Source organism: Staphylococcus sp. HMSC057A08, assembly GCF_001812925.1.
Lineage (GTDB): Bacteria > Bacillota > Bacilli > Staphylococcales > Staphylococcaceae > Staphylococcus > Staphylococcus hominis.
This window is the reverse complement of record NZ_KV810847.1, coordinates 230,687-346,029: the sequence shown is the minus strand read 5'-3', so window position 1 is coordinate 346,029 and position 115,343 is coordinate 230,687. Positions and strand designations below refer to the sequence as shown.

Genomic DNA, 115,343 nt, shown 5'->3' with positions numbered 1-115,343 from the left:
AGTAGGTAACATGGTAGACGCATTTTTTCGATTAATGATTAAAACACCAATCACCGCAATCACAATCCCAATCAATACGTCAACAATTCGTGTATACGCAATATCAATAGATAAATTACCAGAGGCTAAACCATTTAACAGGATGACTTGTGTTGTAATAAAAATGACTGCAAAAGCATAATTTGCTGCGACAAATCCTTCTGTCATCATAGCAGACAGTCCCATTAAAATGACTGCGACAATTAAATGAGGTTGGAAAAAGAGTATGGCTGATAGAAGTAAGGTCCCTACAATTGTTCCAAGACCACGTGCTAATGAACGGTCTAACATCCGAATCGTCGTTAATCCTAATAATACTGTATGGGCGGATAATGGAATCCAATATGAACGTTGGATATTGAAAAATAACGATACAAAAATAGCTGCGCCCATAATAACAGCATACGTTAATGCATTGCGGAAAATAATGGAATCGAGTGTTAAGTTTTGAACGATACGTTTACTATATAATGGCTTACGAATACTCGCTTCAGATTCTATTTGTTCCGGTTGTAATTGTGCAATTTCGTCTATTTTAAGTATGTGTTGCATCAAACTTTCAAATGGTTCATCCACATCGACTTTTTTCGTCCATTTTTCTCGTTTTGAAGATAATTTATAGGCATTTCTTGTAATCATATCCATCATATCAATCAGTTCTTGAGGGATGGGACGAATATTTTTTTCATTTAGTTCAAGTAACTCGGCATAAATTCCTTGGGCTGATGTATGAAGAAGCAATAACTTTTCAAAGCGAGAACTTAACTTTTCACTCATCGCAGTAGTCGATGTAATCAATAGTTTCTCTGAATTTTTAAATTTCGTTACTGTGTCTTGTGAAATATCATTAAATTTTTCAGCATCATTAAAGTGATGCATTAAATTATTAATCGTCTGAAAGTCAGAGGTAATCGCTCGATCTTCAGCTTTTTGTTTTTGGAATACAATAGTTAAAATGACGACTAATGTCGCTAACATTCCTCCAATAAAAATCGCTAAGCCACGAATCGGTGCTTGTTCTGGAGCGTCAGGTAAGTTACTGGATAAGCAAAATGTAACTAAAAAGAATGTGGATGAAGGACCCGCAATTTTTAACACATTAAATACATAGAATGGAATGACAGTAACGATCAATAATAATACGCCGTACAGAACTGGCTGATTGACAGTTAATGTTCCAAGCATCATACAAATGGTAAAGGATAACGTACAAATAATGACTGTTCTTAACATTGATTGTGCTGAACCTTTAAATACATAAGTATGTGCCAAAGTTCCGGTTGCTACGAGTAGACCAAAACTAAAATGTCCTAGTAAATACCCTATCAATGTTGGGATAATCATTAATAATCCTTGGCGTATACCTTTCCATAGATTAATTTTAGGCTTATCAAACCTTATTAATGAAGCAATCACATGTCCCACTACTATCTTTCCTTTCATTTTTCATACCATCTTATTTCATACCATCTTATCATAACATGATAAACGCCTTGCCCAAGTACAAATATCACTTAGACAAGGCATGTTTAGTTATTATTTTGTTTCTGCTACATCAATGACAGGTTCTTCAGCGACATATTTTCCTATATTTTCACTAAATGCTTTGAAATGATCTGAATGGTTATGTGCTTGAACCGCTTCTTGGTCTTTATAATTTTCAACAACAACGAATGTGTTATGTTCTGCTACATCTTCATAATGAGCATAAAATGTATTACCCGGTTCTTGACGTGAACTTTGAACTAATTTGTTCATTAAATCTAAATAGTCATTACGCACATCTTCTTTAATTTTAAGCTTCGCATTAATAATAATCATATAATCACCTTCCAAATATAATTATAACGTTTTACCCTGATATTATAAAAAGAAAACAGTAGTAAGAAGAGAGGTAACATTGATTTTCAATTCAGTCATCGACAGTCAATATATTAAAAATTCCTGAGACAACTGATGATGTCCCAGGCTTTCACTTTTGTGGATAATGTATAAATCTTATTTAATATGTCTACTTTCATCTTTAATTAATGGTTTGTCTGGTGTAACGAAGAACCATAATACAGCTGCAATCACCGCTGGAATAATTAATAATTGGAATGTCATTGTCCAGCCAAGTGATGATACTAATGCACCTGCTAAAAATGGACTGATTAACGCACCAATATTTCCCCATAAATTCATCCAACCCGATACTGTACCAGCAAAGTTACGTCCAATGTCATTTGCTGCTGCCCAACTCATTCCCATTGAAATACCCATACCACCTAAGCCAAGTGATAACCAGAAAATGGTTACATATAAGCTTTCTGTATGAACTGCAAAGAAGATAGAGATAGCAAATACGATAAAGCCAACAATTGCAATTAACCCTCTCGCTACAAAACGACTTTGACCGCTATGCAAAATTTTATCTGAAATCGCACCCGCAGATAAAATTAAAATAAACATAATAAACCATGGTAAAGCACTAATTGTCATATCTTTAAATTGTACATGATATTGCTCAGTTAAATAAGTAGGTAACCAAATTAAGAATAGAGCAATAACAAATTGAACTACGAAATATTGCCCTGCAATGGCATAGAAACTCATGCGTTTAAAAAATTGATTCCAAGGTGCTACGGATTTAGTTGTTTCTACTAAATCACGATGTTGCATGATATACTGTTTTTCTGCATCATTGACCATGCGATGTTGCTCAGGTAAATCTTTTGCAATAATTGCCCAAAGTGCTGCAATCACAATACCAACTGCCCCAAAAATGTAGAATACGGCTTGCCAGTTAAATGCATTAACAATTGCGATAGTAATTACTGGTGCTAATACTGGACCGAAATATGATCCTGCTAACAACGCACTCGATGCTCTCCCTTTTTCATCTTTAGCAAACCAAGTTGAATTGAATACTGCATTAGATGGATACATTGGCGCTTCTCCGATACCAAATAAGAAACGTACTAAATATAATAAACCATGATGTTTAATCATTCCCGTTAAAATGGTAAATGCACTCCACCATAATAATGCGATTGAAATCATCTTACGTGGACCAAACTTCTCTGCTAACATACCTGAAGGCACTTGCATCAATGCATAACCTAGTGAGAAGAATGAAGCTAATAAACCAAATTGTTGCTTTGTCATGTGAAGATCTTCCATCATTTGAGGTGCAATAAATGAGATATTAGATCTATCCATATATGCAATGACCCCAATAATAAAGAATGCGATAGCGAAATACCAACGAACATTACTTTTCTTTTGTCTTTGTACCATAATTATTTTTCCTGCTTCCCTTTAAAGTTGTGTTGATTCTACTTACACGTTGATAATGAAAACTCCCAATCATGTTGTTCCCTTTTTTTAACCGCCTTTCAACCCCCATATCATAAGCTTTTTGCTATATTTTTTATAATATTAACAGGTTTTGCAAGCGTTTACAATTACTTTTTGAATATTTTTTATTTTATTTATACATAGCTATGTAAAATGTGTTTTACTGATTAAAAAGTATATTGCTACAAATCTAATTTGTTTTTGTATTTGAACTCTATTAAAAAAGGTTGTAGAATAAAATTGAAGCAAAAACGCTGATGTTTATTTTAAACACAACTGAATAAACAATCCACTGGAAGTGCCTTTGTTTAAGGCTGAGAGTAAAGAAAGAACTTTATAATTCCTGGAACCTGATCCAGTTTGTACTGGCGTAGGAAAGTGGCGACTAGGATATCGTAAAGTTAAACAAAACGCTATTTCCCTACTGCAGGGAAATAGCGTTTTTTTGTTTAATAAGGAGTGATGTTCATTTTTATAGCGATAACGAAATATAAAGATTTAACCAATGATGATGTACAACATTTTCTTGATATCTCGGATGGAATAGATGGTTTATTGTTTCGTACTCCCATGTCATCAAGTGATTTGTCTTCATTTTTAACATCACTTATAGAAAAAGGATTCCCTAAATCAAAAATCATTATTCATAGTGATGTACATTTACTTGAACAACTTCACCTCTCTCACATTCATTTTCGAGAAATGGATGAAGATGCATTTAGCTATAAATCAACGCATCCAGAGATTGAAGTGAGTATGTCTACACATTCAATTGAATCTGTTAAAGCAGCTTATGAACACGATCTTGATTATGTCTTTTTTGGTCACATTTTTAAGACACCTTCAAAACCTAATCAATTGCCTCGATCAAAAGCAGAGATTCAGCGTGTGTTAGAGATTCCTATTCCCATTTATGCCATTGGAGGTATCACTGAAAAAACGATTCTTCAATTACCTCATGGTTTTAAAGGAATTTGTGCGATTTCTTTTTTTATGAACGCATCTTTACAACAAATTGAACTATTGCGAAAGGAGTGGTTGAAAGATGCATGATGTTTTAATCATAGGTTCGGGCGTGATTGGCATGTCTATTGCACGCCAATTAAGTCAATCTCACCTTGACATTGCACTTATCGATCGTGACGTACCAGGTAAACACGCGTCATATAAAGCAGGTGGAATGTTAGGTGCTCAAAATGAATTTACTGAAGATACTGATTTATTTAGACTTGCTCTTGAATCACGAAGTCTCTTTCCACAATTATGTCAAGATTTAGAAGCTGAGACAGGTATTGACATTCAGTTTCAAAATTCAGGCTTAATTAAAGTGGCTAATCGTCCTGAAGATGTTGAAAGTTTAGAAAAACAGTATCAATTTTTAAGTGGTTTAGATTCTAGTGTCATTGTTCTTTCAGATGAGGAACTGACTCATTTAACGAATGGCACAGTAACATCAAGTGAAATGGCTATTTACATTCCACAAGATGGACAGATTAATGCCAATCACTACACTAAAGCTTTATTTACATCTTTAAAGCAACGTCAAATTAAGCGATATGTCAATACAGAGGTACAATCTGTTCAGCGCCAAAATGGGTACTACGATGTTGAAACGTCACAAGGCACATTACAAGCTAAGAAAGTCATTGTGGCAGCAGGCGCATGGACATCTAAATTATTAACTCAATACTCACTACCTAGAGATGTAGTCGGTGTAAAAGGTGAAGTCTTACTGATTGAAAATGACCACTTGGATTTAAAAGAAACCGTATTTATGACCAATGGCTGTTATATCGTGCCAAAATATCCAAATCGTTTCTTAATTGGTGCCACAAGCGAGTTTGATAATTATTCAGTTGGTAATACAGACGATGGTATCTCTTGGTTACACCACTTTGCAAATGAACGTATACCAGAACTCGCACACGGCAAAGTCATTAAACAGTGGTCTGGTGTACGTCCATATACTGAAGAAGAAATACCGATAATGGACCGTATTGATGAAGATTTATATGTGATTTCTGGTCATTATCGTAATGGTATTTTACTTTCACCTATTATTGGTCGTGATATCGCTAATTGGATACTCACCGGTGTTAAGCCACATCGATATGAATCATTTAGTGCTTCAAGGAGGTTAAATCATGAAGTGTATCATTAATGGGGACGCATTCAATTTTGATTCAGAACAATCTATTACTTCTGTACTTGAATCTCTTGAATTAGACCCTAAACGTGTCATTGTCGAACATAATAAAACTTTAATTAAACAAGAAGACTACGATCAACATACAGTACGTGAAGATGATCAATTAGAATTATTAGAATTTGTTGGAGGCGGATAAAATGTTTAAAATTGGACCCTTAGAAATTAAATCTCGTTTATTATTAGGTACAGGAAAATTTGAAGATGAAGCGACGCAAACAAAAGCGATTGAAGCAGCAGAAGCGAATGTGCTGACTTTTGCCGTAAGACGTATGAATTTATATGATAAAAACTTGCCTAATCCATTAGCAAATATTAATCTTAAAGACTTTATTACTTTTCCAAATACAGCTGGCGCCAAAACGGCTGAAGAAGCGATTCGTATCGCTGAAATTGCAAAACATGCTGGAGTATGTGACATGATTAAAGTCGAAGTGATTGGTGATGATGAAACATTGCTTCCTGATCCATTTGAAACATATGAAGCATGTAAAGTGTTATTAGAAAAAGGTTATATCGTATGTCCTTACATTTCTAATGATGTCGTATTAGCGAAACGTTTAGAAGAATTAGGTGTTCATGCTGTCATGCCACTTGCTTCTCCAATTGGTACTGGACGTGGTATTAATAACCAACTTAATTTAAGTTACATTATTAAACATTCAAATGTTCCCGTTATTGTGGATGCTGGTATTGGTTCACCAAAAGATGCGTGTCATGCGATGGAATTAGGCGCTGATGCTATTCTTTTAAACACTGCAGTTTCAGGTGCAAAAGACCCTGTTAAAATGGCTGAAGCAATGAAACTTGGTATTCATGCAGGTCGTCTCTCATATGAAGCAGGACGTATTCCAGTAAAATATACTGCACAAGCATCAAGCCCTACTGAAGGTTTAGGATTCTTATAATGCAACGCTATAACCGTCAAATGCGTTATCATGCATTTGGAGAGGATGGCCAAATTGCCCTCTCCAATGCAACCATTTTAATACTTGGTGCAGGCGCGTTAGGAAGTCACGTTGCAGAGCTTTTAGCACGTATGGGTGCGCATCATTTAGCCATTGTCGATATGGATATCGTTGAATTATCTAATTTACATCGCCAAGCACTCTATACTGAAGATGATGCTCACCATATGGTCCCTAAAGTTCACGCAGTTAAGCAAAAAATTGAACACATTAATTCAAATGTAAACATTCAAACTTATTACCAAGAAATTGACTCTACAACTATTGAGGACATTTTAAAAGCCGTCAATCCTGATATTGTCATTGATGGTATGGATCATTTCAAAATTCGTTATCTTATTAACGAAGCCTGTCACAAACACCATATTCCGTGGGTGTATGGTGCTGCTGTAGGCAGTAAAGGTACCGTTTACGGCATTGATTTCAAAGGACCTTGTTTGAAATGTTTATTAAAACACATTCCAACCAGTGCAGAGAGTTGTGCTATTAATGGCGTATTACCGCCTGTGATTACACAGGTAGCAAGCTATGAGGTCACAGAAGCGATTCGTTATTTATCTGGTCATGGATTTTCTCATAAGTTAATTACTCTTGATGCATTTCATATTGATTATAAAGCATTGAATATCGATATTTTAAAAGATGATGAATGTGACGTATGTGGTAAAGGTCATTACGAATTATTAGAAACGAAACAACAACAGAATATTGAAAGCTTATGCGGAAAAACCTACCTATTTAGATATCAACCTACTGCTTTTGACTATGCTGAACATTTCCCAGGTGATATTGTGAAGTCAACCTCATTTGCAAAGCTAATTAAAGATGGCAATTATGAAATTACCTTATTCAAAGATGGTAGAATGAATGTCTATGGCGTTGAAGATGATAATGAAGCAGAACAATTGTATCATCAATATTTAAAATCCTTAAAATGAGTTGTACAATCCTTATTATGTTATCACAAGCAATTCATAGTAAATTCCTATATAATGAATTTACTATGAATTTTTTATTCGAGTAATGTTTAATAACGGAGGATTTTTAACTTTATAATGGAACAAATTATTACAAATTTTATAGGTCAATGGGGTTATGCAGCCATTTTCATTCTTATTTTATTAGAAAATGTCTTACCTGTTGTGCCTTCTGAAATTATATTAACATTTGCAGGTTTAATGTCAGTTAAATCAGGTCTTTCAATTTTAGTCTTATTTATTATTTCAACAATTGCTTCATTTATCGGTTTACTTATTTTGTATTATTTATGTCGTTTAATTAAAGAGGAAAGTATTTATCGATTTGTTGATAAGTATGGTAAATGGTTCAAACTTAAAGGAAATGATGTGAAACGTGCGAACGACTGGTTTAAACGTTATGGCGCGTGGGCAGTTCTATTATGTCGTTTCATTCCTGTTTTACGTGTATTAATCACTATTCCAGCAGGTATCAATAAAATGAATGTTGCAACATTTACGATGTTATCTTTATTAGGCACAACGATTTGGAACTTTGCCTTAATTTTACTTGGTCGTCTTCTTAGCGATAGTTTCGATGTATTAATGTCTGGCATCCATACATATTCTTATTTTATGTATGTGATTCTTATCATTATTATTCTTTATGTACTCTATCGTCTATTCTTCAAAAAAAATAACGCTAAATAAGTACATTAATTTTACTTTCAAATTAAATTTACAACAATTCAAGCATCACTATTGAAAAAGTGATGCTTTTTAACGATAATTTATGTAAGCGGTTTTATTACTCTGCTTATTATCTAATAAATTTCCCATACAGGAGTGAAATCAAATGTCTCAATCTACGGAAAGTGAATTAAAGAAAAAGTATTTGGATTTACTATCTCAGCAATTTGATAGTCCTGAAAAACTTGCAACAGAAATTATTAATCTAGAATCCGTTTTAGAATTACCAAAAGGTACTGAACACTTCGTCAGCGATCTTCATGGTGAATATAAATCGTTCCAACACGTATTAAGAAATGGCTCTGGTAATGTCCGTGCTAAAATTAACGATATCTTTTCAGGTAACATATCTCAAAAAGAAATAGATGATTTAGCTGCACTAGTGTATTATCCAGAAGAAAAATTAAAGCTCATTAAGAATGACTTTAATTCAAAACGTGAGTTAAATGAATGGTATATCCTGACAATCGAGCGTTTGATTGATTTAATCACATATTGTTCTTCAAAATATACGCGTTCAAAACTACGTAAAGCTTTACCTTCAGAGTATACATATATCATTGAAGAGTTGCTTTATAAAAATAACGAATTTAATAATAAAAAATCGTATTATGAAACGCTCTTAAATCAAGTTATCGAGCTTGAGCAATCAGATGATTTAATTATTGGATTATCTTATACCATCCAACGTCTTGTCGTCGATCATCTTCATGTTGTGGGTGATATCTACGATCGTGGTCCAGAACCTGACAAAATTATGGATACATTAATTGACTACCATTCTGTTGATATTCAATGGGGGAATCATGATGTACTTTGGATTGGAGCTTATGCAGGTTCTAAAGTGTGTTTAGCCAATTTACTACGTATATGTGCACGCTACGATAACTTAGATATTATTGAAGATGCATATGGTATTAACTTAAGACCTCTCCTCACTTTAGCTGAAGAACATTACGATGGCGATAACCCAGCGTTCAAACCGAAAAAACGTCCGGATAAAAAAGTGGGCTTATCTAAACACGAAGAAGCACAAATCACTAAGATTCACCAAGCCATTGCAATGATTCAATTTAAACTTGAAATGCCAATTATTAAACGTCGCCCAAATTTTGAAATGGAAGACCGTTTAGTTTTAGAAAAAATAAATTATGATACAAACGAAATTACAATTTATGGTAAAACGTATCCTTTAAAAGATACTTGCTTTAGTACGGTGGACCCTAAAGATCCTGCAAAATTATTACCAGAAGAAGAAGATGTTGTTAATAAATTATTACTGTCTTTCCAACAATCTGAAAAATTAAAACGTCATATGGCCTTTCTAATGCAAAAAGGTAAATTATATCTCCCTTATAATGGAAATCTTCTTATTCATGGTTGCATTCCTGTAGATGATAATGGCGAAATGGAATCTTTTGAAATTGAAGGTGTAAAACATAAAGGCCGTGATTTATTAGATGTCTTTGAACGTCACGTGCGCTTAGCGTTTAGCGACAAAGAGAAAACAGATGATTTATCTACGGATCTTGTATGGTATTTATGGACAGGAAAATACAGTTCTTTATTTGGTAAACGTGCCATGACTACATTTGAGCGCTACTTCATTGAAGATAAAGCGTCTCATAAAGAACCGAAAAACCCTTATTATTACTTACGTGAAGATGTTGATATGATTCGCAAAATGCTAAAAGATTTCGGACTTAATCCTGATGAAGGTCGTATTATCAATGGACATACACCAGTAAAAGAAATCGATGGCGAGGATCCTATTAAAGCTAATGGGAAGATGTTAGTCATTGATGGTGGATTCTCAAAAGCTTATCAATCTACGACAGGTATCGCAGGTTACACGTTACTTTACAATTCATTTGGTATGCAGCTTGTAGCACACCAATTCTTTGATTCTAAAGAGAATGTCTTATCTGATGGTGCTGATGAACTATCAGTACGACGTGTCGTTGATGAAGAATTACAACGTAAAAAGATTAGAGATACGAATGTCGGTAAAGACATTATGGAACAAATTCGCATGTTAAAATTATTAATGCACGACAGATATTTAAAATAAACCTATAATCATAATGCCCAGCAACAGTTCAAATGAACTGTCGCCGGGCGTTTTTATTATTTATATACGTTTCTTAAAATACCATATGTTCCATTGTCATATTCATCCATTGATTTTGTACTCCTATGGAATGTCGCTTCTTTATCGTCACTAATGTGATAAATAATCATATCTTTATCTGTAATATCATGATATGAAGAGGCTGGAACTTCGATAATATTTTGATTCGTAATCACATTGTCAAACCATCTTGGACTATGCTTTTCATCGAATAAAATATGATTACGAAGCGGTCCATTTAAATTATTACGTGCTTGATCATCTGTAAAGGATACTGGCATCATATTTACATTATTTAATCCAAATTCTGGAACTAACTCATTAAATGCAAGACTATTAAAAATAAATGATTTGGTCATTAATAAGCATTTGTTATAGCGAATTAAGTCTGCATACATACGATCACTACTTGATAATAAATTTCCTTTAAAAATTTCAAAACCGAGTTCTTCAGCTTTATCAGAAGTGTTACTAAACAAGTTAAACACCATCACTGGAATACCATGCGATTGTAACTGTCTACCTAAGTGATAAGAAAATTCGCTCTCACCTACTAAAATGACACCTGGAGGTTCAGTGCTTGCTAAACCAAGCATTTTACTTATTGGTGTAAAGCTAAAACCATATATTACTACAGTAATAAATACTAAACCAAATGTTACCGGTGTAATATAAGATGCCATTTTTATATTATCATTTAAAAATAATCCACCGAAAAATTGTGCTACAGTTAATACAACAATCCCTCTTGGTGCCATCATGGCTACAAGCGCACGCTCTTTTTTAGTGATTTCAGTACCAATGGTAGATAATAAAACAGCAATGGGACGTACTAACACAATCATAACAAGTGAGAAAATCACAAGCTTCCATGATAATACATTCATCAATACAGAGGGTGTTAATGATGATGTTATTAAAATAAACACCGTTGAAACTAGAATGGAAGACATATTTTCAATAAAATGATCTGACTCTTTATAAATTAAATCATGTCGTTTATAACGTGCCATCATTAATCCAAAAATGGTTACTGCCAGTAAACCAGATTCATCGAGAATTTGGTCACAGATGCTAAACACGAGCAATATAAACACCAACTGAATGGAAGGCATTAAATTTTGTGGTATGACATCGCGTTGGATGAGCCAATTGAAGAAGAATGAAGCACCAAAGCCAATTAATGCTACAATCAACATTTTAAAAATAAATATAAGGAGTAATTGGAAACCAAAACCTTGTCCAACGATTTGATACACATAAAATGCAGCTAATGCTAGTATTGGACCAAGTGGATCAAGTATAATACTTTCCCAACGTAAGACGGTATCTACACTGTTTCTAACTTTTGCTTGTTTTAACAGTGGCTGAATCACTGTTGGTCCAGTAATAAGAAGTAATCCTCCCATAACAATGGCGATAGAAATAGGAAAACCTAAAATTTTATGTAAAGCAATAGCTCCAAGCGCCCATGCAATTGTGGCTCCTATCGTAATAATACGTATAACCGCCTTAGAAATACCTTTTAATTCTCTAAAATCTAAATTACTACTCCCTTCAAATAATATGATTGCTACCGCAAGAGATACAATTGGACTAAATATCTCTGAACCTAGTGTTTGCTCAGGATTTGCTAGTCCTAATATAGGTCCCACTAATAAACCAACAATCGACATGACTACAATTGAAGGCCATTTAATTCGATTTGCTAACCATTGACTGAAGATACCTAATGCAAGAAATAACACAATAACTAGCATTACAGGTAAATCAAATAACATATCTACACCTTCCTTATTTAAATTGAATATATTGCAATATCCTATCAAACTTTACTGAATAATGTATAGTATATTAAATACATTTTTTAAATAACATTTATATAAGAACTATAAACTATTTATACCCCATATAACTTAAAATTTATACAAATTCTTTTAAATGTATTTTTGAGGAATACAATGTTCATTACAAGTAAACTTTAATATTTATTTTTAACAAAATGTCCTTTAAAATAGATTAATATATTCTCATGTGTTTGATTTAGAAAGGATTTTTGAAAATGAAAGTTTTAAAAGAATCGATGATCGTAGCATTTGCCTTTGTAGGTGTTGTCGTTGGTGCTGGTTTTGCTACAGGTCAAGAAATATTCCAATTTTTCACAAGTAACGGTCAATTCAGTGTATTAGGGATTATGATTACAGGATTAATCATCACACTAGGCGGTATGTTCGTCTTAAATACTGGTTACAACATAAAATCACATAATCATTCAGAATCCATTCATTACTATTTGCACCCTATGATTGCTCGATTATTTGATATTGTCCTAACATTATTTTTGTTTTCACTCGCTATTATTATGAGCGCGGGCGGGGCATCTACAATTCAAGAAAGTTTTCATTTACCTTATTGGCTTAGTTCACTTATTCTCGTCGGTCTAATTTTGGTTACATTATTTTTAAAATTTGATCGTTTAATTGCAGTATTAGGTATCGTTACACCTTTCTTAGTTATCGTCGTCACAATTATTGCGATTTATTATCTTGCAACTGGCCATCTTGACTTTGAAAGTGCAAATCAATATGCACAGCATAAATCATCTATTTCACTTGGATGGTGGTTTGATGGTATTAATTATGCCAGTTTACAAATTGCTGCTGCCTTCAGTTTTCTAAGTGTCATGGGGGGACGTTTACATGACCAACGTGCTTCTATTTGGGGCGGATTAATCGGTGGCGTCATTATTACATTTTTACTTTTAATGATTAATTTAGGCTTAATGACAAAATTTAATGATATTAAATCCGTAGCGCTTCCAACCTTATTATTGGCACGACATATCTCACCTATTTTGGGAACTATCATGTCTATTATTATGACTCTAGTTATCTATAATACTATTGTAGGCTTAATGTACGCATTCGCCTCTCGTTTCACAACACCGTTTTCAAAACAATATTTTGTACTTATTATCGTCATGACAATCGTGACGTTCATTTGTACATTTATCGGCTTTATTTCACTCATTGGCAAAGTATTTCCAATTATGGGGTTATTTGGCTTTATTCTACTCATTCCTATTTTATATAAAGGGGTTAGACATTTTAAATATTCAAAAAAAGAAGGTTCAAAGGGAGAACATTAATCTCCTTTTGAATCTTCTTTTTTTTATAGATTAAATTTAATACTTTACGGGAATAATAGGTATGGAGGTGTCGTTAATGACGAATCAACTATTTATTAATAATGAATTTGTAGAAAGTAAGTCAAACGAAACAATGGACGTGATTAACCCTGCTACGGGAGAAACAATCGATACGATTACATTCGCTACTGAAGAAGAGGTAAACGACGCAATTGAAAAATCTAAGCACGCTCAACTTGAATGGGAAAAAGTACCAGCTCCTACACGTGCTGAGCATGTAAAATTATTAATTCCTTTACTTGAACAACATAAAGATGACATTGCTCATTTATACGTTAAAGAACAAGGTAAAACAATGGTACAAGCTAAAGGTGAAATTGATAAATCAATAGAATTCATTGATTATATGGCAAGTTTAAGTATGAGTAACAAAGGTGAAGTATTACAAAATAGTATAGTAAACGAAACCATTCAACTGACAAAAAAACCTATCGGTGTGACGGCTGGTATTGTGCCTTGGAATGCTCCAATTTTAGTGCTCATGCGTAAAGTGATTCCAGCTATTGTAACGGGTTGTTCTGTCGTTATCAAACCAAGTGAAGAAACAACATTATTAACATTAAAAATTGCTGAACTTTTCCGTGATTCAACTATTCCAGCTGGTCTTATTCAAATCGTTCCAGGTACTGGTGAAACAGTTGGAACACAATTGGCAACTCATAAAGATATTCAGCTTGTTTCATTAACGGGTAGTATGGGCGCAGGTAAAGCTGTATTTAAAAATGCGGCTGACAGCATTAAAAAACTTAACTTAGAACTAGGTGGAAATGCTCCTGTTCTTGTCACACAACACGCTGACTTAGATAAAGCTGTTGATTATATTGTTACTGCACGTATTAATAACGCTGGCCAAGTATGTACATGTCCAGAACGTATCTTTGTTCATGAAGATGTACATGATGACTTTATTAATAAAGTGAAAGATAAAATGGATGCGCTTCAAGTTGGAGATCCATACGATGAAAACACTGACTATGGTGCAATCATTAATCAAAAACAATTAGATAGTATTGATGATAAAGTTCAAGAAGCAGTAAAACATGGCGCAGATTTAGTATTAGGTGGCTATAAATTAGATCGTGAAGGATTCTTCTACGCTCCTACAATTTTAGATCATGTAAAAACGACTGATAGTGCTTTTAAAGAAGAAATTTTCGGTCCTGTTCTTGCTATAACTACGTATACAAACTTTGATGACGTTATTGATATGGCAAATGATACGAATGCAGGTCTATCATCTTATATTTTCTCTGAAAATTTAAAAGAAATTATGACAGCTACTGAACGTTTAAAATTTGGAGAAGTGTATGCGAACTGTGAGGCAGAAGAAGCAGTCAATGGTTATCACGCAGGTTGGAGAGAATCTGGCCTTGGTGGTGCAGACGGTATTCATGGTTTTGAAGAATATTACAATACAACTGTAAGTTATATTAGATGGTAAATTAAAAATAAAAAAAAGAGCAAGAAAGAATGGCGTTACATTCTTTTTTGCTCTCCTTTTTATTTGTTTAATGCTTTATCGAGGGCTTGAATATTTTTTTTCATAATGGATTGAAAAGTGAGTGTTTGGTCTTCTGATTGAGATTGAGACAATACTGCTAAATTATTAAAATTTACAGGTTGAGTTTGGGTCTCTTTACGAATCACATCGGTTATTTTTGAAGAAATATTTTGTTCATATAAAATATACGGTTCATGTGTGTCTTTTATTTGATTAATGAGCGCTAAGATGTCTTTTTGACTTGGCTCTTTATTATTCATACCGCTAATCCCTTCTTGTTCGAAATGGTAACGACGCGCTAAATATCCTAATGAATCATGAGAAATAATTACTTTATCTCGTTTAGGACGCCTCGTTATGTTAGATAATGTATGGTCAATTTGTTTTAAATCTTCAACTAATTGTTTATAGTTATGCTCATAATATCTACGATGCGCAGGATCTTTATGAACTAAATCATCTTTAATTTTCTTTGCGAATTGTTGGTCTAGTATTGGATCAAGCCAAACATGAGGATCATATGATGTTGCTTCATGATGATGTCCATGTTCATCGTGATCATCATCTTCATTCACAAGGATTTGTTTATTTAAACTATTTGCAACCGCTAATTTCATATCATTATTATTCATTGATTTTGTAATTTTAGCTGCTACTGGATCAAGATGATCACTTGAATAAACAAATAAATCACTTTTTGCAATATTAATCATATCGCGTTGACTAGGTTCATATGTATGCATATCAGCACCCGGTGGATAAATCGTATCTACATCCACATATTTACCACCAATTTGTTTTGTAAAGCTTTCAAACGCAAAAACCGTGGTATAAATTTTTAATTTATTCTCAGTTGTTACTTTTTTCTGTTTGTGAGTGATATCGCGGTTTGTACTACAAGCAGATAATATGAGACACAAACCCATTAAACCGATAATTGCGATCATCTTCTTCACACAAACCCCTCCAAAACGTAATAATTTCGTTCTCAACTATATCTGTTCTTTTATAAAAAAGCAATAACTTTGTATTTAAATTTTTTATAATTTTTATATTCTAAATTTTATTTATGTAATGTTTTAATTTAGTGGAAATGTGATAAATAATACTAAGACATTATATAAGGAGTGAAGTAATATGGCTGAAGAAATTAAACAAGGTAACAATAAATTTTATGTAGGTGAAGATGAAAATAATCCTAAAGCAGAAATCACTTACAAACAAGTAGATAACAATGAAATTGAAATCGATCACACTGGTGTATCTGATGAATTAGGTGGTCAAGGTTTAGGAACTAAATTAGTTGATGCAGTTGTAGAACATGCTCGTCAAAATAACTTAAAAATTATCGCTTCTTGTCCATTTGCAAAAGATGTATTAGAAAAAAATGATAGTTACCAAGATGTTTATTTAGGATAAGAGTAAAATAAAATCCTCTAGAGAATGATTCTCTAGAGGATTTTTTAATCAAGTGATTTATCTTGTTTCCTATTAATTATTCTAGTATATTTAATATACTTAGTATAAAAAAAGAGAGGCAATGATACATGACTGCATTTCATTCAAAAGAAGCAATGCAAGTGACGAACGTCACTTTAAATGTTAAAGATTTAAACAAAATGAATCACTTTTATTCTGAAGTACTCGGCTTTTCTATTAAAAAGAAAACTGACACACAAACCATTTTTAATGTTGGAGAACATGGTCACACGTTAACGCTTCATCTTTTAAATCATGGACGTCATCCTGAATTTAGAGAAGCTGGCCTTTTTCATATCGCTTATTTATTACCTTCACGACAAGACTTAGCTAACTTCCTATATCATATGAGTCGTTTAAATCAGCCTGTTGGTGGCGGTGACCATTTAGTAAGTGAAGCGCTATATTTCAATGATCCAGAAGGTAATGGTATTGAAGTCTATCAAGATCGCCCTTCTAGTGGTTGGGAATGGGAGAATGGCTTTATTAAAATGGATACCCTTGAAGTTGATGCACAAGATTTAATTTCACATCGTACTGAAAAGGGTTGGCAAGGTTTTCCATCAGATGGAAAACTAGGACATCTCCATTTAAAAACACATAATTTGATGGAGGCTCGTCAATTCTATATTGATCAACTTGGTTTTGAACATATTTCAAACCTCCCTCAAAGTTTATTTATTTCTACACAACACTATCATCATCACATTGCTGTGAATACATGGCAATCTAATCAAGTGAATCCAGACAATAAGAACACTTATGGATTAACACATATTGATATCTATCAACCTCACGCTAAAGAAACGAATTTAACATCACCTGAAGGGTTTAGTGTGACTGTTCATGGAGATGTCAGTGTGGTTCCTGATTAAAAAAAAGGTTGGATGACAATCATCCAATCTTTTTTTAATCTACAATATCTCGATATTTTCTTACAGTATCAAAGTCACTATCTTTTGCTTTTTCATAACCTTGATGACCATAAATATCACTAATAACATGTTTACCTTTTTTTGTATGACTGATATCAATAAATGCTTTACTAATTTTCTTTTTCCATTTGCTACTCATGTCATTACGTACTGAAATGGTATCATTCGGAATTTTCTTTGTGCGATAAATCACTTTAGTTTCTTGATAAATATTGGGATACTCTTTTTTTAAATCTGCCCGAGCATCTTGATATGTAGCAACAGCTTCTACATCATGATTTAATAATGCAATTAACCCCTGATCATGACCTTTCACTTGTTGAATTTGAATATCAGACTTTTTTATTCCTTTTTCCATTAACGATGCTAAAGGATAAATATATCCTGACGTTGATTCCACATCTTGTAACGCTACCCTCTTATCTTTCAAATCTTTTAAATGATTCATATTACTATCTTTACGAACCACAATTTGAGATCGATAGTAATCTACAAGGTGATGTGTTTGATTCCCTTTATTATCTACTAGGTAACCTTTTGACTTTAACAATACATCTGCTGCATGAGCATCATGAGCTAATGTGTAAGAAACAGGAGAAATAAATGCAATATCGATTTTTTTCGATTTCAACCCTTCTATCATTGTATTATAATTTGTTGCTATATGTACTTTTACAGGAACTTCCAGCTCATCAGATAATAATTGTTGCAAAGGTTTTACTTTAGCATTAAGGATTTGAGCATTTTGAGATGGAACAAACTCAACAGTTAATGATTTAGGTGTATAGGCTTCTTTAGGATGCTTTACATTATCAATGTTTGAACAACCGCTTACTATAATTGTAATAACTAAATAAATAACTAAAAATTTTAAACGTTTCATCATTTTCTCTTTTCAAAATATATAATGTATTTAAATTTCATCAAACTTAAAATATAAAGACGTATTTATATTATATTAACCATCAATTTTTAAATTGAAAATACAATTTATATTAAATTTTGATTTCAGTTCGAAGATCTTACTATTTAGATTTTCATCAAAACGTCTGCATATACGTTAAATTGGTATTACCGAGAGACTTATACAACTTCAAAATGAAATCTGTCATACTTTTCTAATTTTCAATCATACTTCATAAAAAAATGCCGACAAAGTATATACCTTTGTCGACATTTTAAAACATGTATTAAGCTATTTAATCATATTTTAATTAGTATAAGCCTTTTGTTTCATTACTTGTATCAATAAAGATGTTTTTAACTTGTTGATAGTTTTTAATTGCATCTTTATAAACTTCACGGCCGATACCAGATTTTTTATAACCACCAAATGGTGCACCAGCTGGGATTTGATTATACGTATTAACCCAAATACGTCCAGTACGAATTGCTTTTGCAACATTTAATGCACGAAGTAAGTTTGTAGTGAAGACACCCCCAGCTAAACCATATTCTGAATCATTAGCAATGTTAATTGCTTCTTCTTCATCTTCGAATTTTTCAACAACAATAACAGGTCCAAAAATCTCTTCTTGAGCTAATTTATGACTATTATCTGAAAGTTCAATGATTGTTGGTTCGAAGAAGTAGCCTTTATCTAAACCATTATCAGTAATACGATGTCCACCCGTTAAAATATTTGCTTTGTCATCTTCTTCTGCTAATTTAATATAACTTTCAATTTTTTCAATTTGTTCTGGGCCAGTTTGTGCACCCATTTTTGTATCTTCAGCGAATGGGTCACCCACTTTAATATTTTCGAACGCTTCTTTTAATTTTGGTAATAATTTATCATATAAAGATGATTGTACTAATAAACGTGAACCGGCACTACATACTTCACCTTGGTTGAATAGAATACCTAATTGAACGCCTTCAATGACTTGATCTAAATTTGCATCATCAAAGATAATATTAGCACTTTTACCGCCAAGTTCTAACGTAGTTGGCACAATACGTTCAGCGCCTGCTTTAGCAACACCATAACCTACGCTTGTTGAACCAGTGAATGATAATTTATTTACACCTTCATGTTTGAAAATCGCATCGCCTGATTCTGAACCTTTACCAGTAATGACGTTGACTACACCTTTAGGTAACACATCTTGAAGAATTTTAGCTAATTCAATTAAGCTTAATGGTGTAGAAGAAGAAGGTTGAATTACCACTGTATTACCCGCTGCTAATGCTGGACCTAATTTCCAAGATGCAAGTAAGATTGGGAAGTTCCATGCTACTACTGCACCTACTACTCCCACAGGTTCATTTACAACTAAACTCATCGTGTTATGATCTATTTGGTTAACCGAACCTTCATCAGTCGTTAATACTCCTGCAAAATATTTAAATTGTTCAGCTACTTGAGGAACATCAATTGTTGATGTTTCACGGTAAGGTTTACCATTTTGAAGTGATTCAACTGTTGCTAAATGTTCCTTATTTTCTTCAATACGACGACTAATTTCTAATAAATAATCTGCACGTTCTGCTTTAGAAATTTTACTCCAACTATCAAATGCCTCATGTGCTGATTGCACTGCTTTATCAACATCTTTTTCATTTGCTTTAGCAACTTTGGCTAACTCTTCACCATTTGCTGGGTTAGTTACCGTAAGTGTTTCTCCACTTTCACTTGGTTGGAATTCACCATTTATAAATAAATCATATTGTTCATCTAAAAAATCTCTAACATTTACTTTTGCCATCCGTTTTCATCCCTCTTTCTTTGTTTATAAATCATAACGTAACTCTATATAAAGTAATGTTAAATTTACTTCATTCATTGATACGTTTTGTATACTTATTATTTACCCTTTTTTTACAAAACTATGCTTAATTTATCCATTTAATTATATCTTCTTGTGGTTGACGTGTTTTAGGTTTTGTAGGATTCTCTTTTCTATAACCAAAAGCTACCATAACTGAAGGTGCAAACTGATTACTATCAATGATCCCTTCATGTTCTAATAACTCAGTTACGCCATCTAAATCGAAACCTTCCATTGGACAGGAATCAATATTCATTAATGCAGCTGCTGTCATCATATTACCTAATGCAATGTAGGTTTGTTTAGACGCCCAATCCAAAATGGTTCTAGCATTATCATTAATATGGAAACGTGTTTGGAATCCCTGTACTTTATCTTCAAACATTGGAATGGTGCTCTCTTCATACTGCTTAATCCCTCTAATAAATGACTGTACATAATCAGACGTCGGTGTTACATTCTTACGGGCTAAAATTAGTACAAAATGACTGGCAGAATTAAGTTGCTTTTGTGCACCAAAACTATAAGGTATTAATTTCTCACGTAGCGTTTCGTTTTGAATCACAAGAAATCTCCAAGGCTCAAGACCTAACGAACTAGGAGATAATCGTCCTGCTTCAAGAATGGTATTGAATTCAGAATCACTTATCTTTTTTGTTGTATCGAATTCCTTAGTAGCAAATCTAAATTTAAACGCATCTATAATGGTATTTTGAATCTGATTGATAGTCATCCACCCCTCTATTTAAAAACTTACTCAAATTATAAAATACAAATTATTTTAGCCAAAATAATTAGCTCAAAAGGATTCACCTATTTCCAAGTTGTAATATTTCATTTTAAATGATATTTTATGTATATAATTTCATATTATACAAAATAAAAGTCCCTTTTTAATTGATTTGTGAACTAATTCACAATATAATAGGGTTGTAAGTTGTGTTAGAGATAACATTCAATGATGTTGTACCCAATCTCTTACTTCAACTTTAGTCTTACGTATTTATTAAATTTTAACTTATTTATACAAAATGAAATGGGGTTATTTTAATGACAAAAATTATGTTTTTCGGAACTCGTGATTACGAAAAAAAAGACGCTTTAAATTGGGGTAAAGAACACAATGTAGAAGTTGTTACTTCTGAAGATATTTTAAGCGAAGACACAGTAGATCAATTAGAAGGTTTCGATGGCGTAACTACAATGCAATTCGGTAAATTAGCAGATTCTGTTTATCCTAAACTTGAAAAATACGGTATTAAACAAATCGCTCAACGTACTGCTGGTTTTGATATGTATGATTTAGATCTTGCAAAAAAACACAATATTGTAATTTCTAACGTACCAAGTTATTCACCTGAAACAATTGCTGAATACTCAGTATCAATCGCTTTACAATTAGTACGTAAATTCCCTGCAATTGAAAAACGCGTTCAAGAACATAATTTCAAATGGGCTGCACCTATCATGTCTACACCTGTTAAAAACATGACTGTTGCAATTATCGGTACAGGCCGTATTGGTGCTGCAACTGGTAAAATTTATGCTGGTTTTGGTGCAAAAGTAGTAGGCTATGATGCATATCCAAACAACTCATTAGATTTCTTAGAATATAAAGATTCAGTTGAAGAAGCAATTGCCGATGCTGATATCATTTCTTTACATGTACCTGCTAACAAAGAAAGCTTCCACTTATTCGATGCTGACATGTTTAGCAAAGTGAAAAAAGGCGCTGTATTAGTCAACGCTGCTCGTGGTGCTGTTATTGATACACCAGCTTTAATTGATGCTGTAAATGATGGTACTTTATATGGTGCTGCCATTGACACATATGAAAATGAAGCTGATTACTTCACATATGACTGGACAGGTAAAGAAATTGAAGATAAAACTTTACTTGAATTAATTGAAAATGAAAACATCTTAGTGACACCTCATATTGCTTTCTTCTCAGATGAAGCAGTTAGAAATTTAGTTGAAGGTGGATTAAATGCTGCATTATCTGTCATTAACACAGGTAAATGTGACACTCAATTAAACTAAGATTTGATATATAAAAATGCCTGGGACAACTTATGATGTCCCAGGCATTTTTATGTGTTGGCAATCGACCACTGAGTGAGTCGACGAATTATTCTGTCTCACTTTTTAATACTTTTTCTTCTATCATTTGAAGTACCCCTTGTTCATCGTTACTTGGCGCCACAAATTTTGCGATATCAAATAATGATTGATCATGGCTATTTGCCATAACATAACTATGCTCTGCAAATTCTAGCATATCTTTATCATTATTAGCATCACCGAATGCCATTAATTCTGATGGTGACATTTCCCATTTTTTTAACAAACGTTTTAACGCTTGGCCTTTTGTCATATTAGGCATAATAATATCGATACTATCATGGCCACTTGAAACCAGTTTAATTTCTTCTTTAAACTTTGTTTCTAAATCTGTATCCAAAGTGGGATGTGTCTCACGATTAATATTTAATGCAATCTTCACATATTCATCATTAGGTAAAGGTTGAAATGTATCTATTTCTTCTAATTGACGATAATAAAAATGAGCATCCTTTTTAAAGGCTTCTGACGTATCTTTTAAAATATATGCACTTTTAAGTCCACATACAATGAATTCGTCGATGTGTTGATCAAGATGAATATAATTCACTACTTTGTCATATATAGTTTGATCAAAACTACAGTAATTATACAATTGATTGCCATGATAAATCACTGCACCATTCTCAGAAATGAAATACATGTCTCGCTCTCCAAAAATAGACTTTAACTTTGCATATTGATTACCACTGGCTGCAATAAATTCAATATGTTTTCGTTTTAATTCTTGATAAATTGTCTCAAATCGCACTTTGTCATATTCTTTATTTGTATCTAAAAATGTCCCATCCATATCTACTGCAATGGCTCTAATCATGAGTGGTTTCCCCCTTACAATACTTTTCATCGTCCATTATATCCACCTTATGATTGGGATTGAAGTCAGTACTTGAAGAGTGAAACTATATTCACATTTAGAAATTACATACAAAGAATAAAATTTTATGCATAAAAACCGCTCATCAATGAGAAGATGAACGGTCAACTAAAGTATTTATTTAATTTGTTTAGCTACGAAAATTTTTCTTTTTTCCCAAACGCCTGTTTGTTGATTATAATTATCACACGTGATTAATGTCAGTTGATTGGTTTCCCCTTCATGTTCATCTAATACTTGAACATCTTCAGGGTTTACATCTCGAATGCTTGTCATTTTATATTCTCGTGTTTCATCTCCAACTTTAAAATAAACTTTGCTGCCTTTTTTTGCTGCTTTTAAATTTGTAAATTGGTAATGTGGACGATCAGTAAACGTATGTCCTGCAATAGAAATATTTTGATCATCAAGTGATTCATCACCTTCTGCAAAACTTACACCTCTATTAAGTTGTTCAAGTGTCGCAGGACCTGGGTAAACAGGTTCTTTGATTTCCGCATCGGGTACACTGATATACCCTGCCATTTTCGATTTATCTTTTGGAATCGTAGGTCTTTCTTTTGATGTATTGCTTTTATCATTTTTATCGTATTGTTCTACTTTATCGTTATTATCTTTTTGATGTAAGTAATTATCAATATATGGTTTCGCAAATAAATATACTGCTACTAATATCAAAATCACGCCAATCATGGTCATGAGTCGATTTGTCCAATTCTTCACTAAGTAGTACTCCTTTAATTTTAAAATTCTTAATTCATAGTATACCATTTATTTTTCTAAATAAAATGTTAGATTATATGACATATATTTGATTTAACTTCATGCAAGTGCTTAAATTAATAATAAATACTATAAGTAGGTGCTTATCATAATTAGAGAAGCAGAACGTAAAGATTTACCTGATATATTTAATATTTATAATGATGCTATATTGAATACAACGGCTGTATATACTTATCATCCACAAAGTCTTAATGAACGAGAAGTATGGTTCGAAACAAAAGTGCTTGCAAACGAACCTATATTTGTATTTGAAATAGATAATAAAGTAGCTGGGTTTGCCACGTATGGTCAATTTAGACATTGGCCAGCCTATTTATATTCTATTGAGCATTCTATATATGTAAATAAAGACTATCGTAGAAGAGGCGTGGCATCACATTTACTCGAACATTTAATTGATGATGCTAAACACCGCCAGTATCGTACTATAGTTGCAGGTATAGATACATTAAATGAAGCAAGTATTAAACTTCATGAAACATTCAATTTTAAACATGCTGGTACGATTGAAAACGTAGGCTATAAATTTGAACGTTGGCTTGATTTAGCTTTCTATCAATATGATTTAAATACGGACAAATAATTCATAAAAAAATCGAGACCCTGTTATTCACATAACTGTCTCGACTTTTTTTGTTTATTCTTCATCTCTAAGTCTATCTATTTTGTTATGTTTTCTATTTTCAAGCATAAAACACACATAGTAAAAAAGAAATACAAACATTATACTCATAGACATTGATTGAAGCAAAAGATTCTCCCAAGTTCCTTCGATCGTCCATACACGTGTTAACGTTGTATTAATGATGAAGGCTAAAAATAAGATATATAATCTAAGCATATCATCATCCCCTTTTGAGTTATTTTATAATCAAAAGTGAAATATTGCAATTATTTTTTGAAATTTTCTGATAATTTTAGGCATAAAAAACCATTCTTGAATATGCTATCATTCAAGAATGGTTTAGGATTTTAAATATTATGAAAAACTATTGACTGGATCTTCTGCATTACCAAAGATTTTTTGTTTAATGGCTTCTCCTGTTGGTGTCCCTGCTAAACCACCTAGTCCAGTTTCTCTAAGTTGTGCTGGTAAGTTTCGCCCTACTTTGTCCATCGCTTCGATGACTTCATCGACTGGAATTCTACTTTTCACACCAGCTAATGCTAAATCAGCTGAAATTAATGCATTTCCTGAACCAATGGCGTTACGCATGACGCATGGGATTTCAACAAGTCCAGCCACTGGGTCACACACAAGGCCTAATAAGTTACTAATAGCTAATGCCATCGCATGACCCGAAGCTTCTGGTTCACCACCAAAGACCGATACTGCAGCAGCCGCTGCCATAGCTGATGCTGAACCTACCTCTGCTTGACAACCTCCCGTTGCTCCAGCAACACTTGCATTATTTGCAACCACACGTCCAAATAATGATGCAACAAATAGGAAATCAACCATTTGATCTTCTGTTAAACCATGTGTTTTTTCTAATTTAAATAATACGCCCGGAATCGTACCGGAGGACCCAGCTGTCGGTGTCGCGCAAATAATACCCATTGCCGCATTCACTTCATTTGTTGCTACAGCGCCTTTGACTGCTTCCATCATTTCATGGCCTGATAAAGCATGATGATTTTCGTTGTAATCACGGATTTTAGCTGCATCATGTCCCGTATAACCTGTGACACTTTCTACCCCATCTCCTGTGGTCCCTTTAACTACAGCATCACGCATGACTTGTAAATTTTCTTTCATTAAATCTCTAACTTCATCACGTGATTGACCTGATAATTCCATTTCTTCTTGAATCATAATATCCGCGAATGACATATTGTTTTCAACAGCATAATCTATAGTTTCTCTAATTGAATCGAACATTTTTAATCCTCCTTTATTTTATATAGGATATGTTTAAGTGATTATATTTTTCTTTAATTTGATTTAATGTTGATTCTTTGATTGCTTTTGTTAACGGTAAAACAACTAAACTATTATCATCATCTGTATCAACCAATTCTTCATCTATACTTACGCCAAGTTCGTTTACATCATTTAAGAAATGATTCACTTCCGACTTATTTTTAGATCCATCCATGACTAAAATAGGTAAGCCATGATTAAAGTTAACATCTATACCTTCAACACTAATTCTTCTCAATTTAATGGTACCGCCACCTATAGAATTACCAATCACTTCAATATGACGTCCATTCGCTTCAGCAATTAAATAAGCACAGTTTGGATGTTCTCCAATACTTTCTCCATCTTCTTCAATAATATCAACATGAATACCTAAATCGTTAGCAATAGTTAATGAATCTTTAATTCGACTATCGAACGTACTATAACCCATTGCACCACCTACAATTGCTAAATCTGTACCATGCCCTTGGTGTGTTTTGGCGAATGATTCATAATAATGAATTGCTAATGTTTCTGGTTTAATGCCTCCTAGTACATTAAAAGTAGCATTCCCTATTTTTACTGCTCCAGCTGTATGAGAACTTGAAGGTCCCATCATGACTGGCCCAATAATATCAAACGCACTTTGATAGTCATAATTTTTTTTAGTAGCCATTCTTAAACACTCTCCTTAGGTTGTTTTTGTTTAGATGGTAATTTAATAGATAAATCCATGAGATTGAATTTTTTAATCAATGTACTGATAACGAACGCCAAAATGATACTTGAAATTGCTACAGCAATGATTGTAATTACTGCTTTCATTGGTGTATTAAAGCCAAACAATACAATTGCACCAGCAATTGGTGTAGCCATACCTTTTACATTTATTACTAGTCCACTAAATGTTACAATACATGCATTTACTACACCAATCAAGGCATTTGTTCCATATAATTGTAATGGATATTTAGCAATTAAATCAATTTGAGTGAGCGGTTCAACAAAAACTGCAAATGCTTTAGATGGACCACCAATGTTTAATCTACTAAACATCACGTAGTTAACAAATGAAGCGCCTGTACAAGTTAATGCACCGATTGCCATTGGTACACCTGTTAAACCTAATAAGCTTGTCAGTACCATTGAACTTAATGGTGTCATACCTGTAACTGGAATTACTAATCCAAGTATCACTGCTAAAGCGTATGGATTACTATCTCCTACAGCAGTAATTGCGCCACCTATTTGTTGCAATACAGCCATTACGCCTGGGCTAATTACCGTTGCTAAGCCAAATGCAACAGCTGGAGCAATTAAAATAACTGTAATTAAGTCTAACCCTTCTGGTACTTTCTTCTCAATAAATTTAATACCAAATGAAATAACATACGCTGCAATAAATGCTGGTAATAATTTAAAATCATGTAATACTAAACCAACGATAACTGCAAATACTGGGGAAATACCTAAATTAACACATGTCAAAATCCCTACTGCAACGCCAGCTAAACTTCCTGCTAAATCTCCAATCACTTGGAAGAAGTGAATATGGAAAACGCCACCTATCGCATAACTTAAGAATGCTTGTGGTAAGAAAGTCGCACAGGCTGCTCCCGACAGTGCTTGTAATCCTTGTTTCCCATATGGTGCAAAGTTTAAGAAAAGTGTCATTACAATTAATACTAATACAAGAGTCCCAACGCCTAAAATAATATTCATTTCCCAATAACCTCTTTCTCTCTAATTTCCTAGCCAATGTCATAGTACACCTGTCGGAAAACGTTTTCAACACCTAATATAGTAAATCCAAAATTTATTTGTGAAATAATTCACATTTTAAGTATTTTAACGAATTTAATTTTCTTGTAAAAAAATTAGACGCAAAATATTAATTTTATTCATAAAAAAACAGTAGAAATGAGAAATATACTCACTTCTACTGAAAAAGATGTTTATAAATACACTCAGTTATAATTCATCTTTTAGTAATATGAATGTTCACCACTTGATTGAATTTTATCAATTATTTATTGTTTTCTTACTCACTCTATTTCTTAACGGGGTGGATCTCTTATACACACAAACATACTTAACTATATCGTTTTACTATTCTAAAACGTTAGAATAAGTTGTTATATTTTGTGTATCGATGAGTGTATACATGATATAAAATAAATCATGAAAATGATTGGAAAAAAGTTGAAAGGATAGAAATGGCATTTCTAAACATGCATACTTATTATAAATTGTACGAATGTATACATAATATTCTAGTAATAATCGTTTAAATAATAAATTTAGGAAAAGATTCATAGAGGGTTTTAAATCATTAGAATTTAAATAAAGGGTCTCAATCATATTTACGTGTGATAGTTGATCAATGAAATGAGTATCGTTCATAACTATCACTCCTTTCCATACTTAACAGATAGTGTTATTTGGAATGAGGAATTTATATATATTATTTAATATCTATATTAGATTTTTGTCAATAAATTTTTTATAAAATATAATATATTAATTATAACAAAGCATATTAATGGGAATTTACTATTAAAAAAGTAGAGACACAAAAACAATGTCTGTCCCTACTTTGTCATCTGATTCTTCGAGTTTCTTTCTAAATAATCATGTGCGAAACGCTTTAAGTCTTTAATAACGCTTCTGTAAGTTGATGTGTATGTTGATAGATTTGTTTATAAATATTGTAATAAGATTCATATTGTTGGTGTCGTTGCAAATTTGGTTCATATATATATTCAACGTCTATAAATTGTGCTACACAGTCATCAAAAGAATCAAACCATTGTAATCCGTACGCCGCAATCATTGCTGCCCCCATACTTGGTCCTTCTTCATGCTTCAATTTACGTATAGATGCATTAAAAATATCAGCTTGCATTTGAAGCCAAAATTCACTTTTTGCCCCTCCACCAATTGAAGTAATATGTGTAATTTCTTTTCCCGCTTCTCGCATCAATTGAATTGAATCATATAAAGAAAAGGTAATACCTTCTAGTACCGCCCGTGCAAAGTCTGATTTAGAATGGTTACCGCTAATACCAATGAAACTCCCTCGAATAAATGCATCGCCATGTGGTGTACGCTCACCAGCTAGGTAAGGCGCAAATAATAAACGATTTGCACCTATTGACGAGGTACTCGCTTGTTTAATAATTTCATCAAACGTATCGTTATCAAAAAATGTTCTCTTTAACCAATTAAGACTATATCCTGCAGCCAACGTTACTCCCATTGCATAATATGTATTTGGAACACTATGATCAAAAAAATGTATATTATTTTTATAGTGCGTTTGATTACTTTTTTCTACGTTTACGATTACACCAGAAGTACCAATACTACATAATGTATCATTATCATTGATTATACCTGCACCAATAGCACCACAGGCATTGTCTCCACCTCCAGCAAATACTTTTACTGGAGATGTAAAACCAAGTTCACTCGCTAAGGGGTCTTGAATCATTCCAACTTCGTCTGTGGATTTCACAAGTGATGGATAAACATCTCCTATATCAAATGTATCTCCAACTTCTTTTGACCAATCATGCGTTTCTGGACTAAGAAGAAGCGTACTTGCAGCGTCAGAATATTCCATGTGAATCTGACCCGTTAAGCAATAACGTACATAATCTTTAGGAAGAACGAACACATCTACTTTCTTCCATAGTTCAGGCTCATGTGTACTTACCCACATCATCTTAGGAAGTGTAAAACCCTCAAGAATCGGATTTCCATTTAATCGCTCTCCATAAACCGATCGAATTTGCTTACATTGTTCTGAATTACGTGTATCATTCCAAAGGATAGCATGTCGTACAGGGTGACCTTCTTTATCTAAGGCTACTAGTCCATGCATTTGACCTGAGAATGAGATGCCCTTCACTTTATACGATTTCATTTCATCAGAATGATTTAACCGATATATGCCTGTTTTAACTGCATTAAACCATTCCTTTGGATCTTGTTCGCTATATCCAGGTTGGGATTGTATTAAATTTAAAGGCACACTTGTTGAAGTAATCACATGGCCTGTTTGATTTACCGCAATAATTTTAACTGCGCTAGTTCCAAGATCAATACCTAATACTGCTTCTTTCATACGACTCACCCTTTATATCACTATTCATATAATTATATTAATGACAATTTATTATTTTTATATTTTCTATTGTAAATAAATTAAATTTTGCTATCTATGTATTTATGATAGCGTTTTAAATAATTATTTCAATACTTATTTTGAGTAAATAAAAAAAGGACAAAAACCGATTGATTTTTGTCCTTTTTTATTATCTGTTTCCTACATCTTGTCCAACTTCCACTGTTCTATCTTTTTTGTTATAAACAGCACCTTGAACACTACCAAAGTTAGGATCGTTACGTTTTTCTTCTACACCGAAACCTAGACTTTTGAAAATATTGACATCGTTATCATCCATAGCATTTTCATAGAAGATTGTTCCACCATCATTATAAAAACGTGGCTTATTAATAGATTCTTGCAACGTACCATTTCCTCTTAAATAATCTACAATGACTTCATTAAGAATCGTTGGAATTTTATTTCCTCCTGGCGAACCAATACCCATATAGAAGTCGGGTCCAACAATAATAGTAGGCGACGTATAAGAACGTGGTGCTTTATGTTTCTCACCATAGTTTGGACTGTTTGGATCTGTTGAAAAGTTTGTTAGTGAGTTGTTCATGTAAAAACCTTCTTTAACATATTTACCTGTTCCAAAGAAGCTTGATAATGTATTTGTAGTACTTGATAACTTACCGTTCTTATCAATCACTACAAAGTGCGTTGTACTTGTGTTATCAATACGTTGTGTATTGAAGTCACTACCTTGTTCGTCAAAATTGATACCGTTAATCTTATCTAATAAATAATCTTGAGACAAGTAGGTATTGCTACTAGATTCTTTACCATTAACAATATCTCTATTTCGATACATAATATCACGAGATTTGACAATCCCTGTAATATAATCTGTACGATCATTTGCAGAATTTACGCTTTCATCAATCTTCAAACCTTGTTCCATTAAAATCCCACCTAATGGGTTAGATGCAGCATAAACAGTATTGTTTAAATATTTTGTACTAATAGGTTTCTTTTCTTCTGTTTTTACTTGTTTAAAATCCTCTTCAGTGAGTTGATTTTTTAATTGTTTAGATAAACTTTTTCCAATATGATTATAAAAATAATCCGGCCCTTTATCTCGAATTTTCTTTAAAGTATTTGCTAAAGCAGGTTGTTTTACAATTGCACCTTCACGAACTGTACGCTTACCTTTAAAGAAGGGAGAGTTTCGATCAATGTCAGAACCAAATAATTTCAAGCTACGTTCTAACTCTGAATCTACTTCAAATCCATCTTCAGCTAATGGAATGACATAGTTTAAGATTTTTTTCTCATCCATTTTACCTTCTTTTTCATGCATATCATGTAAACCGCGTACAAAACCAGGTGTCCCTATTTTATCTCCCTTTTTGTAATTAAATGAAGATGTTGTTTTATATTCATACATGCGAGGTTCTTCACCATTTTTACCATCGTAGGTAAGTGTAGCACCGCCGCCACCTAATCCAGATGAATGAGGTTCTGTTACTGCAAGCGCGTAAGCGACACCTTCCGCTGCGTCAACCGCATTACCACCATCTTCAATAATTTTATTACCTACACGTGTTGCGATCGCATTGTTTGAAGCGACACCATACGTTTTTTGATCACCAGATGTTGCTGATTTACGGTTAGCAATCTTATTTTCATATAAATCATCTTTATCAGGTTTATCTTCTTTATTAAAAAAATAAAATGTAAATGAGAGTAAAATTGTAATCACTAAAATGACTGATAGTGTCACTTTATTATAGATATTCATACTACTTGGCCCCTTTAGATAAATATTGCTCCGTGGCTTTATTTAATTCATTTTTTTCGTAATTATCGAGACCTTCATTTGCTCTAGCAAATGTAACCATTAATAAAATAGCAATAATAATGAGTGTTGTAACAATAGGTAACCAATGTTGTTTAATATTCAAAAGAATACCCCCCATTCTTTTCTTTCAGATGAATTGTTTTATCTTTAATATTATTGTAATAACGTTGTGACTCCACACTATTCATATGATCTTTTGTTAATTTTCCATCTGCAGAGCGAACAGGTGTAATTTGAAATTGATGATGCTGACCATCCCAATCATGTTGAACAACTATACTTTTTTGATTTTTTGATAGAAAATCAGCAGAGGTTAAATTTCCTAAACTATAAAAAATACTAGCATGTTTATATTTCTCAATACTTTGTATAACTGTATTATGGCCAATGATTACATCTGCACCTGCATCAACTAATGCATGAGCATAAGCTTTTTGGCGATCTGTTACATTACGTTCGTTAGGAATCCCCCAATCTACGTTCACAACTACAAGATCATTGTTTTCCTTTAAGTTTTTAATTAATGGTACAAAAATTTTGGGATCTAAGCTAATAGATGTCGTATTTTTTAAAGGATCTTCATAATACGATTCAATATCTGTGAACGAAACATTAGCGACTTTTTTATTTTTAACTTTTTGTTGCACTGTTTTACTATTAATTGGATTCGAACCATTTCCAGTTAAAAAATTATAATCTGTTTGTGCTTCAACTTTTTTGGATAAATCTTGCGCTTGTACATTATCTATAGTGCTATTAATTAAATTGATACTTTTAATATTTTGTTTTTTTAAAAACATAATGTTTTCTATGTTTTTGTTTAAATTTTCTTTAGGATTTTTAGAAAATTGGTTCACATATAAAGAAGCTGTGGAAAAATCACTTTGTTGTAATGGCTGTCTTAAACTTTTAAAAACATCATTTAAATTGACCTTTCTGATGTCATTATTCAAAGTGATATTTCCTAAATATGTATTTCTAATACTATTACCTGAATGTGGCATCGTCTCTACAGGTTCAACTTTAACAGCTCGAATAGCAAAAATTAGAAGTACTACTGTGATAACTAAGACAATAAACGTATACAAAAAGTTTCTTCGTTTATGTCGTTTTGATTGCTTAAGTAACCATTCGCTCGCTGATAATCGTTTTTTCTTTTTCATTATTATGCGCTCCTCGCTCGCGATTAATTAATAAAGCTATATAAGAACAAGATGACATAAGTAATACATGTTAATAACATTGTTGTAGCTAATGTAATTACAACACCTTGTTTTTGAATGGTATTGGCAATAATACCAGGAATAACAACTCCGATACCTGAAACTTCTACAACTTCAAATGGAGTGAGTGGATAAATTAAATCAAAAATAAATTTTAGAACCATACCAGTTAAAATCATCGCTGCAAATTTACGTCTACCATAAAGAATGACCCATCTACTAATACCAAACGTAACAATAAAATAAGTGAGACAACTAATGACCAATACAGATAGTAACATAATGGGTTGATCAAAAATAAGTGCTAAATAACCAGGTACAACAAGACCTGCGGGATTAATCCCAAATTTTTCTGCAAAAATTAAACTTAATACAATACCAACAAATAGGGAAAAGTATAACTCCGAACCTATCATTTTATTCTATCCCTTCTATAAATTCTGCTATTTTTCCACCTGGACCATGAATATTTCCAACACAGAATATAAGTGCTTGATGTGATTCATTAAGAATCGCTTTTTCTATATCTGAAAAATCATGATTTTCAAGGTTTATGTATGTTTTTTCAGGTAGACGTTGCATTAAATCTGTAACCATTTGCGTGCTTTTTCCTGTACAAATTAAGGTATCAAATTCGACGTCCTCAATAAAATTCTCAACGAACTGTCGCGTTCGATCTACCCTGTCAGAACGACAGTTAAGAATCACTACTTTTTTTGTATAAGGATAATCGTATGATTCCACTTTATTTAATATCGCTTTCGTAGACTGAGGCTCATTAGCAGCAAACGCATTAACAAATACATTTTTTGTGTTATTTGCATTAAAATATTTAATTTCAACCGCTCCAGGATCGGGAGGCGCATTTAACATTCCGCGCAGTGCAACGTCTTTTTCAACTCCTACAGCTTGCGCTACACCTAAAGCGATGGCTACATTATCAGGAAATACTAAATATTTAAATTTCCTTAAGTATGATTCAGGTATATCATTTTTATCTACAACAATAAGTTCAGTTTTACGTTTTTTAGCTTCTTTAGCAAAAAAGTCTGTAAACTCATCCTTCATGACTACTAATTTTCCATTTCGGGGAATCGTTGCAGTAAATGCTTGAGCAATATCTTGAAGTGTCGGCCCTAATACGTCCATATGGTCTTCCATAACATTGACAATGACACCAATATTCGCTTTTACTAAATCTTCTTGAAAGACAATTTGATAATCTGGATTAACTGCCATACATTCATTAACAAGCGCATTGCCTTTTTGCTTAACTACTTTTTGCACAATGTCTCTTTGTTCTCCTATGTTGGCGCCTTGCGGTTTTCTAAGGACAGGATATTCTTTCTCTGTAAACCAATACAACATTCTGGCATCAGTACCTGTTGTTTTACCAATGACATGATATTGATCTTCTCGCAAAATACTATAAATCATTCTTGTAATAGTTGATTTACCACGAATACCATTAATATTTATTCGTAGAGGAATCTTATTTAAACGGTGTGTATGTCGCTTTTTCTCTCTAATTCCTAGAAATAATATCAAAGCGATACAAATGATAATGAGAATCAAACTGAAGTCCCTCTCTTTAAACATATTTTGTCTTTCATTTAATATTATCTTAATTAATGCGTTAAACACTTTAATAAGGGTATGCTATCATCTTAATATTTAGTCAGTTTTAAAAATGTAAATATTCAGTTAAGAATAGTATAAAATTATAAAAAAGTTAATAAAACATAAATATTTTCTCGGATAAATTATTGATTATTTTAAATTACTATAAACAAATTTAATTATCGTACATTTATTAATAGTAAATTGATAATTATTTACTTCTTATTTACATTTACTTAAAACTCTCATGTTAGTTTATAAGTAAACATTGCTATGACTCTAGGAGGACATAAATGGATAAATCTATGGCTAAACCTGTTAAAATTGCAGTTGGCATTTATCTTGCTTTAGTTTTACTGGCTTGTTCTAGTTATCTCATCTTTATTTTGATTGGCAGTCTACAAGGAAATGACATGAGTCATTCTGTCCTAGATACTGACCCTCGTTATATCAACAATCGTTCTCAATCTTCTAACGAGACAATCAACAAAAATGAATCACCACATTCGACTTCAAACTTTACTGAAATTAAAAAAGAAGATGCTCTACCTTCACATAAAAATACTATTAATATTCAATATAAAGAAACAGATACTAACTCTAGAGAATAATACAAGTTAGTATCTGTTTTTATATTTATATAAAAATTGTAATATCGTTTATAGAGGTACATCATATGGACACTACTCATAAACGAACAAGAGAAATACTGTTTACTATGATAGGTGCCATAGTTATTATGGGACTAAGTGGTACAGTATCTGATTTACTATTCAATCAACGTCATATACATGCGGATGGGTATGTTACTTACTGCTAGAGCTAGACTATTAATAAGTGACATTTTTTATTGAATTTCGATAAAATTTCCCAACCTAAACATTCGATTTTCATTGTATTTCAAATGCTTAGAATGATACTCATTTTACTCATTATTTTATTATTACTTTTAAAAAACAGCCTAGGCAGATGTGATATCAAAGATATTTTATTCTTTATTTTAATGCTCTTAAAAATAACACTAACGTTCAAACTAGTATTTAATCTTTTCCCATTATATTTTTTAGTTGTGTAAAGAACTTTTGACGTTCTGGTAATGGGAAAATAGGATAAATATGGAATAAGTTATAACCTGGTGTAAAATCATGTTCAATTCCTTTATCATTTAACATTTTAGAGAGCTTTAATGCATCTGGATATAGCGTTTCTTTTGTTCCTATAAAAATAGATATACGACCAAGACCTTCTAAATCTCCGTTAATTGGTGATATTTTATAGTCTTCTATTGGCGTATCACCAGACCATAATTGAATGAAATATTTACTTCCTTCAATTCCTAACATAGGATCTATTTTTTCATATTTCTTAGCTTCAGGATTGCTAAATGTTGCATCAAGAACTGGAGACAGCATCACAATATGTCCTGGTTGTGGTAATGGTGTTTCTTTTTTAAGATATTGTGCAAATGATAAAGCAATTTGACCACCTGCTGAATCTCCCATTATCGTCATATGTTGTGGATTTTCTACTTCTAATATTTCTTTTTGATAAATATTTTTTAGTAATTCAAATGTTGTTCGATAATCTCTATGAGGTACTTTAGGATAGACAGACATAATCACTCGTGCATCCAATTCTCCTGCAAGTTGATCAATAAAATCAAAATGATTATCTAATGGATCTTGGAACCAAGCACCACCATGAATGTAAAGCACAACATCTTGATGAGGCTCTCTTTTATCATTAACAATATATGTGACAGACCCATTAATACTTCTAGTATGCGCACGATGTTTAAATTCATAATCTGTCCCATCATATTTACCAGCTGTTAAAGATTTGACTTCCTCTAATGCTTTTTTAGCCTCATTCACATTTTCAAATGTTTTTTTCATTCCAGACATACGAATATATTTTTCAGTAATAAAGCTTTGATAACTGCGTTTTTCTTTTACTTTAATGTAAGCTAAAGTTCCAAGAATTGCAGATGTCACTACGGTTAACAATCGTTTTTTCATTTTTTAACCTCCTATACTCTATATTATTATATACCTCATAGTCATTATATTTTAGTAAATCGCTTATTCAACTTTTAAAGATTTAAAAAAATAATGATACGTGCTATTCTAAATACAATTATCAGAATTTTTATTTTATTTTAGAAAGTAGGTTATGCTGAATGAAAAGAAATAAAATTGTGCTTATTGGTAGTGGATTCGTAGGTTCTGCGTTTGCACATGCAGTTGTAGATAAAGGACTAGTCGATGAGCTAGCTATTATTGATATTGATGAAGATAAAGCAAAAGCAGATGTATGGGATTTAAACCATGCTACACCTTTTGGAGATAAGTTTGTAGATGTACATCTTGGTTCGTATAGTGATTGTAGTGATGCTGATATCGTCGTCATTTGTGCAAGTGCAAAATTAGATAAAGGCGACACACGTTTAAAATTATTAGAAGATAATGTAAATATCTTTGTGCCTATGATTCAAAAAGTCATTGCTCATGGTTTCGATGGTTATTTTGTACTTCCATCTAATCCAGTCGATATTATGAGTTATGTCATAAAACGTGTGTCTCAATTTCCTAAGAATAAAATTATTGGATCAGGCACTTCATTAGATACAGCCCGCTTCGAATTTTTCTTAAGTCGCACGTTTGATGTGGCACCACAAAATGTCTATGCGCCTGTTATTGGCGAACATGGTGATTCTCAAGTAGCTGTTTGGTCTCATGCTCAAATTGCCGGCGAACCTGTTCTTGATTTATTGAATAAAGGAGTAGACCAAACCGCGTTCAAACAATCTATCGCTTCTCAAACTACTCAAGTGGGATATGATATTTACGTTCGAAAAGGTACTACAAACTTCGGCATATCATTAAGTTTAGTACGTATTGTAGAAGCTATTTTATTTAATAAAAATGTGATTATGAATGTGTCAAGTTATCTTGAAGGTGAATATGGATTAAATGACCTTTATATTGGAACGCCAACAGTGATTAACGGTAATGGTGCTGATCGTGTCATTGAACTGAAATTAGAAGAAGATGAACTTACTCGTTTCAAACAATCAAGTCATATTATTTTAGAGCATCAACAACGTGCTGATGCTATCATTGAATCAATCTTAAATAAATAGTAAAAAAAGCCTAAACACAACAATTCATTTATCGTGTTTAGGCTTTCTTAACTTAATTTAAACTCTCATGCATTAAACTTAACTGGTGCTCAAAATCTTGCATATCGATAAAACGCGCTTGTCGATGCATTTCTTTTCCGTCCAAAAATATTAAATCCACTGGAACAGTAAATATAGATAGTTCTCCCGCAATAGCTTCTACATTAGATTGATTGATAACAGCAAAATGTACTTTAGAATAATCATTGACGATATCTTCAATTTGTGGCAATACCGCATGACATACTGAACAATGATTCCGCATAACATGAATCACTACTAATCGATGCGTTTGAATAAATTGATGAAATTGTTCTATACTTTCAATATTTTTAGTCATATTTTCACCTACTTATTTAATTTAACGGTCTAGTTCTCTTATATATATTTATTTTACGATGTTACACTTATTTTTTCATCTAAATCCTCTTGTTAAATACGTTTAACAAGAGTTCAATGATTTTCTCTTCAAAATAGAATACATCTTATTAAATTAATGTTATAATGTTTGTGAAATAATTCACAATTTATATTGGAGGAATCAACATGAAAGCTTACATCTATGAAAAACCTGGCGTAGCTAAGCTCGTCGATAAAGAAAAACCAGTTGTTACGGAAAGTACTGACGCTATTATTAGAATGGTCAAAACAACAATTTGTGGTACTGATTTACATATTATTAAAGGGGACACACCTGAAGTTCCTCAATATACCACATTAGGTCACGAAGGTATTGGTATTGTTGAATCTGTTGGTTCTAATGTCAATAACTTCAAAGTCGGCGATAAAGTCATTGTGTCTTGTATCTCATCTTGTGGCAAATGTTATTACTGTAAAAAAGGTATCTATGCTCATTGTGAAAATGGCGGTGGATGGATATTAGGACATCTTGTTGATGGTACGCAAGCAGAATATGTGAAAGTACCTTTTGCAGATAATTCTTTATATCATGCTCCTACTTCTTTATCTGATGAAGCACTCGTGATGCTTTCAGATATTTTACCGACTGGTTATGAAATTGGCGTATTAAAAGGAAAAGTAAAACCTGGAAGCACTGTTGCTATTGTAGGTGCTGGACCAGTTGGATTAGCTTCTTTATTAACTGCTCAATTCTACTCACCTTCAAAAATAATTATGATTGATTTAGACGATCATCGTTTAGCTACAGCCAAAAAATTTGGCGCGACTCATACAATTAATTCTAGTCATGTGAATGAAGCAATTCAACAAATCAAAGATATCAATCATCGTGGCGTCGATGTTGCTATTGAAGCAGTTGGTATTCCAGCAACATTTGATTTATGTCAAAAGTTGATTGGCGTCGATGGAACAATCGCTAATGTTGGTGTTCACGGCTTACCCGTTCAATTTGATATCGAAAAATTATGGATTAAAAATATCAACATTACAACGGGTTTAGTTTCTGCTAATACCACTGAAGAATTGTTGGAAGCTCTCAAATCTAAAATCATTCAACCAGAACAACTCGTGACACATTATAGTAAATTAAGTGACATTGAAAATGCTTATGACTTATTTAGAAATGCTACAGATCATAAAGCTATCAAATTATTAATTGAGAATGATATAACTGAATAATGTTGTATATTAAATAAAAAGTAAGGGGGACAGAATTCTTTCTGAATTCGTCGCCCCGCCATGGCAAAGAGGATTAGAATTGAAAAACTTGAGACCACACCTTTTCAATTCAGTCATCGACTGTCAACACATTAAAAACGCCTGAGACACATATGATGTCCCAGGCTTGTTTTATTACTTAATTGTCATAATGCGTTTACCAGCATCTACTGAATCAACATCATCGAATGTTAATGTTTTATCACCTTGATTTGTAATAATCACTGGTGTAACGACACTTGGCGCATGTTCTTTTAAGTATGCTAAATTAATTTTCATTAATGGTTGACCTTGTGTGACAGGTTCATTGACATCGACTAAACTTTCGAAGCCTTCACCATTCAATTTCACTGTATCGATACCAATATGAATTAATACTTCAATTCCTGTATCAGATTCTAAACCGATGGCATGTTTCGTTGGGAAAATCGTTTTAACTGTACCATCAAATGGTGCTACAATTTCGCCTTTTTCAGGAACAAATCCAATACCGTCACCCATCATTTTTTCTGAGAATACTTTATCTGGCACTTCAGATAATGGAATTATATGACCTGTACCTGGCGCATAGATATCCGTTTCTTTTACCTCTTCCAACTGTACTGGCTCATCTGATGTATCTTCAGTCACAGTGGTTTCACTAGGTTTTGTGATATCTCCATTCATAATGCGTGCCATATCATGTTTAATTTGATCTGATTTAGGACCAAAAATCGCTTGCATATTATTTCCTACTTCAAGCACCCCTGAAGCACCAAGGACTTTTAGTCCTTCAACGTCTACTTTAGATTTATCATTGACTTCAACACGTAAACGCGTAATACAAGCATCTAAATGCTTGATATTTTCTTTACCGCCCATTGCATCTAACACATCAAAAGGTAATTTACTTGCAGATGTATTAGCTACAGAGGCTTGTTTATCTTCACGACCTGGCGTTTTAAAGTTGAATTTAACAATCAAGAATCTAAATACAACATAATAAATAACAGCGTAAACTAATCCTACTGGAATCACTAACCACCATGGTGTTTTATTTGGAAGAATACCTAATAAAACAAAATCTATGAATCCTCCAGAGAATGTATATCCTAGATGTAAATGTAGTAGATAAAGTGTTAAAAATGATAATCCATCAAGTACTGCATGAATAAAGAATAATAATGGTGCTACGAATAAGAATGAAAATTCTAGTGGTTCAGTAATACCAGTTAAGAATGATGTTAAAGCTGCTGATAACATCAAGCCTCCAACTACCTTTTTATTCTCAGGTTTAGCTGTTTGATAAATTGCTAATGCTGCTGCTGGTAATCCAAACATCATAACAGGAAATTCACCTTGCATGAATTTACCTGAAGTTAAATGAACACCTTCACGTATTTGCTCAATAAAAATACGTTGATCTCCTCGAATAATTTCTCCAGCTGCATTTTTCCAAGAACCAAATTCAAACCAGAATGGCGCATGGAAAATATGATGTAAACCAAATGGAATAAGTAATCGTTTAATAAATCCAAATAAGAATACTGCCAATCCAGTATTAGAATCTAATAAACCTGTACTAAATGCATTTAATCCATTTTGAATGGATGGCCAAATCCAAGCCATTGGGAAAGCTAAAATAAACGATGTCGTTGCCATCATAATCGGCACAAAACGTTTACCCGCAAAGAACCCTAAATACGATGGTAAGGAAATATTATAAAACTTGTTATAACACCAAGCTGCTAAAGCACCTATAATAATCCCACCAAACACTCCAGTTTGAAGTGTAGGTATGCCTAAAACATTTGCGAATCCTTTAGATGGATCTTCCAATTGTGCTGGTGTAACATTTAAGAATGCTCCCATGGTTTTATTCATAATAATAAATCCAACAAAAGCTGCAATGGCTGCTACACCATCTCCACCTGCTAGTCCTATTGCTACACCGAGTGCAAAAATGATAGGTAAGTTATCAAAAATAATACCACCAGCACCTGTCATCATGTTAGCAATATTTTGAATTACTCCATTTTTAATAAATGGAAGATAATGCTGTAATGCTTCACCTTGAAAAGCTGTTCCAATTGCTAGTAATAATCCAGCTGCAGGCAAAATTGCCACAGGTAACATCAATGCTTTACCAATACGTTGCAATTGTCCAAATAGCTTTTTAAACATTTTGATTCAATCCTTTCAATATATCTTTTTTACGCATTAAAAAAGCATGACCAAATAAGCCCATCATTTATGACAAAAATAATGATAGCTTATCTGCTCATGCCTAATCAAATAGTAACACGCAGTTCTTTTTTAACAATTTAATTATACCTATAATATAAAGCGTTTTCAATATCTTTTTTACTAATATTTTACATTTTTTATAATTTAAATATTCATAAAAAAACACTGACAAAAGCATTACTTTCGTCAGTGTGTCGAATCTATTTCTTATAAGAAACGTTTAGCAGCTACAGAGATTGGTGGTACTTTATCAAAGTCAAATTCTTTATCTTCTGTGATAGATCTGTAAGCCCATTTACCATAACCATATGCTTCTTCGTTAACGATTTGACCTGGTAATGGCGCAGCGTTTGGATCAACATGTACATCAACAACAGTTGGTACATTTTCATTTAATGCTGCTTCAACAATTTCATCAATACGGTTAGGGTCTTTTAATACATAACCTTTACCACCAGCAGCTTCAGCGAATTTAGCATGATCCATATCAGAGAAGTCAATGGCATATTCTAATTCACCAGCAGCTTGTTGTTCATATTTGATGAATGATAATTGTTTGTTATTTAATACGAAGACTGTCATTGGTAAATCGTATTGAACAGCAGTTGCGAAGTCTTGCATTACCATTTGGAATGCACCGTCACCAGTAATTGCAATTGCTTGACGACCTGGGTAAGCAATATTAGAAGCAAGGGCACCTGGAAGACCGCAACCCATTGTACCTAACCATGCTGAGATAATAAATTTATTATTAACATTTAAGTCTAAGTAACGTGTACCCCAAACAGTTGAAGTACCAACATCGATTGAGTATACAGCGTCATCTTTACTGTAATCATTGATAGCTTTCATTAAACGTTCTGGACGAATTGGAGCACTTGTATTATTCATGTCTTTTTCCATCCATTTATCCCATACAGCTTTACGTTTTAACGTTTTGTCTAAGAATGAACGATGAGGTACTGGTTTGATTGCTTCAGTTAATTGATGGAATGCTAATTTAACGTCACCAACAATACCAACATTAATATCGAAACGTTCACCAATTACGTTTGGATTTGTGTCGATTTGAATCGCTTTAATATTTTTCTTAGGTAAGTAATTTGCATAAGGGAAGTTAGTACCAGCCATGATTAATAAATCAGCATCTTGAATAGTTTGGTAAGACGTTTTTGTACCAATTTTACCTAAGTTACCTACACTGTATGGATGTGAATCAGGTAAAACAGTTTTAGCTGGTAATGTATGAATTACAGGGATTTTAGCTGCTTCAATGAAGTCTTGTAATTCAGTTGAAGCATTTTTTGCACCTACCCCAACAAGCATAACTGGTTTTTTACTTTTGTTAATTAATTTAGCAGCTTTTTTAATGCTACGATAAGATGGTGTTGGTAACACTGGTCTAGACGTATCTACTGGACGATTTGTAGTGTCTTTAATTTTTTGAGTTAATAGATCATTTGGACAAATAATAACGGCTACACCATTTTTTTCATATGCAGTACGAATCGCTTCATTTGTAATTTCAAATAAGTCATCACCTTTTTGAACTTGGTGATGGAATACTGCTACGTCGTCAACCATTTTAGAAATGTTAGTTTCTTGGAAGAATTTTGTACCTAATAATGTACTATTCGTTTGACCTGTAATAATAAGTTGAGGTACACGGTCCATTTTAGCGTCATACATACCATTTAATAAGTGAACAATCCCAGGTCCACCAATACTTAAAGCTACACCGATTTTACCTGTTAACTTTGTATATGCTGCAGCTGATAAGCTTGCAACTTCTTCATGACGTACATGATAAAATTTGAAAGTATCTCTAACTGTTCTTAAATTATCTACTACTGCGTCAACTGAGTCACCTGGAATACCCCATAAGTGATCAATATCCCAAGCTTGTAATGCTTTAACTAATGCTTCATTTGCTTTAATCTTCGCCATTTGATTAAATAGCCCCTTTCCTAAATATACATTTTATTTCTGTATTCCCTTTAGTAAAACAACTTAATCATAATTGGAATAAGAATTGAACTAATAACTGCTGTTAAAATCATTCCAATTGAGCTAAATGCGCCAGATTCGATGTCGTGTTCTAACGCTTTTGCAGTTCCAAAAGCATGTGATGCATTTCCGTATGTTAAACCTCTCGCGATTGATGTTTTAAATTGACCAACCTTAAGTAGCATTGAACCCATCATACTACCTATCAATCCAGTAGTAATGATAAACAGTACTGTAATCGTATCTGTACCTCCAAGTTCTTGAGAAACTTCAATTCCTACAGCAGCTGTGATTGATCTAGGTAGTATAGTTACGATTGTTTCTTCTGAGTAACCTAATAACTTTAACGAACTAAACACTAACACAAAATTCAATATCACGCCAGCCATGACGCTTGAAAAAATGACCCCAATATTTTCTACAATCTTATCTTTATTTTTATAAAGTGGATAAGCAAGACATACAACAGTGGCATTTAATAGATGGTTAATCCATTGACCGCCAATCATGTAATCGTGATAGTTTTGACGTGTTAAAAGTAAAATAATAATTATTCCAAGTGAACCGATTAATGCTGGATTCAATAATGGGTTATTATATTTACGTTGTAATATTTGAGCAAGTTTATACATTACAACAGTTAATAATATCATTAAAACGCCTTTTAATATATCCATTTTTAATGATTTCCTTTCTTAGTATGAGGTTTTTTCTTAGACATTGTTTCAGCAATAAATCCAGAAACAAGTGCCACACAGCTTGTACCAATAATAATCAAGAGGAAGAAAATAATATAACTTGTAGTGATATTAGAAACAATATCCATAATTCCTACAACTGAAGGAATAAAGAAGAAGACCATTGTAGTTAATAAGAAGTCGGCTCCTTTAGAAACCCATTCAACACGAATAATTTTAAAATGTAATAAAATATAAAATAATATCATACCGATAATACTTCCTGCTAATGGTATATGTAGCCATTTTTGTAGCAGTGAACCTATAATACTAATCGCTACCACCAATACGATTTGAAGAATAATCTCTATAATATTTAATGCTTTTTTCAAAACGACTGACCTCCATAAATTTGTCGAATTTGTTACAGCGATTTTTTAGTCTATATTCAAAATTGTAATCTATATTGATAGATTATAAAAATATTGATTTTATATATAACTTATAGTTATTTTCTATGGAACCGTTTTAAAAATAAAAAAATAGTGAGAGAACCTACGTTAAGGTTTTTCACTATTTGTAAAAATGAACCGTTTACTTGTTTTCCAATCTCTCAGTCATAAATTTTATCCATTTAGAAGTTGCATAACTTAAAAGTTTATCTTTTTTCCAAATTGCTCCAAGTTCCCAGCTCATACCTGAGTCTTCAATTTTTATACTTTTAATCTCATCTTTTAACATCTTGGCAATATGTTCTGGTAAAATACTAACGCCTAATCGTGCTATTACTAAATATTCGATGAAATTCCATTGTGATACATTGGACACTGTATTTGGGATAAAACCAGCATTTTTTGCAGCAGCTATAATTTTATCATTAAGATAAAAGTCCTCATTGAATAATATAAAATCTTCATTTTTCAAATCAGCCATAGTCACAGATGAACACTTAGCTAACTGATGTTCTTCACTCACTATAAGTCTTAAATCTTCACTATATAAAGACACGTAATCAAATGTGTTCTCATCTATAGGAATGGTCGTAATGCCAATGTCTATTTGATCGTTAATCAAACGATTTTCAATCGATTTACCGCCACTTTCATTAAGACTATAGGTAACGTTTGGATATAATTTATGAAACTCCGCCAAAATATTAATAAACTGTTGCATATCCATCACTGCTGACATCCCAATATTAATATGACCTGTTTCTAAACCAAGCAAGCCATTAATTTCATTTGGAATATTATCATATAATGCTAAAATTTCTTCACATTTTTTATAAAACACTTTTCCTGCATCTGTAAGAACTAAATAACGTTTTTGTCGATCGAATAAAGGCATGTCTAATTCTTTTTCAATATCTTTTATTGCTTTACTTATAGTTGGTTGAGCAATATATAAAGATTTAGAAGCATTTGTCATACCACCTTGATTCACAACTTCCATAAAATATTTCATATGCTTGATATCCAATTGCTCACCTTCTTAAAAAATTCTTTTTTTTATTATACATTATTTTTGTAAGAAAAATGTAAATTCATTCAATTTGAATTCATTCGATAACTTACTTAAATATGTATACTTTATGGAAAAATAATATTTATAAATAAATTATTTTTCATATAAACAAAACTATATTTTCAAATTACAAAAAATGTTATAATCAAAATCGGCTCAAGCGAATATGAGGTGATGAATTGAGCTTTTACGAATTTATGCAAAATTTTATAGGCGATGACACACCATTAGGTGAATTGGTAAATTGGATTAATCAAGATAACACTTTTCCTAAAGACGTGAAGAGCCAAAACGAAATATTGCTATATTTTCGAACAAATCCGTGTCTTGAAAACATACCGGTGACTAGTGTTAAAAGAGCATTAGCTGTTTTTAACCAATTCACAGATGTATGATTTCAACAAAATGTAGTTATACATTACATGGAAGTATCATCTCACTAAGGCGCCATCGTGGCGTCTTTTTTTATACAAAAATTTAGCTACAGTATATTACGTATATTTCAGAAGTATTACAGTTATTTGTATAATTCATTTCTTATATTGTATTACAACTTTTTAAATAATATTATTATTTTAGATTTTAAATTATTTGATTTTTAAGGAGAACTTAATGAAAATTAAAACATTCATTTTACGTCTAATATTAGCTACGACAATTATTTTTACTGGAACTTATACATATCAAAATGTTGAACATACACATACTTCTGAAGCAGCTGGTTATAACTATTATAATAAATATCAATGTACTTGGTGGGCATATCAACGCCGTGTTCAATTAGGTAAACCTGTTTCAAATCAATGGGGTAATGCCAAAAACTGGTACTATAGAGCTCAGCGTGCTGGTTATAGAACAGGACATAAGCCTAAACGCTATGCTATTATGCAATCAACTGCAGGATATTACGGTCATGTTGCCATCGTTGAACGTGTTTACAGTAGTGGAAAAATTCTTGTTTCAGAATATAATTATAACCGTCCACTAGCCTACAGTACGCGTTATATTAGTGCATCTGCTGCGCGTAATTACAATTACATTTATTAATTGACATAACATAATAAGCCATGAAAGTTTAGTGATGGAATCTCTTCCATTTCTAAATTCTCATGGCTTATTTTTAAGATTGACGTATTGATTTTAAAATACGTTTAGCCGCTTCGGTATTTGCTTTAGGTTCTTGTTTAAGTTGCTCAGCAACTTTTGAAATTTCTTCACCTTTAGCGCCTACAACAATCGCTAATGATTTATATTGCAAACTCATATGTCCTTTTTGAATACCTTCTGAAACAAGGGCTCTACAAGCTGAAAAGTTCTGTGCTAAACCTACTGCAGCCACTACATGTCCTAATTCTCTAGCAGACTCAACGTTGAGTAAGTCTAGAGAAGCTTTCGCGATTGGTAATACTTTCGTTCCTCCGCCAACGATGGCTAAAGTCATCGGTACTTCAATTGTGCCCACAAGACGTCCACGGGCTTTATCATATTTCCACGTGGCCATGCCTCTATACTGACCATCACGTGCTGCATAAGCATGCGCACTTGCTTCAGCACCTCGTGTATCGTTACCTGTAGCTAGAACAACGGCATGAATTCCATTCATGACTCCTTTGTTATGTGTTGCTGCCCGATGAATATCGACTTGTGCAAGCACTGACGCACGCTCCATTCTCTTAGCTACTTCTTCACCAGAATAATCGCCGCGATTTAAATCATTGATATCAATCTCACCTTCTACCCTTACAACAGAAGACGTTGCATGATTAGATAAGATACTCATTAATATCTCTTGATCTGTTAACTCATTTTTTAGATAGGCTGTCACTGCTTCTAAAATGGTATTAAGCATATTTGCGCCCATCGCATCTTTAGTATCAACAAATACTTTAAGAGATAATAACTGTTCATTAGGAAACGCATCTATGTCAATACCACGATAGCCACCCCCACGACGGATGATAGAAGGATAGGCTTCATCTGCAATACGTTTAATTTGGTTTTCTTGTTTTTGAATGCGTTGTGTTAAGTCTTCTGTATCTTTAACATCATCAAATACGATTTGTCCAATCATCAATCGTTCACTTTTTATCGTTTTAAATCCTCCAGTTTGGTTAACAAGTTTCGCTCCATAACTCGCAGCAGCAACAACTGACGGCTCTTCAACCATCATAGGTACCACATATTCTTTTTCATCTACGATAATTTTAGGTAATAATCCAACTGGTAACGTACCCTGGCCAATGACATTTTCGATGAGACTGTTTGCCACTTCCTCATCAATAACTGGATTGCTTAATAATGTTTGATAATTCGTTTTATCTAACCATCCGTAGTCTACTAATTGTTTTAATTTATCTTCTCTTGATAAATGACGAAAGTTTTTATCTAAACTTTTCATATTAATGTACTCCCTTTTCAATCATTAAAGCAATGCCTAGTCCTCCACCAATGCAAGCTGTTGCGATACCTGTATGTTGATGTTCTTGTTCTAAAGCATTCACAAGTGTTGTAACGAGACGTGCACCACTTGCACCAATAGGATGTCCTAATGCAATGGCACCACCATAAATATTTAAAATGCTATCAGGAATTTTTAAATGATCCTTAACAGGTATACTTTGAGCTGCAAATGCTTCAGTCATTTCTATAATATCAATATCATTAATGTTTTGATGTGTTTTTTCTAATAATTTTTCTACTGCATAAAAAGGTGCATAACCCATGTATTGTGGATCGCAACCTACTTCAGCGTAATCTCCTACTATGCCAAGAATTTCAAATCCATGTTCTTTTGCAAATGTTGCTTCCATTAAAATAAGGGCAGATGATCCATCATTAATACTCGAAGCATTACCACCAGTGACTGTTCCATTCTCTTTAAATATTGTTTTCAAAGTAGATAATTTTTCAACACTACTATTTGATCTTATACCTTCATCAGAAGTCATCTCATTACCTTCAGCGTCTGTCATTTTTATAATTTCGTTATCAAATTTACCTTCTTCAACGGCTTTTGCAGCTTTAGCATGAGAATGGTTAGCAAACTCGTCTTGCATTTCACGTGTTACATGATATTTTTCAGCTATATTTTCTGCTGTGACACCCATCGGAACATAATGGAAAGCATCCGTTAATCCATCATGCATAAAACTTTCTACAGGGTCTTCTCCGTCTTTTAAAATAAGTTTAGGTGCATTAGTCATACTTTCAACACCACCAACAGCAACGACTTTAGCTTCTCCTAATTGAATAAGTTGCTTCCCTAAAATAATTGCTTTAAGTCCTGAACCACATACTTCATTAATCGTCATCGCTGGAGTTGTATCAGGAATACCTGATTTAATAGCAATTTGTCGTGCAGAGTTTTGTCCTATACCACTTTGTAAGACATTTCCGAAAATAACTTGTTCAATAAGAGATGGATCGATATCAATTGATTCAATAGCTCCTTTTAAAGCTGTTGTACCTAGTTCAACAGCTGAATAATTTCTCAATTTCCCTTTATATTTGCCAATTGGCGTTCTTTTAGCACTTACAATAGCGATTTGTTTCATTCTTTATCTCCTTGCCTGTAATATAGATATAATTGTATTTTAGTAATTTATTTTGGTAAAATACAGAGTATTGTATTGTTAAAATTAGACTATTCGAAAGGATGACATGCCTGTGAATATAGGTATCGATAAAATCAATTTTTATGTCCCTAAATACTATGTAGACATGGCGAAGCTTGCAGAGGCTCGTCAAGTTGATCCAAACAAATTTTTAATTGGGATTGGACAAACACAAATGGCAGTAAGTCCAGTATCTCAAGATATCGTATCAATGGGAGCCAATGCTGCTAAAGATATTATAACAGAAGATGATAAAAAACATATTGGAATGGTTATCGTTGCTACTGAATCTGCTATCGACAACGCTAAAGCCGCAGCAGTTCAAATTCACCATTTATTAAATATCCAACCTTTTGCACGTTGTTTTGAAATGAAAGAAGCTTGCTATGCAGCTACACCTGCAATTCAACTTGCTAAAGATTATCTTGCAAACCGTCCTAACGAAAAAGTATTGGTCATTGCAAGTGATACAGCACGTTATGGTATCGAGTCAGGCGGTGAACCTACACAAGGTGCTGGTGCAGTGGCAATGTTAATTTCACATCAGCCTCGCATTTTACAATTAAACAATGATGCTGTTGCTTATACAGCAGATGTGTATGATTTCTGGAGACCGACTGGTTATAAATATCCACTTGTTGCAGGTGCATTATCAAAAGATGCATATATTGAATCATTCCAAGAAAGTTGGAAAGAGTATGCACGTCGTGAAGATAAATCATTATCCGATTTTGAATCATTATGTTTCCATGTGCCTTTTACTAAAATGGGCAAAAAAGCATTAGATTCTATCATTAATGATACTGATGAAACGACTCAATCTCGATTAACGTCTGGTTATGAAGATGCTGTATACTATAATCGTTATGTAGGTAATATATATACTGGATCACTTTATTTAAGTTTAATTTCATTACTTGAAAACAGAACTTTAACTCCTGGTCAAACAATTGGATTATTTAGTTATGGTTCTGGGTCAGTGGGAGAATTCTTTAGCGCCACAGTAGTGGAAGGCTTTGAACAACACTTAGATAAAAAAGCACATCAAGCTTTATTAAATGAGCGTCAAGAAGTATCTGTAAAAGAATACGAATCGTTCTTCAGACGTTTTGATGATTTATCTTTTAATCATGAGATTGAAAACGTAGAAAACGATAAAAATATCTTTTATTTAGAAAACATTGAAGATGATATTAGATATTATCATTCTCCTGAATAATGTATGTCAATCCGATATTAAAAAAGGTGGGACGATGTACTCAAAATGAATTCGTCATCCCATCTCCCCAAAACATTATAAACGCCTAAGACAACTCATTATGTCTTAGGCGCCTTTTATTTATGGTTTAGTTGTGTATAATGGTCGATATAATTGACTCATATTCACATTTTCAATTTCTAACAATTTAATTTTATTATCAATTGTTCCACCATATCCTGTTAAACTACCATCTTTTCCTACAACGCGATGACAAGGAATGATGATAGAAATTGGATTTTTTCCTACAGCTCCACCTACAGCTTGTGCAGACATTTTTGGTTTGTTTAATACTTGACCAATATGTTTTGCAATGGTTCCGTAAGTAGTAAGCTCTCCATATGGGATCGTATTAAGATAAGCCCATACTTCTTGTTGAAAAGATGTACCATGAGGTTGTAAAGGAAAATCAATCTCTGGATTATTTCCTAAGAAATAGTCATCAAGCCATCGCTTTACTTTTTTTAAAATATATAGTTCATGATCTGTAGGAAAACGTAAATGCGTGTATTGATATAAATATTCTAATTGCGTCACTACTTCTCCGTCTGTAACGATTTCTAAATTACCTACTGGAGAGTGATAAAGCATTGAATAGAACATAATAGCTTCCTCCTTACTCTATTGTATTGTAATAAAAAATAAGAAGCGAGACTGAATTCATTTGAATTCCTCTTCTCGCTTCCATTAATCAATTCTGACACATTGATTTATAACTGTTTAATACTAAGTTTATTTTAAGAATACAATCGTTCTTAATTGAAGTTATATAATTCATAGCCTTTATCTTTAGCATATTCTAATGCTAAAATTTCTAATATATTGATAAATGCTGGCTCATCTTTAACATTTACATATTGGAATTTTAATCCATAATCTTCAGCAGTGATTGATTTAATATCGTCTTCGTTCAAGCCTTTTTGTTGAGCTAAGCCTTTTTTAAATTTTGTTGTGCCTACACCAGATTTTAAGTTATATTGTCCCATTTTGTTAAATAAGTCTTTCGTAATAGGTTGATAACCTGTTGAATATCCTCCAGTTTGACCTACAAATATTGGTGTTTTTTTATCAAAAATAACATATACACCAAATTTATCTTGAACTTTTTCACGATCTGGTTTACTAAATGATAAAGCATTATTTTTGTCATACTTAAATAATTTTTTAAGTTGTTTTTTATTATCTTCTTTAATTTGATTTAATCTTTTACTACCTTTCATATTTTACCATCCTCCAGTATAGAGTATTTTTATATTTTATAGAATTATCATTGAATCATTCTATAAAGAATACTATTTTTCTATAATTTTTTAATTTTTATTTATAATTCTAATTAATTTCTTTAAAATTTGTATACCCTATTCATCCTAGTTAAAACTTTTCTATATTATAAATTATTTAACGCTAAACATAAAAAATCATTTTTTTTATTAAATTGTAATTTATTAGTTATTCTCTATTTATTTATAGATATTTCTATTCTATAATCATATATTATGTATCTCTATATAAATATTTTATAGTTTACATGTTAGGGGAGAAAGACATGAATGATAAAGATTTAAGAGTGATAAAGACTAAGAAAGCGTTAACGAGTAGTTTATATGCTTTACTAGAAATAGAACCCTTCTCTTCTATTACAGTTCATAAAATTTGTGAAAATGCTGGTATTCATCGTACTACATTTTATAAACACTTTTATGATAAATATGAACTACTCGTCTATTTACTTGAAGTCATTGGGAAAAATTACTTTGCAATTGATATTAAGGAACGTATTAATCGTCCGTTTCAAGTTTTGTCTAATTCATTAAATCGTGAAACATTGTCTAGAATCGAACACATGCAAGAAGAGGATAATGAATACAACAAAGTTAGAAATCAGTTTCTTATAGATATTATCAAAAATGATGTTTATGAAAATATGGATCGGATAGCACTTGAAGAAACCATTCCTAAAAGCTTAGTTTTCTATGTTTTTGGTTCAATTATAGGTGGTTTTTTAGAGTGGCAAAAAAATGAGGAGACAACACTTACGCCTAAAGAAATGGATGACGTTTTTCATAAATTAGTTAATATTAAAACGATTAATTACTGATCAAACCATCGTTATATCGTTTTAATAAATAACCCCCGTCTTAATTCGACGGGGGTTATTTATTATTAATTATTGTTTTTTATATGATTTAATTTTAATTCATTTAACTCGCTAGATGCATTAATATCACAATTACAATCTGTATCGCAACTACCACATTTTCCTTGAGTAGAGCGATTAAAGAATTTATATAATGTATACGCAGCGTAACCAAAAATAGCAACAAAAATGATTACGTTTATTAATAAAGTCATTGTCATCATCCTTATATAAGTAATTTTGTTATTTGATAAAATGCAAATGTTAATATATACGCTGTAAAAATTGGATAAATTAATGCTGTAAGTGTCCATTTCCATGATGTTGTTTCTTTACGAATTGTTGCAACAGTTGAAATACATGGCACATATAATAATATAAAAATCATAAAGGCATATGCAGATAACGGTGTGAACTGTTGTTGAATGACATTGACTAAACCACCTTCACTAGAAGAATACAAGATAGCCATAGAACTTACAATGACTTCTTTAGCTAAGAATCCTGGAATTAACGTAGCGCCTGCTTGCCAACTACCAAATCCTAATGGAGCAATGAGATGTCCAAAGAATTCTCCAATACTGTGCATGAAGCTTTCATCAATCTGTACATTCACTCCATGAGGACCGATGTAACTCAATGCCCAAATGACTACAGAACCACCAAAAATAAATGTTCCTGCTTTTTTTACAAATCCTTTTGCTTTTTCCCAAGTACTTCTCCATAACGTTTTAATTGATGGAACTCTATATGTAGGTAGTTCCACAATAAATACGGAATTCTCACTTTTAAGAATAAACTTGTTAAGTAATGTACTTACAATTAATGCCACTACAATTCCTAATACATATAAACTTAGGACTACAAGAGATTGATACTTTTCAAAAAATACTCCTACAAAAATAGCATATACTGGCAATCGCGCCGAACATGACATGAAAGGTGCAATTAAAATAGTAATTAGTCTTTCTTTTTCATTTTCAATACTCCGTGTTGCCATAATACTGGGTACATTACAACCAAATCCAATAATCATGGGAATAAATGATTTTCCACTTAATCCTATTGATTCCATTGTTCTATCCATTAAAACTGCAATTCGTGCCATATATCCTGAATCTTCTAAAAGTGAAATAAAGAAGAATAATACAATAATTTGTGGCACAAATACTAAGACTGAACCTACTCCAGCTACAATACCATCTGTAATCAAATTTTGTAGAAATGGCGCAACATGTATATAATGCATGCCTGCCTTTAACCAATCTGTGAGTGGTCCGCTAAAGAAAGCATCTAGCTGATCTGATAATGGTGTTCCTATCCAAGTAAATGTCGTTTGAAAAATCAGCCACATAATGACTAGAAATATTGGAATACCTAAGTATCTATTCATTATCATTTTATCGAGTTTTTCAGTTAAAAATTGCTGTTCTTCATTCGGATATTCAACGACGCCATCTAATAGACGATCAATGTATTGATTTCGAATGATTTCAATATGTTGTCGTATTGATACATCTAAGTGTTGACTTAACTTCTCTTTAATAGGTTCAATTTGTTCGGAAATGACTGAAGGTAGTTCTCGCTCGATTTCCGGATTGTCTAATAAATACTGAATTGCTATAAAGCGTAAACGTTTTGAAGGATATTCTGTATGTGCTTGAATGATAGAAGTCATTTGCTTAATCGCATCTTCACTTTCTTTACCATAACTGATTTTGAAGTTACGTCTTTCTTTTGGATTTAAAAAAGACAATTCATTTAGCAATTCCTCCGTACCTTTTCCTTTACGAGCAACAATGGGAAATACAGGTACTTTCAGTTTTCTCATTAGACCTTCGTATTTAATTTTAATACCTCTTTGCGTTGCCACATCTACCATATTTAATCCAATGATAATAGGTTCATTTAATTCCATTAATTGTATTGTAAGTTGAAGGTTTCTCTTTAATTGACTGGCATCAATAATGTTAATCATACCTGTAAATGTATTTGTCATCAGATAGTCTGTGACAACTGTTTCATCTTTAGAAATAGGTGATAAATCATAAATACCCGGTAAATCGATTAAATTGCCAATATCTTTCTTTAATTGTCCAACTTTCTTTTCAACTGTAACGCCACTCCAGTTTCCAATGTATTCATACGAACCGGTTAGTGCATTAAACAATGATGTCTTTCCTACATTTGGATTACCTAATATACAGAAGCTTTCGTGCATAGGCTTACTCCTCTAACATAATTAAACGTGCATCACGTTGACGAATGCTTACACATTGGCCATTAATTTCAACAACACTTGGTCCATTTAACAAGCACTTTTGTTTAATACTGATTTTACTACCTACATTTAAGCCAAAGGCACCTAAACGATATAGCATATTTTTATTTTGAATATCAATTTGTTTAACTACATACTTTTTATCTTTTGATGCAGTGCTTACATTTATCATTCCAGTCACACTTTCTATTTGTAATTAATAATCATTCTCAACACTTAAATGATAACCTTTTTCACTTACTTTTACAATTATTTATTTATTCATTTTTCATAAATTTTAGATATGACTCATACATTGTTTAGCGTATTTATTTTTTTGAGACTATAAAAAAAGCTATGGAAAATCGAACGAATTCGACTTTCCACAGCACCTACCACTTCGTTATGTTAGAACATCTCTGATACGACTTTTTGTTCTAAAAAGTTTAATAAATAGTCAGGACTGCCTGTTTTAGCGTCTGTACCTGACATTTTGAAACCACCAAATGGGTGGTAACCTACAACAGCTGCAGTACATCCACGATTTAGATATAAGTTACCTACATCAAATTCATTTACAGCTTGAATCCAATGTTCACGATTGTTTGTGATGACCGCGCCTGTTAAGCCATAATCTGTATCATTTGCAATATCAATGGCTTCATTAAAGTTATCGAATTTGGTGAAGCCAACTACAGGGCCAAAGATTTCTTCTTGCATCACTTGATCAGAAGATGTTAATCCTGAAATGATTGTTGGATGGATAAAGTAACCTGTTGAATCATCCGCTTCTCCACCAATTTCAATTTTTCCTTCTTTACTACCAATTTCAATATATTTTTTAATTTTATCGAATTGTTTTTTATTAATAACAGGTCCCATAAATGTATTATCAACAGTATTACCTACTGTTAAATCTTTTGTTAACTCAATTGCCTTTTCTAAGACTTCATCATAAACAGCGCTATGCACAATGGCACGTGAACATGCTGAACACTTTTGACCGGAGAATCCAAACGCTGACGTTACAATAGAGTGTGCAGCTAAGTCTGTATCTACACCTTCATCTACTACAATTGCATCTTTACCACCCATTTCAGCAATCACACGTTTTAAGAAAGTTTGACCTTCTTGTACAACTGCACTACGCTCGTAAATGCGTGTTCCTGTTGCACGAGACCCGGTGAATGTCACAAAATGTGTATGCACAGAATCAACTAAGTAATCACCAATGTCTTTAGGATCACCAGGCACAAAGTTTACCACACCTTTAGGTAAGCCTGCTTCTTCTAAAATTTCAATCAGTTTATATGCAGTAAGCACTGTATCTTCAGCAGGTTTCAATAACACCGTATTACCTGCAACCACTGGTGCTAATGTTGTACCCACCATAATTGCAAATGGGAAGTTCCAAGGTGGAATGGTTACACCTGTACCAATCGGTTTATAGAAATATTGATTGTGTTCACCTTCACGATCTAAGACCGGTTTACCATCTGCAAGTTCCATCATTGAACGAGCATAATATTCTATAAAATCAATACCTTCAGCCGCATCTCCAACTGCTTCATCCCAAGGTTTACCCGCTTCATATACCATGACTGCTGAAATTTCTTCTTTACGACGACGAATGATTGCTGCGACACGAAGCATTAATTCAGCACGATCTTTGTGTGACCATTTACGCCATGCGTCATAAGCCTTGTTTGAAGATTCAAATGCGTTATCTACATCGTCTTTTGTCGCTTTTGACACTTTAGCTACTAATTCAGATGTATTCGCTGGATTAATTGAATCGAATGTATCATCCTTAATGATATGTTCACCATCAATGACAATAGGAAGCGTTTGGCCTAAGCTATGTTTTACTTTTTCTAACGTTTTTTGAAATCTTTCAACATTTTCTTGTACAGAAAAATCAATACCAGGTTCATTTTTGAAAGGTACTACCATACTTCATTACCCCCTATATGTTTTTAAATATTTAAATTCATTCTCTAACCCTTTGTTTCTTAATCATGATATTTTCTATCATTAACTTCATTTTACTATGCTTACTCCCTTATTTGCAACCGCTTACAAAATTGTTTGTTTAAACTTTTCTTCAAATACCAATATAGCCCTATCAGTACATTTTTTATATAAATAATTTATAATTTAAATAAAATAAAGTATAATAATCACAACATAATTAACCGACATCTAGAAAAGGAAGTATTTATATGAAAGTACTTATCACTGGGGGAGCAGGTTTTATTGGCTCCCATGTAGCAGAATATTTTATGAAACATGACACAGAAGTACATATTATTGACAACTTAAGTTCCGGCTTTTTAAAGAATATACCTTTTGTGAACAATGAACATATTTATATCAAAGACATCACCGATTTTGAATTTGTAACACAGTTAATACAAAAAGAACAATTTGATTTTGTCATTCATTTAGCTGCTATGGTAAGTGTAGTAGAAACTATTGAAAAACCAGAATTATCCAATCGTATTAATATAGATGCTACTGTCAATATATTAGAAGCAATTCGAATATATAATCCAAATATTAAAAAAGTCATATTTGCTTCTTCTGCAGCTATTTACGGTCATCTACCCGATTTACCTAAATCTGTAGAACAATCGAAACCATTTCCATTATCTCCATATGCTATTCAAAAGTATGCCGGAGAACAATATACTAAGATTTATAATCATTTATATCAAATTCCTTGTACTTGTTTAAGATTCTTTAATATTTACGGTCCTAGACAAAATCCAACATCTGATTATTCAGGAGTCATTTCTATTATGAATACTAAGTTTTTAAATCATTCAACCTTTACATTTTATGGAGATGGTGAACAAACACGTGATTTTGTTTATATCGATGATTTAATCAATGCTCTATCAATTGTTCTTAATACTACTCTAACGGATGGTTTTATCTATAATGTAGGCACAGGAATACAAACAAATTTGAAAGCTGTTTTTCAATCGTTCGAACATGGCTTTGATTATCATATACCTTATCAATTTGAAGCTCCACGTCTTGGAGATATTAAACATTCTTGTGCTGACATTACCCCGCTCAAAGCATTAGGTTACAATCCTAAATATAGTATTGAAGAAGGTATTACAGCTTATTTGACTTATAATAAACATAACAACATCACTATTTAATAGAAAAACGGTTAGCTTTTATTAATATACTAACCGTTTTTTACTATTTGAGTAGTTTATAAAACTCTTTAAGTGCTAATTGATTATATTCTTGTGCGTTAAATACTTCATATTGAGATGGTCGTTTTTGAATACACTGTTCTAATGCGACTGTGATATCATCAATATCATGACTCACAAGAGTACCATATTTACCATTACCGAGTACATAGCGGTTTGCTATAATATCTGACGCGATAATATGAACTTTTAAAGTTAATGCTTCAAGTAATACCATTGATTGTCCTTCATAATGAGACGTTAAGCAGAAGACGTCTGCTTATTTCATGATATAGTATGGATTCTTCCTTTGTCCTAATAAAAAGACATGTTTTTCTAATTTCAACCTTTTTATTTGTTGTTCTAATTGAACACGGATAGGGCCTTCCCCCATAATATATAACTTTGTATGCGGATGACTGACATGTACTTTACTAAATGCATCAATAAGTAAGTCAAAACCTTTTTCAGGTGATAATCGTCCTGCAGTTACAATTTTGAAATCGTCTTCCTTAAATGGTACTGAACTTATATCCCTATTATTGATGCGTACGAGTACGGATTGGTGTTGTTTTTCAAATTTTTCAGAGTCATCTAATTTTAGTTGATTGATTTTATTCAAATTAATCGTATTTCTGGAAGTAACAAATTTCTTATTCAATGATTTATCATTGATCTTCTGTTTATTTTGATCTTTAGAAGCATCGGATACACATACTAATTGATCAAATTGACTATACAGCGAGCGTACACCTTTTAAATTTTGATAATGTATTTTAACACCGTTAACTTTTCTTTCCATATCTGCTTTAATATCACTATTTAAATAAATCAATTTACGTTTTACTTTTGTTGCTAAAATTAAATTAGCCCAAAACATAGAATACCCACTAAAATCAATCGCATAGTCGAATTGGCTATGACCAAATACTTTTCGCATTTCTCTTTCGTATACTTTCTTCGGATATATCAAATGTTCTAACGTACTTTTTAATCCTCTCTGTCTTACGAAATCGATACTATACATTTCTTTCAATGATGCTGCTAATGGAGGTACTCTCAAAATAATTCTAACGTTCTTATTAATACGATTTAAGTTATTTAAAACTTCAAGATTTTTACTTTTATTAGTAAACAATGTAATGTCGTATTTTTCATAATCGACATTTTCTAATAAATTAATGATAGACGTTGTAATACCATTATTTTTCATACCACCAGGATAAATTAACACTCTTTTCTTAGCACAGATCTTACGTTTAGGACGCTTACGTTTACCCTCAAACAGTATGTTAATAAGTGTTTCAGTAACAGTTCCATCATCTAGATAGGTATATTGACGTTTAAAATATTGATATTTTTTCTTTACTGAATCATCATCATATACTTTTTGCTTGATCGCTGTAATCACATCTTCAATATGATGAACGACAGGACCAGGTAGGTCACGATTAGCAATATACATACCTCGTGATGATTGATATTCATCCAAATCTGGAGTATAGAAGACAATCGGTTTATTGGTTACTAAATAGTCAAAGAAGATACTTGAATAATCTGTAATCATTAAATCGACGATCGCTAATATTTCATTGGTATCAAAATAATCAGGAATTAAATAAGGTTTTAAACGTTTTATTTTAAGCGCGTCTTTATATAAATAAGGATGGACTTTGACTAACACTTGATAATCTAGATGATGTTTAAGTTTTTCAACTTCTTCAACGATATGATTTAAACTTGCCTCTGGTGCATTGACATCCTCGCCTCTCCAAGTTGGACAATACAATAAAATACTTTGTTCTTTACTAATATGAAGATAATGATTCAACTCGCTAATCATGTCTTTTCGATTTGAATTTAAAGTTAAATCGATTCTAGGATATCCAATTTCCAAAAATTCTCCACCATAAATATTTTCAAGTCTAAAGGCTCGTTTAAAAATCGTCGTCGTATGGTGATTAGGACTAATTAAGTAATCGCTGCTTAAAAAGTTTTTAATAATATTTTGAGAACCATAAAGACTATTTTCAATGTCTAATCCCATATATTTTAAAGGTGTCCCATGCCATGTATTGATATACATTTGTTTTGGCTTTTTAATGAAATAGTATGGAAAAGTAGAATTATTAATTAAATACTTACTCTCCGTTAATGCTTTCAAATATTCTCTTGATTCTTTAATAACAAACTCTACATTTTTATAGTACTTAAACCTTGCTTTATAAAATAGCAATGTTTCGTGATGATCTACTACCCATATGTGTTTATATTTACGATAACGAGGTTGTTGAATTAAACTTTTAAATATTGCATATGGACTATCTGTGATACTTTTTCCATCTCTCACTTGATATAGTATCTGATATTCCTTAACGTTATTTTTTTTATAATATTTAGCGTAAGTCATTACTTTACTTGTATAAGCAGATTTATTTTTTCTTTGTATTGGCTTAAATAAAAAATTCAATTTACGTCTTAATTGATTTGTAAGACATGTCTTAAGTGTCATATTCATTATCCTTTCTAAGTTGCTTTTATTTCTCTTAAGTTGTTTCATTAAAATGAATTGAACTATTTCAATGATGCACATATAGTAATACACACATTCAGCACTCTACAATTATATCATTTAATTATATTATATAATAAATATTTAATTTCAATACAAATTGTTATTTTACATAAAAATCAACCTTTAAGCATACGTGTTACTGCTTAAAGGTTGGTTACTATATTATTCAAAGTGATTAGGTATATTTATCGTTTCATTTTGATCAATCGTTCTTATCACTTTTGCTGGCACTCCAGCAGCTAAACTATTCGGTGGAATATCGTTTGTTACAACACTACCTGCTGCAATAACTGAGCCATCACCAATTGAAACACCTGGTGTCACTGTCACACTCGCACCAAACCAAATATTACTTCCTATATGAATAGGTTTTGCCAATTCCCATCCTTTATTACGATCTTGATAATTGAGTGGATGATGTGCTGTATATAGTCCACATGATGGTCCTATAAAGACGTTATCGCCGATCGTAATGCCACCACCATCCATCAAATAACTATTGCTATTGATAAACACGTTTTCTCCAACTTTTATATTCCAACCATAATCTGTGTCAAATGGACTGCTGATTGAAAGTTGTTTCGCTTCATAGCCAAGTAATTCTTTTAAAATCGCTTGGCGTTTTTCTATATCACTAGGTCGTGTATGATTATATTCAAAGCATAAGTCTTTAGCACGCTGTCTGTCCATTCTTAATTCCTTATCAAAGTTTGCATCATACCATTCGTGTGCTAACATTTTTTCTTTTTCAGTCATTGTCTTTTCCTCTTTTCTTTCTATAAATATAAAAAGTATTCTCCCTACGCTATACGTAGACAGAATACTTTATTATCTTCATAAGTACTACATACTAAGACGTAATATAATCGCCACCATTAACATGGATAATTTGACCTGTAATATAAGAACTATCTGCATAACTTGCTAAGAATACATAAGCTGGCGCAAGTTCAGCAGGTTGACCACGTCGACCCATTGGTGTATCTCCGCCTTGATTTTCTACTTTATCTTCATCAAATGTTGATGGAATTAATGGAGTATAAATTGGACCTGGCGCTACACCGTTAACACGAATTCCTTTTTCCATCAATGATGTTGCAATAGAACGTGTGAACGACACAATAGCACCTTTAGTTGCTGAATAATCAATAAGGTGACCAGAACCACGATAAGCCGTTACACTTGTTGTATTAACAATTGCATCACCTTTACTTAAATGAGGTACTGCAGCTTGTGTTAAGAAGAACATACCAAAAATATTTGTTTTAAATGTTTCATTGAAATGTTCTGGTTTAATATCTAAAAAGTCTTCATTAGGAAATTGCACGCCACCATTATTTACTAATATATTGAGACCACCAAAATCGTTAACAACAGTTTCAACAAGTTTTTTTGATTGATCAGCATCTTTTAAATCATGAGAATATGCTTTTGCTTTAACGCCGATTTCTTTTAAACGATTGACGGTATCTTCAGCGTCTTCATGTTCATTATAATAACCAATAGCGACATCAGCGCCTTCTTTGGCATATAAAATCGCTACTGAACGACCAATACCGGAGTCACCACCAGTAATTAATGCGACTTTTCCTTTTAGTTTACCGCCAGCTTTGTATTCTTCCATTTCAGCAATAGGTCTAGGATCCATATCTTTTTCAGAACCTGGTTGTTTTTCTTGTGTATAACCTTTAATTTTTTTATGAAAATCTAATAAGTCCATACCTCTTCACTCCTTCTTTATTTACTTAACCGTTCCCATTTCTTTGATTTTTAAAACAAAATGACTATACTTACTACTTTTGAATGATACAAAATCCGTACTAGAAATGCATGAAATTTTAACATAGAGTCTTTATAATATAATTAATCTAAACAACGACTCATATAGAGATAAAGATAAAAAGGAGTGTTACAACATGAAAGGTATTCTAAAGGGTATCATTACCATTCTTATCATTTTAGGGCTTGTAAAAACAGTTCAAGATCATGATTTAATGAATGAAGCCAACCAATACTATAATGAAACTAAAAATGGTGAACTTATACGATCTATCACTCATCCAAACTTCAATAATTTTAAAGATTTAGATTTAAGTCATTTTAAACCATCTGATTTCTTTTAGTATTCATAGCTATCATGAATAAGAGAACAATGTACTCATTTTATTTAGAGTAACGTTGTTCTTTTTTTATTAAGCAAGGTCATTGACTAACATACCCTAAGGGGGTATATTGAAGATGATAGGAGGATGAACATATGACTCAAAATCATCAGATCACCTTGAATATCATTGGCATGACATGTGCCGCTTGTTCTAATCGTATTGAAAAACGATTGAATAAAATAGATGGCGTTCATGCTCAAGTGAATCTGGCAACTGAAAAAGCAACCATTGATTATCCTAACGATCAATATGAAGTAAGCGATTTTATTGAAACGATTCAAAAATTAGGATATGACGTTGAAACAGATAAAAGTGAACTAGACGTTATAGGTATGACGTGTGCTGCTTGTTCTAATCGTATTGAAAAAGTATTAAATAAAACAACAGGCGTTAAGCAAGCAACAGTCAATCTAACCACAGAACAAGCAACAATTGATTATTATCCAGGTCAAACTGATGTTGATACGCTCATTGGACGAATACAACATCTCGGCTATGATGCTAAACCTAAACAATCAAAAAAAGAACAAGCTTCTCGTAAAGTTCAAGAATTAAAAAGAAAACGTAATAAACTCATTATTTCAGCAATATTAGCTTTTCCATTACTTTTAACGATGCTTGTTCATTTATTTAATGTACCATTACCTAAAATATTTATGAATCCTTGGTTTCAATTTATCTTAGCCACTCCCATTCAATTTATTATAGGATGGCAATTTTATGTTGGCGCATACAAGAATTTACGTAATGGTGGTGCCAATATGGATGTTCTTGTAGCACTTGGTACGAGTGCAGCTTATTTCTATAGTATTTATGAAATGAGTAAATGGTTATTAGACTCAAACGCACAGCCCCACCTTTATTTTGAAACCAGTGCTGTTTTAATCACTTTAATTTTATTTGGCAAGTATTTAGAAGCACGTGCAAAATCACAAACAACACATGCTTTAAATCAATTATTAAATTTACAAGCCAAAGAAGCACGTCTCATTAAAGATGATGGAACAGAAACAATGGTTCCGCTTCAAAATGTTCAAGTTGGAGACACCTTACTTGTTAAACCAGGAGAAAAAATTCCAGTAGATGCAAAAGTCATTAAAGGGACAACAACCGTAGATGAATCCATGCTAACTGGAGAATCCATGCCTATAGATAAAACAGTTGATAATGAAGTGATTGGTGCAACACTAAATAAAAATGGTGTCATTACCGTTCAAGCAACAAAAGTAGGTCAAGATACCGCTTTATCTAATATTATTAAAGTAGTTGAAGAAGCCCAAAGTTCAAAGGCACCTATTCAACGTTTAGCAGATATGATTTCTGGCTATTTCGTACCTATTGTTATTGGTATTGCCGTACTCGTCTTTATCATATGGATTATTTTCGTTCATCCTGGTCAATTTGAAGATGCACTCGTTGCCATGATCTCTGTATTAGTGATTGCTTGTCCATGCGCATTAGGACTTGCAACGCCAACTTCTATTATGGTTGGTACAGGACGTGCAGCAGAAGAAGGTATCTTGTTTAAAGGTGGCGAATATGTAGAACGTACTCATCAAATTGATACAGTGGTATTTGATAAAACGGGTACGTTGACACATGGTACACCAGAAGTGACTTACTTTAAAGGTGATGATACTTTATTACAATATGTAGCTTCTGCTGAAAATAATTCTGAACATCCTTTAGCAACCGCGATTGTTAAGTACGCTAAAACAAAACAGCTTACTTTAACAAATATAGAGCACTATGAAACATTACCAGGTCATGGTATTAAAGCTATAATCAATAATAAGACATTATTCATAGGCAACCGATCATTAATGTCAAATCATCATATTGATACAACATCTTTATTAGATGAAATCACCCAAATTGAACAAAAAGGACAAACTGTCATGTTGATTGCATATGATCAGATATTACGTGGTTATATTGCTGTAGCAGACACTGTTAAATCTGAAGCCAAAGTTGCGGTTCAAGAACTAAAAGACATGAATTTACGTACGGTAATGATTACAGGTGATAACCACTCTACAGCTCAAGCTATCGCAAATGAAGTTGGTATTGATCATGTGATCGCCAATGTTCTTCCGGAAGATAAAGCTAAACATGTTGCTCATTTTCAAGATAAAGGTGAGAACGTTGCGATGGTTGGCGATGGTATTAATGATGCACCTGCTTTAGTTCAAGCAGATATTGGTATTGCCATGGGAACAGGTACTGAAGTCGCAATTGAAGCGGCTGATATTACTATCTTAGGTGGAGACATTGCTTTAGTTCCTAAAGCGATTCACACAAGTCATAAAACCATTCGAAATATCAAACAGAATCTTTTTTGGGCGTTCGGTTATAATGCTGCTGGTATTCCTATTGCTGCAATGGGCTTACTCGCTCCATGGATTGCTGGTGCAGCGATGGCATTAAGTTCTGTAAGCGTTGTAACTAATGCATTACGTCTAAAACGAATGAAATTATAAATGAATTTTAAGCTTTATACTTTCATAAAAATTTAAAAAGCGTAAAATATGGGTATAGTCATTATGAAGTACTCGGAGGTGACAATCAATGATTAATAAAGTCATTAAAGTAGATGGTATGAGTTGTGACCATTGTAAAAATACAATCGAATCAGCATTAGCTAAAATTAATGGTGTAAGAACTGCTGAAGTAGACCTTGATAAAAACGAAGTTCGTGTAGATTATAATGATGAACTCGTTTCAACGAAAGATTTACATGATACTATTGAAGATCAAGGCTATGATGTTAAAGAATAATAAAAAAGTTGGAGGTAACGCTCCAACTTTTTTTATTTTAATTTACTCTTAGTTTAGTCGTACCACTAGTTAAAACATCCATAGTTGCATCAAGTGCATCTACTATGAGATTTTTGACGGCCGCTTCTGTATAGAAAGCAATATGTGGTGTTAAAATAATATCTTCTCTTTTGATAAGTTGCTTTAACAATACATCATCTATCTCTTTTCCACGATAATCACCTGGGAATAACCCTCTTTCATATTCATATGTATCTAATGCAGCCCCTTTAATTCGACCACTATCTATAACAGAAAGTAAAGCTTGTGTATCTACAATTGATCCCCTTGCCGCATTCACAAATACGGCACCTTTTTTAAAGTTTGAAAAAACAACATTATTAAACAAATGATGATTATATTTCGTAGCTGGAATATGCACAGTAACAATATCAGCTTCTTTAATTGCTGCTTCTAATGTATCTTTATAATCAACAAATTTTGCTAAAGCGGTATTTGGAAATGGATCATAAGCAACAACCTTGCTGTTATAACCTTTTCCAAAAATTTCTGCCACAATCGAACCGATGCGTCCAGTACCAATTACTGCCACAGTTAAATCTCGGATAGATTGTGATAATATAGAAGGTTCCCAACGAAAATCATAATTGCGCACTTTATGTTGAATACGTTTTTGATACCTTACAATATTGATAGCTTGTGTAACAGCAAATTCAGCAATTGAACTTGGAGAATACGAGGGTACATTTGAGATAATGATGTCGTATTTAGTAGCTAAATCTAAGTCATACGTGTCAAATCCTGCACTACGTTGTGCAATTTGCTTAATTCCATATTGTTTCAATTTCGCAAAAACCTCTTCTGAAATTGGATGTTGTTGAGATAACGATAGACCATCAAACCCTTTTACAGTATCAACTGTTGTCTCTGTTAACATGTCTTTGGTTAAATCAACATCAACATTGTTTTGTTTCGCCCACTCGTTAATATATGGTATATCTTCATCTCTTACACTCATAATTTTAATTTTGGTCATATATTGATCATCTTCCTTCATAATTTTTTAACGATGCTTTGCTTTATACATATCAGCTAGGTCCATTAATCTACTAGCTGCTTCTTCTAACCATTTATCGTCTAATGCAAGTGAGATACGCACGTAATGTTTTCCATTTTCACCAAATGGTATACCTGGAGCAACTAAAATAGATTTCTCTTTTAATAAATATTGTTCAAAGGTTTCACTATCATAACCTGGAGGTGTACGTAACCATGAATAGATACCGCCTTTAGAATGCACAAATGGTAGATGGGCTTCACTTAATTTTGCTTCAAACTTGTCTCGACGCCGTTTAAATGTTTCATTCTGTTCTTCTAAAAATTCATCATAATGATTAAGTGCATATGTCGCTGCATCTTGTAACGCACCAAACATTCCAGCATTTGTATGCGTTTGATATTTCTTTAATGCTTGAATCATGTCTTTATTTCCTACTGCAAACCCTACTCTGAAACCTGACATATTATATCCTTTTGAAAGTGAGAAAATTTCAATGGCGACATCTTTACCGTGTTCTGAAGCAAGTATGCTTGGATTTTTAGCATCAAAGCCAAAAGCACTATAAGCAAAGTCGTGCACGATTTTTGTCTTTGTACCTTTGAATCGTTCAATTGCTTCATCAAATACTTCTTTTGTAGCCGTTGATCCTGTTGGATTATTGGGATACGTTAAATAAACAAGCGTTGTGTTGTCTAGTACTCTCTTATCTACATTATCCCAATTTGGCAAATAATCTGGAGGATCTAAATTTAATGGAACAGGATTGGCATCTGCAAGCATCACTCCTGCTAAATAATCTGTATATCCAGGATCTGGAAGTAGCACATTTTCTCCAGGATTAACAACACATGTAGGTAACGCTACTAATCCATTTTTTGTACCATATAAAATACATACTTCATCTTCCTTATCTAATGTCACATTGTACTGACGTTGGTAAAAATTAACAATGGCCTCTTTAAATGATTCTTTACCATGAAAGGCACCATATTTTTGATTTTCAGGAATGCGAATCGCTTCAGAAAAATGCTCAATAATACCTTCTGGTGTTTCACCATCGGGAATGCCTACTGCCATATTAATAAGTGGTAAAGGGCCATGTTCTACTCTACGGCCCATCGTTTTTCCAAAATAGCTATCAGGAATGGCTGCTAATCTTTTTGAAATAACCATGTTATTCCTCCTTAAATAAAAAGCTATATACCACTTTTGTGTGGCATATAGCTTCATAAGATATATGTCACTTATCTTTGAGGTTATTTATTATCCTCTTGGAATTAGCACAGTACTTTATATTTATGAAGCCTGTTGCTGAAGTTTCATTGGGCCAAATCCCTTCACTTCTCTCGATAAGTTCTTACGTATTAAGTCTTATTTTAACATTACACTGATAATTGTCAATTTTCAGATTTATTTATTCTATTTCATATTTTTTATATCTTCTAACATAGCTTCTGCTGTTATTTTAGCACTTGTTAATACAATGGGTACGCCTGCGCCTGGATGTGTACTTGCGCCTGCAAAATATAAATCTTTATAATCACGGGACACGTTAGGCGGACGGTAATAATTGCTTTGTGCTAAAGTAGGCATTAATCCAAAGGCTGTACCGAATTTAGCATTATAATGTGTTTCAAAATCTAAGGGTGTAAAAATAGTTTCGGATACGATATCGTTACGTAATCCTTTAAGTGATTCAATTGTTTCTGTTTTTTTGTAAATTTCATTTTTAACCTGTTCAATTATGGCTGGATTGTTCCAATCGATTTGACCTGTTTTAAGCTCAGGTACTGGCATTAAAATGTACATACTTGTTTTTCCTTCAGGAGCCAATTCCTCATCTTCAACGGAGGGGAAATAAAGATATATAGAAGGGTCTTTCGGCAATCTTCCTTCAAAGATATCGTCAATATTCCCTCTAAAATCTTCAGCAAAAATCACATTATGCAAATGAACTTTATCTTTCAAATCTCTGTTTATTCCTGCATAAATTAAAAATGCAGAACATGAATAATCCATTTTATCTATCTTTATATGTATTAAGCAAGAAATTAAAAATATTATATTAAAAAATAAAAAAAGGAGAACGACATTGTCGTCCTCCTTTTTTGATAACTCGATGTCCTATCCAGTTATCTACTTAAATCTTACCACCAACCGTGACCTTGGCGGAAAGCAATTGCTGCATCCCATGAACCATAACGTGATTTAGCATAGTTAGCCATACCTTGAGTTTGTGTAGCTACTGAACCAGTGCCCCAAGCTTCTTTAGTTTGACCTAAACCTCTGTAACCAATTGGGTTAACAGCATTTGGATTACCACCTGATTCAGGCATTACGATAGCATTCCAAGCAGCTTCAGTACCACCGTTAGCTAAGAATTGAGCTTTAACTGATCCACCAGTTGAAGCAGTTGAGTATGAAGTAGTTTTTGGTGCTGAGTATGAAGTTGTACGAGCACTGTAGTTATTGTAGCTAGAAGTTCTTTGTACTGGAGCTGAAACAGCTTTTACATTTGAAGTGCTAGCTTGATTATTTGAACTTACTGATTGAGTTGAAGCTTGATTATAAGACTCAGTGTAGTCAGTAGTTGATTGAACTGTGTCAGCACCACCAGCGTAAGTGTAGTTCCAAGACCAAGTGTTACCATTTGAAGTGAAGTTATATTTGAAACCGTCTTTTACAAATGAAATGTTATATGCACCAGCTTGTACTGGGTGAGCATTTAATTCAGATGGGTTATTTTGAGCTAAGTCAGCTAAATGAGAATAGTTAGTTGTTTGTTCAGATGCATGTGCACTGTGATCGTTTGTTAAAGCATATCCTGTTAAACCTAAAGTTACTGCTAATGACGAAGCGATTACTGTTTTTTTCATAATAGATAATTCCTCCAAAATTGAAATATATATTTTCGTTATGTTTCATTCTTTATTTAAGATTAATTTCTGTTTTGATTTGTTATTTAACTTTTGACAATAGCTACTATAACACAAAATTTGTAGAATAGTATTACACTTGTTTTACAAAAAATTACAATTAATCCATCATTTTGTAATATTGAAACATATTAAATACTTCTTGTAATATAAAAAAACTATCAATATGGAGTTTATTTTTATTATAAATTAACGTTTTACAATACTTTCTTACAAAATTTACAATACTTTAACGTCATTAGTCATATTACAAATTAATGTTTTGTTACATTACTGTAATATTTTTAAAATGTAATTGGCTATTTAAATTCTTTACTTTTAATAAAAAACAAGAGCTTGCACGTATTAAGTTTCCTTATTTATTTTTAATAATCTTTTACTCCCCAAAGTACCTTTTCACAATTACGAATAATATATTTTAGTATCTCAATACGAGAGGTTTTTTTATGATCAGCAGGGACAACAAGCCATGGTGCATAGGATGTATTTGTTTTCTCAACCATATCGTGACTTGATTCCACGTATAAATCCCATTTTTCTCTATTTCGCCAGTCTTCATCTGTAATTTTCCATTGTTTATTAATATTTTCTTGACGATCTTTAAAACGTTTTAATTGTTCTTCTTTATCTAATGTAAGGAAGAATTTTAAAATAATCGCTCCTTCATCTGTCCACATTTTCTCAAATGCGTTTATTTCATCATATGCACGTTGCCATTCATCGATAGTAGCAAAACCTTCGACACGCTCTACCAATACACGACCATACCAACTTCTATCGAATAATTCGATGTGCCCTGTTCTTGGCATTTCCTTCGCAAATCTCCATAAATAATGATGTTTTAATTCAACATCTGTAGGGGCACTAATGCCATTCACTCGATAACCCGTTGGATCTAATTTTTCTCTAATTCGTTTAATATTTCCACCTTTACCAGCTGCATCCATACCTTCAAATACTAAAATAAGTGGAATCTTTCTATCATATAAAGCGAATTGAATTTCTCTCATACGATTTTGTAATTCCTCGATGAGCTGTTTATATTCATCTTTTTTTACTTTATCCACCTTTCTATCAAAAAGGTGTGTTTTAAAATTAGAATGAAATTTACCGTCTCGCTGTTCTTCTTTTTGCTCATGCTTCTCAATCGCTGTTTCAAGACGTTTGATAATATGTTCATACATTGTTTCGATTGCTTTTTCTCTTTCGGTATAATCAATGATTTCCCATGCTTTATCATTTTTTATAAATTGACGCATATCTTTAAGGTAAATATCTGTTGGAAGTACATTACTATATTCTTGAACTTTCCAACGCGTCAATGGGTTATCTTTGGTTTGTTGAATATGCTCTTGACGCTTTTCTTCATTAATTTCTATGAAAAACTTAATGATTTCATAGTGATCTCGTTTAAGCATATTTTCAAAAGAAGATATTTGTTGTTTGAGTACATCATAGTTTTTATATTTGTCGTGTTTAATTTTATTTTCTCTATAATCTAGATAATGAGAATACCAGCTTCTAAAATAAATATTTATATCACCTTTTTTAGGTAAGGTATTCCAATATTTTTGTAAAAATTGATATCTTAAATCATCCTGTTTAGGTGACTGTGTCGCAATAAATTGTGTATACTTCGCATCTAAATTTAATAATAACTCATTAGATAAGCGCGTCTTCCCAGATGCAGGTACACCTTCAAATAATATCATCACTGGAATGCCTAGTGCATGTGTACGTCGTGTTAATTCTGCTGTTTTTAATGCTAAAGCTTCAATTTTTTTCGCCATTAACCCTTCATCCTTTTAATCTTTTTTCTATTTTATTGTAACATTATTGACGTTTATCATTTAAATTTAAAAATGCCTGAGACAATTCATCATGTCCCAGGCTTAATACGTTTATCCCATAAATTTGTAAATATCATTTGTAAATAATTTTAAGACTCTGCGTAAAATAACATCTAGTATAAATGCTGTTACTAAAGGTACAACAAAAAAACCAATAATAATTAGGATGATACTCATAACGGCTGAATCGACATGTAAAAATTTAAATGCACTAATCGGCCCAATCATGCCAATAAATCCAAATCCTGCAGATTCTTTTGTTCCAGCAATACCGATAAGACTACCCACTACACCAGAAATCGCTGCGGTAATCAAAATAGGTAACATAATAATTGGATATTTCACCATATTTGGCATCATCATTTTCACGCCACCAAAAAAATAGAAATTGGCACTGCAACACGATTTACTTGACTTGTGCCAATAAGTAAAACAGCTTCAGTAGCTGAAATACCAATTGAAGCTGAACCTGCTGCTAAACCTGTAATACCAATGGCAATAGCGATAGCTACTGTTGATAATGGGGAAATAATAATAAAACTAAATACCATTGAGATTAACATACACATCAATACAGGTTGTAATTCAGTGAAACTATTAATCATATTACCAATCGCAATATTTATAGTATGTACATATGGTAGGATGAGCACACCAATTGTAGCTGAGAGACCTCCAACAATTGTTGGATAAACAATCAATGCCATACTTCCTACACGTTTTTCAATAAGTAGAATAAATAAAACTGCAATTGCTGCAGTAATCATCGTATTGATGAGGTCACCAATACCTGCAATAATCCAAGCCCCATTCTTAAATTGAGCAGCGCCACTTCCTACATAAGCTGCACTTGATACGACTGCAATCGCAAGAGGAGTCATATTAAATTTAATTGCAATTAACGCACCTACTAATGCTGGTACAGTAAATTGTAATGCTTGAACAACATGTAGTAATGTTGCAAAAATAGGATGGTGATGCATAAGTGCTTTAAAGATTTCACCTAAAATGGCATTCGGTACTAAACCTACCACAATCCCAATAGCCACTCCGGAAAGTACTCTAAAAATAAAATCTCCAACGCTTATTTTTCTAAGTTCTGTTGTCATTCTTATACCTCCTATAATATTTTGTTGTTGTATTAAGTAATGATAAAAAATACTATAACACATTTTCTAAATTTTCAGAATATTTATTTTATTATTTTCTTAAATTTTTCTGGTTTTATGGATATTTTAAGAATTTTGACCAACAATATATATGTAATTTAAAAAGAAAAAACGAGTTTCTTCTATTATAATAGTTTAAAATAAAAAGAGTAATCATACTCTTTGACAACCTTCTTTGTTCGTTTAATAATTTAAAGTAATCACATTTTAAAATGAAAGGGGTGTCTTTGTGCCAAGCAATAAAATTGATCCAAGAGTCATACGTACAAAACAATTACTCGTAGAAGCATTTCTAAATGTATCACAAGAAAAAGAAATGACCCAAATTACAGTAAAAAATATTACTGACCGTGCTACTGTTAATCGGGCTACATTTTATGCACACTTTAATGATAAATATGAAATATTAGATTATTCATTATCAATGACTATTCTTAAAGATATTAAAGAAGCGTTGTCTATTTCAGAAACGCTCAATGGTCAGATTATCTCTAAATTATTTGTCTCGATAGCATATTATTTGGAAAATGTACAAAATGCTTGCAAACTCAATCGTGAGACATTTTGTAACCATGCTCATAAATGCATTAACAACGAGTTGGAAGCTATTTTTACCCTTATGTTACAACATAAATATCCCGAACACGATTCTAGTATTATTGAAAATAGCGCAAGTTTTTTAGCCGCTGGTTTATGCGGGTTGGCAAGACATTGGTTAGATACAAGCGAACTAAGTGCTGAGCAATTTATTGATCAAAACTTACCGTTTTTACTTCACCATATTACAAATCTATAATTCTATAAACAACACTTACAGTCTTAATGATTGTAAGTGTTATTTTATAGAAAAGCATGCGACTTGCATAAAATGATTATTTACGTTATATTATAAACAACACTTGTTGTTTAGATCATGAGTGTTGTTTAGATAAAATTTAGTTAGGAGGGGTGATATGTCCAAGATAGAAAATCATGAGGGTTTTAAACGTACCTTTAAAAATCATAAATTAACATTAGGTCTATCCCTACCATTTGATAGTAAAAATAAAGAGCATATTGATTTTAATGAACAAGTGAAGTTTGCACAACAAGCTGAACGATTAGGATTTACAAGTTTATTCGTGAGAGATAATCCACTTTATAGTCCTCATTTAGGACCCGTAACTGAAAATTACGACCCATTTGTTTTCCTAACGTATTTAAGTGCGTTTACCTCAAAAATTGCACTTGGGACCAGCAGTATTGTGGCAACACTACGTCATCCTATCCATTTAGCTAAATCAGCAGCCTCGCTTGATCTTATTTCCAATCAACGTTTATTACTCGGTATGGCTACCGGTGATCGCGCTTTCGAATTCCCTGCATTTAAAGTAGATGAAAGTGCATTAACAGAACGTTATCAAACAACCATTCAATCATTAAGAGCGCTTTGGCAATCACATTCTCCCAACATTTCAAATTCAATTTTTGAATTATATGAGGATTCTGGGTTACAAGTATTGCCTAAACATCATACGATTCCGATGTTTGGTACAGGCTACTCAAGACAATCCATGTCCTGGTTACAACAGCATATGGATGGTTGGCTATTTTACGCACAACCTTTTCAAGATCAAAAGAAATTAGTTGAAGCTTGGCACAGTGGTACCGACCGATTCAAACCGTTTATGAATATTCTAATGATTGATTTATCCCAAAATCCAAATGAAACCGTAAAACCGATTAAAGGTGGTTTCCGTACTGGACGTAAAAATTTACTACAAATATTAAAAGCTTATGAATCCATTAATACAAATCATATTATCTTAAGATTTACAAATGATGATCGTGATATCGAAGCACTTATAGAAGAAGTTGGAACGTATATTGTACCCCACTTCCCACCTCATACAAATTAGGAGGAATAAATAATGAGAGAATTACTAGATAGAATTAATCAATTAGCAAATAAAGAAAAAGTTGAAAGTTTGAGTGTTGAAGAAAAACAAGAACAACATCAATTAAGACAAGAATATTTAGGAATGATTAGAGGCCAAGTCCTTCATACATTCTCAACTATGAAAGTTGTCGATCCACTTGGTCAAGACGTTACACCTGATAAAGTGTATGACTTAAGAGAAGAATACGGCAACATTCAAAAAAATTAAAATTTTATTATCAAGACTTAGACTGCCTTCAAAGTTCTGACTTTGAGGGCAGATTTTTTATGTCCATATTTTGAGTAAAGTTCTTAATTGAATCACAGCTCATTTTGTTGAAACCCTTTCCTAGAGAAAATATAAAGTAGTTCTTTGATTTTAATAATTAAAACTACTTAATGAAGTGATTGCTCACTTATGTTCGTTTATGCGACTGATTCTATATGCCACTCAACAAATATATTTCATAGTCTATCGTAGAATAGTTCAAGCCACAAATATTTATTTATAAGATATATTCAGGTATAGAATCAAACATCATAACTTATCACGATAATAATTATGATATTATATAAAATAAATATATAATAATATATAAAACAACTAAGAAGGTGCATCTATGAATAAAGTATCATATAATTTCCCACCATCAAGAATTGAAAGAGCAAAAGATAAATTAAAAACATTTATTTATAATGAATATTATTTTAGTCCTGGCGATAAAGTATTAGAAGCTGGATGCGGGGATGGGGCCATCCTATTCAAACTTATTGAGAAATATAAAATTGAAAGACATGGTATTGATATTTCTGAAAATGCAAAAAGTATTGCAACTGAGTATATGATTAAAACTGGAATCAAATTTAAGTATGTTATTGGAGATGTTCAAAATTTACCTTACCCTCAAAATACATTTGATACAGTTAGTTCATTAGGTGTTATAGAACATTTTCTAAACCCTGATAAAGTCATGAATGAAATGTATAGAGTATTGAAAACTAATGGACACCTTATATTAATGACACCAAATAAATATTCGTTTGGTATTTTAGATAAGAAAATAAAAATTTTATTAAAAGTTTGGAAATTTGGTTATCAAACGGAATATAGCGTAAATGATTTAGAAAAGATAGCTAATAAATATGGTTTTAAAGTAGTCTCACGAAAGACTGAACTACGAAAGACTTTTAAGAACGACTCAATCAGTTTTAAACTGATTTCATCAATTGATCAAATATTAAATGTTTTTAATAAAAATTTTGGATTCTACAGTTATATCTACCTCATAAAGGAGGTAGATAAAAATGATTATAAATCATATCAAACTTCAATTTAATGAGACAGTTACAAAATATGATTCTGTTTTAATTGTTTTAACCTATCAAGGACATCTTGTTTTTGTTAAAAATAAAAAAAGAGCATGGGAATTAACAGGAGGTAAGGTAAACCATAATGAAACGATGAATGAGACACCTATCAGAGAGGCTTATGAAGAGTCTGGCGCTGTCATCAATGAAAGTGATATAGACTATTTAGGTTACTATATACTACCAAATGGCCATACCACTACAATTACAAAAGCTGAAGTAAGCTATTTTAAAGATATACCGAAATATTCAGAAACTACTGAAAGAATACTTACGAAAGAACCATTAGACAAAAATTTATTATCATTTCAAGATGGGTTATATGAAGAAATTTTTAAATATTTAGGGGCATACCATGAATAAAGTTAAAAAAGGGTATTTATTTAGTATTATTTCCGTAGCAATCATGTCTTTAACCCCAATATTAAACAAATTTTCACTCACTGATTTATCACCTATTCAAGCAAGTTTTTTTAATGCTTTGTTTTCAACTTTAATATTATTAATAACTGTATTACTCGATAAAAGTAAAATAAAAATCTATCATAACAAATTTATATGGCTCTTAGGTATTACTAATACAATAGGTATTTTACTCCAATATGTAAGTTTAAGTTTGTTAGATCCAGTTAGTGTTGGATTATTAGGAAGATTTTATATTATATTTGCGTTGTTTCTTTCAGTGCTCTTTCTAAATGAAACGTTGTGCAAAAACGATACCCTTCCTATAATTTTTGCTGTTATAGGTTCATTCTTGATTACTCATTTTTCAGGTGATTTTAACAGTATATTAGGTGTGATTGCCACCCTATCTTATACATTCTTTTTTGCGCTAACGAATATGTTAGCTAAAAAGACCGTCAAAGACATTGATTCTAAAACCATCTTACTATACAATCAGGCGACTTCTACTTTGTTGCTAGGTATCATATTAATTGTGACTAATCATTTACATACCATACATATAAGCATAGGCTTGTTCTCTATTTTACTTTCTGCTTTGTGTAGTGGCGTAATAGGACTTTTATTATTTTATGAAGGTTTGAAATACATTTCGTTTCGTGAAGCGAATATTATAAGAACCCTCAATCCTATATTTGTGTTTATATTTTCTTTCCCGTTTTTCCCTTTACCATTAACACCTAAATTCATAACCGGCGCGATTTTAATCATTATTTCTATCATTTATATGAATCTATATAAAGATAAAAAAACGTCTTCATGATAACTTTTTCATTAAAAATGCGCCCCACCATTAGATCTCATTCTAACTTTGGGGCGTATATTAATTGGCGTATTTTATAAAATTAATTGAACTAACAAACTAAGAAATTATATTTATGTCCATCTGGATCAGCAAATGTTGCACCATAATATCCTTGAGAAGTCTTAGGTTCATCAATCACCTTACCACCTAATGCTTCCACTTTATGCATTAATTCATCCACTTCATTATTAGTTTTAACACCTAATGATATGATGACTTCATTAAAGACGAAATAAAAAACTTCGGATTAAGAAGACTTAACCCGAAGTTTTCTATTAGGCTAATATTTGATCCATTGAGCGATTCACACTACTTGCATACATACCACCAAATTTAACTAAATGCACCATGAATAAATATAATCTATAAAACTCTAAACGTTTTTCTGCTCCTTTTCCTAAAGGATAATGTTTTTCATATTCATTATAAAATTCTTGTGTAAATCCACCGAAGACAGTAGTGATACCTAGGTCAAATTCTCTATCTCCATATAACGGTGCTGGATCAAATAAGGCAGGACGTCCATCTTTTAAAAACATATAATTACCACCCCATAAATCACCGTGTAAAAGAGACGGTTTACTGTTATGATTTTCTAATTCATTAATCATAACAGAACGTACTTGTTCGTATACTTTATTATCTTCTTCGTTCCATAAATTTTTACGTAATAGTTCATCTCTTAAATGATCCATACGACGTTCTACGAAAATTTCACTCCAAGACTCTGACCATGTATTATCAAATGAGACATCAGCCCCTTCATAAGGTAACTCGAATCCAAACTTACCTTCTGACTGTTGATGACTATGCATTTTGGCTACAAGTTGTCCTAATTCTTTTTGACTGCCTTTACTGCCTTCTTCTAAATAACTGAGTAATAGATACGCATCGCCATTAATTTCACCATTTTCAATCACTCTTGGTGCTGTAATATCTGCTTTTTCAAATGCCTCTAGTCCAGCTATTTCGGCAGCGTAGAAAGAGGATTTACGATTTCTTTGAACTAATAAAAAATATATATCATCGTTTGTTGTAATTTTAAATGCTTCATTTACATCTCCACCGCTTACTGGTGAAATATCTTGAATACCTTCTAAAGGTAATTGATTTTTCCATTCTGATTTCATTAATTATCCTCCTTAGTCCAATTCTTTATCTACTATTCTATTACCTAAATGGATGTGCTTTAACCTTTGTCATTCCAAAATGATATAAAGTTAGGCAATTTTTCAAACACTTTCAAATTAGACTATTCATTTTTAAACGAACGTGCTAGTCTATTAAAGGAATGTTTTTTCAATGATATTAAATGAGGATCGTAAGCCTCAAATACAATGAAATGGAGCATTATTATGTACAAATTAATTAAACCTCTTTTATTCAAAATCGAACCTGAAAAGGCACATGGATTGACAGTAGATGCCTTAAAATTCACTCAGAAAAATGCTTTTTTACTACCTTTTGTAAATAAATTATTTACATATGAACACCCCTCTCTTTCACAAAACATTAAAGGGATAACATTTAAAAATCCAGTTGGTTTAGCTGCTGGTTTTGATAAATCATGTGAAGTGCCTAAAGCACTTGAAAATGCTGGTTTCGGTGCTCTTGAACTTGGCGGCATCACACCTAAACCCCAAGACGGCAATCCTAAACCACGGATGTATCGCTTACTTGAAGATGATGCCTTAATCAATCGTATGGGCTTTAATAATATAGGTATGAATAAAGCTTTATGGAATTTAAGACGTCATGCTTACACGATTCCTGTAGGTTTAAATGTGGGCGTTAATAAAACGACACCTTACGAAGAACGTTATCAAGATTATATTAAAGTCATCGATGCATTTAAAGCAGATGTATCATTTTTCACTGTGAATATTAGCTCACCTAATACTGAAAATTTACAAAGTTTCCATGATAAAGATGAATTTTCAATGTTATGTCATGCTTTAACAGATTATAAAGCACAACATGAAGTGAATGTCCCAATTTTTTTAAAGCTCACTTCAGACTTAGAACTTGAAGGTTTTAAAACTATTTTACCTCAAATTACAGAAACCTTTGATGGTATGATTTTAGCCAATACCACACGTCAACGTGGTGGATTATCTTCTCCAAATAAAGTAGAAGACGGAGGTTTAAGTGGTCGACCTTTATTTAAACGTAATTTAGAACTTGTAAAATGGGCTTATCAACAAACGAATGGCGAATTTTTAATCATTGGTACAGGTGGTATTTTTAGTGCACAAGATACTATTCAAATGATGCGAAATGGTGCGTCACTTGTACAAATCTACTCATCCCTCGTGATAGAAGGCCCTGGTTTAACTAAAAAGATTAATCGAGATATTGCTAAATATTTAAAAGCAAACCATTATAGTAATATTAGTGAGATTATTGGACTAGATGCTAGACGTTAAATTATTTCACTAAACGATAAAGTGCACTATACTAATATTACACGTAACATGTACTATCGGAGGGCATATTGATGACTATAGAAACTAAACAAAAAGAGTCACAAACTAAAGATAAGCATAACATTGAAGACACCAAATCTTCTCAAGAATACGATAATAGTATCGGTTACAATGGTGAAAAGAAAACAGCTTTGGATCTTGAAATTGAACGTGAACTATTAGAAATGATGGAAAATAAAGATCCTGAACCTGAAAAAGAGAAGAAAGGCATAAAAATTGCTGGACTACTATCTACCCTTGTTATTGCTATTTTAGCTATTGTGCGTTTTATCCATCGTACGTTATAACTAAAAGCGAAGGAGTAAGAAAGAATGTTTAACTCATTCTCTCTTACTCCTTTTTAAAATTGTTCTAAAAATGCTTTAGCTTCTCGATTAATTTTTTTAAAATCAATACCTTGCTCCATTGCTGCAAATACACATCCGCAATAACATTGTCTAAATATATTATAATCCTTACACATTTCTATAGATCGTTCATAACCTTTATTTTTCTTAAAATCACTAGGTAAATAATATGTATTGTATAATCGTTGAACTTCCATACCGAGTTCGTTAATTAATTGAGCATTCTTTTTAGGAGATAATGTTAATGCACTACCGAAATAATCATATCCATACTTCACTGCTGCTTCTGCGACAAGCTCTAAACGCATCTCAAAACACGCTGTACAACGTTTTCCACCTTCAGGTTCTTCAGTAAGACCACGCGATTTCGCCATCTTCATAAATTCATATGGCTGATAATCAGCTTCAATATATTTTACCGAATGTCCAGTCTTCTCATTAAAATCTTTTACAAATTGTGCTTGGACTTTGGCACGTCTTAAGTATTCATTTTTAGGATGAATATTAGGATTAGCGAAATAAATAGCAATATCTGCATACTGAGATAGATATTCTAATGTATATGTGCTACAAGGTGCACAACAGCTATGTAATAAAATTTTAGGGCGAACGCCTTCACGCTCCCATTGACTAATCAGTTTTTTCAATACCCTATCATAATTGATTTTTTGATTTTTCATCTTCTTAATCATAGGTTCAGCATTTAACATTTCTCAATTCTCCTTATAAAATTATTATATATTATTGTTAGTTTGGGACTTATACAATAAGGATATATCAGCTACTATCGATTCACTATATCTTGAACTTTTTTAGTAGCATATTCTTCTATTTCTTTGAAAATTTTTATTGCTATCTGTATTTTTTTATATTATTTCTTAAAGATGGTGATTGCTTAAATTCATTAATGACACACGTACCATATTGAGTACATACATTTTGAACTGGAACGAATTTACTTCCACAATGCTTACAATAAGCCACTAAAACGACTTCCAAATAATCTACGTAGTACTCCAAAATCATCGAATTGACTAATTAACAGAATTTGAAGTAGAGTGATTTATACTTTTGTTTACATGACTATCCAAGTTTAATGATTCTGATGTTGCTGTTGTAGATAGTGTAATCTGATCTAATTTTGTCCCACATTCTCCACAAAATAAATCTCCTTGATGATATAACTGACCACAATTTGGACATTGCATCCTATATACCTCCATAAACATAAAATTCGAAATTATTATACCATTAAATTGAATTGCTTAAAATATTATTTTAGAAAAATAAAAAAAGTTCGAATCTTAAAAGATTCGAACTCTAATGATAATATATTATTCAGCTTCTCTGATTTCTGCATCGATATCTGCATAATCAATTTCAGTATTAGTGAACGTTTTATTATCGATTGGGAAGTGTTGTTCAAATGTTTCAAAGTTTTGAATTTCAACTTTTACATCATCTACTTCAAAATCTAAAATGTGTCCACCGAAATTACGATCATCGTTGGCGAAATGAATATGGAAACCACCAGAACCAATGCCATGGAATAATTCAGGTGTAAAGAAGCCAATCACTGTACCGTTAACATCTTCCTGAGTTTCTTCAGGTTGTCTACGTGCTGAATCAATTAATCTTGTATATGGTGGTTCTTGTTTTGGCATCATACGAACATGCATTTTTTTAAATTTACCAGTGATTTTTACTGCTGAGAATAAATTATCACTTAACATATGTTCTTTTACTTCATTTAACACTGTTTCAGAATCTTTATTAGAAGTTTCATAAGATTCATCTGCTTCAAATTTAGTAATTGTTGCAAAAGGTGTTAATTCATCACCTTTAAGTTTAACGAATTCTTTTTTTTCATTTGCATGGTACGCTTCTCCATTAATGAAGATAACTTCACCGTCTGAACCTGTAAGTGTTGCTAGTCCTGAATCACCATGTTTTAATAATTCATCGATTGTGGCAGTTCCTTCTAATAAACCTGCCATCAATGTACCTAATGTACCATGTTGATATAATACATGACCCATATTAATATTCACTCCTATTTTTAGAAAATTAATTTAAAGAATCTGGTAACATATTTGTTGATAATTTAATATTATCTTTATAATTTACTGGAATATCAATTAAAACAGGTCCTTCTGTTTCGTAACCTTCTTTAATTGCAGCTTCAAGTTCTTCTGGACTTGTTACTCGGATACCTTTCGCACCAAATGACTCTGCATATTTAACATAATCTACTGGACCAAATGCTACGCCAGCTGCACGTTTATATTTCATTTCTTCTTGGAATTCAACCATGTTGTATTTACCATCATTCCAAATTAATTGAATGATATTTAATTTTTTACGTACAGCAGTTTCTAAATCTTGACCTGAGAATAAGAAACCACCATCACCAGCAACTGACACAACTTGTGTGTTTGGACGTACTAATGCAGCTGCTATAGCCCATGGTAACGCAACACCTAAAGTTTGCATACCGTTACTGAATAATAAGTGTCTTGGATTGTAACTTCTAAATTTACGAGCCATCCAAATATAATGACTACCTACGTCTACTGTAACAGTTGTATCATCAGTTAACGTTTTTTGCATTGTATTAATAATTTCTACTGGATGTAAAATACCATCTTCATGTTCATATTTAATACCAGTAGCTTCGATAATATTTGCTCTTAATTCTTCTAAGTCATCTAAATGTTTTTGATCAATAATTGGTTCAGATACTTTTTCTGACATCATTTGAATTGTACCTGCAATATTACCTACTAATTCTTTTTTAGGACGTAAGTAATTTGTAATTTCAGCATGTACTTCGTCAATTGAGATAATTTCAGTATCTAATTCTTTATTCCAGTTACTTGCTTCGTATTCAATTGGATCATAACCGATTGCAACTACTAAATCAGCTTTTCTTAGTAATTCGTCACCCACTTGGTTACGGAATAAACCAACACGACCAAAGAAATGGTCTTCTAATTCACGACTAATTACACCAGCACCTTGGAAAGTTTCTACAACAGGTAAGCTTGTTTTTTCAACAAATTTACGAATTGCTTCTGTTTCTTTTTCACTAGAACTTCTCATACCTGCAAGTAATACAGGGAATTTAGCATCTTTAATTGCTTGAAGCACTTCATTCACTTCTTCATCTGTTGGTACGCCTAAATGAGGTTTTTCTGGTAAGTCGATTGCTTTACTTTGCACTTGAGATGAAATAACGTCTTGTGGAATACTAATGAAACTTGCACCATTTTTACCAGAAGTTGCAGTGCGGATTGCATTTGTCATAACTTCAGATAATGATTCAGGATCTTGAACCTCTGCACTATATTTAGTTGATGATTTTAGTAACGCAGCGTTATCTACAGCTTGGTGAGTAAGACGTAATAAATCATTTCGTTTAACTTGACCACCGATTGCTAATACAGGGTCACCTTCTGAAGTAGCTGTTAATAATCCAGTTGTTAAGTTACTTACCCCTGGACCACTTGTTACTAATGCAACACCAGGTTTACCTGTTAAACGTCCAACGCCTTGTGCCATCATTGCAGCATTTTGTTCGTGACGTGTAACGATAAGTTCTGGGCCATCATCTTCTAATGCATCGAATAAATAGTCGATTTTTGCACCTGGAATACCAAATACATAATCCACATTATTATTTTTTAAAGTATCAATGACCATATCTGCAGCAGAATAGTTTTCTTTAGCCATTTTATATTCATATCCTTTCAAGTTTACATTTGTAATTTAAAGTTTTTATTTCAAAATTACTTTTCTATTTTTTTATACTCAATTAAAAAGAAGCCACACACATGTCTATTTTTTTAGGGAAAAAGAGGGAAAGACTTAGTCACATGTTAATTGCGGCTTCTTTATATTTAAATAACTTCAATTTTTAAAGTTGAAGTGTAACCTCAGTTAATTAGACATATTCAAATATGAGATGGGAGTTTTCTATTATATATGTCATGTTTAAGGGAATGATAGTAAGACATACTTATTAGAACATTTGAATACGTTGTAACTTTATTACGTTTCTTATTATAGTACGCATCGAAACATTAATAAAATACATATTTTCGATAGTAACCATTCCATATTGGAATAGGTCAATATACTTTAACCATTGTAAAATGACACAATTAAAAAGGTCTAATGACTTGACTTGTCTTCTATAATTATAGTGCCAATATTGATATAATTACTACTTTTTATATTTTTAGAGTAAATATACTCTTTTTTGTTGTTTTTATTTTAGATTTATCTGATATAATCAAATCTATCATTTAAATTTTCTAGTTATGTATTCTTGTTTAATCAAAAGTAAGAAAACTTGAAATTTTCAGAAATTTTAGACAAAATACCGTTCTTTTATGCTATGATAATAAATGTTATATAGCTAACAAGCTAATTAATTAAATTTTAAACTTATTAGTGGAGGTTCATAATTATGGCCAGTTTTTTCAAAAATTTTACTAGAAAAGAAGATCCCACTATCTATCAAAGTAAAGATGGACATTTAAAACGTACTTTACGTGTTAAAGATTTTCTTGCATTAGGTGTAGGTACTATTGTATCAACATCTATTTTCACATTACCTGGTGTAGTAGCAGCAGAGCATGCTGGTCCAGCCGTAGCTTTATCTTTCTTATTAGCTGCAATTGTTGCTGGTTTAGTTGCATTTTCATATGCTGAAATGGCTGCAGCCATGCCTTTTGCTGGTTCTGCATATTCTTGGATTAACGTTTTATTTGGTGAATTCTTTGGATGGGTAGCTGGTTGGGCATTACTTGCCGAATACTTTATTGCCGTTGCCTTTGTAGCTTCTGGTTTTTCAGCCAATTTAAGAGGACTTGTGTCTCCTTTAGGTATTATGTTACCTAAGTCTTTATCTAACCCTTTTGGTGCAAATGGAGGAATTATAGACTTAGTTGCAGCAATTGTTATTATTTTAACTGCATTATTATTATCTCGTGGTATGAGTGAAGCTGCTCGTATCGAAAATATTCTTGTTATTTTAAAAGTTCTAGCGATTGTTTTATTCGTTATTGTTGGATTAACAGCAATTCAAGCAAGTAACTATGTTCCATTTATTCCAGAGCATAAAGTCACTGCAACTGGTGATTTTGGTGGATGGCAAGGTATTTATGCAGGTGTATCAATGATTTTCTTGGCATACATAGGATTTGATTCAATTGCTGCCAACTCAGCTGAAGCTATTAATCCGCAAAAAACGATGCCACGTGGTATTTTAGGTTCGTTAATCATTGCGATTGTTTTATTCGTAGCTGTAGCTTTAGTATTAGTTGGTATGTTCCATTATTCAAAATATGCTGGGAATGCTGAACCTGTTGGTTGGGCACTTCGTCAAAGTGGACATGGTGTAGTAGCAGCAGTAGTTCAAGCTATTTCAGTCATCGGTATGTTTACAGCATTAATCGGTATGATGTTAGCTGGTTCACGTTTACTTTATTCATTTGGTCGTGACGGATTATTACCTTCTTGGTTAGCCAAATTAAATGATAAACATTTACCTAATAGAGCGCTTGTTATTCTCACTATTATCGGTGTTTTAATTGGTTCAATGTTCCCATTTGCTTTCTTAGCTCAATTAATTTCAGCAGGTACATTAATCGCATTTATGTTTGTATCTATTGCAATGTATAGTTTAAGAAAACGTGAAGGCAAAGATTTACCAGTTCCAGCATTTAAAGTACCGTTCTTCCCTGTATTACCTGTCATTACCTTTTTATTAGTCTTGCTTGTATTCTGGGGATTAAGTTTTGAAGCTAAACTTTATACATTAATCTGGTTCTTAGTTGGTATTGTGATTTATGTATTCTATGGTATTAAACATTCTAAAAAGAATGATGAAGATGATTATGTCGTACCAAAAGATTAAAATAATGAACTCACTTATATTTCTCATACCCCCTTTAGAAACATTCATTTGTTTTTTAAGGGAAGTATACTGAAAAAGAGCAAGAAAAGACATTCACTTAACGTCTTTTCTTGCTCTTTTAATATATTTTACCAACCTTGTCCTTCTATACTATATTCATTTAAATCGCCATCTTGTAGTGCTTGAAGCGCTTCTTCAATAACATCTAACGCTTTATCTAACTGTTCATAAGTAATCACGAGTGGCGGTTGAAAACGTAAGACGTTCCCAGCAACTGCAATAATCACTACACCATGTTCAAAACAGTAATTACAAATTTTCAATGCTTCTTCAGCAGCTCTTTCTTTTGACTGTTTGTCTTTAACAATATCAATTCCAATAGATAACCCAATACCGCGCACATCTCCTACGTAATCGTATTGATCTACCCATTGATTCATACGTTGACGCACGTAGTTTCCTTTTTTAGAACTAACTGTTAGTAAGTCGTCATTTTCTATCATTTCAATCGTAGCAAGAGCTGCTTCACAACTTACTGGATTTGCTCCTGTTGTAAATAGATGTGCTGGTGCTTCAAGACTTTCAATGATTTCTTTTCGACCCACAATCGCTGACATTGGTAATCCACCTGCTAATGATTTACCAAATGTAATGAGATCTGGCGTAAAGTTAAAGTGGTCCACAGAGCTCCAAGAACCTGTACGACCTAATCCTTGTTGGATATCATCAACAGCAATTAAAATACCGTATTCTCGACATAACGCTTCAAGTGCTTCAAAATAGCCTTCTACTGGTTCTAATAATCCACCATCTCCTTGAATCGTTTCTAACACAATACAAGCTACTTCCTCAGCTGGAACATATTTAACAAACATCTCTTTCAATGGCGCTAAATACTCTTCAACAGTGTTTGATTTAGATTGTTCAAACATCCCTCTGTATTTATCTGGAAATGGAATATGATAAAAACCATTTAATAAAGGGCCATAATGTTTACGCATATTTAAACTGATAGTCGACATTGATAACGCTCCAAATGTAGAGCCATGATAAGCATTTGTAAAGCTGATAATATAGGGTCGTCCTGTATAAGCACGTGCAAATTTGATAATACCATCATTCGCATCCGAACCACTCAAACCAAATGTGACACGTTTTTCATAATCACCTGGCGCAATATCGCATAACTTTTTAGACAGTTTCACTAAAGGCTCGTGATACATATATGCGGGGGTATAATGAATAAATTTATCTACTTGCTTTTTAATCGCCTCTGTTACCTGTTTTGGTGCATGACCCACATTTTGTGAGCTTGCACTAGCTAACAAATCGATGTATTCTTTTCCATCTATATCTACTAAAGTTGCTCCATATCCATGATCAATCACTAATGGATAATATTTTATACGTCCTGAAGTAGCAAAATACTTACTATCTTCTTTTATCATGTCCTCTGCTTTACTCAAGGTGACTCATCCTCTCCCAAAGTATGAATAACTTATATCTAACTTTCTTTATTGACTTCAATTCTTGTGATAATAATCAATATCTTACTAATAATTGTCAGATTTGTAAATATTTTCAGAAAAATTAAAATATATTTTTCTATCTTTTAAACAATGATAAATATAAATCACAAAAGGTCTCTAATAGAGACCTTTTGTGATTTATTTGTTTTCGTATGGAATAACATCATCGCCATATTCTTTTTTAATATACGCTTTGATTTCTTTAGATTGCATAACTTTTAATAATGTTTGGAATTTTTCATCATTTTTATGACCTTCTTGAACGGCAATCGTATTCGCAAATGGTGATGATTTACCTTCCATAACAATAGCATCTTTAGACGGTTTTAAACCATTATCAAGCGCATAGTTTGAATTTATAATGACTGCAGCTCCTTCACCATTCTTATATGTTTTTGGTAAAAACTCTGCACCTTGTTGATGGTTAAATTTCAAGTGTTTTTTATTTTCAGCAATATCCTCAAATTTTGCATTTTCAATTTTAACGCCTTTTTTTAATTTAATTAATCCTTCATTAACAAAGAAAGATAAAAAACGTCCTTCTTCTGCAGGATTATTAGAAACGTAAATCGTCGATCCATCTGGAATGTCTTTTAAATTTTTATATTTTTTACTATATACACCCATAGGCGTCGTAAACACTTTACCTAATTCTTCAATTTTATAACCATGACTTTTCTTTTCAGCATTCAAATATGGGACATGTTGGAAGAAGTTCGCATCAACATCGCCTTTATCTAATAATTTATTAGGCACCTTATAATCATTAACTTCTTTGACTTCTAAATCATATCCTTTTTTCTTCATTTCTTCCTTAGCTTTTTTTAACACATCACCATGAGGTGCTGGCGACGCTGCTACGGTAATTTTTTTATTATCTTCTTTCTGATTTCCACAAGCTGCTAGCGTTATCGTTACTAACAAAATACTGATCATACCTATTAATTTTTTCATATGTATTGACACCTTTTTATAAATTTTCAATTCTCATTTCCTCTTACTAGATATGTAAAGACATAAAAAAATACTTTCAACTATTAAGAGAAAGCATCGACACACTTTCTCTCATCTTCTAAAGTATGATTAACTTTATGTGAATTAGCACCATGTCATACAATGACGGTTGCTGGGTTTCGTAGGGCACATCCCTCCACCACTCTTGATAAGAGTTAATAGATTATTGAATTATTAATAACTTATCATTGATTTAAACTTTGGTCAACATGTTTTTTCAATATTCTAAAAATTTAAAAAGTGTTAAATCTAATATTTCAGGGAATATTCTTATAGTATGTATATAAGAAGGAAGGAAAATTATGATCCGTTATTTTTATCATTGTCTTAGTGCTTTAGTTATAAGTATTATCTTATTAATTACAATGACTATCATGGATGGCATAGTTCAATCGACTCATCTTACTTTATTGTTAATTAACATCGATTTCTTAATTGATCCAAGCAAAACGCCGTTATTATTAGAACTAGCCATTCATGTTTTTATAGGATGGTTAATATATTTTATTTTCTTACTTATTTATCACGTCTTTAAACCATTATATAAAATAAGTTATGTCTTATTAATGATTGTTTTTGCCTCTCTTTATCCGTCACTCGTCGTTATGGCAAAGCGTTCATTCTTTCACTTTAGCTGGAATGAATACGGTTTATGGATGATTGCTCATATTATTTTTATGATTTTAATGGCTTGTTCCATTCCATATTTTTCTAAAAAGAAGTATTAATGTCCTATATAAATCATGTGATAAATATTGATTTAATGTTTACAAATTATTTATTCTTTAAGTTAAGTTAAAGATTTATTATGTTTTTTTTAAAATCCCTGTTTCTGATCTATTCAAATGCTACACTCTAGTTGTAATTGATCATGAATGAAATGGGGTTTTCATTATGAAGAAAGTATCTTTCGTTGCATCTACACTTTTAACAAGTACAATGCTACTTACAACGACTCAATCTGTAGAAGCACATACTACTAACTTAGTGACTAAAGAAAATGCTAAACAAATTGCTACAGATGCATTATCTAATAGTGGAGGTAATCCAAACCTACAACGATTGGGTCGTACTGTTGACAAAGGAGACTACTTTGAAATTATAAGTCATAATAGATTAAATGAAGGCAATGGAATGTATAAAGTTCATAAAAATGGCGAAGTTGAGTACAAAAATGGTAGATATAGTGACTTTAATCAACTTCAAGATACACGCATTCATGCAGAATCAGGTATCGCTAAAGCCGCTAAAACAACCTCTTCTAATCATAAACAAGTTAATTCTGTTGATTGTGCACGTGAACTCAACCGTTATTATGTAGGAACGGTTGCTTCTTCTGAGGTGCCATCATCTAAGTCACTTAAAGATACTCAAACCTCACAATCTTCTGTTAAAACACTCCCAAGTACTGGTGACGATACACAACAACACTCAATTCAACTTTTAGCCTCACTTCTATTAGTTATGGGAACTTCATTATTACTAAAACAAAAACATCATAGTCATTCTTATTTATCTACTGAACATTTCTAATAAATAAAAAAAGGAATGCGTCAAGGAATTCAAAATGAATTCTGACGCATTCCTTTCGTTTAAATAGTCTACAAGATAAATCATTTCCATACTAAATGAATATACGAGAAATTGTCTCCATATTATTTATTTTTATTATCCGCTTGTTCATTATCTTGACTATCAGAATGTTGATCTTCTTTGTCATTAGTTTGTTCTACACCTTCAGGGTCTTGTTCTTTAGCATTACCTTTTTTAGGATTATAATTAACACCTTCTGTATAATCATTACCTGCATTCCATAATAAGAATTCATTAACCCCGTTATCTTTTAAAGCTTGAACTTCTTCAGATATCGCTCTTGTATCATAATCAATATAATTGCCAGCACCTAAATATGAAGCGGTAAAGTCTTGAATCCATGGTCTTGAAATAGGCTTATCTTTACCTAATGTATCTAATAAACTATTTTCTTTTTGAATATAACGATTAACTGTTTTATATGGTTCCGTATCTGGTGCTTGTAAACCGAAATCTCCATTGCTCCAATGAGATGGATAAATCATTGATGAAATGGCATCTACATTTTTAGAGATTTTAGGGAAACTTTGACCAATACCAGGTGCATTTTCAACTAATGCAGAATAACCAAATACATCAGCTGACACATTGACGCCCATTGGTTTTAATTCTTTATTTGCATATTCTAAGAATTTAGTAATTGTATCTACACGTTGGTCGCCTGAACTCATCTGACTATTTTTATATTCCCCTTTATTATACGTTAAGCTATCCGCTTGATTTTCAAATCCTTCAGGGAAGCGTACATAGTCAAATTGAATATCTTGGAAGCCTGCTTTTGCAGCTGCTTTTGCAACATCAATATCATACTTCCATACTTCCTTCATAAATGGATTAACAAAGCTATCCCCTTTACCATTTGTCCAAACAGAACCATCACTATTTTTGAATGTCCATTCAGGGTGTTCATTTGCTAATTTTGTATCTTTAAATGTTACAATACGTGCAATTGGGTAAATATTATTATCATGCAGTTTTTTTAATAATTTTTTACCATCTACAATATCAAGCGTATTTTTATCCACTTGTTTATTGCCAGTATTTAATTTCATAGTAATGTTACCTGTATCATCTTTCACATCAATAACCATGGTATTTAAATTAGAATCTTTGATGAATTTAACTAACTCATCCATTTTTTTGCCCTGTGTAGAATTACTTGTTACATAAATCCCTTTAACACCATCTTTAGGATAATCTACTTTATTTTCATTTGTATTTTTATCATTATTCTTTTTCAATGCATCACTTTGACTATTACCACTTTTATTACTAGATTGCTCATTTTTCTGATTTCCATCTTTTTGTCCACTATCAGATGCATTATCTCCATTACTACAAGCAGCCAGTAATAGAGCACTTGTTGTTAATACAGCAAAAATTTTATTTTTCTTCATTACTGTTCCTCCAAGAAAGTATATACGTATTAATTAAGAACTTAGTTATCATATATAAACGATTTAAAAATAAAGACTAACTTCAATTAATAAGAACTTAACTTATTTTAGAATAGCATATTTCAACAAAAAATATACAATACACTAAAGTTTTATAAAATATTCTATTTAATAATTACATATATTAAAATTTTAAAGAAATTAGTTTATATTTTTTAAAGAAAACGTAAAGATAATGCTTTAGAATCATCGATGATCCACTGAACATTTGGTATTGATCTTTTCATTTGTTGCATGATAAATTGCTCATTATTTTTAGGAAAATCCCAAATATACTTAATAAATTCAAAACTTAATGTTTTAGGATTTCCTCCGATATGTTCTCTTTTAAATAGTGAATATATGTAACGCTTGATTACTCTAAATATACATTTTACTTTTGGTTCTTTAATCCATATGACTTTAGTTGCATATTTTAATCTCATACTAAGTGTACTAGAATAATTTCCATCAATAATCCATTCCTCTTTTACTACAATAGATTCAAGTTTTTGTTTTAATTCTTCAAAAGTAATGACGTTTTTATTATTAAGCCATTGAATTTGATCAATATGGTAAAGTGGCAGTTGATATTTTAAGTGTAGTTGATATGCCAATGTTGATTTTCCAGAACCAGGGCTACCAATAATTAATATACGTTGTTTCATAACAATCCCCTTTGAATATGTTTGAATGTTTACATTAAATGTATAAAATACGGTAATTTCATAAAATTGTAAATTGTTAATTAAGAAATTTCAATAATTAATTACTTTATACTTGAGAATATTATTATTTTTTACGATAATAATATTGAAAGTTTATTAAAGGAGTGAAAGGCATAATGAATAAAGAACAATTAGAAAAAGTAAGTCATGGGAAAGGATTCATCGCTGCATTAGACCAAAGTGGTGGTAGTACTCCAAAAGCATTAAAAGAATATGGTGTAAACGAAGATCAATACAGCAATGATGACGAAATGTTCCAACTTGTACATGATATGCGTACACGTGTTGTCACTTCACCTTCATTTACTTCAGATAAAATTTTAGGTGCGATTCTATTTGAACAAACTATGGATCGTGAAGTTGAAGGTAAATATACTGGTGACTACTTAGCTGATAAAGGTGTCGTTCCTTTCTTAAAAGTCGACAAAGGTTTAGCTGAAGAGCAAAATGGTGTCCAATTAATGAAACCTATCGACAACTTAGATGAAACTTTAGACCGTGCAGTTGAACGTCATATCTTCGGTACTAAAATGCGTTCTAACATCTTAGAATTAAATGAACAAGGTATCAAAGACGTTGTTGAACAACAATTTGAAATTGCTAAAAAAATCATTGCTAAAGGTTTAGTACCTATCATTGAACCTGAAGTAAACATTAACGCTAAAGACAAAGCTGAAATCGAAGAAGTATTAAAAGCTGAACTTAAAAAAGGCTTAGATTCTTTAAATGATGATCAATTAGTAATGTTAAAATTAACTATCCCTACTAAAGCTAACTTATACAAAGAATTAGCTGATCATCCAAATGTTGTTCGTGTTGTTGTATTATCTGGTGGTTACAGCAGAGACGAAGCAAACAAATTATTAAAAGACAATGATGAATTAATTGCAAGCTTCTCACGTGCATTAGCAAGTGATTTACGTGCAGGCCAATCAAAAGAAGAATTTGATAAAGCTTTAGGCGATGCAGTAGATTCAATCTACGATGCTTCAGTAAATAAAAATTAATAGTCAGATTTTTATTCAAAAGTGATGAGTAACGTGCTCATCACTTTTTTCATGTTTTTAAGCAGTTATAACCATTAAATTTATTTAATAAAAAAACTGTTAACAGAACGTGATGTCCTGTTAACAGTTTTCTAATTTTTCTTATTTAGCATTAGTATTTTCATAGAAACCTAATTCTAATTGTTTAGATGTTAAACGACGAGTTTTTCTCATTAAGTCAACATCATGAATTAATGATTCACCATATGAAGGAATCATTTTTTTGATTTTTGGTTTCCATTCATCTAAATATTGTTCGAAGTTTCTTTCGATAACTTCTAACGCTACTGAAACTGATGTAGAAGCCCCTGGTGATTCACCAAGTAAAGCAATGATAGAGTGGTCTTTAGAGTCAACCACTTCTGTACCGAATTGGATGAATCCTTTACCTTCTTTTTCATCATCTTTAATAACTTGTACACGTGTACCAGCAGTATATACTTGCCAATCTTCATCACGAGCTTCAGGGTAGAACGTACGTAAGTGGTTCATACAACCTTCTTTAGTCATGATGATTTGGTCAAATGAATATTTAAGTAATGACATATTCTTAACTGCTGCAGCTAATAACGTAGTGATATTGTGTGGTTTAACTGATTTGAATAAATCTAAGTTAGAACCATGAATTAAGAATTTAGGACCAACATTTGCGAATGGTCCGAATAATAATGTTCTTTCACCATCGATATAACGAGTATCTAAGTGAGGAACAGTCATTGGTGGTGTGCCAGGTGGCTCTTTACCATAAACTTTCGCATCATGTTGTTCGATAACTTCTGGATTTGTACAAGCGATAAATTGACCAATGATTGGGAAACCACCGATATGTTTACCTTCTTCGATACCAGTTTTTTGTAATAATGGAATAGATCCACCACCAGCACCGATGAATACATGGTCAGCTTCTTTAGTAAAGACTTTATTGTTAGCTAAGTCTTTAATTTTAACTTGCCATTTACCGTTAGATAAACGTTTGAAGTCTTGTACTTCATGATTATAGTTGACGTTTACGTTTGAATCGTCGTTTTGTAAGTTATGTGCCATTTTACGAGTTAATTCACCGTAGTTAACGTCAGTACCTTCGTCGATTTTACTAGCAGCCATTAAGCCATCATCGAAACGACCTTGCATCATTAATGGAATCCATTTTCTCATTACTTCGATGTCTTCAGTATATTCGATATCATCGAACATTGGGAAATCTTTCATTTTTTCGTAACGTTCTTTTAGGAATTGAACGTTGTTTTTACCACGTACGAAACTGATATGTGGTAAAGGATGAATGAAATCTCTAGGATCTTTAATTTGTCCTGATTCTACTAAATGACCCCAAAATTGTTTAGAAATTTCAAATTGTTCATTAATTTCTTTTGCTTTTTCAATGTCAATCGTACCATCTGGTTGTCTTACAGTATAGTTTAATTCACATAATGCAGCGTGACCAGTACCAGCATTGTTACGTTCATTTGAACTTTCAATACCTGGACGATCTAAACGTTCATAAAGATCGATGTTCCAGTTAGGTACAAGTTCATTGAACATAGATGCAACTGTTGTACTAATTACACCAGCACCGACAATAATCATATCTTTTGATTCTGTCATGTTTGTACACCTCTCCAAAAATTATGTTTCACAATATAATATAATTACCTGTTGCTCTTGTTTCCCTAATATCTAGTAATCAATATATTGTTTTTAGTAATGTGTTAAGTCTTTCATTACTATGTTAAAACAAATATAGTAAATTGTAAATCAGAAAAACTTAATTATTTGAATTAATGAATTCATTATCATTAAATTAAGCAGAAAGATTTATCAATATAAGCTAAACAGTAAGAATGTTTAGTTGAATGATCAAAGTTTTATTATAACATGATGTCATTACAATCACTTAATGATTTACTTACAACCTTATATGATGATTATTTATTATTTTGTAAAAACTTTTCAATATAAAAAGCTGATTCTTCAATTGATTTATACTCAGTATTAATCACTGTAGCATTTAATTTTTTAAATACTTCTTCTGCATAACTGAGTTCTTCTTTTATACGATTTAAATTATTATATTGAGACGCTTTTGACAAACCTAATGTTTCAGCACGACTTTTTCGTATATTTGCAATATACTGTGGACTTGCAGTTAATCCAAATACTTGTAACCCTTTTTGCTTAAAAACACTGTCTGGAATACTAACTTCAGGTACTAAAGGAATGTTTGCTATTTTGTAGCCTTTATTCGCTAAATACATACTTAATGGTGTCTTTGAAGTACGTGATACCCCTACAATCAATGCATCTGCTTCACCTATATCAGAAAAATGCTTACCATCATCATATTTAACTGAATATTCAATGGCTTCAATACGCTTAAAATAAGCTTCATTTAACTTTCTTAATGCACCACTTTCCATCAATGGTTTTTCACCTGTCACGTGTTCAACAATGCTAATTAAATCAGACATATAATCTACATATGGGATATCATGTTCTCTAGCAAATTCGTGACCAAGTGCATTAAATGATTCACTTACTAATGTCGTAGCTACTATTGCGTTGTGTTCTTTCGCTAAATTTAATATATTTAAAAATTCTTCCTCATCTTTAATATAAGGAAATTTTTTTATTTCTACATTATTTAAATCTGGAAACTGGGTTAAGGTTGCATGAATCATACGTTGAGCAGTTTCTCCAATTGAATCTGAAACAATAAACAATTTTAAATTATGCGCTTGTGACTCGACTTCATTCATTTTTGATTACTCACTTTCCTCCACTTGACTTTGAGCAGTCGCTAAAATTGCTCCTGGAATTCGGAATGGTGAACATGATACATAATCAATTGATAAGTGATTGAAATAATGAATAGATTTCGCATCTCCACCTAATTCACCACATACACCAATCTTAATATTTTCGTTCACTTTCTTTGCCTGTTTAACTGCCACTTCAATTAGTTTTCCAACGCCATCTTTATCTAATGTTTGGAACGGGTCAAGTTTCAATATATTTCTTTCAGTATACACATTTATAAACTTCCCTGCATCATCTCTAGAAAAACCAAATGACAATTGTGTTAAATCGTTCGTACCAAAGCTGAAGAAATCACAATGTTTTGCTAATTCGTCTGAAATAAGACATGCACGAGGCGTTTCGATCATTGTTCCCATTAAGTAATCTACGCTTTTCTGATGTTGTTTTTCTAATTGGGTAATCGTCTTAACAAGGTTTTCTTTTAAAGTGGTAAATTCTTCTACTGTAGACACTAACGGAATCATAATTTCTGGTTTACACTGAATGCCTTCTTCTTTTAATTTAAATACACTTTCAATAATCGCTTCTACTTGCATTTCATATAACTCAGGGTATGTGATTGCTAAACGACAACCACGATGTCCAAGCATTGGATTCACTTCGTTTAAATCCACAATGCGTTTATCTAATGTTTCCTTCGGTATATTTAATTGCTTCGCAACATTCGCAATATCTTCCTCAGAATGTGGTAAGAACTCATGCAATGGCGGATCAAGTAAACGCACTATGGTAGGATGTTCACCTGATAATTTAAAAATTTCTTTAAAGTCTTCTACTTGATATTGTTTAATATGATTAAGTGCTTCGAGACGATCTTCACGAGAGGATGATAGAATGAAACGTCTCATCTCTACTAGTCGCTCAGCCCCAAAGAACATATGCTCTGTACGTACTAATCCGATGCCTTTAGCGCCAAATTGGTAACCTACTTTAATATCTTGAGGTGTTTCTGCATTCATACGTACTTTTAAACGAGCTGTTTTTTCTGACCACTCCATAAATTGATTGAATGACTCACTATGCTCAGCATTGACTGTTTTAATCTCACCTAAATAAATGTCACCTTCTGAACCATCAACTGAAACCATATCTCCTTCATGTAGTGTTTGATCGCCATAGTATACCGTCTTAGCACTCGTATTAATTTCTAAATCAGAACATCCTGTCACACAACATTTACCCATTCCACGAGCTACAACTGCTGCATGAGACGTCATGCCACCATGTGTGGTTACAATCGCTTCACTTGCAATCATACCTTCAATATCTTCAGGAGACGTTTCTGGTCTCATCAAGATCACCTTTTTACCTTGCTCTGATTGTGCTTTCGCCTCTTCAGCAGTAAATACAATTTGACCTGTTGCAGCACCTGGGCTCGCTGGCAATCCCATTTTAGATACAACTGTTGCTTCTTTTAATGAAGACTCATCGAAATTAGGATGTAAAAGTTGATCAATTGATTTTACTTCAACTTTTTTCATTGCTTCTTTTTTAGTAATAATGTCTTCATTCACTAAATCTACAGCAATTTGAATAGCCGCACGTGCTGTACGTTTACCATTACGAGTTTGGAGTAAATATAATTGTCCATTTTCAATTGTAAATTCAATATCTTGCATATCTTTATAATGTTTTTCTAATTGTTTTGTCACATCTACAAATTCTTGATGAACCTCTGGCATTTGATCGTGTAATGTTGAGATATCTTTAGGTGTACGAATACCTGCAACAACATCTTCTCCTTGCGCATTAAGCAAATATTCACCAAATAATTTATTTTCGCCAGTCACTGGATTACGTGTAAAAGCAACGCCTGTCCCACTATTATCTCCACTATTACCGAAAACCATTTCTTGGATATTTACTGCTGTACCAATGTCGTGTGGAATATCATTTAAATCTCGGTAAATACGAGCACGATCATTATCCCAAGATTTAAATACAGCTTCTATAGCTTCTTCCAGTTGTTTCAAAGGCTCTTGCGGGAAAGGTTGATGTACTTCTTCTACATATATCTCTTTAAAGCGCTTACAAATTTCTTTTAAACCATCTGCACTAATGGCAGCGTCATTCTCAAAATGATGTTGTTTTTTATACTGTTCGAAATATGTATCAAATGCTTGCATAGGCACACTATATACGACTTCACCAAACATTTGTAATAAACGACGATAACAGTCATAAGCAAAACGTTTATCCCCAGTTTTTTCAGCTAATTTTTCTACATTTTCATCATTTAAACCCAAGTTTAATATTGTATCCATCATTCCTGGCATAGAAATTTTTGCCCCACTTCTTACAGAAACAAGCAATAAATTCGTATCAGAAGAGAAGATTTTTCCGGTTCTCTCTGAAAATGAAGCCAAGTGATCAATTAATTCTGTTTTGATCTCAGTAGATAATGACTTCCCTTGTTTTAAATACTCAATACATGCTGTTGTGGTAATGGTGAAACCATCTGGTACAGGTAAACCTAAGCGTTTCATTTCAGATAGATTAGCTCCTTTACCTCCCAATAAATCTCTCATTGATTTTTGTCCTTCATCAAATGCATAAATATATTTAGTCATTATAAATCACCTCAAATTTTTATTATGTCATACTAATTATTTAAAAGTATGTCATAATAATGCATGAAATACAATTAAAATTATCTTTATTTTCAATTTTTTTAAATATAGACATATTTCCAACATTGATGTTATCTGATACATCAGTATTCTCAGGATAAAAAATCAGTATAAAAAAACACTGATAAATTAGTGACATACTAATTTATCAGTGTGATGAATATGATTATTTATTTTGAGCGTTGTTATGTTTTGTGCGTTCAGCTTCGCGTAATTCAACACGACGAATTTTGCCAGAGTTTGTTTTGGGTAAATCTTCTACAAATTCAATCGCACGTGGATATTTATATGGTGCGACTACTTTTTTAGAGAAAGTTTGTAACTCTTTCACTAAATCATCACTTGGTTTATAACCCTCTTTTAAAATAATAAATGCTTTAACAATATTGCCACGAATTGGATGTGGACTTGCTACAACTGCACATTCTTTTACCGCTTCATGATTTGTGAGTGCATCTTCAACTTCGAAAGGTCCAATAGTATAGCCAGAACTAATAATAATATCGTCACGGCGACCTTCAAACCAGAAATAACCATCTTCATCGATATGTGCTAAATCTCCAGTAATATAATAATCTCCTGCATGTGCATCTTTTGTACGTTTCTCATCTTTAAAGTAACCTTTAAATAATCCAGGGAAATCAAGTGGTAATGCTATATTACCTTTTACATTTGTATCCACTTTGTTTCCCTCATCATCAACAACTGCTACACGACTACCAGGAATAGCTTTACCCATAGAACCAGGACGTTGTTCTGTATCTTTTAAGAAACCAATTAATAGCGTACTTTCTGTTTGTCCATATCCGTCACGCACTGTTAAATTAAAATGTTTACGGAATTGTTCAACGACTTCTCTATTTAATGGTTCTCCTGCAGATACTGCACTGTGTAAATGATCTAAATTGTATTTATCTAAGTTATCTAATTTTGCCATCATACGGTATTCTGTTGGTGTACAACAAAGCACATTAATTTTAAATTTTTGTAATAATGATAAATAACGAGAAGGATTAAATTTACCATTATACACAAATGCTGTCGCTCCTGATCCCATAATAGATAGGAATGGACTCCATACCCATTTTTGCCAACCAGGTGCAGCTGTTGCCCACACCAAGTCATCTTCTTTTATAGCTAACCAATGTTCAGGTGCCATTTTCATATGAGCATATCCCCAACCATGAGAATGTGTAACAGCTTTTGGATTACCTGTAGTTCCAGAAGTATAAGATAAAATAGCAACATCATCTCTTGTTGTATTTGCTGTGTCTAATTCATCACTTTGCTTTACTTTTTCCTCTTCAATACTAATCCAATTCTCTTCATTTCCATTAATAACAAATTTTGTTAATTCATGATATTCTTTAATGTCTCTAAATTCTTCTATAAAATCAGCTAACGCAATAACTGCATTAATTTCTCCATGCGTAATACGATATTGTAAATCTTTTGTTCTTAACATTTCAGAACTCGGGATAATTGCAATACCTAATTTTAATGCTGCAATATAAAGTTCATACGTGATGATAGCACGTGGCATCATGATTAACACTTTATCGCCTTTTTTTAGTCCATGGTTTAATAATACATGTCCTACTTTATTAGCGTTTTTAATTAATTCAGAGTATGTCACACTAATGGGTTCTTCTACACCATTTTCATAAATAATTGCTTGTTTATTTTGATTTGAAGCATGTTTTTCTATTTCAGATACAATATTATATGTTTCTGGTGCTAATAAATTTAAATGATTCATTACTTTACTTTCCTTCCAATTTTTAAGTCTTCATTGTTCATAAAATCATACATCTTAATTTCATGCAATTCTACGCGGTATTTGTTTTAAATATAAAAAAGATTAAGTTTCTATACCAGTATATTACTTTTTTAGAAACTTAATCTTTGAATATTAAACATATTATCTATATCAATACTCGTTTCTAAATTAGCAAGTTCTATTCTTACATTATAAGATAAATCGCGATTAACTGTTTTATTATCGACACCTTGTTTAGTGCCTCTTTTTTTATGCGTTTTACCATAAGCGTCTGAACTTTGCCAATCATAGAACGATTGTCGATCTTTCCATAACGTCAAAATAATATAATGACGATGCTTAGTTTGAGGACGTAAAAAACGTAAAGCTTTGAATCCTGGCACATCTTGTAAATATTTAGTGCGCTTTAAAAATTTAGATTCAAATTGAGGTTCATTACCTTCATTAACAAACAAGTGATTTAAAACACACATTGAATCGTTTGTTAACTCATTTATTGACTCAAGTACTGTATATAATTGAACATCATTATTTTTTTCGATAGACATCGTTTGATCTTCTTTTTCTTCTATGACATATGTTTTATAATTATCAGTTAAAGTCATTTCTTTGTTCCTTCATTTCTTAACTAGCTTTAAGCTATCATTTTTTATTTTTGCTATTCACATCTATCTTTTTTCATATAACGAAAGGGAACGTTTAACAATTTCTAAGAATTCATGATCTAACATCGACATCTTAGAAAAGTAATCAAGTATATTTTCAGCAAGATATTCATGTTTTGGAAAATCTTGGTCTTGATTTATCCATGATGCAAGTTCACCTAATGGGGTCTTATCATCAATAAATCCTTGCATAAAATCATAGAAACTCATCAACTCACCCCAATATCTAGATATAGAATAATACTATCATGACACATTCTTTAATACTAGAATATCAACTCGACTTCTACTTTAAAAATGTAAATTGATTTCTTATAAATATATAGTATGACTGCTTATTCAATAGTTAGATAGTTTAATACCACAGCACCTACTGCTTCTGCTGCAACTAACATACTTGATTCATCAATCGTAAATTTAGGATGATGATGTGGATATGCTTTACCCTTTCTAGGTTTTGCTCCAGAATATATAAAAGTACTTGGCAATGTTTTAGCATAAAAAGCGAAGTCTTCAGATGGCGGTTGAGGTTCACATATTTCTACGCCTTTAACATCAGCTAATTTTGACTGTTTAATTGTTTCTGCAACATATTCAGTAAAATCAGGATCATTATACAATGCAGGATAATCTTTACTAAATGTAAACTCACAATTTACACCAAACGTTTCTTCCAAACCGTGAACTATTTGTTTTAAAGCCGTTTCAATACGATCACGTGTAGCATCTGTCAAAGCGCGAACGTCACCTTCAATGGTTACTTTATCTTTAATCACATTAAATTGACCTTTACCATCAAATGATCCAATTGTGACGACACCCGTTTCAAATGGATTAAGACGACGTGAGACCACTGTTTGAGCGGTAGTAACGAAATGAGCTCCCGCTACAATCGCATCATTTGCAGTATGCGGAGAAGAACCATGTCCTCCTTCACCTTTTACAATTAATTTAAAGTAAGAACGTCCTGTTTGAACGTTACCCTTATGATAATAGACTTTACCAGGCGCCATATTAGTCATCACATGGGTACCTAAAACATGGTCCACGCCATCCAATACGCCATCTTCAATCATACCTTTAGCTCCACCAGGTGGCATTTCTTCAGCGGGTTGATGAATAACAATTACTTTGCCACTGAACTGAGATTTCATTTCTATCAATGTTTCTGCCAAAATAAGCATATATGCTGTATGTGCATCATGTCCACACGCATGCATGACTCCCTCGTTTTTAGAAACAAATGATAAACCAGTATCTTCTTGAATGGGAAGCGCATCAAAATCTGCTCGAATAGCAATCGTTTTCCCAGGTTTACCACTATCTATCGTCACTTTTACACCATGTTGTCCTATATTTGTTTCTACCTTACAATCTTTATCTTTATAAAAATTAGCAATATATTTGGGTGTCTCAGTTTCATGAAATGATAGCTCAGGATATTCATGTAAATGTCTGCGAATCTCGATCATACGTTTTCCCTTATCTTGTAAACGTTGCACTAAATCTTTAATCATTTCATTTCACTCCTTCTCTTTCATTCATTATATGCCTTTACGTATTAAAAATGTTGTAGAAGGGGATATTTAAAATAAAAAGGTCAGAATCATCTTTGATTCCAACCCTTATTTCATATAACTATTTTATTAATGTTTATAGTATGGATCGAATTCCATTGCTCCAGCGTTTTCATCACTCACACCATGTTTATAGTAATCAACATATTGTGGTTCTAATGGTTGTTTACCACGAATGATATCAGCTGCTTTTTCAGCGAGCATTAAAACTGGTGCATGAATATTACCATTAGTAGTGCGAGGCATAGCAGACGCATCAACAACACGTAAATTTTCCATACCATGTACTTTCATAGTTAATGGATCTACAACTGCCATTGGATCTGACGCTGGCCCCATTTTAGCACTACAAGAAGGATGTAAAGCAGTTTCGCCATCTTTACGTACCCAATCAAGAATTTCTTCATCTGTTTGTACAGATGGTCCTGGTGAGATTTCACCGCCATTATATGGATCCATCGCAGGTTGAGATAGAATATTACGTGCTACTCGAATTGCTTCAACCCATTCTTGTTTATCTTCTTTTGTTGATAAATAATTGAATACAATACTTGGTTTTTCAAATGGATCTTTTGATTTAATTTTTAAACTACCACGTGAATTTGAATACATAGGACCAACATGTACTTGATACCCATGCGCCACTGGTGCTTTTTGACCATCATATCTTACAGCAATCGGTAAGAAATGGAACATTAAATTTGGATATGCAACTTGATTGTTAGATCTAACAAAAGCGCCACCTTCAAAGTGGTTTGAAGCTGCTGCACCTTTACGTGCAAATATCCATTGTAATCCAATCCAAGGCATACGTTTTACATCTAAGCTTGGTTGTAGTGAAACTGGCTGCTTACATTTATGTTGAATATATACTTCTAAATGGTCTTCGAAGTTTTCTCCAACACCAGGTAAGTGCATGCGTGGTTCTATACCTTTAGATTTTAAGAATTCAGAATCACCGATACCAGACAATTGCAATAACTGAGGTGTATTAAATGCACCACCTGAAAGAATCACTTCACCGGCATTCACAGTATGAAGTTTACCATTACGTTTAAACGTTACACCAGTAGCTTTCTTACCTTCAAAATGTATTTTAGTAACAAATGCACGTGTTTTAACTGTTAAATTTTTACGCTTCATTGCAGGACGTAAATAGGCACGTGAAGCTGAAACACGACGACCATTATGTACTTGGCTATCAAATGGACCAAAGCCTTCTTGTCTATATCCATTGACGTCGTTTGTTTTATGATAACCTGCTTCAACACCTGCATCGAAGAATGATTTAAATAATGGATTTGTGGCTGGCCCACGTTTTAATTTAATCGGACCATCATGTCCTCTATATTTATCATATGGCGCAGCTCCAAATGTTTTTTCTAGTTTTTTAAAATAAGGTAAACAATGTGCAAAGTCCCAAGTTTCCATTCCTTCTGGTTCAGCCCAGCCTTCATAATCCATTGGATTACCACGTTGATAAATCATGCCATTAATTGAACTTGAACCACCTAATACTTTACCTCGAGCATGGTCTACCTTACGTCCCATATGCGGTTCTTCTTCAGTTTGGTATCTCCAATCGTAAAATGGATTTCCTGAAGGAAACATCAATGCTGCAGGCATTTGTATAAATAAATCCCATGGATAATCACTACGTCCTGCCTCTAGTACAAGTACTTCTTTATTTTTATCTTCTGACAAACGATTTCCTAATACTGATCCAGCGCTTCCTCCACCAATAATTACGTAATCATATGATTGATTTTTACTCATATATTGCCGTCCTCCCGTAAAAATATAATTCTTCTATTTAAATACAATTTAGTTTGATTTGATACATCTTTATACTTCAAAATAAATGGACCGTAAAATAATACGCCTACGGTCCTTTATAGTTAAATTGTAAAAGTTATTTACTAAAGAAATTTACAGGTTCTGGATTTCTATTTGTAAGAATATGTTTAGATATTAAATATTCTTCTAATCCTTCTTTACCTAACTCACGTCCAATACCAGATTGTTTATAACCACCCCATGGCGCTTGAGCGAAGTAAGGATGGAAGTCATTAATCCAAACTGTGCCTAGTTTTAATTTATTAGCTACACGTTGTGCTTTTCCTATATCTTTAGAAAATACTGCACCTGCTAAACCATAAATTGAATCATTAGCGAGTGCAATCGCTTCTTCTTCATTATCGAACCCTTCTACTGTAACAACAGGACCAAATACTTCTTCTTGAACAATTCTCATATGAGTATCGCAATTAGTGATTACAGTTGGTTCAAAGAATAAACCATCTTTTAAATCTTCATCGTCTGGACGTTTCCCACCGATAGCAATGGTTGCACCATCATCTTTAGCAACTTTCATATATTTTTCAATTTTATCTCGATGTTCTGGAGAAATCACTGGACCCATTTCTGTATCACTATCAAATCCATTACCTAATTTAATTTTTCCAACGCGTTCAATTAATGCTTTTTCAAATTTATCTTTAATATCGTTATGCACTAAAATTCTTGAACCTGCTGAACAAACTTGACCTGCATGGAAATATCCGCCATTTAATGCTTGATCTACAGCTAATTCAAAATCAGCATCATCAAAAATAATATTTGGATTCTTTCCGCCAAGCTCTAATGCAATATTAGTTACATGATTTGCAGCATTCTTCATAATGTGTTTACCAGTTTCAATTCCACCCGTAAATGATACTAAATCAACTTCTTTATGACCTGATAATGTATCTCCTACTTCTTCACCACTACTTAATATTAGGTTGATAACCCCTTTAGGGAATCCAACTTCTTCCATTAATTCAAATACACGAATTGTTGTTAATGGCGTAATTTCACTTGGTTTCATTACTAATGAGCAACCAGTTGCTAATGCAGGTGCAATTTTCCATGAAGCTTGTAATAATGGATAATTCCAAGGCGTAATTTGTGTAACTACACCTACAGGTTCTTTGACAAGTTTACTTTCAGTGTTAGGTATTGGAGAATCAATAATTTCTCCTCCGTCTTTATCCGCTAAACCTGCAAAATAATTAAACACATTTGCAATATCATCCATATCTGCATAAGATTCCTCTAATGTCTTACCAGTATCTAGCGTTTCTAATTTGGCTAATTCATCACGATTTTCTGTAATTTTATCAGCAATTGCTCTTACTTTTTTACCTCTGACTTCACTTGTTTCTTGTGACCACTCACCATTTTCAAATGAACGACGTGCTGCTAAAATAGCCTGTTCTGCATCTTTCTTAGTCCCTTCAGTAACAGTAAAAATCACTTCTTGATTATATGGATTAATAATATCTCTAGTATTTTTGTTAGCGCTCTCTACCCATTCACCATTGATATATTGGCGATTAGACAATGCTTTTACAAGTTCCATCATACTACCTCCGTTAAGTTTGTTAAATTTTTATTTAACGAATTTTACAAAAGTAGCTTATCATATTTCTTACTTCATTGCAAAAATCATCTTTATATATTTTTTTATATCATTTTAAATATTGTGGGAATTAAAATTGACTTTTGAAACTCTTAAGAAAAAATCATATAATGAGTGAGAATGTAAAATTTGTGTTAATATTTCACATCTTATGAAGATGAAAATAAGTGAGGTGCAATATGAGCAATTCTTATAATATTAATCAAAAAATAGAGGAAGCGAAAGATTTAGTTATTAACTCAATTGGTGAAACCATGGATTTATATGGTACAAACCGTAGTGTTGGTAATCTTTACGGTACGATGGTTTTTGAAGGTAGTATGACGCTTGATGAAATGCGTGAACATTTACAAATGAGCAAGCCTAGTATGAGTGCTGGTGTAAAAAAATTGCAAGAATACGATATCGTTAAGCAACAATTTACCCGTGGCAGTCGCAAACAACATTTTATAGCCGAGAAAGATTTTTTTAATTTTTTTCGAAACTTTTTCACACAAAAATGGGAACGTGAAGTCGATACAAATTTAGAAGCGACGAAAAAAGCAGAAAACATTCTTCACAACATAATACAAACTAATAATTTAAGTGAAGAAGAAAAAGAAAAAATAGATAGTATACAATCCCAATTGAACCACACAAAATTATATTATAAATGGTTAAAAAATTTAAGCTCTGCGATTGAATCTGGAGACATTTTCGAACATTATCCTATACCAAAAGAAGAAGATTTATAACTTACTTCATTATCAATATGATTCAAAAATCCTCAGAAATTAGATTTATTATCTAATTTCTGAGGATTTTTAAATGTACTATCATTTTTCACATTATAAATTATCGTCTTCAGGATCTGATTTAACTTGAACAATACGAAGTGAACGTCGTTCTACTTCTTTTAGTTTATCTGCTCTTGTTTCCAGTTTAATCCGATCATTATTAAGTGTGATAATAAAGGATATCATCATAAACGTAAATATAAATAGAAGTGGTACACTTGCTAATAATGAAGCAGTCTTTAACACTTCAAGAGCTCGTTCTCCACCAACTAACATAAGGGAGAAAGGTAATAGACATAAAGCGAAAGCCCAAAATAAACGATTCGCTTTTAATGGTTCCCCTATTACCTTCTTCTGAGAAGCAGCTGCTAAAATATAAGAACCTGAATCAAAAGTCGTTGCTAAGAATAAAAATGCAGATATTAAGAACAACACTATAATTAAAGAACCCATTGGCAATTGGTGCATAACCTCTATAATTGTTGCTTCAGTACTATGTTTATTTAAAAAATCAACCACATTAAACTGTCCACTAATTTGTAAATAAACGGCATAGTTACCAAAAATACCAAAGAATAAGACACATCCCAATGTACCATAAGCAATTGTTCCTAATATGACTTCTTTGAGACGACGACCTTTTGAAATTCGAGCAATAAATAAACCAATAAATGGGGCATATACAAGCCACCATGACCAATAAAATATCGTCCAATCTTGAGGGAAATTTGTTTCTTTACGGTTTCTAATTCCACCAAATGGCTCCATCCATGTTGCCATATGGAAGAAATCTCGCATCATATTCCCAAAGCCAGTTAAAGTGGTTTCCATAATAAAAATTGTTGGACCTACAATAAATACAAATGCAAGTAGTAAGAATGATAACCATACGTTAATATCACTTAATTTTTGTATTCCTTTTTTTAAACCAGTATAAGAACTAATTGCAAAAATGACTGTGATTGTGAAAAGTATAATTGAGCGAATAACCATATTGTCTCCATCTATACCTGTTAATCGTTCAATTCCAGAAGAAATTAATGGCACACCTAATGCTAAAGAGGTTGCCGCTCCTCCTAATAGTCCAAATATAAATAAGATATCTACTAATTTACCTAAAAATTTATCAGTTTGTCCTTTCAGTACTGGACGACAAGCTTGACTAATTTTATATACTGGTTGTTTCTTTACAAATACTAAATAGCCAATAGGCAAAGCTGGTAATACATAAATTGCCCATGCAATAGGTCCCCAATGAAACATGCCATATTGCGTTGCATATGTAAGCGCCTCATCAGTCATTCCTTTAGCTCCATTTGGAGGTACTTGATAATAGAAGGCCCATTCGATAACGCCCCAATAAAGAATATCTGAACCAATGCCTGCACAAAATAGCATTGCAGCCCAACTAAAATTATTAAATTCAGGTTTATCACTTGCTTTTCCTAAAGTCACATTACCATATCGGCCGAAAGCAATATAGAGTACAAAGGATAAAACAGCTAAACCTATAAATAAGTAAACAGATCCTATCGAGTTAGAAATAGCACTATTTATATCAGTAATAACTTTCTCACTTGCACTTGGAAAGACCATCATAGGTATAACTGCTGCAAGCAAGACAATCACAGTACCTATAAAGGTGGGCCAATCCATTATTTTTTCTTTTTTCAACTAAGATCCTCCTTTGAATATTATATGTACGACTTATAATGTATTTAAGTGAATGATCCACGTAATGACAATATCTAAAATTAAATAAAAATGCAAATTACATTCATAAAATTATTTGAGCAAAACTGAATATTTATATATTTCATCCCATTTAAACTATCGAAAAATTTAACTATATCAATAGTGTTAAATTAAAAATAAACGTTTTAAACAAATATTAAATTATAAATATTGAATTTTTATTCACTTTTAATGAATATATATTTTTTTGACATTTTCTATTTTAAATTAAAAATAAGAGAAAAATGCAATTCATAATAGAATTCACATTCTTCTCTTCAATATTCAAAAAGGCACAAAAGGTCTTCTCAATCGATTAAATTTTCATGAAACTTTACATTGTTTATATGACTAATACTCTATTATAAACTAATATCCTAATATTATTTTTATTATAAAACCAACAATAACTGAAATACCTATTGCAAAGAATCCTGGAATAATAAAGCTTGTAGGTCGTGTACGTCCTGTTTCATCTAAATTAACTGCGAATAATAACGTTGGTTGCGCAGGTATAACAAAGTTAACATTTAATGTTTGTACCATTGCTACAAAATACATGGGTGGAATTCCCATACTCATGACGATGGGTACCATAATCGATGCTGTTGCTGTTTGTGAAATAACAATCATCGCTACTACAGCTACAAGAATAATCACAAGCCAGGGCATATGTTGAATCGTTTTGCCAACATCATTTTGTATGATATGTAAATTATGAGGTGCGTTAAATACTGTCGCACCTAACCAACCAGGTCCGAGTACTGCAAATAATGCACCAATAGCAGATTGTGTAATATTTGAAGAGAGAATATCACTCGTATTCACTTTTAACATCAATAAATTAATTGCTGCACTTAAATACATAAAGAATTGTACAATTTCTGTCATTGATACAGTGACCTCTTTTCCATTGACATTAAACGAAGGCATGAATTGAGGAAAAATACCAAACGTAAGAATACCAAACACACACAAAATAAATGCTAAAACACCTATCTTTACTCTAGTAGAAAAAGCATGATTTACATCAACGTCAGGTGTATGAGCAATTTCACTTTTAGTAATTGTATTTTTACGTCCTACAAACGTACAAAATATACTTAACATAAACATAGTGATTAATGATGTAGGTAAGACAATACTCAAATATTGACCCATTGAAATGTCATGACCTGCAAGTACTGAAATAATATAGGCTGTTGCGGATGCAGCTGGACTACAAAGTAAAGCCAAATTAGCAGTTAATACTGAAGCAATGAGTGGTCGCTTAGGTTGGATTTTAGCTTTTACTGCGGTTTGAGCAATAATAGGTTCTAGTGATAAAGCAATGTTTGCAGTCCCTACTCCAAATACGAAGACAAATACAATCATCGGTGCAATAAAAATAATTGATTTTGGAAATCGTTCAATGATTTTCGAAGCAAGATAAACAAGATAATCAATTCCGCCTGTAGCTTGTAACGTTCCTCCAGCTATACCAATTGCCAGAATAATTAGGACTGCTGTAACAGGGGCAGAACCAGGAGGAAGTTGAAAACCAAATATCATAATCAATTGGGCCACAATAGCAAAAATACCACAGCCTAAAGCACCTGCTGTGCGCAATCCTAGCATAATGGCTACAATCATTATGATAATTTCTACTATAAACAGTAGCATTATAATAACTCCTAACTTTAAATAATTCATGTGAATTTTTTAACATATCTATTTTATCACTTTTATTTGTTAAAAGTATATAATTGCATAAAGTTAATTAATATAAATATTTTGATAAGAAAAAACCTTTAAAAATCAAACAGATTCTTAAAGGTTTATGAATATTTATTGTTTTTTATCATCTTCGTTGAGTGATGCACGACCTTCTTCATCATATGCTACGTCATCATCGGTATGGCCTTTTGCCATTTTAAGATTTTTCTCAATACGTGCTTCTTCTTCTTTTTTAGAACGACTTCTATAAAAGCGTTCCTCAAAAAGCGAACCCCAAATGAGACCAAATATGACGCCAATCGTAATTACCACAATTGCGATCACTAGGATCCATTGAAGTACTCCTAACGCCATTGTGAATCACCACCTTTATATTTGAACACTATAAGAATTAGTAGTTATATATTCCCTTTATAAAGCGATTTAAATCATATTAAATATAATTTTTAAAAATAAAAAAAGAGCAAGGTAGAATTCGTTTTGAATTCATATACTTGCTCTTTTAAATAACATTATTGTTTAAATATCTTAGCCATTATTTTACATTAATGTTTAAATAATTTATTTCCTTAAATTATGAAATGTAATTGTATGAACTTGCTTGACTTGCTGAAATTGTACGTGTAGATACTACACCTACGCCTTGATAGTTCATTTCAGATACTGTAACAGAACCATCACTATTTACATTTTCAACATATGCAACGTGACCATAACCACCTTGAGTTGTTTGCATCACAGCACCTGCTTTAGGTGTATTGTTTACAGTATAACCAGATTGTGCTGCTGCGTTAGCCCAGTTATTTGCATTACCCCAAGTGTTACCGATTGAACCACCAACTTTATCATATACATAATACGTACATTGACCCCAAGTATAGTAATTCGCACCTGAATTTGTTTTACCTGAAAATGCTTGAGTCGAAGCAGTTGATTGTGTTCTTGGTGCACTTTGAGTTGTAACTTTTACATTACTATTTGATGTTGATGCAGTGTTAGCGCCTAATCCACCTGTCGTATTATTAGTTGTATAAGATTGATTATTGTTAGTAGATGTTTGGTTATTGTTTGTTGTATATGAATAATTGCTATTGTAGTTATAGCTATTATTGTTGTAATTATTATAGTTAGATTGACTATGATTTGAGTCATTAGTGTGATTTAAACGATCAGGACTCCAATTACCTTTCCATGTGTAATGATAGTTACCTTGTTGATCAATTGTATAAGAGTAGCTATATGAAGTTGGGTCATTAGGGTTATATCCATTATTTTCCGCTGCATGTGCGTCATGATGCGCAAATCCAACTGTAGCGATTCCGGCTGTGGCGATAGTTACTGTAGCGATTTTTTTCATAATTAAATATCCTCCTAGAAATTTAAAACATTCTTCCTTTATTTATCACGTGGCTACTTTCAAATGACATCTCAATATTCAATTACTTCGAATTATTTTTTCTCGTTAATTAACGACAAGACATACTTTATCAGATAAACAAGCGTTTGTGGGCGTTGTTAATACCTTGTAATTGAATCATAATAATACGATGATTTTTGTAATTAAATATCTCGTTTGTTACATCACTCAAAATGCTTTATTATCAGTCTTTTTATCAATTTAATCAACAGTGTCATTACAGATAGTGTAATATATCTGATTATTTTAAATATGTTTTATTTCATAAAATAAGGGAATATTGACTATTATTTTCAAGAATTTATAGCAAAAAAACGAGTGAGACAACGTTCATTTTGAATTCGTTATCTCACTCGTTTGGTTATTCATTAAATATATTTGTGTTCTTTTAAGTAATTAAGAATATGTTCAACTGATTCATCTATACTTTGTGTTTCAGTATTAATAGTTATTTCAGGATGTTTTGGCGCTTCATAAGGCGCACTAATTCCTGTAAATTCTTTAATTTCACCTGAACGTGCTTTTTCATATAAACCTTTAGGGTCTCGTTTCTCACATTCTTCTACACTGCACTCCGTATATACTTCAATGAATTCTCCGTCTTCTAAAATATCACGTACTTCATCACGATCTTCTCTATATGGAGAAATAAATGCAGTAATTGCAATTGTTCCTGCATCTACAAGCAATTTACTTACTTCACCAATACGACGAATGTTTTCTTTACGGTCTTCTGGACCAAATCCTAAGTTTTTATTTAAACCGTGTCGGACATTATCACCATCTAATCGATATGAATGTTTACCTTTTTCAAATAGCGCTTTTTCAAGTGCCACAGAGATTGTTGACTTACCAGAACCAGATAAACCTGTAAACCAAATGACAGCACTTTTATGATCATTTTGGCGTTGTCTATCTTCTTTAGTTACTTCTGAATCATGCCATGTAATATTTGTTGATTGACTCATGTTATATACTCCCCCAAATTACTTTTGTCTTAATCCTTTAATTAATACTTCTGCAACTTCAGGTCTTGAGAATTCTTTTGGTAATGATTCGCCATTACGTAATTTTTCTCTCACTTTTGTACCACTTAAATGTACATGGTCTGATGCATCATGTGGACACGTTTTAGCTGTAGCCATATTGCTACATTTTTTGCAGTAAAATGCATGTTCAAATTTTAGAATATGAATATCTAATTCATCTTCAAATTGAGAGATAAGTTCTTGTGCTTCATAAGTACCATAATAATCACCCACACCTGCGTGATCACGTCCAACAATAAAGTGTGTACAACCATAATTTTTACGAACTGTAGCATGTAAAATTGCTTCACGTGGACCTGCATAACGCATCGCTGCGGGATAGATAACTAAACGTGCTCTATCTTGAGGAAAGTAATTTTTCAAGATAGCTTGATAACTTTCCATACGTACATCTGCAGGGATATCATCCGCTTTAGTTTCACCAACTAAAGGATTTAATAATAAACCATCTACAATTTCTAATGCAGATTTTTGAATATATTCATGTGCGCGGTGGACAGGATTACGTGTTTGAAATCCGACTACTGTTTTCCACCCTAAGTCTTTAAACAATTGGCGTGTTTCAGCAGGATCTAAATGATAATCTGAAAATTCATCATGTTTAGGACGATTTACTAATTGAATAGGACCTGCTAAATAAACGTTCCCTTTTTCATATACTTTTTTGACACCTGGATGCGCTTCTTCAGTCGTACCGTAGACATTTTGAGCTTCTTTTTCTTTATCATACGTATATTTTTCTTCAAGTTTTAAAGTACCATAAAGTACTCCATCTTCACCATATAAAGCAATATCATCACCAATATTAAATTCATTAGCTTGTGTTTCAGTGACAGGTAAAGTGATAGGAATACTCCATACTAGTCCATTTTCAAGATGTGTATCTTCAACAACTTTTTTATAATCCGCTTCTCCCATAAATCCAGTAAGTGGACTAAAACCACCAATAGCGATTAATTCTAAATCTGAAATGGACCAAGGATTTAAAGTTAATGATTTAAAAGCGTTCGCTTTTTCAATTAATGCTTCTCTTTCCTTTCCTTCTACAACTCGATTAATTAACTCTCCACCATGTGGTTTAATTGTATAATTGATAATATCTTCATTTGTTGTCATCATTGATAACCCCTTTTCTAATTATTTTGATTAGTTTACTCGGCTTTATTTATAAGAAAAAGACAATTTTTTGTTACGAATAATAGTAATAATAACTAATACAATAATCGCACAAATAATTGCGAATCGAATAACATTTATCACTGTAGTGTCTTTGATGAAATACGTCATTAAAGCATTACTATTTGTAAAAATAATAAGACCACCTACACAGATTGCTAAAATATTAATGGGCAATATTTTAGTTAAATAGGCTGAAATTGGTGCGGCAATCATACCGCCTATACTTAATGCAATGACAAACCACCAATTAATTTGAGTAAATCCTAAAAAGACAATAAAACTTAATGATGTTGAAAGTGTTACAAAAAATTCACTTGCAGACACTGTACCAATAGCATAGCGTGGTTGAATTTTATGGCTTGCAAGTAACAACGGTGTGTTGACTGGTCCCCAGCCTCCACCACCGATGGCATCTAGAAAACCAGCAACGGCTCCTTGTGGAACAAGTTTTGCACTACTAAGCGTTCCTACGTGTGTATGAATGTTTTTGTGACGTTTAAATAAGAACTGATACAAAATATAAAAACCCATTGAAAGTAAGAATAGTGCTATATAAGGTTTAATATAGTCACCATGTATTTGAGTTAATAATGCTGCACCGATAAATCCACTGATCGATCCTGGTATTGCAAGTTTCAACATGGTTGGCTTATGTACATTTTCAAATTTCCAATGTGATGTACCCGATGCAGCAGTCGTTGCTATTTCTGAAAAATGTACCGTTGCTGAAACAATCGCAGGTGCTATTCCATATGTTAATAATATGGATGATGAGGAGGCACCGAATCCCATTCCGAGTGATCCATCAACAAGTTGTGCTA

At 32.4% G+C, this 115,343-nt stretch carries 105 protein-coding genes, 4 pseudogenes and 3 riboswitches (2 of these 112 running past the window's edge); of the genes and pseudogenes, 38 read left to right on the top strand and 71 right to left on the bottom strand.

Annotation, left to right across the window (positions count from 1 at the left end; translation table 11 throughout):
* The 3 genes from HMPREF2881_RS03500 to HMPREF2881_RS03490 all read right to left on the bottom strand — a co-directional run.
* Positions 1 to 1,464 carry the 5' portion of an FUSC family protein gene (locus HMPREF2881_RS03500; protein WP_176744865.1) on the bottom strand. 474 nt of this gene lie to the left of the window's left edge, so 1,464 of the gene's 1,938 nt are visible here — the first part of the coding sequence; the start codon lies at positions 1,462 to 1,464; its stop codon lies beyond the left edge, outside the window.
* A gap of 111 nt (positions 1,465 to 1,575) precedes the next feature.
* Entirely contained in the window at positions 1,576 to 1,860 is a 285-nt protein-coding gene (locus tag HMPREF2881_RS03495; RefSeq protein WP_002448351.1) for a putative quinol monooxygenase, read from the bottom strand.
* 177 nt (positions 1,861 to 2,037) lie between these two features.
* Positions 2,038 to 3,318 (bottom strand): pyruvate MFS transporter, encoded by a 1,281-nt coding sequence (locus HMPREF2881_RS03490; protein WP_002448439.1) that lies wholly within the window; start codon positions 3,316 to 3,318, stop codon positions 2,038 to 2,040.
* A gap of 344 nt (positions 3,319 to 3,662) precedes the next feature.
* Positions 3,663 to 3,772: riboswitch (TPP riboswitch) on the top strand.
* A 68-nt stretch (positions 3,773 to 3,840) separates the two neighbouring features.
* On the opposite strand from HMPREF2881_RS03490, the gene HMPREF2881_RS03485 reads away from it, so the two are divergent.
* The 7 genes from HMPREF2881_RS03485 (at position 3,841) to HMPREF2881_RS03455 (ending at position 10,329) form a co-directional block, all read left to right on the top strand.
* A complete protein-coding gene (locus tag HMPREF2881_RS03485) occupies positions 3,841 to 4,431 on the top strand; it encodes a thiamine phosphate synthase (RefSeq protein WP_002488780.1) in 591 nt (196 codons plus the stop codon).
* Positions 4,424 to 5,539: a glycine oxidase ThiO gene (gene thiO / locus HMPREF2881_RS03480; protein WP_002488731.1), complete on the top strand. Its 1,116-nt coding sequence runs from the start codon at positions 4,424 to 4,426 to the stop codon at positions 5,537 to 5,539. Before HMPREF2881_RS03485 ends, thiO begins: the two co-directional genes overlap by 8 nt.
* A complete protein-coding gene (gene thiS / locus HMPREF2881_RS03475; protein WP_002448326.1) occupies positions 5,523 to 5,723 on the top strand; it encodes a sulfur carrier protein ThiS in 201 nt (66 codons plus the stop codon). The genes thiO and thiS overlap by 17 nt, the downstream gene beginning before the upstream one ends.
* 1 nt (position 5,724) lies before the next feature.
* Positions 5,725 to 6,492 (top strand): thiazole synthase, encoded by a 768-nt coding sequence (locus tag HMPREF2881_RS03470; protein ID WP_002454859.1) that lies wholly within the window; start codon positions 5,725 to 5,727, stop codon positions 6,490 to 6,492.
* Complete coding sequence (locus tag HMPREF2881_RS03465) at positions 6,492 to 7,490, top strand: ThiF family adenylyltransferase (protein ID WP_002488748.1); 999 nt, start codon at positions 6,492 to 6,494, stop codon at positions 7,488 to 7,490. Before HMPREF2881_RS03470 ends, HMPREF2881_RS03465 begins: the two co-directional genes overlap by 1 nt.
* 117 nt (positions 7,491 to 7,607) lie before the next feature.
* On the top strand, positions 7,608 to 8,219 hold the full coding sequence (locus tag HMPREF2881_RS03460) for an undecaprenyl phosphate transporter UptA (protein ID WP_002448460.1): 612 nt from the start codon (positions 7,608 to 7,610) through the stop codon (positions 8,217 to 8,219).
* Positions 8,220 to 8,364: 145 nt separating this feature from the next.
* Positions 8,365 to 10,329: a fructose-bisphosphatase class III gene (locus tag HMPREF2881_RS03455; protein WP_002488769.1), complete on the top strand. Its 1,965-nt coding sequence runs from the start codon at positions 8,365 to 8,367 to the stop codon at positions 10,327 to 10,329.
* Between the two features lie 56 nt (positions 10,330 to 10,385).
* On the opposite strand, the gene HMPREF2881_RS03450 is transcribed toward HMPREF2881_RS03455, so the two are convergent.
* A complete protein-coding gene (locus HMPREF2881_RS03450; protein WP_002454856.1) occupies positions 10,386 to 12,170 on the bottom strand; it encodes a cation:proton antiporter in 1,785 nt (594 codons plus the stop codon).
* Positions 12,171 to 12,451: 281 nt separating this feature from the next.
* Between HMPREF2881_RS03450 and HMPREF2881_RS03445 the strand changes: the two genes are divergently transcribed.
* On the top strand, positions 12,452 to 13,537 hold the full coding sequence (locus HMPREF2881_RS03445) for a YkvI family membrane protein (protein ID WP_002454855.1): 1,086 nt from the start codon (positions 12,452 to 12,454) through the stop codon (positions 13,535 to 13,537).
* A gap of 76 nt (positions 13,538 to 13,613) precedes the next feature.
* Positions 13,614 to 15,038, top strand: coding sequence for an aldehyde dehydrogenase (gene aldA / locus HMPREF2881_RS03440; protein ID WP_002454854.1), 1,425 nt, complete (start codon positions 13,614 to 13,616; stop codon positions 15,036 to 15,038).
* 59 nt (positions 15,039 to 15,097) lie between these two features.
* On the opposite strand, the gene HMPREF2881_RS03435 is transcribed toward aldA, so the two are convergent.
* A complete protein-coding gene (locus tag HMPREF2881_RS03435; protein WP_002488777.1) occupies positions 15,098 to 16,054 on the bottom strand; it encodes a metal ABC transporter solute-binding protein, Zn/Mn family in 957 nt (318 codons plus the stop codon).
* Between the two features lie 181 nt (positions 16,055 to 16,235).
* Between HMPREF2881_RS03435 and HMPREF2881_RS03430 the strand changes: the two genes are divergently transcribed.
* A complete protein-coding gene (locus HMPREF2881_RS03430) occupies positions 16,236 to 16,517 on the top strand; it encodes a GNAT family N-acetyltransferase (RefSeq protein WP_002448625.1) in 282 nt (93 codons plus the stop codon).
* 128 nt (positions 16,518 to 16,645) lie between these two features.
* On the top strand, positions 16,646 to 17,452 hold the full coding sequence (locus HMPREF2881_RS03425) for a VOC family protein (RefSeq protein ID WP_002454852.1): 807 nt from the start codon (positions 16,646 to 16,648) through the stop codon (positions 17,450 to 17,452).
* 34 nt (positions 17,453 to 17,486) lie between these two features.
* Here the strand turns inward: HMPREF2881_RS03425 and HMPREF2881_RS03420 are convergent, their stop codons facing one another.
* The 3 genes from HMPREF2881_RS03420 to HMPREF2881_RS03410 form a co-directional block, all read right to left on the bottom strand.
* Positions 17,487 to 18,395: a phosphate/phosphite/phosphonate ABC transporter substrate-binding protein gene (locus tag HMPREF2881_RS03420; RefSeq protein WP_002454851.1), complete on the bottom strand. Its 909-nt coding sequence runs from the start codon at positions 18,393 to 18,395 to the stop codon at positions 17,487 to 17,489.
* A 331-nt stretch (positions 18,396 to 18,726) separates the two neighbouring features.
* Positions 18,727 to 20,220: an aldehyde dehydrogenase family protein gene (locus tag HMPREF2881_RS03415; protein ID WP_002454850.1), complete on the bottom strand. Its 1,494-nt coding sequence runs from the start codon at positions 20,218 to 20,220 to the stop codon at positions 18,727 to 18,729.
* A 127-nt stretch (positions 20,221 to 20,347) separates the two neighbouring features.
* The gene (locus tag HMPREF2881_RS03410; RefSeq protein WP_002488801.1) at positions 20,348 to 21,016 is read right to left on the bottom strand and encodes an NAD(P)H-dependent oxidoreductase; all 669 of its coding nucleotides are present in this window, start codon (positions 21,014 to 21,016) and stop codon (positions 20,348 to 20,350) included.
* A 317-nt stretch (positions 21,017 to 21,333) separates the two neighbouring features.
* Here HMPREF2881_RS03410 and HMPREF2881_RS03405 point away from each other — a divergent pair, with 317 nt between their 5' ends.
* Positions 21,334 to 22,326 (top strand): D-lactate dehydrogenase, encoded by a 993-nt coding sequence (locus tag HMPREF2881_RS03405; RefSeq protein ID WP_002454848.1) that lies wholly within the window; start codon positions 21,334 to 21,336, stop codon positions 22,324 to 22,326.
* An 88-nt stretch (positions 22,327 to 22,414) separates the two neighbouring features.
* Here the strand turns inward: HMPREF2881_RS03405 and HMPREF2881_RS03400 are convergent, their stop codons facing one another.
* Positions 22,415 to 23,224, bottom strand: coding sequence for a Cof-type HAD-IIB family hydrolase (locus HMPREF2881_RS03400; protein ID WP_002449371.1), 810 nt, complete (start codon positions 23,222 to 23,224; stop codon positions 22,415 to 22,417).
* A 177-nt stretch (positions 23,225 to 23,401) separates the two neighbouring features.
* Entirely contained in the window at positions 23,402 to 24,007 is a 606-nt protein-coding gene (srtA, locus tag HMPREF2881_RS03395) for a class A sortase SrtA (protein ID WP_002449272.1), read from the bottom strand.
* A 148-nt stretch (positions 24,008 to 24,155) separates the two neighbouring features.
* Here srtA and HMPREF2881_RS03390 point away from each other — a divergent pair, with 148 nt between their 5' ends.
* Entirely contained in the window at positions 24,156 to 24,653 is a 498-nt protein-coding gene (locus tag HMPREF2881_RS03390) for a GNAT family N-acetyltransferase (protein WP_037554345.1), read from the top strand.
* A 54-nt stretch (positions 24,654 to 24,707) separates the two neighbouring features.
* Here HMPREF2881_RS03390 and HMPREF2881_RS11940 read toward each other — a convergent pair whose 3' ends face one another.
* The 10 genes from HMPREF2881_RS11940 to pgsB all read right to left on the bottom strand — a co-directional run bounded on the left by HMPREF2881_RS11940 (position 24,708) and on the right by pgsB (position 34,752).
* A complete protein-coding gene (locus HMPREF2881_RS11940) occupies positions 24,708 to 24,911 on the bottom strand; it encodes a hypothetical protein (RefSeq protein WP_002454845.1) in 204 nt (67 codons plus the stop codon).
* A 138-nt stretch (positions 24,912 to 25,049) separates the two neighbouring features.
* Positions 25,050 to 25,952 carry an L-serine ammonia-lyase, iron-sulfur-dependent, subunit alpha gene (sdaAA, locus tag HMPREF2881_RS03380; RefSeq protein ID WP_002449485.1) on the bottom strand — a complete coding sequence of 301 codons (903 nt, stop codon included), beginning with the start codon at positions 25,950 to 25,952 and terminating at the stop codon, positions 25,050 to 25,052.
* A 13-nt stretch (positions 25,953 to 25,965) separates the two neighbouring features.
* Positions 25,966 to 26,652: a serine dehydratase beta chain gene (locus HMPREF2881_RS03375; RefSeq protein WP_002488292.1), complete on the bottom strand. Its 687-nt coding sequence runs from the start codon at positions 26,650 to 26,652 to the stop codon at positions 25,966 to 25,968.
* A gap of 2 nt (positions 26,653 to 26,654) precedes the next feature.
* On the bottom strand, positions 26,655 to 27,698 hold the full coding sequence (locus tag HMPREF2881_RS03370; RefSeq protein ID WP_002449239.1) for a PTS sugar transporter subunit IIC: 1,044 nt from the start codon (positions 27,696 to 27,698) through the stop codon (positions 26,655 to 26,657).
* A gap of 925 nt (positions 27,699 to 28,623) precedes the next feature.
* Complete coding sequence (xylB, locus tag HMPREF2881_RS03360; RefSeq protein ID WP_002488258.1) at positions 28,624 to 30,105, bottom strand: xylulokinase; 1,482 nt, start codon at positions 30,103 to 30,105, stop codon at positions 28,624 to 28,626.
* 190 nt (positions 30,106 to 30,295) lie between these two features.
* Positions 30,296 to 31,894 (bottom strand): gamma-glutamyltransferase, encoded by a 1,599-nt coding sequence (locus HMPREF2881_RS03355; RefSeq protein ID WP_002488233.1) that lies wholly within the window; start codon positions 31,892 to 31,894, stop codon positions 30,296 to 30,298.
* A gap of 1 nt (position 31,895) precedes the next feature.
* On the bottom strand, positions 31,896 to 32,057 hold the full coding sequence (locus tag HMPREF2881_RS11780; RefSeq protein WP_002488200.1) for a hypothetical protein: 162 nt from the start codon (positions 32,055 to 32,057) through the stop codon (positions 31,896 to 31,898).
* Positions 32,047 to 33,117: a CapA family protein gene (locus tag HMPREF2881_RS03350; protein WP_037555822.1), complete on the bottom strand. Its 1,071-nt coding sequence runs from the start codon at positions 33,115 to 33,117 to the stop codon at positions 32,047 to 32,049. Before HMPREF2881_RS03350 ends, HMPREF2881_RS11780 begins: the two co-directional genes overlap by 11 nt.
* A 23-nt stretch (positions 33,118 to 33,140) precedes the next feature.
* Entirely contained in the window at positions 33,141 to 33,593 is a 453-nt protein-coding gene (pgsC, locus tag HMPREF2881_RS03345) for a poly-gamma-glutamate biosynthesis protein PgsC (RefSeq protein ID WP_002488291.1), read from the bottom strand.
* Position 33,594: 1 nt separating this feature from the next.
* Positions 33,595 to 34,752, bottom strand: coding sequence for a poly-gamma-glutamate synthase PgsB (pgsB, locus tag HMPREF2881_RS03340; protein ID WP_002488286.1), 1,158 nt, complete (start codon positions 34,750 to 34,752; stop codon positions 33,595 to 33,597).
* Positions 34,753 to 35,090: 338 nt separating this feature from the next.
* Between pgsB and HMPREF2881_RS03335 the strand changes: the two genes are divergently transcribed.
* On the top strand, positions 35,091 to 35,408 hold the full coding sequence (locus HMPREF2881_RS03335; protein WP_002488227.1) for a hypothetical protein: 318 nt from the start codon (positions 35,091 to 35,093) through the stop codon (positions 35,406 to 35,408).
* Between the two features lie 65 nt (positions 35,409 to 35,473).
* The gene (locus tag HMPREF2881_RS11775) at positions 35,474 to 35,617 is read left to right on the top strand and encodes a hypothetical protein (protein WP_002449276.1); all 144 of its coding nucleotides are present in this window, start codon (positions 35,474 to 35,476) and stop codon (positions 35,615 to 35,617) included.
* Positions 35,618 to 35,837: 220 nt separating this feature from the next.
* Here HMPREF2881_RS11775 and HMPREF2881_RS03330 read toward each other — a convergent pair whose 3' ends face one another.
* A complete protein-coding gene (locus HMPREF2881_RS03330; RefSeq protein WP_002488262.1) occupies positions 35,838 to 36,815 on the bottom strand; it encodes an alpha/beta hydrolase fold domain-containing protein in 978 nt (325 codons plus the stop codon).
* Between the two features lie 161 nt (positions 36,816 to 36,976).
* Here HMPREF2881_RS03330 and HMPREF2881_RS03325 point away from each other — a divergent pair, with 161 nt between their 5' ends.
* The gene (locus HMPREF2881_RS03325) at positions 36,977 to 37,939 is read left to right on the top strand and encodes an L-lactate dehydrogenase (protein WP_002488272.1); all 963 of its coding nucleotides are present in this window, start codon (positions 36,977 to 36,979) and stop codon (positions 37,937 to 37,939) included.
* Positions 37,940 to 37,991: 52 nt separating this feature from the next.
* Here the strand turns inward: HMPREF2881_RS03325 and HMPREF2881_RS03320 are convergent, their stop codons facing one another.
* Positions 37,992 to 38,318: a thioredoxin family protein gene (locus tag HMPREF2881_RS03320; protein WP_002454835.1), complete on the bottom strand. Its 327-nt coding sequence runs from the start codon at positions 38,316 to 38,318 to the stop codon at positions 37,992 to 37,994.
* 206 nt (positions 38,319 to 38,524) lie between these two features.
* On the opposite strand from HMPREF2881_RS03320, the gene HMPREF2881_RS03315 reads away from it, so the two are divergent.
* A complete protein-coding gene (locus tag HMPREF2881_RS03315) occupies positions 38,525 to 39,577 on the top strand; it encodes a zinc-dependent alcohol dehydrogenase family protein (protein WP_002488265.1) in 1,053 nt (350 codons plus the stop codon).
* 174 nt (positions 39,578 to 39,751) lie between these two features.
* Here HMPREF2881_RS03315 and ptsG read toward each other — a convergent pair whose 3' ends face one another.
* The 5 genes from ptsG to HMPREF2881_RS03290 all read right to left on the bottom strand — a co-directional run bounded on the left by ptsG (position 39,752) and on the right by HMPREF2881_RS03290 (position 46,005).
* Positions 39,752 to 41,779 (bottom strand): glucose-specific PTS transporter subunit IIBC, encoded by a 2,028-nt coding sequence (gene ptsG, locus HMPREF2881_RS03310; RefSeq protein ID WP_002488202.1) that lies wholly within the window; start codon positions 41,777 to 41,779, stop codon positions 39,752 to 39,754.
* A gap of 270 nt (positions 41,780 to 42,049) precedes the next feature.
* Complete coding sequence (locus tag HMPREF2881_RS03305; RefSeq protein ID WP_002449340.1) at positions 42,050 to 43,789, bottom strand: pyruvate oxidase; 1,740 nt, start codon at positions 43,787 to 43,789, stop codon at positions 42,050 to 42,052.
* 50 nt (positions 43,790 to 43,839) lie between these two features.
* Complete coding sequence (locus HMPREF2881_RS03300; RefSeq protein ID WP_002488250.1) at positions 43,840 to 44,526, bottom strand: LrgB family protein; 687 nt, start codon at positions 44,524 to 44,526, stop codon at positions 43,840 to 43,842.
* A 2-nt stretch (positions 44,527 to 44,528) separates the two neighbouring features.
* On the bottom strand, positions 44,529 to 44,918 hold the full coding sequence (locus tag HMPREF2881_RS03295; RefSeq protein WP_002449529.1) for a CidA/LrgA family protein: 390 nt from the start codon (positions 44,916 to 44,918) through the stop codon (positions 44,529 to 44,531).
* Positions 44,919 to 45,120: 202 nt separating this feature from the next.
* Positions 45,121 to 46,005 carry a cidABC operon transcriptional activator CidR gene (locus tag HMPREF2881_RS03290; RefSeq protein WP_002449213.1) on the bottom strand — a complete coding sequence of 295 codons (885 nt, stop codon included), beginning with the start codon at positions 46,003 to 46,005 and terminating at the stop codon, positions 45,121 to 45,123.
* A gap of 224 nt (positions 46,006 to 46,229) precedes the next feature.
* Here HMPREF2881_RS03290 and HMPREF2881_RS03285 point away from each other — a divergent pair, with 224 nt between their 5' ends.
* Both HMPREF2881_RS03285 and HMPREF2881_RS03280 read left to right on the top strand, forming a co-directional pair.
* Positions 46,230 to 46,445 (top strand): sterile alpha motif-like domain-containing protein, encoded by a 216-nt coding sequence (locus HMPREF2881_RS03285; protein WP_002454831.1) that lies wholly within the window; start codon positions 46,230 to 46,232, stop codon positions 46,443 to 46,445.
* 217 nt (positions 46,446 to 46,662) lie between these two features.
* Positions 46,663 to 47,097 (top strand): CHAP domain-containing protein, encoded by a 435-nt coding sequence (locus HMPREF2881_RS03280; RefSeq protein WP_002449185.1) that lies wholly within the window; start codon positions 46,663 to 46,665, stop codon positions 47,095 to 47,097.
* A 73-nt stretch (positions 47,098 to 47,170) separates the two neighbouring features.
* Here the strand turns inward: HMPREF2881_RS03280 and HMPREF2881_RS03275 are convergent, their stop codons facing one another.
* A complete protein-coding gene (locus HMPREF2881_RS03275) occupies positions 47,171 to 48,448 on the bottom strand; it encodes a hydroxymethylglutaryl-CoA reductase, degradative (RefSeq protein WP_002449342.1) in 1,278 nt (425 codons plus the stop codon).
* Position 48,449: 1 nt separating this feature from the next.
* Positions 48,450 to 49,604: a thiolase family protein gene (locus tag HMPREF2881_RS03270; protein ID WP_002449441.1), complete on the bottom strand. Its 1,155-nt coding sequence runs from the start codon at positions 49,602 to 49,604 to the stop codon at positions 48,450 to 48,452.
* Positions 49,605 to 49,716: 112 nt separating this feature from the next.
* Here HMPREF2881_RS03270 and HMPREF2881_RS03265 point away from each other — a divergent pair, with 112 nt between their 5' ends.
* On the top strand, positions 49,717 to 50,883 hold the full coding sequence (locus HMPREF2881_RS03265) for a hydroxymethylglutaryl-CoA synthase (protein WP_037555820.1): 1,167 nt from the start codon (positions 49,717 to 49,719) through the stop codon (positions 50,881 to 50,883).
* 120 nt (positions 50,884 to 51,003) lie between these two features.
* On the opposite strand, the gene HMPREF2881_RS03260 is transcribed toward HMPREF2881_RS03265, so the two are convergent.
* The gene (locus HMPREF2881_RS03260; protein ID WP_002449174.1) at positions 51,004 to 51,525 is read right to left on the bottom strand and encodes a methylated-DNA--[protein]-cysteine S-methyltransferase; all 522 of its coding nucleotides are present in this window, start codon (positions 51,523 to 51,525) and stop codon (positions 51,004 to 51,006) included.
* Between the two features lie 152 nt (positions 51,526 to 51,677).
* A complete protein-coding gene (locus tag HMPREF2881_RS03255) occupies positions 51,678 to 52,142 on the bottom strand; it encodes a hypothetical protein (RefSeq protein WP_002449534.1) in 465 nt (154 codons plus the stop codon).
* Between the two features lie 326 nt (positions 52,143 to 52,468).
* Between HMPREF2881_RS03255 and HMPREF2881_RS03250 the strand changes: the two genes are divergently transcribed.
* Positions 52,469 to 53,020: a TetR/AcrR family transcriptional regulator gene (locus tag HMPREF2881_RS03250; protein ID WP_002449497.1), complete on the top strand. Its 552-nt coding sequence runs from the start codon at positions 52,469 to 52,471 to the stop codon at positions 53,018 to 53,020.
* 65 nt (positions 53,021 to 53,085) lie between these two features.
* Here HMPREF2881_RS03250 and HMPREF2881_RS03245 read toward each other — a convergent pair whose 3' ends face one another.
* From HMPREF2881_RS03245 to pruA, 4 genes are all read right to left on the bottom strand, one after another.
* The gene (locus tag HMPREF2881_RS03245; protein ID WP_002449289.1) at positions 53,086 to 53,274 is read right to left on the bottom strand and encodes a FeoB-associated Cys-rich membrane protein; all 189 of its coding nucleotides are present in this window, start codon (positions 53,272 to 53,274) and stop codon (positions 53,086 to 53,088) included.
* An 11-nt stretch (positions 53,275 to 53,285) separates the two neighbouring features.
* A complete protein-coding gene (gene feoB, locus HMPREF2881_RS03240) occupies positions 53,286 to 55,280 on the bottom strand; it encodes a ferrous iron transport protein B (RefSeq protein WP_002488184.1) in 1,995 nt (664 codons plus the stop codon).
* A 4-nt stretch (positions 55,281 to 55,284) separates the two neighbouring features.
* Entirely contained in the window at positions 55,285 to 55,512 is a 228-nt protein-coding gene (locus HMPREF2881_RS03235) for a FeoA family protein (protein WP_002449375.1), read from the bottom strand.
* A 215-nt stretch (positions 55,513 to 55,727) separates the two neighbouring features.
* Positions 55,728 to 57,272, bottom strand: a complete 1,545-nt coding sequence (gene pruA, locus HMPREF2881_RS03230) for an L-glutamate gamma-semialdehyde dehydrogenase (protein WP_002449313.1) — start codon at positions 57,270 to 57,272, stop codon at positions 55,728 to 55,730.
* Between the two features lie 269 nt (positions 57,273 to 57,541).
* Here pruA and HMPREF2881_RS03225 point away from each other — a divergent pair, with 269 nt between their 5' ends.
* Entirely contained in the window at positions 57,542 to 58,492 is a 951-nt protein-coding gene (locus tag HMPREF2881_RS03225) for an NAD-dependent epimerase/dehydratase family protein (protein WP_002454822.1), read from the top strand.
* 43 nt (positions 58,493 to 58,535) lie between these two features.
* Here HMPREF2881_RS03225 and HMPREF2881_RS03220 read toward each other — a convergent pair.
* From HMPREF2881_RS03220 to HMPREF2881_RS03210, 3 genes and pseudogenes are all read right to left on the bottom strand, one after another.
* Positions 58,536 to 61,043: pseudogene (locus tag HMPREF2881_RS03220) on the bottom strand (CDP-glycerol glycerophosphotransferase family protein).
* A gap of 225 nt (positions 61,044 to 61,268) precedes the next feature.
* Positions 61,269 to 61,862 (bottom strand): sugar O-acetyltransferase, encoded by a 594-nt coding sequence (locus HMPREF2881_RS03215; protein ID WP_002488188.1) that lies wholly within the window; start codon positions 61,860 to 61,862, stop codon positions 61,269 to 61,271.
* A 94-nt stretch (positions 61,863 to 61,956) separates the two neighbouring features.
* Positions 61,957 to 62,826 carry an SDR family oxidoreductase gene (locus HMPREF2881_RS03210; protein WP_002488266.1) on the bottom strand — a complete coding sequence of 290 codons (870 nt, stop codon included), beginning with the start codon at positions 62,824 to 62,826 and terminating at the stop codon, positions 61,957 to 61,959.
* A 196-nt stretch (positions 62,827 to 63,022) separates the two neighbouring features.
* On the opposite strand from HMPREF2881_RS03210, the gene HMPREF2881_RS03205 reads away from it, so the two are divergent.
* The 3 genes from HMPREF2881_RS03205 to copZ all read left to right on the top strand — a co-directional run bounded on the left by HMPREF2881_RS03205 (position 63,023) and on the right by copZ (position 66,049).
* Positions 63,023 to 63,229, top strand: coding sequence for a hypothetical protein (locus HMPREF2881_RS03205; protein WP_002488185.1), 207 nt, complete (start codon positions 63,023 to 63,025; stop codon positions 63,227 to 63,229).
* A 134-nt stretch (positions 63,230 to 63,363) separates the two neighbouring features.
* A complete protein-coding gene (locus HMPREF2881_RS03200; protein ID WP_002488285.1) occupies positions 63,364 to 65,751 on the top strand; it encodes a heavy metal translocating P-type ATPase in 2,388 nt (795 codons plus the stop codon).
* A gap of 88 nt (positions 65,752 to 65,839) precedes the next feature.
* Entirely contained in the window at positions 65,840 to 66,049 is a 210-nt protein-coding gene (gene copZ, locus HMPREF2881_RS03195; protein ID WP_002449345.1) for a copper chaperone CopZ, read from the top strand.
* Between the two features lie 37 nt (positions 66,050 to 66,086).
* Here the strand turns inward: copZ and HMPREF2881_RS03190 are convergent, their stop codons facing one another.
* From HMPREF2881_RS03190 to HMPREF2881_RS03165, 6 genes and pseudogenes are all read right to left on the bottom strand, one after another.
* On the bottom strand, positions 66,087 to 67,085 hold the full coding sequence (locus HMPREF2881_RS03190; protein ID WP_002488278.1) for a D-lactate dehydrogenase: 999 nt from the start codon (positions 67,083 to 67,085) through the stop codon (positions 66,087 to 66,089).
* A gap of 27 nt (positions 67,086 to 67,112) precedes the next feature.
* Positions 67,113 to 68,282, bottom strand: a complete 1,170-nt coding sequence (locus HMPREF2881_RS03185; RefSeq protein ID WP_002488206.1) for an aminotransferase class I/II-fold pyridoxal phosphate-dependent enzyme — start codon at positions 68,280 to 68,282, stop codon at positions 67,113 to 67,115.
* A 68-nt stretch (positions 68,283 to 68,350) separates the two neighbouring features.
* Positions 68,351 to 68,465, bottom strand: a riboswitch (SAM riboswitch).
* A 63-nt stretch (positions 68,466 to 68,528) separates the two neighbouring features.
* A pseudogene (locus tag HMPREF2881_RS03180) lies at positions 68,529 to 69,140 on the bottom strand (phytoene desaturase family protein); the annotation flags it as partial.
* Between the two features lie 116 nt (positions 69,141 to 69,256).
* On the bottom strand, positions 69,257 to 69,985 hold the full coding sequence (locus HMPREF2881_RS03175; protein ID WP_002488225.1) for an aggregation-promoting factor C-terminal-like domain-containing protein: 729 nt from the start codon (positions 69,983 to 69,985) through the stop codon (positions 69,257 to 69,259).
* Between the two features lie 425 nt (positions 69,986 to 70,410).
* Positions 70,411 to 71,835, bottom strand: a complete 1,425-nt coding sequence (locus HMPREF2881_RS03170) for a polyphosphate--AMP phosphotransferase (protein WP_002488284.1) — start codon at positions 71,833 to 71,835, stop codon at positions 70,411 to 70,413.
* A gap of 111 nt (positions 71,836 to 71,946) precedes the next feature.
* Positions 71,947 to 73,004 (bottom strand): annotated as a pseudogene (locus HMPREF2881_RS03165) (PTS transporter subunit IIC).
* Between the two features lie 289 nt (positions 73,005 to 73,293).
* Between HMPREF2881_RS03165 and HMPREF2881_RS03160 the strand changes: the two are divergent.
* The 6 genes from HMPREF2881_RS03160 (at position 73,294) to HMPREF2881_RS03135 (ending at position 77,575) form a co-directional block, all read left to right on the top strand.
* Entirely contained in the window at positions 73,294 to 73,860 is a 567-nt protein-coding gene (locus HMPREF2881_RS03160; protein ID WP_002488190.1) for a TetR/AcrR family transcriptional regulator, read from the top strand.
* Between the two features lie 157 nt (positions 73,861 to 74,017).
* The gene (locus HMPREF2881_RS03155) at positions 74,018 to 74,962 is read left to right on the top strand and encodes an LLM class oxidoreductase (RefSeq protein ID WP_002488215.1); all 945 of its coding nucleotides are present in this window, start codon (positions 74,018 to 74,020) and stop codon (positions 74,960 to 74,962) included.
* Positions 74,963 to 74,974: 12 nt separating this feature from the next.
* Positions 74,975 to 75,211, top strand: coding sequence for a DUF896 domain-containing protein (locus HMPREF2881_RS03150; protein ID WP_002488270.1), 237 nt, complete (start codon positions 74,975 to 74,977; stop codon positions 75,209 to 75,211).
* A 391-nt stretch (positions 75,212 to 75,602) separates the two neighbouring features.
* Positions 75,603 to 76,319: a class I SAM-dependent methyltransferase gene (locus tag HMPREF2881_RS03145; RefSeq protein WP_002488257.1), complete on the top strand. Its 717-nt coding sequence runs from the start codon at positions 75,603 to 75,605 to the stop codon at positions 76,317 to 76,319.
* On the top strand, positions 76,288 to 76,713 hold the full coding sequence (locus HMPREF2881_RS03140; RefSeq protein ID WP_002488198.1) for an NUDIX domain-containing protein: 426 nt from the start codon (positions 76,288 to 76,290) through the stop codon (positions 76,711 to 76,713). The genes HMPREF2881_RS03145 and HMPREF2881_RS03140 overlap by 32 nt, the downstream gene beginning before the upstream one ends.
* On the top strand, positions 76,706 to 77,575 hold the full coding sequence (locus HMPREF2881_RS03135; protein WP_002449219.1) for a DMT family transporter: 870 nt from the start codon (positions 76,706 to 76,708) through the stop codon (positions 77,573 to 77,575). Before HMPREF2881_RS03140 ends, HMPREF2881_RS03135 begins: the two co-directional genes overlap by 8 nt.
* A 91-nt stretch (positions 77,576 to 77,666) precedes the next feature.
* On the opposite strand, the pseudogene HMPREF2881_RS03130 reads toward HMPREF2881_RS03135, so the two are convergent.
* Both HMPREF2881_RS03130 and HMPREF2881_RS03125 read right to left on the bottom strand, forming a co-directional pair.
* Positions 77,667 to 77,840: pseudogene (locus tag HMPREF2881_RS03130) on the bottom strand (VOC family protein); the annotation flags it as partial.
* Positions 77,841 to 77,892: 52 nt separating this feature from the next.
* On the bottom strand, positions 77,893 to 78,747 hold the full coding sequence (locus tag HMPREF2881_RS03125) for a fructosamine kinase family protein (RefSeq protein WP_002454808.1): 855 nt from the start codon (positions 78,745 to 78,747) through the stop codon (positions 77,893 to 77,895).
* Positions 78,748 to 78,972: 225 nt separating this feature from the next.
* On the opposite strand from HMPREF2881_RS03125, the gene HMPREF2881_RS03120 reads away from it, so the two are divergent.
* Both HMPREF2881_RS03120 and HMPREF2881_RS03115 read left to right on the top strand, forming a co-directional pair.
* Positions 78,973 to 80,043, top strand: a complete 1,071-nt coding sequence (locus HMPREF2881_RS03120) for a quinone-dependent dihydroorotate dehydrogenase (RefSeq protein ID WP_002488261.1) — start codon at positions 78,973 to 78,975, stop codon at positions 80,041 to 80,043.
* A gap of 71 nt (positions 80,044 to 80,114) precedes the next feature.
* Positions 80,115 to 80,390: a hypothetical protein gene (locus HMPREF2881_RS03115; protein WP_002488242.1), complete on the top strand. Its 276-nt coding sequence runs from the start codon at positions 80,115 to 80,117 to the stop codon at positions 80,388 to 80,390.
* A gap of 53 nt (positions 80,391 to 80,443) precedes the next feature.
* Here HMPREF2881_RS03115 and HMPREF2881_RS03110 read toward each other — a convergent pair whose 3' ends face one another.
* The 5 genes from HMPREF2881_RS03110 to alsS all read right to left on the bottom strand — a co-directional run bounded on the left by HMPREF2881_RS03110 (position 80,444) and on the right by alsS (position 84,182).
* Positions 80,444 to 81,160, bottom strand: a complete 717-nt coding sequence (locus HMPREF2881_RS03110; RefSeq protein ID WP_002488216.1) for an epoxyqueuosine reductase QueH — start codon at positions 81,158 to 81,160, stop codon at positions 80,444 to 80,446.
* Positions 81,161 to 81,302: 142 nt separating this feature from the next.
* Positions 81,303 to 81,434, bottom strand: a complete 132-nt coding sequence (locus HMPREF2881_RS12015; protein WP_002488302.1) for a hypothetical protein — start codon at positions 81,432 to 81,434, stop codon at positions 81,303 to 81,305.
* A 50-nt stretch (positions 81,435 to 81,484) separates the two neighbouring features.
* Positions 81,485 to 81,658 carry a zinc ribbon domain-containing protein gene (locus HMPREF2881_RS11625; protein ID WP_002488210.1) on the bottom strand — a complete coding sequence of 58 codons (174 nt, stop codon included), beginning with the start codon at positions 81,656 to 81,658 and terminating at the stop codon, positions 81,485 to 81,487.
* A 126-nt stretch (positions 81,659 to 81,784) separates the two neighbouring features.
* On the bottom strand, positions 81,785 to 82,489 hold the full coding sequence (budA, locus tag HMPREF2881_RS03105; RefSeq protein ID WP_002449310.1) for an acetolactate decarboxylase: 705 nt from the start codon (positions 82,487 to 82,489) through the stop codon (positions 81,785 to 81,787).
* A gap of 28 nt (positions 82,490 to 82,517) precedes the next feature.
* On the bottom strand, positions 82,518 to 84,182 hold the full coding sequence (gene alsS, locus HMPREF2881_RS03100; RefSeq protein ID WP_002488194.1) for an acetolactate synthase AlsS: 1,665 nt from the start codon (positions 84,180 to 84,182) through the stop codon (positions 82,518 to 82,520).
* 739 nt (positions 84,183 to 84,921) lie between these two features.
* Between alsS and HMPREF2881_RS03095 the strand changes: the two genes are divergently transcribed.
* Entirely contained in the window at positions 84,922 to 86,373 is a 1,452-nt protein-coding gene (locus HMPREF2881_RS03095) for an APC family permease (protein ID WP_002488279.1), read from the top strand.
* 128 nt (positions 86,374 to 86,501) lie between these two features.
* Here HMPREF2881_RS03095 and HMPREF2881_RS03090 read toward each other — a convergent pair whose 3' ends face one another.
* Entirely contained in the window at positions 86,502 to 87,839 is a 1,338-nt protein-coding gene (locus HMPREF2881_RS03090) for an aspartate aminotransferase family protein (RefSeq protein ID WP_002488208.1), read from the bottom strand.
* Between the two features lie 201 nt (positions 87,840 to 88,040).
* Positions 88,041 to 88,856, bottom strand: a complete 816-nt coding sequence (locus HMPREF2881_RS03085) for a MetQ/NlpA family ABC transporter substrate-binding protein (RefSeq protein ID WP_002449288.1) — start codon at positions 88,854 to 88,856, stop codon at positions 88,041 to 88,043.
* A gap of 108 nt (positions 88,857 to 88,964) precedes the next feature.
* A riboswitch (SAM riboswitch) is annotated at positions 88,965 to 89,071 on the bottom strand.
* A 147-nt stretch (positions 89,072 to 89,218) separates the two neighbouring features.
* On the opposite strand from HMPREF2881_RS03085, the gene HMPREF2881_RS03080 reads away from it, so the two are divergent.
* Together HMPREF2881_RS03080 and HMPREF2881_RS03075 are read left to right on the top strand one after the other, a co-directional pair.
* Positions 89,219 to 89,644, top strand: a complete 426-nt coding sequence (locus HMPREF2881_RS03080; protein WP_002449431.1) for a hypothetical protein — start codon at positions 89,219 to 89,221, stop codon at positions 89,642 to 89,644.
* Positions 89,645 to 89,810: 166 nt separating this feature from the next.
* The gene (locus HMPREF2881_RS03075; RefSeq protein WP_002454800.1) at positions 89,811 to 90,449 is read left to right on the top strand and encodes an LPXTG cell wall anchor domain-containing protein; all 639 of its coding nucleotides are present in this window, start codon (positions 89,811 to 89,813) and stop codon (positions 90,447 to 90,449) included.
* 122 nt (positions 90,450 to 90,571) lie between these two features.
* On the opposite strand, the gene HMPREF2881_RS03070 is transcribed toward HMPREF2881_RS03075, so the two are convergent.
* Together HMPREF2881_RS03070 and HMPREF2881_RS03065 are read right to left on the bottom strand one after the other, a co-directional pair.
* On the bottom strand, positions 90,572 to 91,906 hold the full coding sequence (locus HMPREF2881_RS03070) for a putative glycoside hydrolase (RefSeq protein WP_002488281.1): 1,335 nt from the start codon (positions 91,904 to 91,906) through the stop codon (positions 90,572 to 90,574).
* Between the two features lie 215 nt (positions 91,907 to 92,121).
* Positions 92,122 to 92,613, bottom strand: a complete 492-nt coding sequence (locus tag HMPREF2881_RS03065) for a P-loop NTPase family protein (protein ID WP_002449448.1) — start codon at positions 92,611 to 92,613, stop codon at positions 92,122 to 92,124.
* A 176-nt stretch (positions 92,614 to 92,789) separates the two neighbouring features.
* Between HMPREF2881_RS03065 and HMPREF2881_RS03060 the strand changes: the two genes are divergently transcribed.
* On the top strand, positions 92,790 to 93,680 hold the full coding sequence (locus HMPREF2881_RS03060; RefSeq protein ID WP_002449395.1) for a fructose bisphosphate aldolase: 891 nt from the start codon (positions 92,790 to 92,792) through the stop codon (positions 93,678 to 93,680).
* Positions 93,681 to 93,821: 141 nt separating this feature from the next.
* Here the strand turns inward: HMPREF2881_RS03060 and lqo are convergent, their stop codons facing one another.
* The 9 genes from lqo to betB form a co-directional block, all read right to left on the bottom strand.
* Positions 93,822 to 95,324 (bottom strand): L-lactate dehydrogenase (quinone), encoded by a 1,503-nt coding sequence (lqo, locus tag HMPREF2881_RS03055; RefSeq protein ID WP_002449218.1) that lies wholly within the window; start codon positions 95,322 to 95,324, stop codon positions 93,822 to 93,824.
* A 320-nt stretch (positions 95,325 to 95,644) separates the two neighbouring features.
* On the bottom strand, positions 95,645 to 96,475 hold the full coding sequence (locus HMPREF2881_RS03050) for a pyruvate, water dikinase regulatory protein (protein WP_002449455.1): 831 nt from the start codon (positions 96,473 to 96,475) through the stop codon (positions 95,645 to 95,647).
* Between the two features lie 6 nt (positions 96,476 to 96,481).
* A complete protein-coding gene (gene ppdK / locus HMPREF2881_RS03045) occupies positions 96,482 to 99,106 on the bottom strand; it encodes a pyruvate, phosphate dikinase (protein ID WP_002454797.1) in 2,625 nt (874 codons plus the stop codon).
* A gap of 226 nt (positions 99,107 to 99,332) precedes the next feature.
* Positions 99,333 to 100,925, bottom strand: a complete 1,593-nt coding sequence (mbcS, locus tag HMPREF2881_RS03040; RefSeq protein WP_002449501.1) for an acyl-CoA synthetase MbcS — start codon at positions 100,923 to 100,925, stop codon at positions 99,333 to 99,335.
* A 131-nt stretch (positions 100,926 to 101,056) separates the two neighbouring features.
* Complete coding sequence (locus tag HMPREF2881_RS03035; protein WP_002488201.1) at positions 101,057 to 101,551, bottom strand: antibiotic biosynthesis monooxygenase family protein; 495 nt, start codon at positions 101,549 to 101,551, stop codon at positions 101,057 to 101,059.
* Between the two features lie 63 nt (positions 101,552 to 101,614).
* Positions 101,615 to 101,821, bottom strand: coding sequence for a YozE family protein (locus tag HMPREF2881_RS03030; RefSeq protein WP_002488219.1), 207 nt, complete (start codon positions 101,819 to 101,821; stop codon positions 101,615 to 101,617).
* Between the two features lie 125 nt (positions 101,822 to 101,946).
* Positions 101,947 to 103,128 (bottom strand): amidohydrolase, encoded by a 1,182-nt coding sequence (locus HMPREF2881_RS03025; RefSeq protein ID WP_002488192.1) that lies wholly within the window; start codon positions 103,126 to 103,128, stop codon positions 101,947 to 101,949.
* A gap of 129 nt (positions 103,129 to 103,257) precedes the next feature.
* The gene (gene betA / locus HMPREF2881_RS03020) at positions 103,258 to 104,964 is read right to left on the bottom strand and encodes a choline dehydrogenase (RefSeq protein WP_002488224.1); all 1,707 of its coding nucleotides are present in this window, start codon (positions 104,962 to 104,964) and stop codon (positions 103,258 to 103,260) included.
* Between the two features lie 136 nt (positions 104,965 to 105,100).
* Positions 105,101 to 106,591: a betaine-aldehyde dehydrogenase gene (gene betB / locus HMPREF2881_RS03015; RefSeq protein WP_037555815.1), complete on the bottom strand. Its 1,491-nt coding sequence runs from the start codon at positions 106,589 to 106,591 to the stop codon at positions 105,101 to 105,103.
* 239 nt (positions 106,592 to 106,830) lie between these two features.
* On the opposite strand from betB, the gene HMPREF2881_RS03010 reads away from it, so the two are divergent.
* Positions 106,831 to 107,385 (top strand): choline uptake/conversion transcriptional regulator CudC, encoded by a 555-nt coding sequence (locus HMPREF2881_RS03010; protein WP_002449312.1) that lies wholly within the window; start codon positions 106,831 to 106,833, stop codon positions 107,383 to 107,385.
* Positions 107,386 to 107,478: 93 nt separating this feature from the next.
* Here the strand turns inward: HMPREF2881_RS03010 and HMPREF2881_RS03005 are convergent, their stop codons facing one another.
* From HMPREF2881_RS03005 to HMPREF2881_RS02975, 7 genes are all read right to left on the bottom strand, one after another.
* Positions 107,479 to 109,101 carry a BCCT family transporter gene (locus HMPREF2881_RS03005; RefSeq protein WP_002488226.1) on the bottom strand — a complete coding sequence of 541 codons (1,623 nt, stop codon included), beginning with the start codon at positions 109,099 to 109,101 and terminating at the stop codon, positions 107,479 to 107,481.
* Positions 109,102 to 109,530: 429 nt separating this feature from the next.
* A complete protein-coding gene (locus HMPREF2881_RS03000) occupies positions 109,531 to 110,823 on the bottom strand; it encodes an anaerobic C4-dicarboxylate transporter family protein (RefSeq protein WP_002488287.1) in 1,293 nt (430 codons plus the stop codon).
* Between the two features lie 165 nt (positions 110,824 to 110,988).
* Positions 110,989 to 111,231 carry a hypothetical protein gene (locus HMPREF2881_RS02995; RefSeq protein ID WP_002449304.1) on the bottom strand — a complete coding sequence of 81 codons (243 nt, stop codon included), beginning with the start codon at positions 111,229 to 111,231 and terminating at the stop codon, positions 110,989 to 110,991.
* A 220-nt stretch (positions 111,232 to 111,451) separates the two neighbouring features.
* Positions 111,452 to 112,234, bottom strand: coding sequence for a CHAP domain-containing protein (locus HMPREF2881_RS02990; RefSeq protein ID WP_002488240.1), 783 nt, complete (start codon positions 112,232 to 112,234; stop codon positions 111,452 to 111,454).
* Positions 112,235 to 112,662: 428 nt separating this feature from the next.
* Positions 112,663 to 113,262, bottom strand: coding sequence for an adenylyl-sulfate kinase (gene cysC / locus HMPREF2881_RS02985; RefSeq protein WP_002488304.1), 600 nt, complete (start codon positions 113,260 to 113,262; stop codon positions 112,663 to 112,665).
* An 18-nt stretch (positions 113,263 to 113,280) separates the two neighbouring features.
* Positions 113,281 to 114,459 (bottom strand): sulfate adenylyltransferase, encoded by a 1,179-nt coding sequence (sat, locus tag HMPREF2881_RS02980; RefSeq protein WP_037555812.1) that lies wholly within the window; start codon positions 114,457 to 114,459, stop codon positions 113,281 to 113,283.
* 45 nt (positions 114,460 to 114,504) lie between these two features.
* Positions 114,505 to 115,343, bottom strand: partial view of a sulfite exporter TauE/SafE family protein gene (locus HMPREF2881_RS02975; protein WP_002488196.1) — the 3' portion only. The gene runs 37 nt beyond the window's last position; the window shows 839 of its 876 coding nt (coding positions 38-876); its start codon lies beyond the right edge, outside the window — the gene reads right to left on this strand; the stop codon is at positions 114,505 to 114,507.

Bases quoted from the DNA above. Each gene is read 5' to 3' on its own strand.
- HMPREF2881_RS03495 (WP_002448351.1), bottom strand. From the start codon at position 1,860: ATGATTATTATTAATGCGAAGCTTAAAATTAAAGAAGATGTGCGTAAT.
- HMPREF2881_RS03490 (WP_002448439.1), bottom strand. From the start codon at position 3,318: ATGGTACAAAGACAAAAGAAAAGTAATGTTCGTTGGTATTTCGCTATC.
- HMPREF2881_RS03485 (WP_002488780.1), top strand. From the start codon at position 3,841: ATGTTCATTTTTATAGCGATAACGAAATATAAAGATTTAACCAATGAT.
- thiO (WP_002488731.1), top strand. From the start codon at position 4,424: ATGCATGATGTTTTAATCATAGGTTCGGGCGTGATTGGCATGTCTATT.
- thiS (WP_002448326.1), top strand. From the start codon at position 5,523: ATGAAGTGTATCATTAATGGGGACGCATTCAATTTTGATTCAGAACAA.
- HMPREF2881_RS03470 (WP_002454859.1), top strand. From the start codon at position 5,725: ATGTTTAAAATTGGACCCTTAGAAATTAAATCTCGTTTATTATTAGGT.
- HMPREF2881_RS03465 (WP_002488748.1), top strand. From the start codon at position 6,492: ATGCAACGCTATAACCGTCAAATGCGTTATCATGCATTTGGAGAGGAT.
- HMPREF2881_RS03460 (WP_002448460.1), top strand. From the start codon at position 7,608: ATGGAACAAATTATTACAAATTTTATAGGTCAATGGGGTTATGCAGCC.
- HMPREF2881_RS03455 (WP_002488769.1), top strand. From the start codon at position 8,365: ATGTCTCAATCTACGGAAAGTGAATTAAAGAAAAAGTATTTGGATTTA.
- HMPREF2881_RS03450 (WP_002454856.1), bottom strand. From the start codon at position 12,170: ATGTTATTTGATTTACCTGTAATGCTAGTTATTGTGTTATTTCTTGCA.
- HMPREF2881_RS03445 (WP_002454855.1), top strand. From the start codon at position 12,452: ATGAAAGTTTTAAAAGAATCGATGATCGTAGCATTTGCCTTTGTAGGT.
- aldA (WP_002454854.1), top strand. From the start codon at position 13,614: ATGACGAATCAACTATTTATTAATAATGAATTTGTAGAAAGTAAGTCA.
- HMPREF2881_RS03430 (WP_002448625.1), top strand. From the start codon at position 16,236: ATGGCTGAAGAAATTAAACAAGGTAACAATAAATTTTATGTAGGTGAA.
- HMPREF2881_RS03425 (WP_002454852.1), top strand. From the start codon at position 16,646: ATGACTGCATTTCATTCAAAAGAAGCAATGCAAGTGACGAACGTCACT.
- HMPREF2881_RS03420 (WP_002454851.1), bottom strand. From the start codon at position 18,395: ATGAAACGTTTAAAATTTTTAGTTATTTATTTAGTTATTACAATTATA.
- HMPREF2881_RS03415 (WP_002454850.1), bottom strand. From the start codon at position 20,220: ATGGCAAAAGTAAATGTTAGAGATTTTTTAGATGAACAATATGATTTA.
- HMPREF2881_RS03410 (WP_002488801.1), bottom strand. From the start codon at position 21,016: ATGACTATCAATCAGATTCAAAATACCATTATAGATGCGTTTAAATTT.
- HMPREF2881_RS03405 (WP_002454848.1), top strand. From the start codon at position 21,334: ATGACAAAAATTATGTTTTTCGGAACTCGTGATTACGAAAAAAAAGAC.
- HMPREF2881_RS03400 (WP_002449371.1), bottom strand. From the start codon at position 23,224: ATGATTAGAGCCATTGCAGTAGATATGGATGGGACATTTTTAGATACA.
- HMPREF2881_RS11940 (WP_002454845.1), bottom strand. From the start codon at position 24,911: ATGCTTAGATTATATATCTTATTTTTAGCCTTCATCATTAATACAACG.
- sdaAA (WP_002449485.1), bottom strand. From the start codon at position 25,952: ATGTTCGATTCAATTAGAGAAACTATAGATTATGCTGTTGAAAACAAT.
- HMPREF2881_RS03375 (WP_002488292.1), bottom strand. From the start codon at position 26,652: ATGGCTACTAAAAAAAATTATGACTATCAAAGTGCGTTTGATATTATT.
- HMPREF2881_RS03370 (WP_002449239.1), bottom strand. From the start codon at position 27,698: ATGAATATTATTTTAGGCGTTGGGACTCTTGTATTAGTATTAATTGTA.
- xylB (WP_002488258.1), bottom strand. From the start codon at position 30,105: ATGAAAGAAGCAGTATTAGGTATTGATCTTGGAACTAGCGCAGTTAAA.
- HMPREF2881_RS03355 (WP_002488233.1), bottom strand. From the start codon at position 31,894: ATGAATATCTATAATAAAGTGACACTATCAGTCATTTTAGTGATTACA.
- HMPREF2881_RS03350 (WP_037555822.1), bottom strand. From the start codon at position 33,117: ATGAAAAAGAAAAAACGATTATCAGCGAGCGAATGGTTACTTAAGCAA.
- pgsC (WP_002488291.1), bottom strand. From the start codon at position 33,593: ATGATAGGTTCGGAGTTATACTTTTCCCTATTTGTTGGTATTGTATTA.
- HMPREF2881_RS03335 (WP_002488227.1), top strand. From the start codon at position 35,091: ATGGATAAATCTATGGCTAAACCTGTTAAAATTGCAGTTGGCATTTAT.
- HMPREF2881_RS11775 (WP_002449276.1), top strand. From the start codon at position 35,474: ATGGACACTACTCATAAACGAACAAGAGAAATACTGTTTACTATGATA.
- HMPREF2881_RS03330 (WP_002488262.1), bottom strand. From the start codon at position 36,815: ATGAAAAAACGATTGTTAACCGTAGTGACATCTGCAATTCTTGGAACT.
- HMPREF2881_RS03325 (WP_002488272.1), top strand. From the start codon at position 36,977: ATGAAAAGAAATAAAATTGTGCTTATTGGTAGTGGATTCGTAGGTTCT.
- HMPREF2881_RS03320 (WP_002454835.1), bottom strand. From the start codon at position 38,318: ATGACTAAAAATATTGAAAGTATAGAACAATTTCATCAATTTATTCAA.
- HMPREF2881_RS03315 (WP_002488265.1), top strand. From the start codon at position 38,525: ATGAAAGCTTACATCTATGAAAAACCTGGCGTAGCTAAGCTCGTCGAT.
- ptsG (WP_002488202.1), bottom strand. From the start codon at position 41,779: ATGTTTAAAAAGCTATTTGGACAATTGCAACGTATTGGTAAAGCATTG.
- HMPREF2881_RS03305 (WP_002449340.1), bottom strand. From the start codon at position 43,789: ATGGCGAAGATTAAAGCAAATGAAGCATTAGTTAAAGCATTACAAGCT.
- HMPREF2881_RS03300 (WP_002488250.1), bottom strand. From the start codon at position 44,526: ATGGATATATTAAAAGGCGTTTTAATGATATTATTAACTGTTGTAATG.
- HMPREF2881_RS03280 (WP_002449185.1), top strand. From the start codon at position 46,663: ATGAAAATTAAAACATTCATTTTACGTCTAATATTAGCTACGACAATT.
- HMPREF2881_RS03275 (WP_002449342.1), bottom strand. From the start codon at position 48,448: ATGAAAAGTTTAGATAAAAACTTTCGTCATTTATCAAGAGAAGATAAA.
- HMPREF2881_RS03270 (WP_002449441.1), bottom strand. From the start codon at position 49,604: ATGAAACAAATCGCTATTGTAAGTGCTAAAAGAACGCCAATTGGCAAA.
- HMPREF2881_RS03260 (WP_002449174.1), bottom strand. From the start codon at position 51,525: ATGTTCTATTCAATGCTTTATCACTCTCCAGTAGGTAATTTAGAAATC.
- HMPREF2881_RS03255 (WP_002449534.1), bottom strand. From the start codon at position 52,142: ATGAAAGGTAGTAAAAGATTAAATCAAATTAAAGAAGATAATAAAAAA.
- HMPREF2881_RS03250 (WP_002449497.1), top strand. From the start codon at position 52,469: ATGAATGATAAAGATTTAAGAGTGATAAAGACTAAGAAAGCGTTAACG.
- HMPREF2881_RS03245 (WP_002449289.1), bottom strand. From the start codon at position 53,274: ATGACTTTATTAATAAACGTAATCATTTTTGTTGCTATTTTTGGTTAC.
- feoB (WP_002488184.1), bottom strand. From the start codon at position 55,280: ATGCACGAAAGCTTCTGTATATTAGGTAATCCAAATGTAGGAAAGACA.
- HMPREF2881_RS03235 (WP_002449375.1), bottom strand. From the start codon at position 55,512: ATGATAAATGTAAGCACTGCATCAAAAGATAAAAAGTATGTAGTTAAA.
- pruA (WP_002449313.1), bottom strand. From the start codon at position 57,272: ATGGTAGTACCTTTCAAAAATGAACCTGGTATTGATTTTTCTGTACAA.
- HMPREF2881_RS03225 (WP_002454822.1), top strand. From the start codon at position 57,542: ATGAAAGTACTTATCACTGGGGGAGCAGGTTTTATTGGCTCCCATGTA.
- HMPREF2881_RS03215 (WP_002488188.1), bottom strand. From the start codon at position 61,862: ATGACTGAAAAAGAAAAAATGTTAGCACACGAATGGTATGATGCAAAC.
- HMPREF2881_RS03210 (WP_002488266.1), bottom strand. From the start codon at position 62,826: ATGGACTTATTAGATTTTCATAAAAAAATTAAAGGTTATACACAAGAA.
- HMPREF2881_RS03205 (WP_002488185.1), top strand. From the start codon at position 63,023: ATGAAAGGTATTCTAAAGGGTATCATTACCATTCTTATCATTTTAGGG.
- HMPREF2881_RS03200 (WP_002488285.1), top strand. From the start codon at position 63,364: ATGACTCAAAATCATCAGATCACCTTGAATATCATTGGCATGACATGT.
- copZ (WP_002449345.1), top strand. From the start codon at position 65,840: ATGATTAATAAAGTCATTAAAGTAGATGGTATGAGTTGTGACCATTGT.
- HMPREF2881_RS03190 (WP_002488278.1), bottom strand. From the start codon at position 67,085: ATGACCAAAATTAAAATTATGAGTGTAAGAGATGAAGATATACCATAT.
- HMPREF2881_RS03185 (WP_002488206.1), bottom strand. From the start codon at position 68,282: ATGGTTATTTCAAAAAGATTAGCAGCCATTCCTGATAGCTATTTTGGA.
- HMPREF2881_RS03175 (WP_002488225.1), bottom strand. From the start codon at position 69,985: ATGAAAAAAACAGTAATCGCTTCGTCATTAGCAGTAACTTTAGGTTTA.
- HMPREF2881_RS03170 (WP_002488284.1), bottom strand. From the start codon at position 71,835: ATGGCGAAAAAAATTGAAGCTTTAGCATTAAAAACAGCAGAATTAACA.
- HMPREF2881_RS03155 (WP_002488215.1), top strand. From the start codon at position 74,018: ATGTCCAAGATAGAAAATCATGAGGGTTTTAAACGTACCTTTAAAAAT.
- HMPREF2881_RS03150 (WP_002488270.1), top strand. From the start codon at position 74,975: ATGAGAGAATTACTAGATAGAATTAATCAATTAGCAAATAAAGAAAAA.
- HMPREF2881_RS03145 (WP_002488257.1), top strand. From the start codon at position 75,603: ATGAATAAAGTATCATATAATTTCCCACCATCAAGAATTGAAAGAGCA.
- HMPREF2881_RS03140 (WP_002488198.1), top strand. From the start codon at position 76,288: ATGATTATAAATCATATCAAACTTCAATTTAATGAGACAGTTACAAAA.
- HMPREF2881_RS03135 (WP_002449219.1), top strand. From the start codon at position 76,706: ATGAATAAAGTTAAAAAAGGGTATTTATTTAGTATTATTTCCGTAGCA.
- HMPREF2881_RS03125 (WP_002454808.1), bottom strand. From the start codon at position 78,747: ATGAAATCAGAATGGAAAAATCAATTACCTTTAGAAGGTATTCAAGAT.
- HMPREF2881_RS03120 (WP_002488261.1), top strand. From the start codon at position 78,973: ATGTACAAATTAATTAAACCTCTTTTATTCAAAATCGAACCTGAAAAG.
- HMPREF2881_RS03115 (WP_002488242.1), top strand. From the start codon at position 80,115: ATGACTATAGAAACTAAACAAAAAGAGTCACAAACTAAAGATAAGCAT.
- HMPREF2881_RS03110 (WP_002488216.1), bottom strand. From the start codon at position 81,160: ATGTTAAATGCTGAACCTATGATTAAGAAGATGAAAAATCAAAAAATC.
- HMPREF2881_RS11625 (WP_002488210.1), bottom strand. From the start codon at position 81,658: ATGCAATGTCCAAATTGTGGTCAGTTATATCATCAAGGAGATTTATTT.
- budA (WP_002449310.1), bottom strand. From the start codon at position 82,489: ATGGGTCATGTATTATATCAACATGGTACATTAGGTACATTGATGGCA.
- alsS (WP_002488194.1), bottom strand. From the start codon at position 84,182: ATGGCTAAAGAAAACTATTCTGCTGCAGATATGGTCATTGATACTTTA.
- HMPREF2881_RS03095 (WP_002488279.1), top strand. From the start codon at position 84,922: ATGGCCAGTTTTTTCAAAAATTTTACTAGAAAAGAAGATCCCACTATC.
- HMPREF2881_RS03085 (WP_002449288.1), bottom strand. From the start codon at position 88,856: ATGAAAAAATTAATAGGTATGATCAGTATTTTGTTAGTAACGATAACG.
- HMPREF2881_RS03080 (WP_002449431.1), top strand. From the start codon at position 89,219: ATGATCCGTTATTTTTATCATTGTCTTAGTGCTTTAGTTATAAGTATT.
- HMPREF2881_RS03075 (WP_002454800.1), top strand. From the start codon at position 89,811: ATGAAGAAAGTATCTTTCGTTGCATCTACACTTTTAACAAGTACAATG.
- HMPREF2881_RS03070 (WP_002488281.1), bottom strand. From the start codon at position 91,906: ATGAAGAAAAATAAAATTTTTGCTGTATTAACAACAAGTGCTCTATTA.
- HMPREF2881_RS03065 (WP_002449448.1), bottom strand. From the start codon at position 92,613: ATGAAACAACGTATATTAATTATTGGTAGCCCTGGTTCTGGAAAATCA.
- HMPREF2881_RS03060 (WP_002449395.1), top strand. From the start codon at position 92,790: ATGAATAAAGAACAATTAGAAAAAGTAAGTCATGGGAAAGGATTCATC.
- lqo (WP_002449218.1), bottom strand. From the start codon at position 95,324: ATGACAGAATCAAAAGATATGATTATTGTCGGTGCTGGTGTAATTAGT.
- HMPREF2881_RS03050 (WP_002449455.1), bottom strand. From the start codon at position 96,475: ATGAATGAAGTCGAGTCACAAGCGCATAATTTAAAATTGTTTATTGTT.
- ppdK (WP_002454797.1), bottom strand. From the start codon at position 99,106: ATGACTAAATATATTTATGCATTTGATGAAGGACAAAAATCAATGAGA.
- mbcS (WP_002449501.1), bottom strand. From the start codon at position 100,925: ATGAATCATTTAAATTTATTAGCACCAGAAACATATAATATTGTATCT.
- HMPREF2881_RS03035 (WP_002488201.1), bottom strand. From the start codon at position 101,551: ATGACTTTAACTGATAATTATAAAACATATGTCATAGAAGAAAAAGAA.
- HMPREF2881_RS03030 (WP_002488219.1), bottom strand. From the start codon at position 101,821: ATGAGTTTCTATGATTTTATGCAAGGATTTATTGATGATAAGACCCCA.
- HMPREF2881_RS03025 (WP_002488192.1), bottom strand. From the start codon at position 103,128: ATGATTAAAGATTTAGTGCAACGTTTACAAGATAAGGGAAAACGTATG.
- betA (WP_002488224.1), bottom strand. From the start codon at position 104,964: ATGAGTAAAAATCAATCATATGATTACGTAATTATTGGTGGAGGAAGC.
- betB (WP_037555815.1), bottom strand. From the start codon at position 106,591: ATGGAACTTGTAAAAGCATTGTCTAATCGCCAATATATCAATGGTGAA.
- HMPREF2881_RS03010 (WP_002449312.1), top strand. From the start codon at position 106,831: ATGAGCAATTCTTATAATATTAATCAAAAAATAGAGGAAGCGAAAGAT.
- HMPREF2881_RS03000 (WP_002488287.1), bottom strand. From the start codon at position 110,823: ATGCTACTGTTTATAGTAGAAATTATCATAATGATTGTAGCCATTATG.
- HMPREF2881_RS02995 (WP_002449304.1), bottom strand. From the start codon at position 111,231: ATGGCGTTAGGAGTACTTCAATGGATCCTAGTGATCGCAATTGTGGTA.
- HMPREF2881_RS02990 (WP_002488240.1), bottom strand. From the start codon at position 112,234: ATGAAAAAAATCGCTACAGTAACTATCGCCACAGCCGGAATCGCTACA.
- cysC (WP_002488304.1), bottom strand. From the start codon at position 113,262: ATGAGTCAATCAACAAATATTACATGGCATGATTCAGAAGTAACTAAA.
- sat (WP_037555812.1), bottom strand. From the start codon at position 114,459: ATGACAACAAATGAAGATATTATCAATTATACAATTAAACCACATGGT.